Annotated in this window: 102 protein-coding genes, 1 tRNA gene and 3 riboswitches (2 of these 106 cut by a window edge); of the genes, 39 read left to right on the top strand and 64 right to left on the bottom strand. The window is 67.4% G+C overall.

Features of this window, described 5'->3' with window-relative positions:
- From tssG to ACQHGV_RS02770, 9 genes are all read right to left on the bottom strand, one after another.
- Positions 1-829, bottom strand: partial view of a type VI secretion system baseplate subunit TssG gene (tssG, locus tag ACQHGV_RS02810; RefSeq protein ID WP_440979345.1) — the 5' portion only. Its footprint begins 215 nt before the window's first position; only the first 829 of its 1,044 coding nucleotides appear in the window; it begins with the start codon at positions 827-829; the stop codon falls past the left edge of the window.
- Entirely contained in the window at positions 793-2,673 is a 1,881-nt protein-coding gene (gene tssF, locus ACQHGV_RS02805) for a type VI secretion system baseplate subunit TssF (RefSeq protein ID WP_440979344.1), read from the bottom strand. The genes tssG and tssF overlap by 37 nt, the downstream gene beginning before the upstream one ends.
- On the bottom strand, positions 2,666-3,199 hold the full coding sequence (tssE, locus tag ACQHGV_RS02800; RefSeq protein ID WP_183952861.1) for a type VI secretion system baseplate subunit TssE: 534 nt from the start codon (positions 3,197-3,199) through the stop codon (positions 2,666-2,668). The genes tssF and tssE overlap by 8 nt, the downstream gene beginning before the upstream one ends.
- Positions 3,200-3,207: 8 nt before the next feature.
- A complete protein-coding gene (locus ACQHGV_RS02795; protein WP_440979343.1) occupies positions 3,208-4,008 on the bottom strand; it encodes a type VI secretion system accessory protein TagJ in 801 nt (266 codons plus the stop codon).
- Positions 4,009-4,064: 56 nt separating this feature from the next.
- Positions 4,065-4,559, bottom strand: a complete 495-nt coding sequence (locus ACQHGV_RS02790) for an Hcp family type VI secretion system effector (RefSeq protein ID WP_183952859.1) — start codon at positions 4,557-4,559, stop codon at positions 4,065-4,067.
- Positions 4,560-4,603: 44 nt separating this feature from the next.
- On the bottom strand, positions 4,604-6,100 hold the full coding sequence (gene tssC / locus ACQHGV_RS02785; protein ID WP_183952858.1) for a type VI secretion system contractile sheath large subunit: 1,497 nt from the start codon (positions 6,098-6,100) through the stop codon (positions 4,604-4,606).
- Positions 6,101-6,127: 27 nt separating this feature from the next.
- The gene (gene tssB, locus ACQHGV_RS02780) at positions 6,128-6,679 is read right to left on the bottom strand and encodes a type VI secretion system contractile sheath small subunit (protein WP_440979342.1); all 552 of its coding nucleotides are present in this window, start codon (positions 6,677-6,679) and stop codon (positions 6,128-6,130) included.
- 67 nt (positions 6,680-6,746) lie between these two features.
- Positions 6,747-7,745, bottom strand: a complete 999-nt coding sequence (locus tag ACQHGV_RS02775) for an ImpA family type VI secretion system protein (RefSeq protein ID WP_440979341.1) — start codon at positions 7,743-7,745, stop codon at positions 6,747-6,749.
- Positions 7,746-7,759: 14 nt separating this feature from the next.
- Complete coding sequence (locus ACQHGV_RS02770) at positions 7,760-8,494, bottom strand: OmpA family protein (RefSeq protein WP_440979340.1); 735 nt, start codon at positions 8,492-8,494, stop codon at positions 7,760-7,762.
- A gap of 230 nt (positions 8,495-8,724) precedes the next feature.
- Between ACQHGV_RS02770 and ACQHGV_RS02765 the strand changes: the two genes are divergently transcribed.
- Positions 8,725-10,758 carry a type VI secretion system Vgr family protein gene (locus ACQHGV_RS02765; RefSeq protein ID WP_440979339.1) on the top strand — a complete coding sequence of 678 codons (2,034 nt, stop codon included), beginning with the start codon at positions 8,725-8,727 and terminating at the stop codon, positions 10,756-10,758.
- 36 nt (positions 10,759-10,794) lie between these two features.
- On the top strand, positions 10,795-12,207 hold the full coding sequence (gene tagH / locus ACQHGV_RS02760) for a type VI secretion system-associated FHA domain protein TagH (RefSeq protein WP_440979338.1): 1,413 nt from the start codon (positions 10,795-10,797) through the stop codon (positions 12,205-12,207).
- 396 nt (positions 12,208-12,603) lie between these two features.
- On the opposite strand, the gene guaA is transcribed toward tagH, so the two are convergent.
- The 9 genes from guaA to ACQHGV_RS02715 form a co-directional block, all read right to left on the bottom strand.
- Positions 12,604-14,157, bottom strand: coding sequence for a glutamine-hydrolyzing GMP synthase (gene guaA / locus ACQHGV_RS02755; RefSeq protein ID WP_409792421.1), 1,554 nt, complete (start codon positions 14,155-14,157; stop codon positions 12,604-12,606).
- Positions 14,158-14,289: 132 nt separating this feature from the next.
- The gene (locus tag ACQHGV_RS02750) at positions 14,290-16,080 is read right to left on the bottom strand and encodes a DUF6055 domain-containing protein (protein ID WP_440979337.1); all 1,791 of its coding nucleotides are present in this window, start codon (positions 16,078-16,080) and stop codon (positions 14,290-14,292) included.
- A gap of 197 nt (positions 16,081-16,277) precedes the next feature.
- A complete protein-coding gene (rplQ, locus tag ACQHGV_RS02745) occupies positions 16,278-16,700 on the bottom strand; it encodes a 50S ribosomal protein L17 (RefSeq protein WP_183952707.1) in 423 nt (140 codons plus the stop codon).
- 241 nt (positions 16,701-16,941) lie between these two features.
- Entirely contained in the window at positions 16,942-18,006 is a 1,065-nt protein-coding gene (locus ACQHGV_RS02740; protein WP_183952706.1) for a DNA-directed RNA polymerase subunit alpha, read from the bottom strand.
- Positions 18,007-18,094: 88 nt separating this feature from the next.
- Positions 18,095-18,484 carry a 30S ribosomal protein S11 gene (gene rpsK / locus ACQHGV_RS02735; protein WP_042486392.1) on the bottom strand — a complete coding sequence of 130 codons (390 nt, stop codon included), beginning with the start codon at positions 18,482-18,484 and terminating at the stop codon, positions 18,095-18,097.
- A 93-nt stretch (positions 18,485-18,577) separates the two neighbouring features.
- Complete coding sequence (gene rpsM / locus ACQHGV_RS02730; protein ID WP_183952705.1) at positions 18,578-18,946, bottom strand: 30S ribosomal protein S13; 369 nt, start codon at positions 18,944-18,946, stop codon at positions 18,578-18,580.
- Positions 18,947-19,104: 158 nt separating this feature from the next.
- Positions 19,105-19,353: a hypothetical protein gene (locus ACQHGV_RS02725; RefSeq protein ID WP_409792414.1), complete on the bottom strand. Its 249-nt coding sequence runs from the start codon at positions 19,351-19,353 to the stop codon at positions 19,105-19,107.
- Between the two features lie 167 nt (positions 19,354-19,520).
- A complete protein-coding gene (locus tag ACQHGV_RS02720; RefSeq protein ID WP_183952703.1) occupies positions 19,521-20,870 on the bottom strand; it encodes an ATP-binding protein in 1,350 nt (449 codons plus the stop codon).
- Positions 20,867-21,559, bottom strand: a complete 693-nt coding sequence (locus tag ACQHGV_RS02715) for a response regulator transcription factor (protein ID WP_183952702.1) — start codon at positions 21,557-21,559, stop codon at positions 20,867-20,869. The genes ACQHGV_RS02720 and ACQHGV_RS02715 overlap by 4 nt, the downstream gene beginning before the upstream one ends.
- 397 nt (positions 21,560-21,956) lie before the next feature.
- On the opposite strand from ACQHGV_RS02715, the gene ACQHGV_RS02710 reads away from it, so the two are divergent.
- Both ACQHGV_RS02710 and ACQHGV_RS02705 read left to right on the top strand, forming a co-directional pair.
- Positions 21,957-23,420, top strand: coding sequence for a diguanylate cyclase domain-containing protein (locus tag ACQHGV_RS02710; RefSeq protein ID WP_440979336.1), 1,464 nt, complete (start codon positions 21,957-21,959; stop codon positions 23,418-23,420).
- Positions 23,421-23,468: 48 nt separating this feature from the next.
- Entirely contained in the window at positions 23,469-25,640 is a 2,172-nt protein-coding gene (locus tag ACQHGV_RS02705) for a primosomal protein N' (protein WP_440979335.1), read from the top strand.
- A gap of 370 nt (positions 25,641-26,010) precedes the next feature.
- On the opposite strand, the gene ACQHGV_RS02700 is transcribed toward ACQHGV_RS02705, so the two are convergent.
- The 7 genes from ACQHGV_RS02700 to ACQHGV_RS02670 form a co-directional block, all read right to left on the bottom strand.
- Positions 26,011-26,262, bottom strand: coding sequence for an ATP synthase F1 subunit epsilon (locus ACQHGV_RS02700; RefSeq protein WP_007405041.1), 252 nt, complete (start codon positions 26,260-26,262; stop codon positions 26,011-26,013).
- 1 nt (position 26,263) lies between these two features.
- Positions 26,264-26,794, bottom strand: a complete 531-nt coding sequence (locus ACQHGV_RS02695) for a hypothetical protein (RefSeq protein ID WP_440979334.1) — start codon at positions 26,792-26,794, stop codon at positions 26,264-26,266.
- A gap of 23 nt (positions 26,795-26,817) precedes the next feature.
- Positions 26,818-28,290, bottom strand: a complete 1,473-nt coding sequence (gene atpD / locus ACQHGV_RS02690; RefSeq protein WP_440980116.1) for a F0F1 ATP synthase subunit beta — start codon at positions 28,288-28,290, stop codon at positions 26,818-26,820.
- Positions 28,274-28,870, bottom strand: coding sequence for a hypothetical protein (locus ACQHGV_RS02685; RefSeq protein WP_440979333.1), 597 nt, complete (start codon positions 28,868-28,870; stop codon positions 28,274-28,276). Before ACQHGV_RS02685 ends, atpD begins: the two co-directional genes overlap by 17 nt.
- On the bottom strand, positions 28,870-29,745 hold the full coding sequence (locus ACQHGV_RS02680; RefSeq protein WP_440979332.1) for a F0F1 ATP synthase subunit gamma: 876 nt from the start codon (positions 29,743-29,745) through the stop codon (positions 28,870-28,872). Before ACQHGV_RS02680 ends, ACQHGV_RS02685 begins: the two co-directional genes overlap by 1 nt.
- A 125-nt stretch (positions 29,746-29,870) precedes the next feature.
- Complete coding sequence (gene atpA, locus ACQHGV_RS02675) at positions 29,871-31,400, bottom strand: F0F1 ATP synthase subunit alpha (RefSeq protein ID WP_007406897.1); 1,530 nt, start codon at positions 31,398-31,400, stop codon at positions 29,871-29,873.
- A gap of 7 nt (positions 31,401-31,407) precedes the next feature.
- Positions 31,408-31,977, bottom strand: a complete 570-nt coding sequence (locus ACQHGV_RS02670) for a F0F1 ATP synthase subunit delta (protein WP_440979331.1) — start codon at positions 31,975-31,977, stop codon at positions 31,408-31,410.
- A 224-nt stretch (positions 31,978-32,201) separates the two neighbouring features.
- On the opposite strand from ACQHGV_RS02670, the gene ACQHGV_RS02665 reads away from it, so the two are divergent.
- Positions 32,202-33,053: a bifunctional transcriptional activator/DNA repair enzyme AdaA gene (locus ACQHGV_RS02665; RefSeq protein ID WP_440979330.1), complete on the top strand. Its 852-nt coding sequence runs from the start codon at positions 32,202-32,204 to the stop codon at positions 33,051-33,053.
- Between the two features lie 126 nt (positions 33,054-33,179).
- On the opposite strand, the gene ACQHGV_RS02660 is transcribed toward ACQHGV_RS02665, so the two are convergent.
- Both ACQHGV_RS02660 and ACQHGV_RS02655 read right to left on the bottom strand, forming a co-directional pair.
- Complete coding sequence (locus ACQHGV_RS02660) at positions 33,180-34,739, bottom strand: hypothetical protein (protein ID WP_440979329.1); 1,560 nt, start codon at positions 34,737-34,739, stop codon at positions 33,180-33,182.
- A 94-nt stretch (positions 34,740-34,833) separates the two neighbouring features.
- A complete protein-coding gene (locus ACQHGV_RS02655) occupies positions 34,834-36,348 on the bottom strand; it encodes a S1C family serine protease (protein ID WP_440979328.1) in 1,515 nt (504 codons plus the stop codon).
- 108 nt (positions 36,349-36,456) lie between these two features.
- Here ACQHGV_RS02655 and ACQHGV_RS02650 point away from each other — a divergent pair, with 108 nt between their 5' ends.
- Positions 36,457-37,992: a CpaF family protein gene (locus ACQHGV_RS02650; RefSeq protein ID WP_183952692.1), complete on the top strand. Its 1,536-nt coding sequence runs from the start codon at positions 36,457-36,459 to the stop codon at positions 37,990-37,992.
- A gap of 173 nt (positions 37,993-38,165) precedes the next feature.
- Here the strand turns inward: ACQHGV_RS02650 and ACQHGV_RS02645 are convergent, their stop codons facing one another.
- Together ACQHGV_RS02645 and ACQHGV_RS02640 are read right to left on the bottom strand one after the other, a co-directional pair.
- The gene (locus tag ACQHGV_RS02645; RefSeq protein WP_440979327.1) at positions 38,166-38,396 is read right to left on the bottom strand and encodes a hypothetical protein; all 231 of its coding nucleotides are present in this window, start codon (positions 38,394-38,396) and stop codon (positions 38,166-38,168) included.
- Positions 38,393-38,869 carry a vgr related protein gene (locus ACQHGV_RS02640; RefSeq protein WP_440979326.1) on the bottom strand — a complete coding sequence of 159 codons (477 nt, stop codon included), beginning with the start codon at positions 38,867-38,869 and terminating at the stop codon, positions 38,393-38,395. Before ACQHGV_RS02640 ends, ACQHGV_RS02645 begins: the two co-directional genes overlap by 4 nt.
- A 271-nt stretch (positions 38,870-39,140) precedes the next feature.
- Here ACQHGV_RS02640 and ACQHGV_RS02635 point away from each other — a divergent pair, with 271 nt between their 5' ends.
- Positions 39,141-40,391, top strand: coding sequence for an aspartyl protease family protein (locus ACQHGV_RS02635; RefSeq protein WP_440980115.1), 1,251 nt, complete (start codon positions 39,141-39,143; stop codon positions 40,389-40,391).
- Positions 40,392-40,510: 119 nt separating this feature from the next.
- Here ACQHGV_RS02635 and ACQHGV_RS02630 read toward each other — a convergent pair whose 3' ends face one another.
- The 4 genes from ACQHGV_RS02630 to ACQHGV_RS02615 form a co-directional block, all read right to left on the bottom strand.
- The gene (locus ACQHGV_RS02630; RefSeq protein WP_440979325.1) at positions 40,511-40,789 is read right to left on the bottom strand and encodes a 3TM-type holin; all 279 of its coding nucleotides are present in this window, start codon (positions 40,787-40,789) and stop codon (positions 40,511-40,513) included.
- Positions 40,786-41,325, bottom strand: a complete 540-nt coding sequence (locus ACQHGV_RS02625) for a glycosyl hydrolase 108 family protein (RefSeq protein ID WP_183952712.1) — start codon at positions 41,323-41,325, stop codon at positions 40,786-40,788. The genes ACQHGV_RS02630 and ACQHGV_RS02625 overlap by 4 nt, the downstream gene beginning before the upstream one ends.
- Positions 41,326-41,412: 87 nt before the next feature.
- Positions 41,413-42,312 (bottom strand): ROK family protein, encoded by a 900-nt coding sequence (locus ACQHGV_RS02620; protein ID WP_409789231.1) that lies wholly within the window; start codon positions 42,310-42,312, stop codon positions 41,413-41,415.
- A 133-nt stretch (positions 42,313-42,445) separates the two neighbouring features.
- Positions 42,446-42,859 (bottom strand): MerC domain-containing protein, encoded by a 414-nt coding sequence (locus tag ACQHGV_RS02615; protein ID WP_440979324.1) that lies wholly within the window; start codon positions 42,857-42,859, stop codon positions 42,446-42,448.
- Positions 42,860-42,981: 122 nt separating this feature from the next.
- Between ACQHGV_RS02615 and ACQHGV_RS02610 the strand changes: the two genes are divergently transcribed.
- From ACQHGV_RS02610 to cobS, 6 genes are all read left to right on the top strand, one after another.
- Positions 42,982-46,101: a glycoside hydrolase family 2 TIM barrel-domain containing protein gene (locus ACQHGV_RS02610; protein WP_440979323.1), complete on the top strand. Its 3,120-nt coding sequence runs from the start codon at positions 42,982-42,984 to the stop codon at positions 46,099-46,101.
- Positions 46,098-48,362 (top strand): DPP IV N-terminal domain-containing protein, encoded by a 2,265-nt coding sequence (locus tag ACQHGV_RS02605; RefSeq protein ID WP_440979322.1) that lies wholly within the window; start codon positions 46,098-46,100, stop codon positions 48,360-48,362. The genes ACQHGV_RS02610 and ACQHGV_RS02605 overlap by 4 nt, the downstream gene beginning before the upstream one ends.
- Before the next feature lie 175 nt (positions 48,363-48,537).
- Positions 48,538-48,719: riboswitch (cobalamin riboswitch) on the top strand.
- 91 nt (positions 48,720-48,810) lie between these two features.
- Positions 48,811-49,218, top strand: a complete 408-nt coding sequence (locus ACQHGV_RS02600; RefSeq protein ID WP_440979321.1) for a DUF1636 domain-containing protein — start codon at positions 48,811-48,813, stop codon at positions 49,216-49,218.
- Positions 49,215-50,225: a nicotinate-nucleotide--dimethylbenzimidazole phosphoribosyltransferase gene (gene cobT / locus ACQHGV_RS02595; protein WP_440979320.1), complete on the top strand. Its 1,011-nt coding sequence runs from the start codon at positions 49,215-49,217 to the stop codon at positions 50,223-50,225. Before ACQHGV_RS02600 ends, cobT begins: the two co-directional genes overlap by 4 nt.
- Positions 50,222-50,779, top strand: a complete 558-nt coding sequence (locus ACQHGV_RS02590; protein WP_440979319.1) for a histidine phosphatase family protein — start codon at positions 50,222-50,224, stop codon at positions 50,777-50,779. The genes cobT and ACQHGV_RS02590 overlap by 4 nt, the downstream gene beginning before the upstream one ends.
- A complete protein-coding gene (gene cobS, locus ACQHGV_RS02585; RefSeq protein ID WP_440979318.1) occupies positions 50,776-51,492 on the top strand; it encodes an adenosylcobinamide-GDP ribazoletransferase in 717 nt (238 codons plus the stop codon). Before ACQHGV_RS02590 ends, cobS begins: the two co-directional genes overlap by 4 nt.
- Here the strand turns inward: cobS and ACQHGV_RS02580 are convergent.
- The 3 genes from ACQHGV_RS02580 to ACQHGV_RS02570 are packed head-to-tail and all read right to left on the bottom strand — an operon-like array spanning position 51,477 to position 54,839.
- Positions 51,477-52,931 (bottom strand): cobyric acid synthase, encoded by a 1,455-nt coding sequence (locus tag ACQHGV_RS02580; protein ID WP_440979317.1) that lies wholly within the window; start codon positions 52,929-52,931, stop codon positions 51,477-51,479. The two genes, cobS and ACQHGV_RS02580, sit on opposite strands and share 16 nt — an antisense overlap.
- Positions 52,919-53,857, bottom strand: a complete 939-nt coding sequence (gene cbiB / locus ACQHGV_RS02575) for an adenosylcobinamide-phosphate synthase CbiB (RefSeq protein ID WP_440979316.1) — start codon at positions 53,855-53,857, stop codon at positions 52,919-52,921. The genes ACQHGV_RS02580 and cbiB overlap by 13 nt, the downstream gene beginning before the upstream one ends.
- Positions 53,850-54,839 carry an aminotransferase class I/II-fold pyridoxal phosphate-dependent enzyme gene (locus ACQHGV_RS02570; protein ID WP_440979315.1) on the bottom strand — a complete coding sequence of 330 codons (990 nt, stop codon included), beginning with the start codon at positions 54,837-54,839 and terminating at the stop codon, positions 53,850-53,852. Before ACQHGV_RS02570 ends, cbiB begins: the two co-directional genes overlap by 8 nt.
- A 27-nt stretch (positions 54,840-54,866) precedes the next feature.
- Here ACQHGV_RS02570 and cobU point away from each other — a divergent pair, with 27 nt between their 5' ends.
- Both cobU and cobO read left to right on the top strand, forming a co-directional pair.
- A complete protein-coding gene (cobU, locus tag ACQHGV_RS02565; protein ID WP_440979314.1) occupies positions 54,867-55,391 on the top strand; it encodes a bifunctional adenosylcobinamide kinase/adenosylcobinamide-phosphate guanylyltransferase in 525 nt (174 codons plus the stop codon).
- Complete coding sequence (gene cobO, locus ACQHGV_RS02560) at positions 55,391-55,990, top strand: cob(I)yrinic acid a,c-diamide adenosyltransferase (RefSeq protein ID WP_440980114.1); 600 nt, start codon at positions 55,391-55,393, stop codon at positions 55,988-55,990. The genes cobU and cobO overlap by 1 nt, the downstream gene beginning before the upstream one ends.
- Positions 55,991-56,487: 497 nt before the next feature.
- On the opposite strand, the gene cobF is transcribed toward cobO, so the two are convergent.
- From cobF to cbiE, 6 genes are read right to left on the bottom strand one after another with little or no spacing between them, the layout of a single operon-like run.
- Positions 56,488-57,252, bottom strand: coding sequence for a precorrin-6A synthase (deacetylating) (gene cobF / locus ACQHGV_RS02555; RefSeq protein ID WP_440979313.1), 765 nt, complete (start codon positions 57,250-57,252; stop codon positions 56,488-56,490).
- On the bottom strand, positions 57,249-57,971 hold the full coding sequence (cobA, locus tag ACQHGV_RS02550; protein WP_440979312.1) for a uroporphyrinogen-III C-methyltransferase: 723 nt from the start codon (positions 57,969-57,971) through the stop codon (positions 57,249-57,251). The genes cobF and cobA overlap by 4 nt, the downstream gene beginning before the upstream one ends.
- A complete protein-coding gene (locus tag ACQHGV_RS02545) occupies positions 57,968-59,275 on the bottom strand; it encodes a cobyrinate a,c-diamide synthase (RefSeq protein WP_440979311.1) in 1,308 nt (435 codons plus the stop codon). Before ACQHGV_RS02545 ends, cobA begins: the two co-directional genes overlap by 4 nt.
- Positions 59,272-60,036 (bottom strand): precorrin-4 C(11)-methyltransferase, encoded by a 765-nt coding sequence (cobM, locus tag ACQHGV_RS02540; protein ID WP_440979310.1) that lies wholly within the window; start codon positions 60,034-60,036, stop codon positions 59,272-59,274. Before cobM ends, ACQHGV_RS02545 begins: the two co-directional genes overlap by 4 nt.
- On the bottom strand, positions 60,033-60,383 hold the full coding sequence (locus tag ACQHGV_RS02535; protein WP_440979309.1) for a cobalamin biosynthesis protein: 351 nt from the start codon (positions 60,381-60,383) through the stop codon (positions 60,033-60,035). Before ACQHGV_RS02535 ends, cobM begins: the two co-directional genes overlap by 4 nt.
- Positions 60,377-61,576 carry a precorrin-6y C5,15-methyltransferase (decarboxylating) subunit CbiE gene (gene cbiE / locus ACQHGV_RS02530; RefSeq protein WP_440979308.1) on the bottom strand — a complete coding sequence of 400 codons (1,200 nt, stop codon included), beginning with the start codon at positions 61,574-61,576 and terminating at the stop codon, positions 60,377-60,379. The genes ACQHGV_RS02535 and cbiE overlap by 7 nt, the downstream gene beginning before the upstream one ends.
- Here cbiE and ACQHGV_RS02525 point away from each other — a divergent pair.
- Positions 61,575-62,321: a cobalt-precorrin-6A reductase gene (locus ACQHGV_RS02525; protein ID WP_440979307.1), complete on the top strand. Its 747-nt coding sequence runs from the start codon at positions 61,575-61,577 to the stop codon at positions 62,319-62,321. The genes cbiE and ACQHGV_RS02525 overlap by 2 nt on opposite strands.
- On the opposite strand, the gene cobJ is transcribed toward ACQHGV_RS02525, so the two are convergent.
- From cobJ to ACQHGV_RS02490, 7 genes are all read right to left on the bottom strand, one after another.
- Entirely contained in the window at positions 62,297-63,046 is a 750-nt protein-coding gene (gene cobJ / locus ACQHGV_RS02520; RefSeq protein WP_440979306.1) for a precorrin-3B C(17)-methyltransferase, read from the bottom strand. The genes ACQHGV_RS02525 and cobJ overlap by 25 nt on opposite strands.
- Positions 63,043-63,768, bottom strand: coding sequence for a precorrin-2 C(20)-methyltransferase (gene cobI, locus ACQHGV_RS02515; RefSeq protein WP_440979305.1), 726 nt, complete (start codon positions 63,766-63,768; stop codon positions 63,043-63,045). Before cobI ends, cobJ begins: the two co-directional genes overlap by 4 nt.
- Complete coding sequence (locus ACQHGV_RS02510) at positions 63,765-64,394, bottom strand: precorrin-8X methylmutase (protein WP_440979304.1); 630 nt, start codon at positions 64,392-64,394, stop codon at positions 63,765-63,767. The genes cobI and ACQHGV_RS02510 overlap by 4 nt, the downstream gene beginning before the upstream one ends.
- On the bottom strand, positions 64,394-65,515 hold the full coding sequence (locus ACQHGV_RS02505; RefSeq protein WP_440979303.1) for a cobalamin biosynthesis protein CobG: 1,122 nt from the start codon (positions 65,513-65,515) through the stop codon (positions 64,394-64,396). The genes ACQHGV_RS02510 and ACQHGV_RS02505 overlap by 1 nt, the downstream gene beginning before the upstream one ends.
- Entirely contained in the window at positions 65,512-68,817 is a 3,306-nt protein-coding gene (cobN, locus tag ACQHGV_RS02500) for a cobaltochelatase subunit CobN (protein ID WP_440979302.1), read from the bottom strand. Before cobN ends, ACQHGV_RS02505 begins: the two co-directional genes overlap by 4 nt.
- Before the next feature lie 6 nt (positions 68,818-68,823).
- Entirely contained in the window at positions 68,824-69,861 is a 1,038-nt protein-coding gene (cobW, locus tag ACQHGV_RS02495) for a cobalamin biosynthesis protein CobW (protein ID WP_440979301.1), read from the bottom strand.
- 181 nt (positions 69,862-70,042) lie between these two features.
- Positions 70,043-70,256: riboswitch (cobalamin riboswitch) on the bottom strand.
- Positions 70,257-70,411: 155 nt separating this feature from the next.
- Positions 70,412-71,467: a HoxN/HupN/NixA family nickel/cobalt transporter gene (locus tag ACQHGV_RS02490; protein WP_440979300.1), complete on the bottom strand. Its 1,056-nt coding sequence runs from the start codon at positions 71,465-71,467 to the stop codon at positions 70,412-70,414.
- A gap of 158 nt (positions 71,468-71,625) precedes the next feature.
- Positions 71,626-71,828, bottom strand: a riboswitch (cobalamin riboswitch).
- A gap of 109 nt (positions 71,829-71,937) precedes the next feature.
- Here ACQHGV_RS02490 and ACQHGV_RS02485 point away from each other — a divergent pair.
- Positions 71,938-72,516: a septal ring lytic transglycosylase RlpA family protein gene (locus ACQHGV_RS02485; protein ID WP_440979299.1), complete on the top strand. Its 579-nt coding sequence runs from the start codon at positions 71,938-71,940 to the stop codon at positions 72,514-72,516.
- Between the two features lie 541 nt (positions 72,517-73,057).
- Here the strand turns inward: ACQHGV_RS02485 and ACQHGV_RS02480 are convergent.
- Both ACQHGV_RS02480 and ACQHGV_RS02475 read right to left on the bottom strand, forming a co-directional pair.
- A complete protein-coding gene (locus ACQHGV_RS02480) occupies positions 73,058-74,095 on the bottom strand; it encodes an IS110 family transposase (RefSeq protein ID WP_440978909.1) in 1,038 nt (345 codons plus the stop codon).
- A gap of 225 nt (positions 74,096-74,320) precedes the next feature.
- Positions 74,321-74,397, bottom strand: a tRNA-Pro gene (locus tag ACQHGV_RS02475).
- A gap of 193 nt (positions 74,398-74,590) precedes the next feature.
- On the opposite strand from ACQHGV_RS02475, the gene yajC reads away from it, so the two are divergent.
- From yajC to ACQHGV_RS02455, 4 genes are read left to right on the top strand one after another with little or no spacing between them, the layout of a single operon-like run.
- On the top strand, positions 74,591-74,941 hold the full coding sequence (gene yajC / locus ACQHGV_RS02470) for a preprotein translocase subunit YajC (protein WP_183952661.1): 351 nt from the start codon (positions 74,591-74,593) through the stop codon (positions 74,939-74,941).
- Positions 74,942-74,948: 7 nt separating this feature from the next.
- Entirely contained in the window at positions 74,949-76,553 is a 1,605-nt protein-coding gene (secD, locus tag ACQHGV_RS02465) for a protein translocase subunit SecD (protein ID WP_183952660.1), read from the top strand.
- A gap of 16 nt (positions 76,554-76,569) precedes the next feature.
- Positions 76,570-77,550: a protein translocase subunit SecF gene (gene secF, locus ACQHGV_RS02460; protein ID WP_183952659.1), complete on the top strand. Its 981-nt coding sequence runs from the start codon at positions 76,570-76,572 to the stop codon at positions 77,548-77,550.
- Between the two features lie 9 nt (positions 77,551-77,559).
- Positions 77,560-77,946, top strand: coding sequence for an Mth938-like domain-containing protein (locus ACQHGV_RS02455; protein ID WP_183952658.1), 387 nt, complete (start codon positions 77,560-77,562; stop codon positions 77,944-77,946).
- A gap of 4 nt (positions 77,947-77,950) precedes the next feature.
- On the opposite strand, the gene ACQHGV_RS02450 is transcribed toward ACQHGV_RS02455, so the two are convergent.
- Complete coding sequence (locus ACQHGV_RS02450) at positions 77,951-79,138, bottom strand: glycosyltransferase (RefSeq protein WP_440979298.1); 1,188 nt, start codon at positions 79,136-79,138, stop codon at positions 77,951-77,953.
- A gap of 216 nt (positions 79,139-79,354) precedes the next feature.
- Here ACQHGV_RS02450 and ACQHGV_RS02445 point away from each other — a divergent pair, with 216 nt between their 5' ends.
- Positions 79,355-80,794: a S41 family peptidase gene (locus tag ACQHGV_RS02445; protein ID WP_440980113.1), complete on the top strand. Its 1,440-nt coding sequence runs from the start codon at positions 79,355-79,357 to the stop codon at positions 80,792-80,794.
- 169 nt (positions 80,795-80,963) lie between these two features.
- On the opposite strand, the gene ACQHGV_RS02440 is transcribed toward ACQHGV_RS02445, so the two are convergent.
- Positions 80,964-81,788: a phosphoheptose isomerase gene (locus ACQHGV_RS02440; protein ID WP_440979297.1), complete on the bottom strand. Its 825-nt coding sequence runs from the start codon at positions 81,786-81,788 to the stop codon at positions 80,964-80,966.
- Between the two features lie 192 nt (positions 81,789-81,980).
- On the opposite strand from ACQHGV_RS02440, the gene ACQHGV_RS02435 reads away from it, so the two are divergent.
- The 7 genes from ACQHGV_RS02435 to ACQHGV_RS02405 all read left to right on the top strand — a co-directional run bounded on the left by ACQHGV_RS02435 (position 81,981) and on the right by ACQHGV_RS02405 (position 93,094).
- The gene (locus tag ACQHGV_RS02435) at positions 81,981-82,916 is read left to right on the top strand and encodes an outer membrane protein assembly factor BamD (RefSeq protein WP_440979296.1); all 936 of its coding nucleotides are present in this window, start codon (positions 81,981-81,983) and stop codon (positions 82,914-82,916) included.
- 231 nt (positions 82,917-83,147) lie between these two features.
- Positions 83,148-84,812, top strand: coding sequence for a DNA repair protein RecN (gene recN / locus ACQHGV_RS02430; protein WP_440979295.1), 1,665 nt, complete (start codon positions 83,148-83,150; stop codon positions 84,810-84,812).
- Between the two features lie 138 nt (positions 84,813-84,950).
- Positions 84,951-85,124, top strand: coding sequence for a hypothetical protein (locus ACQHGV_RS02425; protein ID WP_440979294.1), 174 nt, complete (start codon positions 84,951-84,953; stop codon positions 85,122-85,124).
- Positions 85,125-85,188: 64 nt separating this feature from the next.
- Positions 85,189-87,321: an NAD-dependent DNA ligase LigA gene (gene ligA / locus ACQHGV_RS02420; protein ID WP_440979293.1), complete on the top strand. Its 2,133-nt coding sequence runs from the start codon at positions 85,189-85,191 to the stop codon at positions 87,319-87,321.
- Between the two features lie 231 nt (positions 87,322-87,552).
- Positions 87,553-91,038: a TonB-dependent receptor gene (locus ACQHGV_RS02415; RefSeq protein ID WP_440979292.1), complete on the top strand. Its 3,486-nt coding sequence runs from the start codon at positions 87,553-87,555 to the stop codon at positions 91,036-91,038.
- Between the two features lie 128 nt (positions 91,039-91,166).
- Positions 91,167-92,300 carry a sensor histidine kinase gene (locus ACQHGV_RS02410; protein ID WP_440980112.1) on the top strand — a complete coding sequence of 378 codons (1,134 nt, stop codon included), beginning with the start codon at positions 91,167-91,169 and terminating at the stop codon, positions 92,298-92,300.
- Positions 92,297-93,094, top strand: coding sequence for a LytR/AlgR family response regulator transcription factor (locus ACQHGV_RS02405; RefSeq protein ID WP_007406732.1), 798 nt, complete (start codon positions 92,297-92,299; stop codon positions 93,092-93,094). The genes ACQHGV_RS02410 and ACQHGV_RS02405 overlap by 4 nt, the downstream gene beginning before the upstream one ends.
- 229 nt (positions 93,095-93,323) lie before the next feature.
- On the opposite strand, the gene queE is transcribed toward ACQHGV_RS02405, so the two are convergent.
- From queE to ACQHGV_RS02390, 3 genes are all read right to left on the bottom strand, one after another.
- Positions 93,324-93,956, bottom strand: coding sequence for a 7-carboxy-7-deazaguanine synthase (gene queE, locus ACQHGV_RS02400; protein ID WP_440979291.1), 633 nt, complete (start codon positions 93,954-93,956; stop codon positions 93,324-93,326).
- A 4-nt stretch (positions 93,957-93,960) separates the two neighbouring features.
- Positions 93,961-94,689, bottom strand: coding sequence for a 7-cyano-7-deazaguanine synthase QueC (gene queC, locus ACQHGV_RS02395; RefSeq protein ID WP_276207986.1), 729 nt, complete (start codon positions 94,687-94,689; stop codon positions 93,961-93,963).
- A 196-nt stretch (positions 94,690-94,885) separates the two neighbouring features.
- On the bottom strand, positions 94,886-95,737 hold the full coding sequence (locus ACQHGV_RS02390; protein ID WP_183952797.1) for an ABC transporter permease: 852 nt from the start codon (positions 95,735-95,737) through the stop codon (positions 94,886-94,888).
- A gap of 71 nt (positions 95,738-95,808) precedes the next feature.
- Between ACQHGV_RS02390 and ACQHGV_RS02385 the strand changes: the two genes are divergently transcribed.
- Entirely contained in the window at positions 95,809-96,453 is a 645-nt protein-coding gene (locus ACQHGV_RS02385) for a GcrA family cell cycle regulator (RefSeq protein ID WP_440979290.1), read from the top strand.
- A gap of 302 nt (positions 96,454-96,755) precedes the next feature.
- Here ACQHGV_RS02385 and ACQHGV_RS02380 read toward each other — a convergent pair whose 3' ends face one another.
- Positions 96,756-97,616: an outer membrane protein gene (locus ACQHGV_RS02380; protein WP_440979289.1), complete on the bottom strand. Its 861-nt coding sequence runs from the start codon at positions 97,614-97,616 to the stop codon at positions 96,756-96,758.
- A 150-nt stretch (positions 97,617-97,766) separates the two neighbouring features.
- Here ACQHGV_RS02380 and parE point away from each other — a divergent pair, with 150 nt between their 5' ends.
- The 5 genes from parE (at position 97,767) to hslO (ending at position 104,293) form a co-directional block, all read left to right on the top strand.
- Positions 97,767-99,746 carry a DNA topoisomerase IV subunit B gene (parE, locus tag ACQHGV_RS02375; RefSeq protein ID WP_409789300.1) on the top strand — a complete coding sequence of 660 codons (1,980 nt, stop codon included), beginning with the start codon at positions 97,767-97,769 and terminating at the stop codon, positions 99,744-99,746.
- 128 nt (positions 99,747-99,874) lie between these two features.
- Complete coding sequence (locus ACQHGV_RS02370) at positions 99,875-100,996, top strand: hypothetical protein (RefSeq protein ID WP_440979288.1); 1,122 nt, start codon at positions 99,875-99,877, stop codon at positions 100,994-100,996.
- 96 nt (positions 100,997-101,092) lie between these two features.
- Positions 101,093-102,283: an aspartate aminotransferase family protein gene (locus ACQHGV_RS02365; protein ID WP_440979287.1), complete on the top strand. Its 1,191-nt coding sequence runs from the start codon at positions 101,093-101,095 to the stop codon at positions 102,281-102,283.
- Between the two features lie 54 nt (positions 102,284-102,337).
- On the top strand, positions 102,338-103,261 hold the full coding sequence (argF, locus tag ACQHGV_RS02360; protein WP_440979286.1) for an ornithine carbamoyltransferase: 924 nt from the start codon (positions 102,338-102,340) through the stop codon (positions 103,259-103,261).
- Positions 103,262-103,378: 117 nt separating this feature from the next.
- The gene (hslO, locus tag ACQHGV_RS02355) at positions 103,379-104,293 is read left to right on the top strand and encodes an Hsp33 family molecular chaperone HslO (RefSeq protein ID WP_440979285.1); all 915 of its coding nucleotides are present in this window, start codon (positions 103,379-103,381) and stop codon (positions 104,291-104,293) included.
- Between the two features lie 165 nt (positions 104,294-104,458).
- On the opposite strand, the gene ACQHGV_RS02350 is transcribed toward hslO, so the two are convergent.
- Genes ACQHGV_RS02350 through ACQHGV_RS02340 form a run of 3 tightly spaced genes read right to left on the bottom strand, consistent with a single transcriptional unit; the run spans position 104,459 to position 106,838 of the window.
- A complete protein-coding gene (locus ACQHGV_RS02350; RefSeq protein WP_440979284.1) occupies positions 104,459-105,238 on the bottom strand; it encodes a LysR family transcriptional regulator in 780 nt (259 codons plus the stop codon).
- Complete coding sequence (gene apaG / locus ACQHGV_RS02345) at positions 105,235-105,633, bottom strand: Co2+/Mg2+ efflux protein ApaG (RefSeq protein ID WP_183952788.1); 399 nt, start codon at positions 105,631-105,633, stop codon at positions 105,235-105,237. The genes ACQHGV_RS02350 and apaG overlap by 4 nt, the downstream gene beginning before the upstream one ends.
- The gene (locus tag ACQHGV_RS02340) at positions 105,630-106,838 is read right to left on the bottom strand and encodes a trans-sulfuration enzyme family protein (RefSeq protein WP_440979283.1); all 1,209 of its coding nucleotides are present in this window, start codon (positions 106,836-106,838) and stop codon (positions 105,630-105,632) included. The genes apaG and ACQHGV_RS02340 overlap by 4 nt, the downstream gene beginning before the upstream one ends.
- Positions 106,839-106,983: 145 nt before the next feature.
- On the opposite strand from ACQHGV_RS02340, the gene ACQHGV_RS02335 reads away from it, so the two are divergent.
- Positions 106,984-107,295, top strand: a complete 312-nt coding sequence (locus ACQHGV_RS02335; protein WP_240455935.1) for a hypothetical protein — start codon at positions 106,984-106,986, stop codon at positions 107,293-107,295.
- Between the two features lie 108 nt (positions 107,296-107,403).
- Entirely contained in the window at positions 107,404-108,660 is a 1,257-nt protein-coding gene (locus tag ACQHGV_RS02330; RefSeq protein ID WP_440979282.1) for a phospholipid carrier-dependent glycosyltransferase, read from the top strand.
- Positions 108,661-108,669: 9 nt separating this feature from the next.
- Here ACQHGV_RS02330 and ACQHGV_RS02325 read toward each other — a convergent pair whose 3' ends face one another.
- From ACQHGV_RS02325 to recO, 3 genes are read right to left on the bottom strand one after another with little or no spacing between them, the layout of a single operon-like run.
- Positions 108,670-109,770 (bottom strand): glycosyltransferase family 2 protein, encoded by a 1,101-nt coding sequence (locus ACQHGV_RS02325; protein ID WP_440979281.1) that lies wholly within the window; start codon positions 109,768-109,770, stop codon positions 108,670-108,672.
- 5 nt (positions 109,771-109,775) lie between these two features.
- Positions 109,776-110,819 carry a 3-isopropylmalate dehydrogenase gene (leuB, locus tag ACQHGV_RS02320; protein ID WP_440979280.1) on the bottom strand — a complete coding sequence of 348 codons (1,044 nt, stop codon included), beginning with the start codon at positions 110,817-110,819 and terminating at the stop codon, positions 109,776-109,778.
- 54 nt (positions 110,820-110,873) lie between these two features.
- Positions 110,874-111,605, bottom strand: coding sequence for a DNA repair protein RecO (gene recO, locus ACQHGV_RS02315; RefSeq protein ID WP_440979279.1), 732 nt, complete (start codon positions 111,603-111,605; stop codon positions 110,874-110,876).
- Between the two features lie 218 nt (positions 111,606-111,823).
- Between recO and ACQHGV_RS02310 the strand changes: the two genes are divergently transcribed.
- Both ACQHGV_RS02310 and sigJ read left to right on the top strand, forming a co-directional pair.
- A complete protein-coding gene (locus tag ACQHGV_RS02310; protein ID WP_440979278.1) occupies positions 111,824-112,465 on the top strand; it encodes a flavodoxin family protein in 642 nt (213 codons plus the stop codon).
- On the top strand, positions 112,465-113,328 hold the full coding sequence (sigJ, locus tag ACQHGV_RS02305) for an RNA polymerase sigma factor SigJ (protein ID WP_440980111.1): 864 nt from the start codon (positions 112,465-112,467) through the stop codon (positions 113,326-113,328). Before ACQHGV_RS02310 ends, sigJ begins: the two co-directional genes overlap by 1 nt.
- A gap of 187 nt (positions 113,329-113,515) precedes the next feature.
- Here sigJ and uvrC read toward each other — a convergent pair whose 3' ends face one another.
- Positions 113,516-114,872, bottom strand: the 3' portion of a protein-coding gene (gene uvrC / locus ACQHGV_RS02300) for an excinuclease ABC subunit UvrC (RefSeq protein ID WP_440979277.1). 563 nt of this gene lie beyond the right edge of the window; only the last 1,357 of its 1,920 coding nucleotides appear in the window; its start codon lies off the right edge, out of view; it ends in the stop codon at positions 113,516-113,518.

The following is a 114,872-nucleotide window of genomic DNA, read 5'->3' as shown; positions in this document are numbered from 1 at the left end:
CTTCGGACAGGATGGCGAAGCGTTTGCCGCCGGGCAGCAGCGCCTCGTAATCGGCGCGCGAGCGGGCGCGGATGACCACGCGGAAGGCGTCGGAGGCGACGCGGGTGCGGCGGCCCAGCACCATGCCTTCGCCAAAACCGCTGAACTGACGGCCGAGCCGGGTCTGGTCCTCCGGCTCGATGTCGCGCCAACGCGGCTGATATTCCAGCACGCGTACGCTCTGGCCGAGCAGATGGGTCAGCGCATCCTCGATCGCGCCGGCGCTGCGCCGCCCGGCGAACAGCGCAGCATAATGAAGCCGGGCATGGGCGGGAAAGGCGCCGTTCGGCTTGGCCCCTTGCGTCGCGCCGGTCAGCCGCGCGGCCTGTTCGGCGAAGCGGTCGTCCTGCGGGCGGTCGGCCTGCGCCGCCGGCTGTGAATCCGCCCAGGCGCGGTAGAAGAATTGCAGCATCCGCCCGGCCAGCACATCCAGCCAGCGACCAAAGGGTTGTTGCCGGGCATAGCGGCGCTCGAACGCGGCGAACTCGGTCAGATGCTGGGGCAGCGGCCCCATCGGCCCGGTCAAGCCCAGCCAATGCCCCTCGACGCGCGCCCGCCCGTCCTTGACCGCGACCCCGGCCAGCGTCGAGTCCGGAAAGGCGAGCGTGGGCACCTGTGCCAGATCGGCGATGCTCTGCGCCGGCCGCCGGGCGCGGCCGAGGCGCGGCAGATGCGGCGCGCGCGCCTCCGCCCCGCGCGCGATGGGGAACAGCCCATGCCGCTTGGTGTCCGCCGCCGCGGCCGCCAGGAAGCTCAGATGGTCGGCCGGCGACCGATCCTCAGCGGCCATCGCTGAAACTCCCCTTCATTGACGCTGGCGACATGGGTTTCGGTAAAGGCGTTGATGCTGGCGAACTCGGCTAGGAAGCGCTCCAGCACCGCCGAGAACAGGAATTTGCGTTCCTTGTCGAAGGCCTTGTCATCGAGCGTGACATGGATGCGATGCCCGCGCGCGATCGCCATCCGGTCCATGCCGGGCACGCGCCGCGCGATGCGGGTCGAGCGGATCGCGGTGACGCCGTCGATCTGGCGGCGCGCATCGGCGTCGTCGGGGCGGCCATAGAGCGCTAAGTGATCGCGCAGCACCTGCGGATCGCTGCCCTCCTCGGGCGCGATCGTCATGTAATTGGGGGTCAGGTGACCGATCACCCGCCAGGCCGCATCGCCCATGCCCAAAGGCGGCTGCGGCCGGGTCGGCGCGCGCAGCACCGTCACCGCGCGCGCGGGCACGCCCGAGACGATGAAATGCTGGTCGCCGCGAAAGGTCAGCAGTTCGGGCAGCTCGCGATTGGTGACCAGCGCGCGCACCGCTAGTTCGTCGACCTCGTCCAGCCTTGCGGGGTCCGAGGGCGCGGTCAGGCTGAGCCAGGTCTCGGTGCCGGTATATTCGCCGCGCCGCCGCAGGCGCTGCTCGCGCGTCGACAGGCGGCGCGGACGCAATTGCGTCGTGTAGAACAGCGCGTCGCTCCAGTCGTAGAGCAGCGCGCCATAGGCATAGAGCGGCGCGACGGTGCGCGGCGCGACGCCATTGGCGCCGTAGGCCTGCACGTCGAGCACCCGGAACACCTCATAGTCGAGCGGCCGGGCGCGATCGGGGACGACATGATGTTCATGCTCGAACCGCGAGCGGCGGACGCGCCCCAGCTGCTTTTCGAACAGGTTGATCGCGGGCGTCGCGAACAGGCGGAAATTGGCGGGTGCGACCGCATCGTGCAGGACCGGCGACGACCGGTCGAACAACAGCACCACGTCGCACGCCTTGGGACTGGTGCGGAAGGCGCGGTCGAGGCCGGGCAGGTCGACGAACAGGAAGCGTTCGGGACAGGCGAAATATTCGCTGAGCAGGCGATAACCGCGAAACGAGCGCAGCTCGGCGGGCAGCAGCGCCTGGTCATCGGCAAAGCCGACCTGTTCGGGCTGGGGCAGCTTCACCCACCCCTCGGCACCCGCCGCCGCATCCGCCGATCGCGCGACGACCGCCATCGTCTCGCCCATGATCTGGCGATAGAGTTCGCCCGGCACCGCCTCCGACCCCGCGAGATAAAGCGGCAGCGATTTGGGCAGGATTTGCGGCAGGCTGGCCCCCGCCGTCGCCTCGAACCGGATGCGCAGGCCCGCCTCGGCGCGGACATTGGCGGCCCCGGCGAAAGGCGCGACCGCGACGCGGCTCGCCAGATACTCGACCTGGGTGATCTTCAGCGGCCAGAGCGTCACGTCATGGCCGGTGCGGAACTCCACGCTCGCCCCGCCCTGCTCGCCCGCCGCCGCGATCAGGGGGGTGCCGCGCGGCACGGCATGCCCCTTGATCAGGACGGGATCGCCCTCCTTGGGCTCGAACCCGGCGATGCACATGGACGGGGTCGGCGCCAGATAATGCGGCTGGACCGCGTGCAGCAGATGCTGGGTGAATTCGGGATATTGATCCGCGATCTTCAGCTGGACGCGCGCGCCCAGGAAGGCGACCCCCTCCAGCAGGCGCTCGACATAGGGGTCGGGATCGGTCGGGGTCTTCAGGCCCAGCCGGCCCGCGACCGATTCATGCTCCTCGCCGAACGCGCGAGCCTCCTCGCGCAAATAGGCGAGTTCGTCATTGTAGAAGCGCAGCAGCCGGGGATCGATGCCGGCACTACTCACGGACGTTCACCGTCGCCGTCTCCGCCTCCACCTCGGTCCGGAACTTGACCGCGATCGCCTCGGCGGCGGCCGCGATGTCGCCCTGGATCATGAAGTGCAGCGCATGGGGTTCGTCCTCATCCTCGATCGGATCGACGGTCAGCCCGTCGCGCGACAGGCGCGGCTCGAACAGCCGGATCGCGCGGCGAATCTCCCGCGCCCGCGCCAGCACCGCGCGCCGGTTGAGCACGCGCCCCGCCAGATCGGTCAGCCCATAGTTGAGCACCGACTCGGCGACATGCGGATAGCGTTCCAGATCGACCAGCGATTCCAGATTGGTGGTGTTGAACAGCCAGGCCAGATCGCGCCGGATCGTCGCGCGCAACGCCGCCTCGTTGAACCGCTCCAGCCGGGGCACCGAATAATAACGGAAATTCTCGCGGCTGATCTCGGGCGCCTCGTCGCTCATGTCGCGCATGCCCGAAATCTCAAGATCGGCGACCAGCTTGTCGAACAGGGTCGGGGTCAGGCGCTGGGTGACGGGCATGGCCGGCCTCAGTCAAAGCGCAGCTGGCGGAGCGACAACAGACCATGCTCGCCGCCGTCCGACGTCATCAACATTCGCTGGCCGATACCGATCTCGCCGCCCCGCCCATCGTCGCGCCAGTCGGTCGCACGGGCCAGCGCATGGTCCGCGTCCAGCGCGGCCGGATCGCCGATGATCGGATAGCGGGCCGGCAGCAGCACGGCGATGCGCGGGCCGGTCTTCAGCGTGAGTTCGACCGGATACCAGACGAGATCGCGCAGGTCGCGCGGCCCCTCGCTGACCATCACGGCGATGTCGGAAAAAGGGAGCAGCCCGTAACGGCCACCGATGATCGCCTCGATCGTCGGGCCGAAACGCGAGTCCGCGTCGGCGATCCATGCGATCGGCGTGTCATTGAACGAACCGGGGGTGTCGGGGGCCGCCACGAACGCCGTGTCGCGCAAGGCATCGGCCTCCTCGACCCTGCCCTGCGTGGACAATTGCAGCGCTTCGGCGATCTGCAAGGACCAGTCCGGTGCCTCGCCATGAATATCGGCACGCACCGTGCCGGCAAAGACGTCGGCGCGGACGCGTTCCGCGGCGATCGCCTGTCCATAGACGACCGACAGCATCTGCGCCTCGGGCGACAGGCTGGCGAGCGTCGTCAATTGTGTGGCCGCCTTGTCCCATTCGCCGGCCAGCGCCAGCAACTGGAACAGGAACAGCCGGGTCTTGGCATCGCCGGGGGCGGTCCGAGCGGCCTCCACCAGTGCGCGGCGCGCACCGGTGAGGTCGCCGGAGCGGAGCAGGGCGTCCGCGTCGGTCATCATCACTCCTGGATCGAGAGGGCCAACGCGAACGCCCCGTACCGGACTTTGCGGCGGGTTTAGCCCGCTTCGTTCTGACGGATGTCGTAGTAAGCGGTGACGACGCCGCCGTCCTTGCCGCCCTGTTCGTTCTGCGCCTGATAGTCGAAGGTCACCTTCGCGCAGTTGAACGTCACCGACTCCATGATCGAATCGCCGCCCGACGCACCGTTATTGTGGATGTCGGAGACGATCACGTCCTCGAGACGGATCTTGTAATAGGTCAGCGGCGCATTGCCGTCGCCGGCCTTCTGCGAATAGATGATCGCTTCCTTGATGTGCTTGCCCGAGGCGCAGGCCTTGAACAGCAGCGGCGACGACTTGTCGACTTCCTTCTGGATGCGGATGTCGGAGATTTCGGCCTTGCCCGAACCGCCACCGGCGCCGCCGGTGTGGAACGAACCATGCTGCACCGCGCCGAAGTCGAACGAGATGATGTCGATCTCGTTCGCGTGGTTCTTCTTGCGCGACTCGCCGTTGATGCCGTCAATTTTCAGGAAAAGGTCGACTGCCATGAGATTTCTCCCTCTCTTTGGTCGTGGTCAGATGGAATTTCCGATCATCCCGACGTCTTGGGCAGGCGCGACACCATGCTGAGCGCCACATCCATGCCTTCCAGCTGGTAGTGCGGGACGAACATGAACTTGCCCTTGTAGTAACCCGGATTTTCCTCGTCCGGGATGACCTCGATCTTCGCCTGCTTCAACGGCAGGCGTGCCTTGGTCTCCTCATTGGAGGTCGTGGGCGAGCCGTCGACATATTGCAGGACCCAGTTGTTCAGGTCGCGCTGCAACTGGTCGGCCTCGCGCGATCCGCCCACCCAGTCGCGCACCATGCACTTCAGGTAATGGGCGAAGCGGCAGCTCGCGAAGATATAGGGCAGACGCGCGGACAGGTTGGCGTTCGCGGTCGCCTCCTTCTTGTCATAGGTCGCGGGCCGGTGAACGGTCTGCGCGCCGATGAAGGTCGCCTGATCGGTGTTCTTGCGATGGACCAGCGCCATCAGCCCGGCCGAGGACAGCTCCGCCTCGCGCCGGTCCGAAATCGCGATCTCGGTCGGGCATTTGTAATCGATCCCGCCCTCATCGGTCGGGAAGGTCGCGGTCGGCAGTTCCTCGACGGTGCCCCCCGACTCGACGCCGCGGATGCGCGTCGTCCAGCCATAGGTGTTGAACGCCTCGGTGATGCGCGTGCCCATCGCATAGGCGGCGTTCAGCCACAGATGCGCGTCATGCTCGCCGCCCGTATCCTCTTCGAAATCGAACTCGTCGACCGGCTCGCTCTTGGCGCCATAAACCGGCCGCCCCAGGAAGCGCGGCAGCGCGAGTGCTAGATAGCGGCTGTCCTCCGACTTGCGGAACGAGCGCCACGCGGCATAGTCGGTCGCGTCGAACAGCTTGCCCAGATCGCGCGGATTGGACAGCTCGGTCCAGCGGTCCATGCCCAGCAGCGCGGGCGCAGCGGCGGCGATGAAGGGCGCATGGCTGGCCGCGCCGATCCGCGACAGTCCGCGCATGACCTCCAGATCGGCGGCCGAATGGTCGAAATAATAGTCGCAGACGAATGCGCCATAAGGCTGCCCGCCCAGCTGGCCGAATTCCGACTCGTAGATTTTCTTGAACAGCGGGCTCTGGTCCCAGGCCGCGTCGCGATACTGGCGGAACATCCGCCGGCATTCTTCCTTGGACATGTTCATCACGCGGATTTTCATGTCCTTGCCGGTCGAGGTGTTCATGACGAGATATTCGAGACCTCGCCAGGCCGACTCGAGCTGCTGGAACTCGGGATGATGGATGATCTTGTTGATCTGTTCAGTCAGCTTGCGGTCGATCGCCGCGCGCATCGCATCGACCGTGGCGAACACGTCGCCCCCGATCACCTGCGCATTTTGCAGCGCCTGTTCGGCCAGCGTCTGCACCGCCGCCTCGATCCGCGTCTTGCGCTCGTCATTGGCGGGGCGGAACTCCTTTTGCAGGAGCGCCTGGAATTCGGAAAGCTCGCCCTCAGCCTCGGCGGGGGCGGCGGCGTCGGTCTGTCTCAGCGCGTCTTGAGCCATGGGTCGCTCCGGAATTGAGGTGGGGGATCAGGCCTGGACCGGCGGCGTGCCGGCATCGTCGTTCGAAGCATGCTGCTCCGCCGCCGCGTCGTCGCGCGCGGCCGACAGCGCCTTCAACAGCGCCGGGTCCTTCAGCACCTTGTCGAGCAGGTCCTGCGCGCCATGCTTGCCATCCATATAGGACAGCAGATCCTCCAACTGGGTCCGCGCCTCGAGCAGCTTGGACAGCGGCTCGATATTCTTGGCGATCTCGCCGGGCGAGAAGTCCTTCATCGACGAGAAGGTCAGGTCGACGCCCAGCTTGCCCTCGCCCGACAGCGTGTTGTCGACCGCGAAGGCGACGCGCGGGGCGATCGCCTCCATCCGCTGGTCCATATTGTCCATGTCGAAATCGACGAACTCGCGAACCTCGGCGGCCTTCTTGTCCTTCAGGCTCTTGCCCGACAGATCGGACAGCACACCCATGACGAACGGCAGCTCGATCTTCTGGCGCGCGCCATAGGTTTCGACTTCATATTCGATATGGACGCGCGGCTTGCGGTTCTCGCGAATGAAGCGCTGACCGCTCTTGATAGCCATGACTGCCTCCCTGTTTCACTTTCGGCTAAAGCGCCGAACGCGCATCGTTACGGGTAAGTTTCAATCGCTACATCAAATCCGAGGACGAGCCGCCGGAGTCCCGTGCCATCAATACGACACTGGCCTCATTGCCACTACCCGGCGCTATGTCCTTCAGAATCTCCATGAAGTCCATGGTAATCCATGACTTTATTCGCTTCAACCCGATCGGGATCGGACTTGATGGTTCAGAGCGTGCATAATATGCGATGATCTGATCGATCGATTTGGCGACATCCTCGCGATTGTTGATGCGCCCGGCAACGAAACCGGCGGAATTTGGCTGCGATGCTTGTAGTGAAACTTCACCTATGTTGGTGATTACTTCATCATCATGAGTCGCACCGGTGAACGGCGCCAGCGCACGGGTGATCGTGCGCAGCACGTCATAGGTCGGCTCGAAATTCGTCCCCGTCTCGCCGATCGCGCTGGCGCGGTCTGACAGCACGGCATCGGCGCGTCGGATCGCCGCCTCGATCCGGGTCAGCCGCGCGACGGCCGCCTCCAGCACATCGACCGGCGTGTCCGCGACCGCGGCGCGGAACGGACCATAGCCCGGCTCGCTCGTACCGCCCTCGGCAAAACGCTCCAGATCGGCGCCCGAAAAGCTGCCCAGCCGCGCATGCTGGATCAGCGGCACGCGGCGCAGCGGCCCCAGAAACTCGCCGATCCGTACCAGCGACTCGCATGCGCCGCGCCGCCCCTGGATGCCATATTCCGCGATCGTCGGATGCGCGTCGGTCCACATCCGCTCGAACAGGTCAGCGAGCAGCGTCGCGCCCGACTCGACCGCCTCGAGGTCACCGCTCTGCGCGCCGGCACGCATCCAGTAGATGGCGAGCCAGACGTCGCGCGTCTCCTGCGCCTGGGCGACGATCAGCGCGATGGTGCGCGGCCAGTCGACCTCTTCGCCGTCATCGGCAAAGGCCTGTTCGATCGCCTGGCGGCCATTGTCATAGGACAGGTCCGGCCCGGCCGGCGCGTCGAGCGACAAGGGCTGCGACAGGGTGTCGATATCGGGTGCCATGCCCGTCGCCCCGCTTAGCGGATCAGTTCCGCCTCGACCCGCCGGTTGGCGGGATCGGTCACCGCATGGCCCGGCAGCGGCGCGGAATAGCCCAGCCCCCGCGCCTGCAACCGGCTGCGGTCCACACCCAGGCTGGCGAGATAATCCGCCACCGCCTGCGCACGCCGCGACGACAGCGACTGGTTGAGCGCGCGACCGCCACGCAGATCGGTATGTCCCTCGATCAGGAAGCGGCGATCGCGCAGTTCGGGCATCTGCAACGAGCGGGCGAAGACCTGCGCCGCCTCGCGCCCTTCTTGTGTCAGCTGGTCGGAATTCAGATGGAAGCCGATCATCAGGTCGGCACGCGGCCGGGCGACGCCGGTGCCGGCCGCCGGCATCGGGGCCGCCGCGCTGTAGCCCGACGCCCTGTTGGCGGCCGCGACCGCCGCCGCGCCGCCGATCCCGCGCCCGCGTCCCGGTGAGGCCGCCGCCGCGCGCCGCTCCGGCCCGCGCGTCGATACCGCCCGGGCGGCGGGGGTGGCGGATGCGTTCGACTCGGCGACCGGCCGGGCGAGGCGGAAGCCCTTGGTGGCGGGCGCGTTGCGAGTCGCCTGCGGCGCCTCGACGCCGTCGCACTTGCCGGCAAAGGTGCAAAGATAGCCCTCGACCGTCGGGCGATCGCCGCCGCCACGCTGTTGCGCGGTCGCGCCACCGGCGATCAGGATCACACCCGGCAGGGCCAGGGTCAGCAGCAGCTTCGTACGCATCGACACCTCTTTGCTTTTGCTCACCTAAGGGGAAAGTCTACTGACCCATAACGCGCAGCACAAGCCATTGTGGCAGCATCAAGGCAAATAGCGCGGTAACCATAATGGTCCGATCTGACCCTATGGGACTTGCTCTATGCTAAACACGTTGAACCATTGTCCTATCGGGATCGCGGCATTACTCTTGGCCACGCCTGCCCTGATCCGGGCGGGTTGGATGGGAGTTTCAGGTGGCGGAATCGACGCAGCGCCTGACACAGATGTCGATCGACGTCGGTGACGAGCAGGTCGTTCTAGAACGGATCGAGGGCAGCGAACGGCTGGGGCGCCCCTTCACCTATCATGCGGACATCATCTCGCCGCTGGAGATCGATCTCCAGCCGCATCTCGGCAAGCCCGCCGCGCTCGCCGTGCTAGAGGATGAGGAGCTGCTGCGCCGGTTCCACGGGCTGGTCACCGCCGGTGAATATGTGAAGGAAACGCAGAGCGGCCATCATTACCGCCTGACCCTGCAGCCCTGGACCTATTATCTGGCGCAGAACCGCCAGATGGCGATCTTTCAGGACAAGACCGCGGTCGAGATCATCAAGCAGGTGATCGAAGGCGCCGGCATCCAGGACGTCGATTACAGCCGCCTGTCCCGCCCGCGCGTGCCGCGCGGTTACTGCGTGCAATATAAGGAAAGCGACTTCGCCTTCGTCTCGCGTCTGATGGAAGAGGAAGGCATCTATTATTTCTTCCAGCATGAGGAAGATCGCCACATCATGGTGCTGTGCGAAGGGACCGCGTCGCACCAGCCGGGGCGGCCGTCGCGGCTGACCTACAACGCCAACAGCGTCTCGGTCTTCACCACCAATTCCAAGTCGCGCTTCAATCGCCAGAATGATTATGTCCAAAGCTGGATGGAGCGGGTCGTCTCCACCGGCGAGGCGCGCGTCGTCACTCGCGATTTCGATTTCGAGGCCCCCGACCAGCCGCTTGCCGCCGAAGCGACGGGCCAGGGCGCGCATCCGCGCGACGACCGCGAGATCTTCATCTATCCGGGCCGCTATACCCGCGAAAAGACCGGGCGCGGCGACCAGGAACAGACGGGGCGCGAGCGTGGCCAGGCGCTGCTCGATGCGCAGCGCGCCGGGCGGCGCACCTTTACCGGCACCTCGCAGGCCGCCGGGCTGACGACGGGCTACCGCGTCGATGTCGATGGCCATCCCGCGGGACGGATGAACGCCGCCTACCTGATCACCTCCACCTTCCACTCGATCACGGCGGAAAGCTACCGCTCGGGCAAGCAGGAGGATGAGGAACCGTTCAACGTCCGGTTCGAGGCGATTCCCGCCGACACCGCGTTCCAGCCGGTGCCCGAAACCCCGCGCCCGCGCGCTATGGGGCTGGAGACCGCGATCGTCACCGGACCGGCGGGCGAGACGATCTACACCGACGAATATGGCCGGGTGAAGGTACGCTTCCACTGGGATCGCGGCGACACGCCAGGCGAACGCTCGACCTGTTGGATTCGCGTGTCGCAGACGGGGGGGCTCGGCAATGTCATCCTGCCGCGTGTCGGGCATGAGGTGCTGGTCGATTTCCTCGATGGCGATCCCGACCGGCCGGTGGTGATGGGGCGCGTCTTCAACCGCGCGCACATGCCGGTCTATGACCTGCCCGCCAACAAGACGCGCGCGGTGTGGCGCACGCTGACCTATGGCGCGAGCGGCGACTACCCTGAGAGCGAGGCGCTCGACAGCGGGCAGAACCGCACCTCGAACGAGATCCGCTTCGAGGACAAGGGCGGCCAGGAAGAGCTGTTCATCCATGCCGAGCGCGACATGAACAGCCGCGTCCGCTTCGACGAGACGCGCCATGTCGGCCACAATCAGGGCCGCCGCGTCGGGCTGGACCGCACGACCAACATCGGCCGCGACGATAGCAAGTCGATCGGCCGCGACCGCTCGACCGGGGTCGGGCGCAACGACACGCTGCTGGTCGGACAGGTACTGGAGATCGAGGCGGGGCAATCCCTGACCATCCGCTGCCAGAATTCGATGATCACGATCGAGCCGAATTCGATCACGATCCAGTCGCCCAACATCGAAATTCAGGGCACCGCGTCCTTCAAGGTCAATTCGCCCGATGCGCGGATCAATGGCGGGGCGACATTGGTTCTGAATGGCGGGCGGACCGACATCAATCCCGATGGCGGCGCGGGTGTCGCCGACCCGAAACCCCTGTCCGCCCCCAAGGTCACGCCCGGCGGCGGCAAATAAGGGTTCTGCATCATTAGCTGGAATGACCACGCCCCGATGACGCTGACCCTGACGCTGTCGGGCGATGCCCGGCCCGAGGGCGGCACCCCGCGCGAGCTGGTGCTCGACCGGCGCGGCGCGGTGGTGGGGCGCGCGCCGGGTTGCGACTGGGCGCTGCCCGACCCGACGCGGCATCTGTCCTCGCGCCATTTCGAGATTCGCTTCGACGGGCAGCAATATCTGCTGACCGATTGTTCGACCAACGGCACGATGCTGGGCACGAGCGGCCAGCGCGTATCGGGATCGCATGTCGTACGCGACGGCGACCGCTTCCTGGCCGGCCCCTATGTGATCGAGGCGCGGCTGTCGTCACAGGGGGCCGCCCCCGCCGCTTCAGGCTGGCATGGCTGGGGCGATACGGCAGGTGCCACGCCGGCGGCCAGTGAGGCGCCCGCCGCCAGCGGCTGGGGACCGGTTCCGTCCACCGGCGGCGGTGGCGGTGGCTGGCAGCCCCAAACCGGCCCGTCGCTCGCCCGGCCCGAGCCGCACCGTGCGGCCAGCAGCGTATGGGGTGACACTCCCGCCGCCCCCGCATCGCCGCCACGCGGCGGCTGGACGCCAGAGGCGGCGGCACCGCCTCCGCCGGTCGTATCCGCCTGGGACAGCGCCGCGCCGCTCGCCGACCCCGCCTCGCCCTGGTCGAGCGCGGCACCCGATCGGCCGCCCACTCCGTCGCCCAACGAGCTATGGGGACGCATCGCCGAGGGCAATGTCGTCGACTGGGCACGCGGCGGTTTCGGCCAGCCGGTCGAGCGACCGCGCGATCCGCTGGGCCTCAATCCCGAGCCGCAGGCCGCGCTTCCCCCCGAACGTCCCAAGCCCCCGGCGCCCCCGCCCGCCCCGACCGGCGCCGGCGATGCGGCGGAGTTTCTGCGTGCCGCCGGCCTCGACCCTGCGCAATTCCCCGACCCCGCCGAGGCGATGCGCCGCGCAGCGCCCCTGCTCGCCAAGCTGGTCTCCGGTCTGGTCGTGATGCTGGAGGCGCGCGCACGGGCCAAGGCGCAGCTTGGCGCGGATGCCACCGCCTTCAATCCCAGCGGCCACAACCCGCTGAAATTCGCGCGCCGGCCCGAAGATGCGCTGATCGCGCTTCTTTCCGCGCCACAACCCGGTTTCCAGGCGGGCGACGAGGCGGTCGAGGATGCGTTCCGCGACCTGCAATCGCACCAGATCGCGACGCTGCGCGCGATGCAGGGCGCGCTGAAGGCCACGATCGAACGCTTCGCCCCCGCCGCGATCGAGGCGCGCGCCGAAAAGGGCGGGATGTTGGAACGCGTCGTCCCCCTCGCCCGCGATGCCGCGCTGTGGCAGGCCTATGTGACGAGCTTCAGCGGCGTCGCCGACGCCTCGGACGAGGCGTTCCTGGAGGTCTTCTCCAAGCATTTCCGGACGCATTACAACCAGGGTTGACCTCCCCGGCACGGGGCGGTGGCAGGCTGCTGGCCTGACGGGGGTGGCTTCCACAGGGGATGTCGTTTCCGGCACGCCCCCTCCACCATGCTGCGCATGGTCCCCCTCCCCGTTCCGGGGAGGAATTGTTGAGTTGCGACAGGGCAGAACGAACTCACCCCTCCCCTTCAGGGGAGGGGACGGGGGTGGGGCGTTGCCGCAGGTCCAGCGCTTGTGGAAAGGCCCCACCCCAACCCCTCCCCTGAAGGGGAAGGGCTCGTTTGGATCAATCTGTCGCGATCTTGCAAAGATAAAAGCCCCGGCCATGGGGTCGGGGCTTTATTCCGTCTGAAAGCAGCGCCTTGCGGCACTGAATGATCCGGCCGTGATCACGCCCCGCGTGACCGCGAGTCCGGATCATTCCCACTCGATCGTGCCGGGCGGCTTGCTGGTATAGTCATAGACCACGCGGTTGATGCCCTTCACCTCGTTGATGATCCGGGTCGTCACGCGCGGCAGGAAGTCGCCGGGGAAGTCGAAGGCCTGCGCCGTCATCCCGTCGACCGAAGTCACCGCGCGCAGCGCCAGCACCGAGTCGTAGGTCCGGCCATCGCCCATCACGCCGACCGAACGGACCGGCAGCAGGACCGCGAACGCCTGCCAGATGGCGTCGTACAGCCCGGCGTTGCGGATTTCCTCCAGATAAATGGCATCCGCCTTGCGCAGGATGTCACAGCGCTCCTTGGTCACCTCGCCGGGAATGCGGATGGCGAGGCCCGGTCCCGGGAAGGGGTGGCGACCGACGAACACGTCGGGCAGGCCCAGCTCACGCCCGAGCGCGCGAACCTCGTCCTTGAACAGCTCACGCAGCGGCTCGACGAGCTTCATGTTCATCCGCTCAGGGAGACCGCCGACATTGTGGTGGCTCTTGATCGTCACCGACGGGCCGCCGGTGAAGCTGACGCTCTCGATCACGTCCGGGTAGAGCGTACCCTGCGCCAGGAATTCGGCGCCGCCGATCTTCTTGGCCTCGGCCTCGAAGACGTCGATGAAGGTCTTGCCGATGAACTTGCGCTTGGCCTCGGGGTCGGTGACGCCGGCCAGGCCGCCCATGAACTGCTCCTGCGCGTCCACATGGACCAGCGGGATGTTGTAATGGCCGCGGAACAGGCTGACGACCTGCTCGGCCTCACCCTGACGCAGGATGCCGCCATCGACGAACACGCAGGTCAGCTGGTCGCCGATCGCCTCGTGGATCAGGAGCGCCGCCACCGACGAGTCGACGCCGCCAGACAGGCCGCAGATGACCCGGCCGCTGCCGACCTGCTCGCGGATCTCGGCGATCTTGGCCTCGCGGAACTCGGCCATCGTCCAGTCGCCGGTCAGCCCGACGACATGGCGTGCGAAATTGGCGATCAGCTTGGCGCCATCGGGGGTGTGCACCACCTCCGGGTGGAACTGCATCGCATAGATGCGGCGTTCGTCATTGGCGATGATCGCATAGGGCGCGCCCGGGCTGGTCGCGACGACGCGGAAGCCCGGCGCCAGCGCGGTCACCTTGTCGCCATGGCTCATCCACACCTGATGCCGCTCGCCCTGCGCCCACAGGCCGTCGAATAGTGCGCAGCCGTCCTCGACGGTGATGAACGCCTCGCCGAACTCGCCGCTATCGCCCTTCTCGACCTTGCCGCCGAGCTGCTCGGTCAGTGCCTGCTGGCCATAGCAGATGCCCAGCATCGGCAGGCCGCTGTCGAGAATGGCCTGCGGGATGCGCGGCGAACCGGCATCGACCACCGAGGCGGGACCGCCCGACAGGATGACGCCAGCGGGCTTGATCCGCGCGAACGCCGCTTCGGCCGATTGGAAGGGAACGACTTCGCTATAGACCCCCGCCTCGCGCACGCGGCGCGCGATGAGCTGGGTGACCTGGCTGCCGAAATCGACGATGAGGATGCTGTCCGGGTGCTCCATGGCGGTCCGATAGCGATGTCTTTTGGGAAAAGCTACCGGGCCGGTGGGGTTTGTATACGCTCCGACCCCGGCATCTCCGTCGCCGTGATAGCGGGAGGGCGCGCCGCCATCGGCACGCCCTCCTTCCAGCGATCAGCAGGGGCGGCCATATTCCTGATTGCCGTTGGTGTTGTAGTTCAGCGTCCAGGTATAGGGCGCGACGTTGGACGCGCAGGCGGCCGGATCGCCGGTCGGCGCGGTGGCACCGCTGATCGCGACCCGATAGGGGAATTTGGTGCCGGTGACCGCGCCGTCCTGCTGCCAGCCCAGCGTTTCATACGCCCCCGGCGTCGCGGTGACAGTCAGGAACAGCTTTGCTCCCTGCGGCACGGGACGCGAGATGGTCGCGCTGCCCGTACCCGACACCGCGCCCAGTTCGGAATAGGTCACCTTGGTCCCATTCTCGATGGCGACGATCGCGAAGCGCCAGCCGGCCTGATTGTCGGTGGTATCGCCGGTCAGCGTGACCTGCACCGTCCCGCCATTGGCGGTCAGCGGAATCAGGTGGGTGCCGAATTGCAGCAGCGGCCGCGCCGGCGAGGACAGATACTGCCCCGCCCCCGATCCTTCCGCCAGCGTCGCATAGAGGTGCGAGGCCAGCGTCTGGGTCGCCGAGGCGGTGGTCGCATCGATCAGCGCGCGCTGGTCGATAAAGTCCATCCCCGCCAGCCGTGCGCCATACCAGCCCATGTCGTCAGCGAAGGAGGCGAAGCCGTTGGCATAGAGGCCCGCCGCCTGCCCCAGCCGGACGAACGCCTGCATATAATCCTCGGTCGTTGCGCCATCGCTGTTGCGCAGATTCTCGGTCCAGCTGCGCCAGACCAGCGGCCGGGTCGAATCCTGGTCGTAGAGGAAGGACATGAAGGGCTGCGCCCCGTAGCGCGCGATCGACCAGAGCGGCCCATTCTCCAGGTTGTTCAGATAGGAGGGCATGAACGCGACGAAGTTGGGCGACAGGACATAGGCGTTCCACTCCGCCCCCACTTCCCAGATCGGCCCGGCATCGGGCTTGTCGCGGAAACCGCCGGTGTGGAACTGGATGACATGGCCGAACTCATGCGTGGTGGTGACGCCGCCGGCCTGGAGGTTGGGCGCGCTGACCCACATCGCCGCCTGCCCGGTCGCGCCGCAATCGCCCATGTCGCCGTCGCTGAAGAAGGGCAGCCCGGTGCCGCAGACATACATGTTGACCTTCTTGCGGTCCGATCCCTCCGCATAGGGCATGGGCGCGTTCAGAAGGTCGCGGTTCCACAGCCAGATGGTCTCCAGCCACTGCCCCGATGCGTTGATGAACTGCTCCCAGTTCGTGTTGGTGTCGCGCGCCCAGCGATAGCTGAAGCCATCCTGCTTGACGCCGTACCACAGGGTGAAGTGCTGGGTTTCGACCTTGCGCACCGTGCCGGCATCCAGCGCTTCCTGGCTGGTCGGCTCGAAATCATAATCGGTGGCATAGCTGGCGGTATCGGCGGCCAGCGGGTGGTTGTCGGCCTCCTGCTCGATCGCGGCGATGTCGGCCGCCGACAGCGACGCTAGGCGGAAGCGGCGACGACAGCCATCGGCCATCTCGAATTCGGCGACGCGGCTGCTCTCGCCCAGATTGATGCCGTACGCCCAGATCAGCCGCGCCTCGAAAGCGGGGCCATAGGCGGTGCCGGGCACCTGAAACGGTTCATTGGGGGGATCGGCGGACGCCGGGGTCCAGGTGCGGACGGGCAGTACGCCCCAGGGGTTGTTGTCCGACGTGGCGCGACATCCGGTGACCGGCTGCTCGGTGCTGACGCTGGCGGCGGTCGCTACCGGGCCGCCGGCCGTTCTGGTGTCGTCTTCCCCACCCCCGCATGCCGCAAGGAAAAGCGCCGGAACCAAGGCATAGAGTCTGCGCATACCGCCCCCTTGTTATCGTTCACATCTGCATTTCGTTTCATCAATGTAACAGGAGCGTATATCAGATACGATTGCTGCGCAAATCTGGGTTAGAAATAACGAATTTATGCTGTGTTGACAGGAGAATGGCACGAAAAAGGGCCGCGCCATCGCTGGCACGGCCCCCTTTCGAAGGTGTCTCGAAAGACGCGCGGGAATTACGCGGCTTCGTCGAAATCTTCCTCGGTCATCACCGGACCCGAATCCTGGCCCTTCGCCGAGACGTCGCGGTCGACGAACTCGATGATCGCCATCGGCGAGGCGTCCGACGCGCGGATGCCGGCCTTGATGATGCGGGTATAGCCACCGTTGCGGTCGGCATAGCGCGCCGCCAGAACGTCGAACAGCTTCACCAGCTGCGCGTCGTCGAGCAGACGGGCATGCGCCAGACGACGGTTCGACAGACCGCCCTTCTTGGCCAGCGTCACCAGCTTTTCGACATAGGGACGCAGTTCCTTCGCCTTGGCGACGGTGGTGGTGATCTGCTCATGCTTGATGAGCGCGGCCGACATGTTGCGGAAAAGCGCAATACGATGAGCCGAGGTACGCTGCAGCTTACGGCCGCCGACGCGATGACGCATGGGATGTTCCTTCGTTCGTTAAGGGGCCGTGTCACGGTACCCCAGACCTGGTGACCGTTAAGGCCGTCACCTTCGCCTATCTGAAATCCTCCCCAAGCTTGCTTGGGGAGGGGGACCAGCGAAGCTGGTGGAGGGGCCGACTGCGGCAAAGCCGCAGTCCGACGTCGAACGGGCCGCCCTGGGGCGGCCCGCCGGCCGGGCTTTCGCCGTCTCGCGGATAGCATCGCTATCCGCGTGCGGCTCAGCCCATGATCTCCTGTTCCAGCTTCTTGGCCATTTCCTCGATATTCTCGGGCGGCCAGCCGGGGATTTCCATGCCCAGGCGCAGACCCATGGACGACAGCACTTCCTTGATCTCGTTCAGCGACTTGCGGCCGAAATTCGGGGTGCGCAGCATCTCGGCTTCGGTCTTGCCGACCAGATCGCCGATATAGATGATGTTGTCGTTCTTGAGGCAGTTCGCCGAACGCACCGACAGTTCCAGCTCGTCGACCTTCTTGAGGAGGTAACGGTTGATCTGCTGCGCGTCGCTCTGCGGCTCGCCACCGGCGACCGGGATCGCCGCCTGGCCCACGGGGGCCGCACGGGTGAGCGCCGAGTCGTCGAAGTGCACGAACAGCGCCAGCTGGTCCTGGAGGATGCGCGCGGCATAGGCCACGGCGTCTTCCGGGGTGACGGTGCCGTCGGTCTCGACCGAGAGCGTCAGCTTGTCATAGTCCAGGTCCTGGCCGACGCGGGTCGGGTCGACCTTGTACGACACCTGGCGCACGGGCGAGTAGAGCGCATCGACCGGGATCAGACCGATCGGCGCATCGGCCGGACGGTTGGACGCGGCGGGGACATAGCCCTTCCCGATGTCGGCGGTCAGCTCCATGTTGAGCGTCGCACCTTCGTCGAGATGGCAGATCACCAGGTCCTTGTTCATGACCTCGATATCGCCCGACACGGCGATGTCGCCGGCCTTGACGGTGGCGGGGCCGGTCGCCGACAGCTGGAGCCGCTTGGGGCCTTCGCCCTGCATGCGGATGGCGAGCTGCTTGACGTTCAGGACGATGTCGGTGACGTCTTCACGCACACCGGCCAGCGACGAGAATTCGTGCAGCACGTTTTCGATCTTGATCGAGGTGACCGCCGCGCCCTGGAGCGACGACAGGAGCACGCGGCGAAGCGCGTTGCCCAGCGTCAGGCCGAAGCCACGCTCCAGCGGTTCGGCAACGAACGTCGCCTTCCGCTTGCCATCGCCACCCTTTTTCTCGAGCGCGTTGGGCTTCTTGAGTTCCTGCCAGTTCTTTGCGTTGACAGACACGTGGTTCCCCTGAGTTATGGGCCGGAACGGGGACGGTTCCAGCCGTGGAGAGAGGCATGGCCGACTCGTCAGCCGGCCATGGGAAGCATCAGACGCGGCGACGCTTGGAAGGCCGCACGCCGTTGTGCGGGATCGAGGTCACGTCACGGATCGAGGAGATCTGGAAACCGACCGCCTGCAGCGCGCGCAGCGCCGACTCGCGGCCCGAACCCGGACCCTTGACTTCGACTTCCAGGGTGCGGACGCCGTGCTCGGCGGCCTTCTTGCCCGCGTCTTCCGCTGCGACCTGCGCCGCATACGGGGTCGACTTGCGCGAACCCTTGAAGCCCATCATGCCGGCCGACGACCACGAAATGGCGTTGCCCTGCGCGTCGGTGATGGTGATCATGGTGTTGTTGAAGCTGGCGTTCACATGCGCGACGCCGGCGGTGATGTTCTTGCGCTCGCGACGGCGAATGCGCTGCGGTTCACGTGCCATTAGATAAGAATCCTGACCTAGTATCCTGATGCGGAGGTCGGCGGGCGGTCAGCCACAAGCCTGCCTCCGGCGGAGTAATTCGCCCGGGGCGAATTACTTCTTCTTGCCGGCGATCGGCTTGGCCTTGCCCTTGCGGGTGCGCGCATTGGTGTGCGTGCGCTGGCCGCGAACGGGCAGGCCCTTGCGGTGACGCAGGCCGCGATAGCAGGCCAGATCCATCAGGCGCTTGATGTTCATCGCGGTCTCGCGACGAAGATCGCCTTCCACCGTGTGATCGGCGTCGATGGTCTCGCGGATCTGCAGGACTTCCTGGTCCGACAGGTCCTGGACGCGGCGATCCTCGGCGATGTTGAGCTTGGCGGAGATCTGCTTCGCCTTGGCCGGACCGATGCCGTGGATATAGGTCAGCGCGATGATCACGCGCTTGTTGGTCGGGAGGTTAACACCCGCGATACGTGCCATGAAATTTGTTCTCCTAGCTCCACGAAGCATGGCATGGCCGCACACGCTTCATCTCAACGCGATGGTTCCGCCACGCGGAAGCGCGACGCACGTAAGTCGCGCGTCGTTCAACCAGTGGTGTTGGAAGGACGGTCCGTTAAGCCCCGCGCAACACCCTGTCAAGCGATCGGTTCCCGAAACATCGACGATTGCACGCGCCTGAGCGTCAGCCAGCGCCGGAACGACACGATCGCCCAGACGATCTCGACCACCCCGAACGGCCAGGCGCCCTGGAGAAAGCCATAGGCCGACCCCGCGATGCACCCCAGCACGAAACCCAACGTCCACCAATGCGCGCCCGCTTCCATCGCATAGCAGACCAAAGTGAAGGACACGGCGGCCAGGCCGAACAGGGAGAGGGAATCCATGGGGACCGGCTCTAAAGCGCTGAGGCGACAGGGCAAGTCCGATCCTCCCCTTGCAGGGGAGGTGGCAGGCCGAAGGCCTGACGGAGGGGTGTCACGCTATCGAGAGGGGGACACCCCTCCGACGCGCTGCGCGCGCCACCTCCCCTGCCAGGGGAGGAACAGCATCGCTACGGAATCACTAGCCGCGCCACGAGCCCGGGCTGGTTGTCCCCCAGCTCGAATCGCCCGCCATGCAGCCGCGCCACCGCCTCGATCAGCGCCATGCCCAGCCCTGCACCCGGCGTCGTGCGTGCGGTGTCGAGTCGACCGAAGCGTTTCAGCGCCTGCGCACGGTCCGCCGCGGCGATGCCAGGCCCGCGATCCTCGACCTGGAAGACGATCCCCTCCAGCCCGCGCATCAGACGCAACGTCACCTGCCCGCCCGACGCGCCGTGCTTGAGCGCATTGTCGATCAGGTTGGACAGCGCCTGGCTCATCAATTCGCGGTGGATGGGCAGCGGCGCGGGTCGGTCCTCCACCTCGATCAGGAAGCGCAAGCCCGCATCCTCGGCGACCGGGGCGTAGAGTTCGCCGATCTCCTCGACCAGATCGGCGGGCGCGACCTGGGTGAAGCGATCGCGGGTGACCGATTCGGAGCGGCTGATCTCGATGACCATGGTCAGCATCCGCATGATCAGGTCGGTCTCGACCAGCAGGCCGCCCAGCGCCGCCTCACGCTGCGCCGGGTCGGCGATCAGTACCGCCTGCTCGGTCTTGGTCCGCAGCCTTGCGAGGGGCGAGCGCAGGTCGTGCGCCAGGCTATCGGTAACGACGCGCAACTCGGCCATCAGCTGTTCGATCTTGCCGAGCATGGCGTTGAGCCGCACCGCCAGGCGGTCGAAGGCATCCCCCTCGCCCGCGCGCACCAGCGACACGCGCCGCGACAGATCGCCCTCGCCCGCCGCGTCCATCACCGCAACGATGCTGTTGAGCCGGCCGGTGACATAATGCGCCAGCACCAGCCCCGTGCCGACGCCCAGCATCAGCGACAGGACGACCGCCAGCGCCAGCGCACGCTCGATCGCGATCTGCTGCGCCTCGATCAGGTCGAGCGGGCGGCCGACCAGCAACCAGTCGCCGCCGATGGGATGAAGCGTATAGCCCGCCTCACGCGATCCCCAGACGCCGCTGCGCCCCAGCACGGCGATCCGGAACGGCGTATCGGCCAGCGGCACGGCCAGATGGTCGGGCGCATAGCCCGCGACGCGGTGGCCGCGCGAATCGAAGATGGCGAGGACCAGCGTCACGTCGCCCGGCTCGCGCGCATGGGTGATCGCATCCGCCAGTGCGGGCAGCGCGCCGGTACGCCACACCGCGCGCAGGGCATCGGCCTGCTCGACGATCTCGCGGTGAAGCGCGGCGACCGCATCGGCGCTGGTCTGTTTCCAGATGAAGCCGACCAGCACCAGGTTGGAGGTCAGCGCCAGGATGATCGACAGCAGCGCGATCCGCGCCGAGATCGTCAGCCGCCGCGTCACCCCTCCACGGCCAGCCGATAGCCGGCGCCGCGCACCGTATGCAGGATCGGGCTGCCGAACCCTTCCTCCAGCTTGCGGCGGAGGCGACCGATATGGACGTCGACGACGTTCGAGCCCGGGTCGAAATGATAGTTCCAGATTTTCTCCAGCATCATCGTGCGGGTGACGACCTGGCCCGCATGGCGGGCGAGGAATTCGAGGAGGTTGAACTCGCGCGCGCCGACCGGGATGATCTTGCCCGCGCGCGTGACGGTGCGCGCCAGCAGGTCGATCTCCAGATCACCGACGCTCAGCTTGGTGCGGGTCGGCTCGGTGGCGGCGCGGTCGGACCGGCGTACCAGCGCCTCGATGCGCGCCGACAGCTCGGCGAAGGAGAAGGGCTTGCACAGATAGTCGTCCGCGCCGGCCTTCAGACCGTCGACCCGGTCGTCGACCGTGGCGAGCGCCGACAGGATCAGCACCGGGGTCGTGATCCCCGCCGCGCGAATGGCGCTGACCATCGCCAGCCCGTCCAGCCGGGGCAGCATGCGGTCGGCGATGATCAGGTCGAAAATGCCTTCGCTCGCCAAGAACAGGCCATCACGGCCATCGCCGCACTGTTCGACGGCGTAGCCCGCCTCGCCCAGCCCCTTGGCAACATAGGCGGCGGTCGACGCGTCATCTTCGACGATCAGGATTTTGCGGCTCATCGCGTTTTCTGCTCCGCTATCGGACCATTTTCAGGGGACCCATTTCAGGTCCATCGGCGTCCGCCCAGATCGGTCGGTCCCCGGCCGGTTATGGCCACGCCATGCCGAACCGGATCGATGCCAGCGAAAGGCCGGTGGAAGGCGCTCCTTCCACCGGCCCCGACGGCACCCCCGGGAGTGTCGGGCGCCGATCTCTCTGAACTCTATGCATGGTGGCTACCGCCCCCCGGCCGTCCGGCCGGTGACCATATCATGACAAATACGTCATCTGTTTCAGCGCCTTACAGGGATCGGATGGCCGAGTTGTCGCTTTTATATCGGCGGGCGGGGGTATAACCTCCTCGCACCGCGTTATTTTTTGGCGTCCGGCCACCGCAAGGGATATGCTGCGCAGATCATGACCGCCGTTTCGTTTCCCACGCCCGACGGGCTCGACGAAGAGCGCCGGCTCGCGACGCTCCAGGCGCATGCGCTGCTCGACAGCGAGCCGGAGGCGGAGTTCGACGCGCTGGTGTCGCTGGCCGCCGAGATGCTCGACTGCCCGCTCGCGGCGCTGACGCTGGCGGATCGGGACCGGTTCTGGGTGAAGTCGGCGGTCGGCCCGCTGCCGCCGCAGATGCCGCGTGAGGTCGCCTTCTGCAACGTGACCATCCGTTCGCCCGATCTGATGATGGTGCCCGACCTGTCGAGCGATCCGCGCTTCGCCATCAATCCCTTCGTCGCGGGCGATCCGGGCACGCGCTTCTATGCCGGCATGCCGATCCGCGTGCCCGATCTGGACGGCAATCTCCAGCCGATCGGCTCGCTCTGCGTCATGGACGACACGCCCCGCTCGCTGAGCGCGGCGGGCGAGCGGACGCTGCGCCACCTCGCCCGCCTCGCCGAAGCGCTGATCGCCGCGCGCGCCATCGCCCGGCGCGCGACCGACATGGCCGAGTTCAGCGAACGCCAGGCCGAGGAGCTGCGCGCCAAGGAGCGCCATGTCCGCCAGGTCGAACGGCTGGCGCTGTCCGGGTCATGGCACATCGCGCTGAAGGACGGTCGCGCGACCTGGTCCGAGGGCGTCTATCGCATCCACGAACTGCCCCCGGGCCGCCATTTCTCGATCGAGGAAGGGCTGTCCTACTATCCCCCCGATGCCCGCAAGGCGTTGCGCGAGACGATCGAGAATACGGTGGCGACCGGCGATCCGTTCGACATCGAACTCGACTTCGTCACCGCCATGGGCCGGCGACGCCGGGTCCGTGTGATCGGCGAGCGCGAGATGGCGAACGGCCGCGTACATGGCCTGGTCGGCATGTTCCAGGACGTGACCGAGCGCCACGCGCTGGAGACCCAGCTTCGCCATCTGGCCGACACCGACGCACTGACCCTGTTGTCCAACCGCGCGGCGTTCGACCGCGCGCTGGAGGCGGCGATCGGCGAGGCGGCGGCGACGGAAACGCTGCTGGGCCTGGTGCTGATCGATCTCGACGGGTTCAAGCTGATCAACGACACGCTCGGCCATCCCGCCGGTGACGAAGTGCTGCGCATGGTCGGCAATCGCCTGCGCGCCGACTGGCTGAAGGACTGTTTCGTCGCGCGGCTCGGCGGGGACGAATTCGGCATCATCATCCGCGATCCTGCGCTGCTCGCCCGTCCCGAAGAGCTGCAGGTCCGGCTCGAGGCGCTGCTGACCCTGTCGATCACCGTCGGCCATATCACCATGGGGTGCAGCGGCACGGTCAGCCTGACCTTGCGGCCCGAGGATTGCCATAATACGCGCGACTTCATGCACCATGCCGATACCCGGCTTTATGGCGCCAAGCGCGAACGTACCGGGGAACGGCGGCGGGGTGGTGATCGGCGACGCAGCGCCTGATCGCCGCGCACCTTTCCTAATCCGCCGCCACGCCCATATAGCGAAGCGATGTCTTCGCGTGCTCGCGTCCTTGTCCTGAACTCCGCGCTCGGCCCCCTCGACTATCGCATCCCGCATGGGATGAATGTCGAGCCGGGGTCGATCGTCGTCGCGCCGCTGGGGCCGCGCCAGTTGCTGGGCGTGGTGTGGGAGCCGGAGCGGATGCCCTCGGACGCCGAGGTCGGCGACAATCGCCTGCGCCCGCTGCTCGGCGTCGCCGATGCGCCGCCCTTGCCCGATGCGCTGCGGCGGCTGATCGAGTGGACGGCGGACTATTATCTCGCTCCGCCCGCCGCCGTGGTGCGCATGGCGCTGTCCTCCACCTCCGCGCTGGAGGGCGCGCGGACCGTCACCGAATATCGCGTCACCGGCCATGTCCCCGACCGCCTGACGCCGCAGCGGGCGCAGGCGCTGGAGCGAATCGGTGACCGGCAGGGCCTGATCCGCGAGCTTGCGACGATGGCCGATGTCTCCGACGCGGTGATCCGGGGTCTCGTGAAGAACGGTGCGATCGAGGGGGTGGAGGTCGATATCGACAGCCCCTTCCCCCTGCCCGACCCGAACCATCACCGGCCCGAGCTGTCCGAAGACCAGCGCGCGGCGGCGGACATATTGGTCGCGGGCGTCACCTCGCATAGTTTCCAGCCGGTGCTGCTCGACGGCGTGACGGGATCGGGCAAGACCGAGGTCTATTTCGAGGCGGTGGCGCAGGCGATCGCCGAAGGGCGGCAGGTGCTGGTCCTGCTCCCCGAAATCGCGCTGACCGAGCCGTTCCTGAAGCGCTTCCACGACCGCTTCGGCTGCGAGCCGGTGGCGTGGCACTCCGGCTTGCGCTCTTCGCAACGCCGTCGCGCCTGGCGCGCGATCGCCAGCGGTCAGGGGCTGGTGACGGTCGGCGCGCGCTCCGCGCTATTCCTGCCCTATCGCAATCTCGGCCTCATCGTCGTCGACGAGGCGCATGAAACCAGCTTCAAGCAGGAAGACGGCGTCCACTATCATGCGCGCGACGTGGCGGTGATGCGCGGCAAGTTCGAGCCCTGCCCGGTCATCCTGGCCTCCGCCACCCCCGCGATCGAGACGCGGCAACAAGTCGCGCTGGGGCGTTATACCGAGGTCAAGCTGCCCGGCCGCTTCGGCCCGGCGCAGATGCCGACGATCGAGGCGATCGACCTGATCCAGAACCCGCCCGAGCGGGGCCGCTGGATCGCGCCCAAGCTGGTCGCGGCGATGAAGGAGGTGCTGGAAAAGCGCGAACAGTCGCTGCTCTATCTCAACCGGCGCGGCTATGCCCCGCTGACCCTGTGCCGGACCTGCGGGCATCGCTTTCAGTGCCCCAATTGCACGGCCTGGATGGTCGAGCACAGGCTGGTCCGGCGGCTGGCCTGCCACCATTGCGGTCACGTCCTGCCCACCCCGCGCGCCTGCCCCGAATGTGACGGCGAGGACACTTTGGTCGCCTGCGGCCCCGGCGTCGAGCGGATCGCGGACGAAGCGACCGCGCTGTTCCCCGAGGCCAAGATCGCCGTCGTCACCTCCGACACCATCTGGTCCCCCGCTAAGGCGGCCGAGTTCGTCGGGCGGATGGAGGCGGGTGACATCGACATCGTCGTCGGCACGCAGCTGATCACCAAGGGCTATCACTTCCCCAACCTGACGCTGGTCGGGGTGATCGACGCAGACCTTGGCCTCGACGGCGGCGACCTGCGTGCGGCGGAGCGCACCTTCCAGCAGATCCGGCAGGTGTCGGGCCGCGCCGGGCGCGGGGCCAAGCCGGGCCATGTCTTCATCCAAACGCACAGCCCCAAGGCGCAGGTGATGCAGGCGCTGGTGACGGGCGATGCCGAGGCTTTCTACACCGCCGAGACCGAAGCGCGCCGCGACGCCGATGCGCCGCCCTTCGGCCGCTATGCCGCGATCATCGTGTCGTCGGAGGATCAAGGCGCAGCGCAGTCGGCTGCAAACATGATCGCGCGTGCGGCCCCCAAGGTCGACGGGATGCACGTCTTCGGTCCCGCGCCGGCGCCGCTGGCGATGCTGCGGGGGCGGCATCGCTTTCGGTTGCTGGTTCATGCCCGGCGCGCGCTGGCGGTGCAGGATGTGATCCGCGAGTGGCTGGGCGGGGTGGAATGGTCGGCAAAGGTGCGCGTCGCGGTGGATGTGGACCCGTACAGCTTTTTGTGAGCCCCCTTCTTCCTCCCCTCCCGCAGGCGAGTTTCAGGTCGGTCATGCCACCGGCATGACCTAAACGATGCGGGGCATCGTTTACCTGAAACTGGGTCGGGGGATGGCATGGGGTCTCACCGAGCCCATCACTCGCGGCTTCCCCTCCCCCATCCCCTCCCGCCTGCGGGAGGGGCGTGCTTGGGGCAGCCGGTTTCCCTTGGCCTTCGACTTCGCTCAGGCTGAACGGAGCGGGGGGTAAGGCGGCTACTCCGAACCGCCGTTCAGCCTGAGCGAAGTCGAAGGCCACACCCCTACGCCAACCCCACAAACGAAAACGGCCGCAGCTTCCGCCACGACCGCTTCAAAACCCGGCAAAGGCTAAACAGCCTTACCCCGCATGCTCCGCCAGCACGGTCAGGCCCTTGGGCCCCACCTCGGCGAAACCACCACGGATCTGGATCGACTCCGGCTCGCCCTTGTCGGTGCGATACACCTGGATCGCGCCGTCGCGAATGGTCGACATGAAGGGCGCATGGCCCTCCAGCACGCCGAAATCGCCCTCGGTGCCGGGGACGACCACCATATGCACCTCCTCCGAGCGGAGGAGCTTTTCGGGGGTCACGAGTTCGAAGTGCAGCATATTATCTCTCAACGTCCATTTGCGCCGTAATGGCGATCTGCGGCCGATCCTTGCGTTCACCGGGCTTGGCGGCACGCGACACCATCATCCACAGATGCGGGTCGATCCTGCTCACATAGCGCGTCATACGCATGTCGCCATCACTCTTCTCTTCACCCGCCGACCAATTCGTCTTGAAATCGGGCTGCGTCAGAACGGCTTCGGTTGCGGGTTGCAAGTCTTCGCTCGAGCCCCCCACGACATGGCAGAGGGGTCGGGTATCGGAAACCGTTATAAACAGGCCACCCGGCCCCGCTGCCGCATACCAATAATGGGGGGCGGTGAACCAACCGCCAGGCGGAGCAACTGCGTCCGGTATCGACGGCCGTGCGACGATCTTACCCGACAGGCCCGCCTTCTCGGGAAACTGATCGATCGAGTCCGCCCAAGTGGCCGGACGCATCAACCATGCTTCACAGGCCTGCAACGCCGTAGCGATGCCCCTTGTCGCAGCATCCGCAGGAACGGCAACAGGCTGCGACGCCTGTGCCATTACCGCGAATGCCGCTACGAGGATCACGCTTCCTGGGCCAGCTTCTCGGCCTTGGCGACGGCTTCGTCGATGCCGCCGACCATGTAGAAGGCCGCTTCCGGCAGATGGTCGTATTCGCCGTCGACCACCGCCTTGAACGAACGGATCGTGTCTTCGATCTGGACGAACTTGCCCGAGATGCCGGTGAAGACTTCCGCGACGTGGAAGGGCTGCGACAGGAAGCGCTGGATCTTGCGGGCGCGCTGGACGGTCAGCTTGTCCTCTTCGGACAGCTCGTCCATGCCCAGGATCGCGATGATGTCCTGCAGCGCCTTGTAACGCTGGAGCAGCGACTGGACCGCACGCGCCGTCTCATAATGCTCCTGGCCGACGATGCGCGGCTCCAGCACGCGGCTGGTCGAGTCGAGCGGGTCGACGGCCGGGTAGATGCCCAGCTCCGAAATGGCGCGGTTGAGCACGGTCGTCGCGTCGAGGTGGGCGAACGAGGTGGCCGGCGCCGGGTCGGTCAAGTCGTCGGCGGGAACGTACACGGCCTGGACCGAGGTGATCGAACCCTTGTTGGTCGAGGTGATGCGCTCCTGCAGCGCGCCCATGTCGGTCGACAGGGTTGGCTGATAGCCCACGGCCGACGGGATACGGCCGAGCAGCGCCGACACTTCCGCACCCGCCTGGGTGAAGCGGAAGATGTTGTCGACGAAGAACAGCACGTCCTGGCCTTCCTGGTCGCGGAAATACTCCGCGATGGCGAGGCCCGACAGCGCGACGCGGGCACGGGCGCCCGGCGGCTCGTTCATCTGGCCATAGACCAGCGCGACCTTCGAGCCCTCGCTGATCGCGTTGCCCTCGGCGTCCTTGGCGATCACGCCCGCATCGAGGAATTCGTGATACAGGTCGTTGCCCTCGCGGGTCCGCTCACCGACGCCCGCGAACACCGAGGTACCGCCATGGCCCTTGGCGATGTTGTTGATCAGTTCCTGAATCAGAACCGTCTTGCCGACGCCCGCGCCGCCGAACAGGCCGATCTTGCCGCCCTTGGCGTAGGGTGCGAGCAGGTCGATGACCTTGATGCCGGTGACCAGGATCGCGCTCTCGGTCGACTGCTCGATGAACTCGGGCGCCTTGGCGTGGATCGGGGCGCGCAGGTCGGTCGCGACCGGACCACGCTCGTCGATCGGCTCGCCAACGACGTTCAGGATGCGGCCGAGCGTCGCGGGGCCGACCGGAACCTGGATCTGGTTGCCGGTGTCGGTCACGGTCTGGCCGCGGGTCAGGCCCTCGGTCGTGTCCATCGCGATCGTGCGGACGGTGTTCTCGCCCAGATGCTGCGCGACTTCGAGCACCAGACGGGTGCCGTTATTGTCCGTCTCCAGCGCCGACAGGATCGCGGGCAGGTGATCGGGGAAGTGAACGTCGACGACCGCGCCGATGACCTGGGCGATCGTGCCGACATTGTTGGTGGCCGTGGTCGGCCGGATGTCCTCAGCGGCGGTTGCCATCATTGCTTCCTTGGTTCTGCTGGCCCGACATGGTTTCGGGGCGGGTAAAGGTCACGACCAGACGGCGGCCACCGTCGATCTTGTCACGGGTAACACGGTAATCGGCGCCGGTCAGATGGCCGGTGGTGGCGCTTTCGGTCTGGATCGCGGCCGAAACCGCATCCTTGCCGTCCAGACCCAGCTGATCCATCGGCTTGGTGACCCAACGGATGAACTGCGTCTTGGCGAACGGGCTGGTGTCGAGATTGACGAGGTCGAGCGAAAAGCGGATCTCGTTCAGCCGCTTCGCATCGCCCTCGACCATCAGATTGCCCATATTGACCGGCGAGACCGACGGATCGGCCATCGGCGTCGCTTGCGCGATCGCACGATACTGGCCCTGGACGGGCGAGTAGCCGCTCATGCGAAAGCCCATCCGGTCGAGCAGGCTGACCGTCTCGGGCGCGTTGCCGAACACGGTCGCCCAGCCGCCCTTCACGAACGGCACAGGCGTTGCCTTGGGCGTCTCCTTCGGCTGGTCGGACGCCCGGCCGCATCCGGCCAGAGCGACCGTCAGGCCCAGAAGGAGCGCGAGACGCATCAGAGCGCCTCGGCGCCCGAGATGATTTCGACCAGCTCGGTGGTGATCGCGGCCTGACGCGTGCGGTTATACTGGATCGACAGGCGGCGGATCATGTCGCCCGCATTGCGCGTGGCGTTGTCCATCGCGTTCATCTGCGAGCCGTAGAAACCGGCCTGGTTCTCCAGCAGCGCGCGGAAGATCTGCACCGCGACGTTGCGCGGCAGCAGCGCGTCGAGAATATCCTCTTCGCTCGGCTCGAACTCGGCAACGGCCTCGACCGAGGTCTCGCCCTTGGTCGGGGCGGGCATCGGCACGGGGATCAGCTGCTGCGAGACGGGGTCCTGCACCAGCGCCGAGACGAACTTCGAGTAGAACAGATGCGCCACGTCGAACTCGCCGCGCTCGAAGCGGGCGATCAGGTCGTCGGCGATGACGCGGGCGTCGTCAAACTTGGGCGCCTTGATGGCGCTCATGTCATGATCGGCGAGGATCGCGTTCGGGAAGAAGCGCTTCAGCACGCGCCCCTTCTTGCCCGCGATATAGAACTTCACCGTCTTGCCCTGTGCCTGCAGCTCTTCGGCCTTGCGGCGCGCGGCGCGGACGATGTTGGTGTTGAACGCACCCGCCAGGCCACGCTCCGAGGTGGCGACGACCAGCAGCTGGACATCGTCCTTGCCGGTGCCCGCCAGCAGCGGCGACGCACCGACGCCACCGACGCGCGCGGCCATACCGGCCATCACCGCTTCGAGACGCTCGGCATAGGGACGGCCGTTCTGCGCCGCATCCTGCGCCCGGCGCAGCTTGGCGGCGGCGACCATCTTCATCGCCTTGGTGATCTTCTGGGTCGACTTGACCGAGTTGATCCGGATCTTGAGGGCCTTGAGGCTCGCCATCTTCGTCCTTCTGCCTCCCTCTCCCCTCGCGGGAGAGGGTCGGGGTGAGGGGTTGCCACGGGCGGGGTCGCTTGCGGCGCCCCCTCACCCAACCCTCTCCCAGCTGGGGAGAGGGCCATGTTTCCTTACGCGAAGATCTTCGCGAACTGGTCGAGCGCGGCCTTGAGCTTGCCCTTGGCCTCGTCGCCCAGATCCTTGGTGTCGCGGATCATCGCCAGCACATCGGCGTGATCGTTGCGCAAGTAAGCGAGCATCGCCGCTTCGTAGCGGACGACCTGCGCCACCGGCACGTTGTCGATATAGCCGTTGGTCCCTGCGAAGATCGACGCCGTCTGCTCCTCGAAGGGCAGCGGGTTGAACTGCGGCTGCTTGAGCAGTTCGGTCAGGCGCGCACCGCGGTTCAGCAGCTTCTGCGTCGAGGCGTCGAGGTCCGAGCCGAACTGCGCGAAGGCGGCCATTTCACGATACTGGGCCAGCTCCAGCTTGATCGAGCCCGACACCTTCTTCATCGCCTTGGTCTGCGCGGCCGAGCCGACGCGGCTGACCGACAGGCCGACGTTGATCGCCGGGCGGATGCCCGCGAAGAACAGGTCGGTTTCGAGGAAGATCTGGCCGTCGGTGATCGAGATCACGTTGGTCGGAATGTAGGCCGACACGTCGCCCGCCTGGGTTTCGATGATCGGCAGCGCGGTCAGCGAACCGGCGCCGTTGGCGTCGTTCATCTTGGCCGCACGCTCCAGCAGACGGCTGTGCAGATAGAAGACGTCGCCCGGATAGGCTTCACGGCCCGGCGGACGGCGCAGCAGCAGCGACATCTGACGATAGGCGACGGCCTGCTTCGACAGATCGTCGAACACGATCAGCGCGTGCATCGCGTTGTCGCGGAAATATTCGCCCATCGCGGTGCCGGTGTAGGGCGCGAGGAACTGCAGCGGCGCGGGCTCCGACGCGGTCGCGGCGACGACGATGGAATATTCCATCGCGCCATTCTCTTCGAGCGTCTTGACCAGCTGCGCGACGGTCGAGCGCTTCTGACCCACGGCGACGTAGATGCAGTAGAGCTTCTTCGACTCGTCGGTGCCCGCGTTGACCGTCTTCTGGTTGATGAAGGCGTCGATCGCGACGGCCGACTTGCCGGTCTGGCGGTCGCCGATGATCAGCTCGCGCTGACCACGGCCGACGGGGACGAGGGCGTCGATCGCCTTCAGGCCGGTCTGGACCGGCTCATGCACGCCCTTGCGCGGGATGATGCCCGGCGCCTTCACCTCGACGCGGCGACGCTCGGTCGCCTCGATCGGGCCCTTGCCGTCGATCGGGTTGCCCAGGCCGTCCACGACGCGGCCCAGCAGGCCACGGCCGACCGGCACGTCGACGATGGTACCGGTGCGCTTGACGGTGTCGCCTTCCTTGATCTCGGCGTCCGAGCCGAAGATCACGACGCCGACATTGTCGGCTTCGAGGTTGAGGGCCATGCCCTGCACGCCATTGGCGAACTCGACCATCTCGCCCGCCTGGACATTGTCGAGGCCGTAGATGCGCGCGATGCCGTCACCGACGCTCAGCACCTGGCCGGTCTCGCTGACCTGGGCCTCGGTGCCGAAATTGGCGATCTGGTCCTTGATGACCTTGGAGATTTCTGCGGCGCGGATATCCATGGGAACGTCAGCCTTTCATCGCGCTGGCGAGCGCATTCAAACGGGTGCGGATCGAGCTATCGATCATCTGGGAACCGATGCGGACGACAAGCCCGCCGAGCAGGTCGGGATCGACCGACAGGTCGACCGACACTTCGCGGCCGACGCGGGTGCGCAGCTGCTGCTTCAGCTCGGCGACCTGCGCCTCGGTCAGCGGGTGGGCGCTCGTCACTTCGGCCGCGACCTCGCCGCGATGGCGGCTGGCCAGCTGGCGGAACGCGCGGATGATCTGCGGCAGCGCCGAGAGGCGCCGATTCTCGGCGAGGACGCCGAGGAAATTCTTGGTCACGCCGTCGAGGCCCAGCGTGTCGGCGACCGCCAGGATCGCCTTGACGGCCTGGCCGCGCGCCACGACCGGGCTCTTGGTCAGCGCGGCCAGATTCTTATCGGCGGCCAGCGCATCGCGAAGGGTCACGAGGCTCGCCTCGATCGTGTCGATCGAACGCTGCTCGGCAGCGGTTTCGAACAGCGCGAGCGCATAACGTCCACCCAGGCTCGCCTGGATGCCGCCTGTGCCGCTTATAGTACCGCCGGACATCTCCACGGATGCGAATTCCTCGAACAACGAACGGGTTGGCCCCATGGGGAACGGGGCGCGAAAAACGCGCCTCCGATGGGTTGGCGGGCGGTTAGCATCGGGAACCTTTGGATGCAAGGTGCGTGGCGCATCTTGTGACAGGTTGGTGACGACATTGTCAGCGGTGTTTGCGCGCAAGCCACGGGATGAATCCGCACTGCGCCCACGCTAGGATGCGTATCGCCATGGAAAATCGTGCCATCCCGCCGCTCGAAACGCTCGATGTCGACGCCGCCTGGACGGCGTTCGAGCGGCGCGACCGCGCGGCCGATGGCCGGTTCGTCGTCGCGGTGAAGACCACCGGCATCTATTGCCGCCCCAGTTGCGCGGCCCGGCGTCCCCGGCGCGAGCATGTCGCCTTCTATGCCGATGGCGCGTCTGCCGGTGCCGCCGGCTTCCGTGCCTGTCGCCGCTGCCTGCCCGACGCGGTAGCGCGCGACCGACGCGCGGTGGCCGAGGCGATCGCGATGATCGAGGTGGCGGAGGAGATGCCCGCCTTGTCCGACCTGGCCGAGCGGGTCGGCTATGCGCCGCATCATTTCCACCGGCTGTTCAGGCGCGCGACCGGGGTGACGCCCGCCGCCTATGCCCGCGCCTGCCGCGCCGCGCGCACGACCGAGGCACTGTCGCACGATATGAGCATCACCCGGGCGCTCTACGAGGCGGGCTATGCCGGGCCGAGCCGATTCTATGCCGACAGCGAACAGCGATTGGGCATGGCCCCCGGCCAGTGGCGGCGGGGTGGCGATGGCGTGCCGATCGACTGGGCGGTGGTGCCGACGCCGCTCGGTCCGCTCCTGCTCGCCGCCACCCCGCGAGGGCTGGCGCGTATCGCCTTCGAGGCGGACGATACCGCGCTGATCGCCGCCTTCCCCGCCGCAGCGATCCGGGCGGCCACGGGCGAGACGCTTCACCGCCTCGCGCACGCCGTGGCGGAGGTGGACCTGGCTGATCCGCAATTGCCGGAGGCCGCTCGCCGGACAGCCTTTGAGGAAGCAGTTTCATGCCGATGGCTGGCTCTCGCGATGAAGGCCTAGAACCGATCGACATTCATTCCTCCCCTGCAAGGGGAGGAATGAAGCGGATGGCCTGGATGTCGATCCGGCCCAATTCGCCGACTAGCGATCGCTCAGAGCCCCCAAAGGGAAGCCCTACGCTCCTCGCTATTCCTCCTGCCCCCGACGATCGGTCATCGTCGCCAGCGCGACCTTCACCTCCTGCGTCTTGCCCGCCTCCAACAGGGCCAGCAGCGTCGCCGCCGGATTGTCGGCGGGCGAGTGCGGGTCGAAGGCGAGCGGGCGCAGCGTGCGCTTGGCGTCGTCGATTTGATCGGCCGTGATCTGCTGCCCGGCGAGCAGGAAACGCAGCCCCCGGTCCTGCGGCACCAGTTCGAAGGCGCGCCCCAGTCCCGCGACCGCCGAATCGCTCGGCTTCTCGCCCGCCATCAGGAAGCTGCGGTAGAAGGTCGCCAGCGGTTCGGCGGCGTTGGTATCGACCCGGTTTGCCCGGATGATCCAGCTGCGCGCCTCGCGCCAGCGCGCGGGGTCGCGGCTATGCTCGGTATAGGCGCGGCGCAGATGCAATAGCCCCTTGTAGAGCAGCGCCTGCTGCGATTTCGCATCGATCGCCAGCGCCCGGTCCGCCGCCGCCTCGGCCGCCACGTCCTGCCCGACATCATAGGCCATTTCGGCGAACCAGCCCTGCACGACCGCATCACCGGGATAGGCCGCCGCGATTCGGGCGGCACGCTCATAGACCTGCTGGCCGGTCGTGCGGTTCACGCCGCGATCCGACTGCATGCGCAACGGCATCATCTGCTGCTCGCCCGGACTCATCGTCCGCACCGCGATCTCGGCCTTGGGCAGCCGCTCGTACCGGACGAGCCGGCCGGGCAGCGTACTGCGCCGCAGATAGCCGTCGAGTTGCCGGTCCAGCGCCTTCAGCGATCCGAACGCCTGGTCGCCCGCCGCGATGCTCGGCACGCCCTGGTTGAGGAGCTTGAGGTACGCGTTCAGCTTGGGCGACTGGGTCGGATCGAACTGGGTGTAATGGGTCAGCAGCCAGCCGCGACCATAGACCTGATCCAGCTCATGCGAATCGAGCTTGCGCCGGGTCGAATCGAACAGCGTCTCGATGGGCAGCTTGCTGCTGTCGATCAGGCCGTAAGCGCGGTGCTGCGCCGCCACGCCGATCATGATGCCCTCGCGATCGAAGCGCGCGGTGCTGACGAACTCGGCATAGCCTTCGGAATACCAGGCCGGATAGGCGATCTGCGAATTGCCCAGCAGGAAATGATGGGCATATTCGTGGAACAGCACGATCTGGGGCTTCAGCGCGTTCAGCCCGTCGCCCTGCCCGCGCATCGGCGTGAACGCCACCGAGCCAGAAACGCGCGGCTCGTAAAAGCCCGCGATATGGTCGCCGCCCTTGCCATAGAGCCGCCGCACCGCCGATTCGTCGGGCAGGACATAGACGGTGACGGGATTGCTTTCCTCGCCCTCCTGCTCGGGGAGCGCGTGAAGCTGGCGCATCGCGCCGTCGAACTGCTCCAGCCGCGTCGCCATGGTGCGCAGCGTGTCCTCGGGCATGTTGCCATAGAGGACGAAATGCCGCCCCCGCGCCTCGCGCCATTCCGCCTTTGCGGGCATCGCCGACAGCGCCGCGCATGCCATGCCCGTCGCGGCGGCCATCCATCGGCCGGCACGCACCCCCCAGTTCGTCATTCCCCCCGGCCCTCCCAAGCCGTCTCAGATCAGGGTTCGATCCAACAGATATGGACCGCGACTGGCAAGTGAATTGCGCGCCAGACAGGGGGCGTCAGCGCGCCGAGCGGCAGCTATAGACCAGTTTCTCGTTGGGCAGCGGCGGCAGCTGCTGGCGGATCGCGGCCTGTTCGGCCTCCAGTTTCTGGAGCACGGCATCGTCGCGGGTGCAGGCGCGTGCGGTGTTCGGTCCGTGCAGCTTGCGGATCGACTCCATCGTCGCGGCGGGCAGCATGTAGCGCGTCTGGGTATAGGTGCGCGTCAGCGGATCGAAGCGCGCGACGGTGACGGTCTGCTCGTCATCGGGCACTAGGATGCGCTGCCACCCGCCCTCGCCTTCCAGATACTGGACGTCGCGGTCGACACAGCCATTGGCACCCCAGTTGAACGCGGTCTCGGCGGTGGAGGACACGGTGATCCGGCTGCGATCGGGCTGGAGGGTGCAGATCAACGGCCCGAGCGCGGCGGTAGGCGACGCGGCGGCGGGCGCCGTGCTCGACTCGCGCGGCAGGGTGACGTCGGCCGAGGGGCGCAGCAGGAAGGTCACGACCGCCGCCACCACCGCGACCCCGCCCGCCGAGAGGGTCCAGATCGCCGGCCGGCGCTGCCCCCGTGATTCGAGCAGCCCCGCCCCACCCATCGCCAGCGCGCCGCCGACCAGCAGCAACGCGGCCAGCGCCATGACATTCTCGCGCGTCCGCTCGGCCTCGCTGCGCGCCGCGTTGAGCGCTTCCTCGCGCCGCAACGCCGCCGCACTCGCCGCCTCGCGCCGGGCGGCGGCGGCGTCCGCCACCGCGCGCGCATCCGCCGCGCTGTCCTCACGCAGCCGCTCCTCGATCGAGGTGCAGGGCGACCCGACCGAGGCATAGGGTTGCTTGGCGGCGCGCAGGAAGGCCATCAGCTCGGTATCCGCGATGGCGAAGCCGAAGGTCGAATCGCCGTCGTCGGCGCGAGTCAGCGCCGAATTGACCCCGATCACCCGCCCGCACGGATCGAGCAGCGGTCCGCCCGAATTGCCGCGCGCGATGCTGGCGGTGTGGAGCAGCACCTCGATCCCGGTCAGCGCGCGCCGGCCCGAGGCGACGCCCTGCGACCGGACGGGCGACAGCGGGCGGATATAGTCCGCCGCCGACTGGGCGGTCGCCAGGTCGACATTGCCGGGATAGCCGAGCGCGATCACCTGATCCCCCTCGGTCACCGGGCCGGTAAAGAGCGCCACCGTCGGCAGCTTGGCCTCGCTCACCTCGATCAGCGCCAGGTCGCGGCGCGAATCATAGGCGATGACCCGCCCCTGATAGGATTTGCTGCCCTCGGAGGGCACCACGCCGACGACGACATTGTCGGGATAGCGCTCGGCCAGTTCGACGACATGCGCGTTGGTGACGATGCGATTGGGCGCGACTGCGAAGCCTGAGCCATGGCCGAACCCCTCGACCCGGTCGTCGACCATCGCGATGGTGACGACGCGCACCACGCCGCGCGCGGTCGCGGCGATGTCGTCGGCCCGCGCCGCGACGGGCAGGAGCCCGACGACGGTCAGGGCGAGCACGAGGACGAAGCGGCTGAACATCGCCGGCCGCCATATCCCGCGACTTTGCCCGGCGGCAACCGCGTTCGGTTAGGCATATCGTAAATCTTGGCTTTTATGCGGGCGTGCTATGCCATGGGGAATTGCGGGATGAGTGCGTTCGGTCGTCGTCCGGGTCTGGGAAGCGCAGCGGGGCGTCCCGCCTTCGGCGTGGCGCGGCCGATGCATGGCCCCGGCCCCGCCCAGACATCCGCTCAACCACCTGCCCCGCGCACCGATGTCGAGGGCCCCGGTGCGGGCGGCCAGTTTCCGCCGCTGAGCAGCCTGGCCGCCCCCGCCCCCACCGAGACGCTCGACGCGATGCAGCGGCTGGCCGAACGCCAGGCCGCCTCGGTCGATCCCGTGCCCGCGCGCGGCGAGGGGTTCGAGGCGTCGATCCACCGGATCAAGGAACAGGTGCTTCCCCGCCTGCTCGAACGCGTCGACCCCGAAGCCGCCGCGACGCTGGGCAAGGATGAGCTGGCCGAGGAATTCCGCCCGATCATCGGCGAGGTGCTGGCCGAGCTGAAGCTGACGCTCAACCGGCGCGAGCAGTTCGCGCTGGAAAAGGTGCTGGTCGACGAGTTGCTGGGCCTGGGGCCGCTCGAGGAGTTGCTCGCCGATGCGGACGTGACCGACATCATGGTCAACGGCCCCGAACAGACCTATGTCGAGCGCAAGGGCCGGCTGGAGCTGGCGCATATCCAGTTCCGCGACGAGGAGCATCTGTTTCAGGTCGCCCAGCGCATCGTCAACTCGGTCGGCCGCCGCGTCGACCAGACCACGCCGCTGGCCGATGCGCGGCTGAAGGACGGCAGCCGCGTCAACGTGATCGTGCCGCCGCTGTCCCTGCGCGGCACCGCGCTGTCGATCCGCAAATTCTCGGCCAAGCCGATCACGCTCGACATGATGGCGAACGGCGGGTCGATGAGCAACGACATGGCGACGCTGCTCAAGATCGCGGGCGCCAGCCGGTTCAACATCGTGATCTCGGGCGGCACCGGTTCGGGCAAAACGACGATGCTGAACGCGCTGTCCAAGATGATCGACCCGGGCGAGCGCGTGCTGACCATCGAGGACGCCGCCGAGCTTCGCCTGCAACAGCCGCACTGGCTGCCGCTGGAAACCCGCCCCGCCAATCTCGAGGGTCAGGGCGAGATCAGCATCCGCGACCTCGTGAAGAACGCGCTGCGCATGCGCCCCGATCGCATCATCCTAGGCGAAATCCGCGGCGCGGAGTGTTTCGACATGCTCGCGGCGATGAACACCGGCCATGACGGATCGATGTGCACGCTCCACTCCAACTCTCCGCGCGAGGCGCTGGCGCGTATGGAGAACATGGTGATGATGTCGGACATCAAGGTGCCCAAGGAGGCGATCAGCCGCCAGATCGCCGACTCGGTCGACATGGTCATCCAGGTCAAGCGCCTGCGCGACGGCAGCCGCCGCGTGACCAACATTACGGAAGTGATCGGGATGGAAGGCCCGGTGATCGTCACCCAGGAGCTGTTCAGCTTCCACTATCTGGACGAAGGCGCGGACGGCAAGATCATCGGCGAGTACCGCTCGGCGGGCCTTCGCCCCTATACGCTGGACAAGGCCAAGCAGTTCGGTTTCGACCAGGCGCTGCTGGAGGCGTGCCTGTAAGCGCGCTGATCGAGTTTCGGGCGTTTCCAGAGCAGGATGACATGAGACGGACCTACCCCTCCCCTTCAAGGGAGGAGCCGGGGGTGGGGCGTATCCACGGACATCACGCTTGCGGATAGGCCCCATCCCAACCCCTCCCCTGAAGGGGAGGGACTTGTCAGAATCCAAGCGCGTCAGAACAGGCGAGGGCGCACCAACTTCTGCCAGAGCAGCGACAGCATCGCATAGACGACGATCGCGATGATGACGGTCGCCGCCGTCTGCACCAGGACCTCGCCGCGACCGGGCGGCGGCGCCAGCGGGTTGTGGCTGCCGCCGAACAGCCCGAAGGACAGGGTGGCGACCAGCCACCAGTAGATGGCGGTCAGCCCGCTTTCTATCAGCGCGACGGCGATTCGTTTCATGCGGTCCTCCCGGTAGCGAAAGGGATGATGTCGACATAATCCCGATACGCCCCGCTGCCCCGTTGCGGCCGATGATGGTGGGTCAGCAGGAAATAGTCGGTGACGATCGAGGCCTGCGCCTCGATACCATAGGACAGGAACGGCCGGCGCGATCGCGACAGGTCGCCATAATGATAATTGCGGTTGAACACCGCGCGCAGCTTCACCCACATGCCCTGCTGATACTGCCAGGCATGGGTCAGTTCATGGATCAGCCAGGCGGTATCGCCCACGCTCGTCGAGAAATCGGGCTTGTAGCTGGCGGGCGGGAAATACACCTCGCCATTGGGCGTGATCGCGGTGTCGGACGGCTGGAAGAAATAGGCGCGACGATTGTGGATCTTCACCCGCTCCTGATCGAGCGCGGTGCCGAATATCTGCGTCACATGGTGCGACTCCCCCGATGTCAGCGACCGCCGGATATGCTGGCCCATCCCTGCCTCCTTGTCGTCGGGATAACGTCGATCATGGGATGCGGGTGCCGCCGTCAATTCCCTCCTGCTATCGGAATGGCCGTACGGAGGGGTGACGGATAGGCCGCTCCTCCGGCGGAAGAGCGCTATAAATCGTGACACACCACCCCAACGAAAGTCGGGGTGGTGCTGAAAGGAAGGCGTATTCCTCATCGCTGCCTTTGCGGAGGTGAACGCACACCCCCGATTTCCCGCGCGCGCAGCCTCTGGCTGGGCTAGGCGTTGGGATGTGATGCGTCGCCTGCTCTATCTGCTCCCCGCCCCCTTGTTGCTGACCGCCGCGATGATGGCCCCGCGCGCCTCCGAACCGGCCCCGGTCACCGATGCAGCCGATACGGGTGAGGACGTGGTCGCCGCCGCCGCGCGCGATCCGGGCGTCGCGACGCTCGCCGCCGATGCCGAGGCGCGCTGGATTCCCTTTCAGCTGACGCCGGGCAACCAGATTCGCTTCGCCATGACGATCGACGGGCAGAGCGCGTCGGCCATTCTCGACACCGGGGTCAGCTTCACGCTGCTGTCGCGCGACTCAGGCATCGCCAAGGCCGCGCGCATCCGGCCGGGCGGCGAGGCGAGCGCGATCGGCGGTGCGGTCGCGATCGGTTGGATGCCGACCCGCACGCTGTCGCTGGGCGGCCTGACCCGCAAGGGCGGCGGTGTCGCGGTCGCCCCCCTGCCCGCAATGGCGACAGGCGATGCCAGGCCGGTCGATCTGCTGGTCGGGCGCGATCTGCTCGCCGCGCATGCGCTCGACATCGATTATCAGGCCAAGCGCTTTCGCCTGCTCCCCTCGGGGCGGATGCCGTTCCGGGGCGCGACCGCGCCGCTGACCATCTCGACCGAGCGGCGCGTCTATGAAAGCGTGGTGGGCCTGGGCCATACGCGGCTGTCGCCGGTGATCGTCGATACCGGCGACGGCTCGGCGCTGACCGTGACCCAGGCTGGATGGCGCGCGGCGAAGCTGGCGTCGCTGCCGACCACCAGCGCGATCGGGTTCGGGCTGGCCGGTCCCTCGGTCAACGACCTGGCGATCGCGCCGACCGTGAAGCTCGGCAGCCTGACCGCGCGCGAGGTCGAGGTGCGGATCGAGCCAGCCAAGGGATTCAGCGAATCGGTCGGCGTCGCCGGGCGGCTGGGGTCGGGCTTCCTGCAACGCTACCGCGTGCTGCTCGATCCCGGCGCCGGGCACATGGTGCTGGCCGCCGGCCCCGATGCCGACCAGCCCGCGCTGCGCTCGACCGCCGGGCTGTTGATGGGCGTCGCTGGCGACCGGCTGCGCGTGCTCCACGTCATGCGCGGCGGGCCGGCGGACAAGGCCGGCTGGCGCGAGGGCGACGCGATCTGCGCCATCGACGGCCAGCCGATCCCGAAGGACTATGTCGACAGCCCCATGGCCCGCTGGACCGTGGGCAAGCCCGGCACCACGGTCCGCCTGCGCATGTGCGACGGCCAGGAACGCAGCCTCACCCTCGCCCGCTTCTATTGAGGCGAGATGACTGAACTGAATCACCCCTCCCCTTCAGGGGTGGGGCGCTTCCACAAGCCCTGCGCCAAGATCAGAGGCCCCACCCCAACCCCTCCCCTGAAGGGGAGGGGCTTGTCCCATCACGCCTTGGGCCGCTTCCCCCATTCGCGCGCGACCGTGTAGCCGAGATAACCGGTGCCGAAGAGCGCGTAGAGCGGCTCGGGGATGGCGGCCAGATATTGCGCTATGCCCCGGATCATCGCCGCCGCCATCGCCGGCCTCACCCCTGCGAGCAGACCCATCGGGATGCTCCAGAGCAGCAGCAGGTACATGACATAGAGGAAGGTCGGCCGCGCCCGCCGGGTCCAGCGGTCGTTCGCATCCGCGTCGCCCGGTGCCATGGCCTCCTCCCCGCTCATGACAGGCGATCCGCCAGCCAGCCATAGAGGAACGCCTCGTTCGCCGGCCGCCGCTCGGCCAGCGTCAGATAGCGTTCGCCCTGCAACGCCTCGACCGCCTTCAGCAGCACGATCTCGCCCGCCGGCCCCCGGTGGCGCAGAAAGGCGTCGAGCGCGGCGAGCGTCGCCGGGCCGATCCGGCCGTCCACCGCCATGTCGGGATAGTCGCCGCCGCCGCGATTGAGCGCGTTGAGCGCGCGTTGCAGAAAGCCCGCCGCCACCGCCGGCCCCATATTCACGCCGGTGTCGAACAACTCCGCCGCCAGCCGGGGCGCGCGCGTCGCCACCCGGTCCCAACCCGGTGCGGACCAATAGAGGCGGCGATAGATCGCCTCCGCCCGCGCCAGCGGCAGACGGCGCATCGCCCCGTCATAGCCGTCGGCGCGCGCCACCGCCTCGGTGATGCCGAACCGGGTCGCCCCGCCCCGGTCGGCGGGGTGATCGGCATAATCCCCCTCGCGCGCGATCACCTGCGCGATCAGCGCATCCACATCCACATCATCCCGCTGTCCCATGTCGCCCTCCCTGTGACGGACGACACGAACCATATCGGTTCGCTGTAGGACAGCGCTTTGTGCGGGGGATCAGTCCAGGACGCTGCGCGCCAGCGCCAGCGTGCCGAGCGGCCCGGCCTGGTCGCCCAGCTGAGCATGGACGATGCGGTTGGCCACCTGCGCCGCGTCGACGAAGGGGAGATAGCCCGACAGCTTCTCGACCGTCGCGGCGCGCACCATGTCGAGCAGGTGCGGCTGCCCCACCCCGACGCCGCCGCCGATCACGATGCGGCCACAGGCCAGCGTCAGGAACAGCCCGGCGAAGCTCTCGGCGAGGGCATCGGCGACGAAGGTCCAGGCGGGATCGTCCGCCGCCAGTTCCTGTGCCGGCTTGCCCGTCCGCGCGGCGATGGCGGGGCCGGCCACCAGCCCTTCCAGGCAATCGCCATGGAAGGGGCAGGCGCCGGCGAAATCATCGCCCGCGACGCGGCGGACGCGGACATGGCCAGCCTCAGGATGCATCCGTCCCGATACCGGCTGGCCGCCGGCGATGATGCCCATGCCGACACCGGTGCCGATCGTCACATAGACATGGTCGGACAGCCCGCGCGCCGCGCCCCACTGCCCCTCGGCCAGCGCGGCGCCGGTCACGTCGGTATGGATCGCCACTCGATCGCCAAAGCCTTCGGACAGCGCGCCCGCGACATCCGCGCCGGCCCAGCCGGGCTTGGGCGTCGCCAGCATATGGCCGTAATCCATACCGGTCTTGTCGAGCGCGATCGGGCCGAAGCTGCCGATGCCCAGCGCTTCCGGCTTATACTGGTCCTGCCATTCGGCCAGACGCTGGCGCAGCGCGGCCAAGGTGACGGCGGGCGTGGTGGTGGGCAGGCGTTCCGACACCAGAATGTCGCGGCCCCGCCCGATCAGCACGATCGATTTCGTCCCGCCCAGTTCCACGCCCGCGACGATCCGATCCTGTGCCTCGACCATTCCACTCTCCCGCCCGACCATATTGGGTCTGCGCGACTGCGCGAAAGCGCCGGTGCCGGTCAAGGGCGTCGCGCAAAAACGCGTGGAAAGACCGTGCGCAAATGGGGCAACATCCGCGTCGTGCGGCTTAGCGTTACAGCGCCGACAGGATCGCCAGATTGCTGGCCCGCAGATTGACGATATGCGCCACCGCCAGCGCGATGCTGCCCGCCACGGTCAGCGCCGTACCCAGCCCCTGCCCATCAAAGACCAGCCCCGCGACCAGCAGCGCCAGCCCCGCGGCGCCGATCGCCGGCGGCACCAAGGCCCGGTGGCGTCGCCAGCCAGCGAACAGGGTCAGGCTGCTCAACGGAACGGCGATGCCCAGCATGGCGACATGAAACGCCTCGCCCCACCCCGCCCATTGCGCGATCATCGGCAGGAAGGCGGCGAGCAGCGGCAGGACAAGGCAATGGACCAGACAAAGCGCCGAGGCCGAGATGGCCAGTCGGTCCCAACCCCGACCGTGATGCCTGTCGGGTGTAGCGATGCCGTCGATCCGTTCCATGCACACCCCCTACACCATCCCCATCATTAATGATACAAAATATCATCTAACTCAGGGCATGACGGCGGGTTGAATTGTATTCCGTATAATATACCTTGCTGCCATCGATAAGGGAGCGGATCATGGCGAAGGCCCGGTTATTCTTGTGCGCGGGCCTCTCCGCCCTGATGGCGCATACCGCGCCGGCGCAGCAGGCGTCGTCCGCGCCGCGCCCCGAATGGGAAGACCCCGCCATCGACCGCATCGGCGCCGAGCCGATGCACAGCAGCTTCGCCGGGTTCGAGACGCGCGCCGCCGCACTGGCCGGCGACACCGCCCGCTCGCGCTACCATCTGTCGCTGGACGGGCAGTGGAAAGTGCACATGTCCCCCAATCCGGAGGCGCGGCCCATCGGCTTCGAGCGCCCCGACCATGACGTCGCCGATTGGCCGAGCGTCGCGGTGCCGGGTATCCTCCAGGCACAGGGGCTGAGTCGTCCGATCTTCGTCGGCAGCGGCTATCCCTTCCCGCGCAACGCGCCGTTCATCGAGCATCGGCTGAACGAGGTCGCCTCCTACCGCCGTGACGTCACGGTGCCGGCGCATTTCTCCGGCCGTCGCTTGCTCCTGAACATCGGCGCGGCGGGGGCGGCCTATTATCTCTGGGTCAACGGCCAGAAGATCGGCTATTCGGAGGACTCCAAGCTCCCCACCGAGTTCGACATCAGCCGCGCCGCCAGGCCCGGCAGGAATGTCATCGCGATCGAACTCTATCGCCATTCGGACGGCAGCTATCTGGAGGATCAGGATTTCTGGCGGGTCAACGGGATCGAGCGGTCGATCACCCTCTATGCCGCGCCGCAGACGCATATCCGCGACCTGGAGATCGACGCCGGGCTGACCCACGACTATCGCGACGGCACGCTGTCGGCCAAGGTCGATCTGGCGGGGGCCGCGGAAGGGACAAGCGTGCGGGCGACGCTACTCGAGGGCAAGCGGACGATCCTGACCCGCACCGCCACGCCGAACGGCACCAGCGCGACGATAACGGCAGAAGTGCCGGCCGTGAAGACGTGGAGTGCGGAGGACCCCAATCTCTACACGCTGCTGGTCGAACTGCTCGACGCGAAGGGCAAGCTGATCGAGGCGACCAGCCGCCGCATCGGCTTCCGCACCGTCGAGGTGGCGGGCGGCGAAGTCCGGGTGAACGGCAAGCGGATCATGATCCGCGGCGTCAACCGCCACGAGCATGATCCGCATACATTCCGCATCGTGTCCGAGGAGACGATGCGCAAGGACATCGAGCTGATGAAGGCCGCCAATATCAACGCGGTCCGCACCTCGCACTATCCCAACGATCCGCGCTGGTATGATCTGGCCGACGAATATGGCCTCTACGTGATGGACGAGGCCAATATCGAGAGCCACGGCTACTTAAGCCTCACCCAGGAGAAGGGCGACCCGACCCTGAACCTGGGTCACAAGCCCGAATGGGCCGCCGCGCATCTCGACCGGGTACAGCGCATGGTCGAGCGCGATCGCAACCATCCCTCGATCATCTTCTGGTCGCTAGGCAATGAAAGCGGCGTCGGCCCCAATTTCGAGGCGGCGGCCAAATGGGTCCGCGCGCACGACAAGACCCGGCTGATCAACTTCCTCGGCTATAGCATGAGCGGCTGGCGGCACCCGACGAATGACTATGTCGACATCTTCGCGCCCATGTATGACGATGTCGAGAAGCTGGCCGATTACGCCCAGCGCCCCGAATTCACCCAGCCGCTGATCCTGTGCGAATATGCCCATGCGATGGGCAACAGCCTGGGCGATTTCCAAGGTTATTGGGACACGTTCCGCAAATATCCGAAGTTGCAGGGCGGCTTCGTCTGGGACTGGGTCGACCAGACGATGATCCTGAAGGACAAGCAGGGCCGCCCCTATTGGGGCCAGGGCCTCGACTATGATCCGGACCCCAAGGATGCCGGGCTGCACGGCGACGACAGCCCGGTGGGCGACGGCGTGATCCAGTCGGACCGCACACCCGATCCCGAATATTATGAGATGGCGCATGTCCAGTCGCCGATCACCTTCACGCAAGCGGGTAGCGGCTGGCAGGTGGTCAACCGCCACGACCATATCGACCTGTCGCGCTTCACGCTGGACTGGGCGGTGCTGGAGAATGGCGTCGAGACGGCGCGCGGCAGCATCGCCACACCCTCGGTCGCCGCCGGCCAGAGCGCGCCCCTCGCCTTCACCCTGCCCGCCGCCAGGGACCCCGGTGCCGAACGTTCGCTGATCCTGCGCGCTCGGACCAGAGCGGGTGCGATCCCGCCGCTGCCCGCGGGCCAGATCATCGGCTGGGAGCAGTTCGCGCTCTCCGCCCCCGTCTTCGCCGCCGCTCCCGCCGGATCGGTCGTGCCCGAGGAAAGCGCCGATGCGGTGACGCTGAAGGCCGGGAACGCCGTGCTGGAGATCGACCGGACGACCGGCCTCGTCCGCCGCTATGCCCGCGACGGTAAGACGCTGCTGACCGGTGGCGCGCCGAACTTCTATCGTGCCCCGACCGACAATGACGTCGGCGCGGGCGTGCCCAAGAGCCATGCGATGTGGCAATATTTCTCCGACCATCGCCGCCTCGACGCGATCCGGCAGGACGGCAATGCCATCGTCGTCGATCACGACATGGGCGTCGGATCGGTGAAGATGCAGACCCGCTGGACCATGGCCCCTGACGGCGCTGCAACCGCGACAGTGCGCTTCACGCCGCTGCGCATGACGCTGCCCGATCCGTTACGCGTCGGCCTCGCCTTCGCGACGCCGGGGCAGCAGTTCACGCAAGTGAGCTGGTTCGGGCGCGGTCCGTGGGAAAGCTATGACGATCGCAAGACGGGTGCGATGATCGCGCGCTGGGACGGCAAGCTGGCGGACCAGTATCACGACTATGCCCGGCCGCAGGAGAGCGGCAACAAGACCGATGTCCGCTGGGTGCAGCTGACCGGCACCGGCCCGGGCCTGCGTGTGACGGGGGCGCAGCCACTGTCGGTCAACGCGCTGCCCTTCCCCTATGGCGACCTCGCGATGAAGCCGCCCGCGCAGGCGCATAGCTCGGACATCCGCCCGCATGGCGACGGCACGCTGCTGATCGATGCGGCGCAGGCCGGCGTGGGTGGCGATACCGGCTGGAGTCTCGATGGCCGGGCGCACATGCCCTATCGCGTCGCGCTCCAGCCGCTGACCTATAGTTTCACCATCGGAGCGGCGCGTTGAAGTCCCTGCTGACCCTGTCCCTGTTGCTCACCGCCGCCCCCGTCGCGGCCCAGACCGTTCCCGACCGGATCGCCGCATCGCTGGCGCTTCGTGACCAATGGCAATGGCTGACCCGCGACATCGCCTCGCCCGCCGAGTGGGATGCGGACGGGCGGCATTTCCATTATCGCAAGACGGTCGCGGGCGGCTTCGCCTTTGTCGATGTCGACGCGGCCACCCGCGCCAAGGCCCCCGCTTTCGACGCCGCCGCGCTCGCCCCCGCGCTGGGCAAGGTGACCGGCCAGCCGGTCGCGCCCCTGCGCCTGCCCTTCGAGCATTTCGCCTACACGCCCGACCGGACGGCTATCCGCTTCTCGATCGGCTATGACGATACCGTCTATCGCTGCACGCTCGTCCAGCCGGTCTGCGCCGTCGTACCCCCCGACAATCCCGGCCGCCCGCGCGGTTTCGGCGTGGTGCGCGACCTGCGCGTGCCCGCCGACAACCATCCCCGCCTGTCGCCCGACGGCCGGCTGGAGGCGCTGGTCCTCGACGACAATCTGGTCGTGCGGGCGGCCGGTGGCGGCAAGGAAGTCTGGCGTTCGCAGGACGGCAGCCCCGCCGACTTCTACGACCCCGAAACCATCGCCTGGAGCCCCGACGGCCAGCATATCGCGCTCCAGCGTGTCCGCCCCGGCTATGCCCGCATGGTCACCCGCGTCCTCGCCGCCCCGCCCGGCAAGGTCCAGCCGGAGGTTGTCCAGCAACTCTATCCCAAGCCCGGCGACGCGGTGGACCAGGAAGCGCCCGTGCTGTTCCGCGTCTCGGACGGGAAGCGCACCGACATCGACCCGTCGCTGTTCGCGGGTGCCTACACCCTGTCCGCGCCCGAATGGCGCGCCGACAGTAAGAGCTTCGCCTTCAACGACCTGAAACGCGGCTTCGGCGAGACGAAGATCATCGCGGTCGATGCCGACACCGGCCGGGCGCATGCCGCCGTCACCGAGACCGCCAAGACCTTCGTCTTCCGCGACCGCATCTGGTCACACGACGTGAAGGGGCTGGGCCGCGAAATCCTCTGGGCCTCGGAGCGCGACGGCTGGCGGCATCTCTATCTGATCGACGGCGCGACCGGCCGGGTCGTGCGCCAGATCACCAAGGGCAACTGGCTGGTCCGCGACATCGCCCATGTCGATGACGAGAAGCGGCAGATCTGGTTCTCGGCCAGTGGCTTCGTGCCGGGTGAGGACCCCTATTATAAACACTGGTTCCGGGTCGATTTCGACGGCCGCAACCTGACCCGGCTGACGCAGGAGAATGCGACGCACGAGGTGCGCTTCTCGCCGGACATGACCACCTATGTCGACGTCTTCTCGCGCACCGACCTGCCCGAAACGATGGAGCTGCACGACGCGCGTGACGGCCGCCTGATCCAGACGCTGGAAAAGGGCGACATCACCGCGCTGACCGCCGCCGGGTTCCGCCCGCCGGAGCGCTTCACCGCCAAGGGCCGCGACGGCAGGACCGACATTTACGGCCTGGTCGTCCGCCCCCGCAATTACGACCCGGCCAAGCGCTATCCTGTCATCGAGAACATCTATGCCGGGCCGCATGACAGTTTCGTGCCCAAGGCCTTCTGGCCGTTCGGCGGTTTTTCCGGCGGCGACAAGGTCATGGGGATGCAGCAGCTTGCCGATCTCGGCTTCGTCGTCGTGATGATCGACGGCATGGGCACCGCCAACCGCTCCAAGGCCTTCCACGATGTCGCGTGGAAGAACCTGGACGATAGCGGCTTTCCCGACCGGATCGCCTGGATGAAAGCGCTGGCGGCCAAGGACCCCGGCGTCGATGTGTCGCGCGTCGGCATCTATGGCGGCTCGGCGGGCGGGCAGAGCACGCTCAACGCGCTGCTGTTCCATCCCGATTTCTACAAGGCCGGGGTCGCCTATGCCGGATGTTTCGACAACCGGATGGACAAGATCGACTGGAACGAACAATGGCTCGGCTATCCGGTCGACCAGAGTTATCTCGACGCCTCGGGCGTGGTCCATGCGGGGAACTTGCAGGGCAAGCTGATGCTGGTCGTCGGCGAGCAGGACTCCAACGTCGATCCCGCCAGCACCACCCAGGTCGTCGACGCGCTGATCAAGGCGGACAAGGACTTCGACCTGCTGGTCATCCCCGGCGGCGAGCACACCGCCGGGCGCAGCACCGGGCCGGTGGCGTACGCGATGCGGCGGCAATATGCCTTTTTCCTGAAGGCGTTGCGCGGGCAAGAATAGCATCTGTCATTCCTCCCCTGGAAGGGGAGGTGGCGCGCATGGCGCGTCGGAGGGGTGTAGCCGCCCCCGTGTCGCGATGCGGCCAGCCGCGACACCCCTCCGTCAGGCCTAACGGCCTGCCACCTCCCCGTGCCGGGGAGGAATAGGGCTGTTGCCTCCCATTCCCCACGCGCCTATCGCTGCCGCCGCGACAGGTTCCCCTCGGGGATCAAAAGGGAACGGGGTGCGATACCCCGGCTGCCCCTGCAACTGTAAGCGGCGAGCCATCCGCCATCACGCCATTGGGGCTTTCCCGAGAAGGCGGCGGAGCGGCACCGACCCGCGAGCCAGGAGACCTGCCCGTCGCCGTCGTCCTTCGACCGGACAGGGTGTGCCGGGCGGAACGGGGCATCCCCTCGCGCGGGCGACAGCGCCTTTGGAGACCTGTCCCGATGACCGAGCCTACCCCATGCTGAAACCCGCCGCGAACGGCCCCGCCGTGGTCGCCTGCAACACCTGCCGCCTGTCCGACGAGGCGCGCGAGAATGACGAGGGCAAGCGCGGCGGCGCGCTGTTGGTCGAGGCGTTGCGCGCCGTCCAGGCCTCCGACCCAGCCTATGCGGGTGTCGCGGTGGAGGAGATGCCCTGCCTCTTCGCCTGCCAGTCCTTCTGCACCGTCCATCTGCGCTGCCCCGGCAAGGTCGGATACGTCATGGGCAAGTTCACCCCCGATGAAGACGCCGCGCGCGCCATATTGGATTATGCGAGAGCCTATGCCGATAGCGACTGGGGCCAGGTGCCGTACAAGCAATGGCCGCAAGGGGTGAAGGGCCATTTCCTGACCCGCACACCGCCCGAAGGCTTCGTGGTCGAATGATCGCCTTTCCGACCGTCGCCAGTTTCGAGACGACGCTGGCCGCGCTGCCCCAGCCCGATGCCAGCGCGCGCGACGCCGCCGCGCGGCGCCAGGGACAGCTGACCAAGCCGCCGGGGTCGCTCGGCCGGCTGGAGGACATCGCCATCTTCATGGCCGGCTGGCAGGGACGCGAGCGGCCCCGGATCGTGCGGGGGCGCGTGGTGATCTTCGCCGGCAATCACGGCGTCGTCGCACGCGGGGTCAGCGCCTTTCCTGCCGAGGTGACCGTCCAGATGGTCGCCAACTTCCACGCCGGCGGGGCCGCGATCAACGCGCTGGCGGCGGCGGCGGGGCTGGACCTGTCGGTCGTGCCGCTCGACCTCGACCGGCCGACCGCCGACTTCACCGCCGCACCCGCGATGAGCGAGGCGGACTGCCTGGCCGCGCTGTCGGCGGGGGCGGCGGCGGTCGGCGATGCCGATCTGCTGGTGCTGGGCGAGATGGGGATCGGCAACACCACCCCCGCCGCCGCGCTCGCCGCCGCCAGTTTCGGGGGTGATCCCGCCGACTGGGTCGGCCCCGGCACCGGGGTCGATGCACAAGGCCTGTCGCGCAAGGCGGCGGTGGTGGCCGAGGGGCTCGCGTTGCACGCCGAGCATCTGACCAGCGCGTTCGAGATCCTGCGCCGGCTGGGCGGGCGCGAGATCGCCGCCATGGCGGGCGCGGTGCTCGCGGCGCGCATGAAGGGCGTGCCCGTCGTGCTCGACGGCTTCATCGGCACCGCTGCGATCGCCCCGCTGGCGCTGGTCAATCCGGGGATCACCGCGCATTGCCTGGCGGGGCATTGCTCGGCCGAGCCGGGGCATATCCGGCTGTTGCAGCGGCTGGAGCTGGACCCGATCCTGTCGCTCAACATGCGGCTGGGCGAGGCGAGCGGCGCGGCGGTGGCGGTACAGGTCATCCGCGCCGCGCTGGCCGCGCATGACGGCATGGCGACCTTCGCCGAAGCGGGCGTGGCGAGCGCGTGACGGCCTTCCGCCTGCATCTGCTTCGCCATGGCGAACCCGAACAGACGGGGCGGATGCTGGGGCGGACCGACAGTCCGGCGACGGCGACGGGCATCGCCGCGTGTGTGTCGCGCGCGCGCGGGCTGAGCGTCGCCCGCCGCATCGCCTCCGACCTGTCGCGCGCGCGCGCCTGTGCCGAGGCGATCGGACCAACCGAGGTCGATGCCCGCTGGTGCGAACTGGATTTCGGCGACTGGGACGGCCTGGTGCCCGCGTCGATCGACCCGGCGGCGCTCGGCCGTTTCTGGGACGACCCCGATGCCGCAGCCCCACCGGGAGGCGAGCGTTGGTCCGATCTGGTGGCGCGGGTCGGTGCCGCGATCGCCGAACTCCCGCCAGAGCCGACGCTGATCGTCACCCATGGCGGCGCGATGCGCGCGGCGCTGCATGTGCTGTGCGGCTTTGATGTCCGTACCGTCTGGGCCTTTGCGCTGCCCTATGCCAGCCTGTTGACGCTGGATGTGTGGGACGGCGCACCGCGCGCGGGGCAGGTCAGCGGGCTGGTGACCGCATGACGCCGCTGATCCTGGCGCTGAGCTTCCTCACCCGCCTGCCCATGCCGCGCGTCGAGGCCGATGAAGCCGATTTCGCCGCCGCGATCCGGCTCTATCCGGTCGCGGGGCTGGTTATCGGGGCGATCGTCGCGGGTGCCTTGCGGCTCGGGGCGATCGTCGACCCCTGGGCGGGGGCGCTGGCGGCGCTGATCGCCTGGGTGTGGGTGACGGGCGCGCTGCATCTCGACGGGCTGGCGGACCTGTCCGATGGATTGGGGGCGGCGCATGGCGACCGCTCGCGACTGCTGGCGGTGATGGCCGATCCGCATATCGGCAGCTTCGGCGTCGTGACATTGGTGATGCAGTTGCTCGCCAAGCTGGTGCTGCTTCACGCGCTGGCGCTCGCCGCCTGGCCGATCGTCGCGCTGATCCCGGCGGCGGCGCGGGTCGGGCCGCTGATCTGGGCGCGCGTCCTGCCGCCGCTGCGCCCCGCTGGGCTGGGCGCGCTGGTGTCGCGCGCGGTGCGGCCGTTCGACATGATCGCGTGGATCATGACCGTGCTGATCCTGGGGCTGGTCTATCCGCCGCTGGCCACCGCGCCGCTGGCGATCATCGCGCTGTCGCTCTGGTTCCGGCGCAAGCTGGGCGGCGTGACCGGCGACGTGCATGGCGCCGGCATCGAGCTGACCGAGACCGCCTTGCTCCTCGCCGCCGTCCTCTACGCCCGGCCCTGAGCGATCCGCAGCAGCGCGTCGCAATCGACATGCGCCTCCAGCACGGCGGCGATGGCGTCGAGCGCGGCGTCGACATCGGCGCTATGATCCGGCCCCTGCCCCGCCACGCCGATCCGCGCCAGCCACGCCGCCCGCTGCCCGGCCTCTCCCAACAGGCCGTGAATATAGCTCCCCGCGACCAGCCCATCGGCGCTGATCGCTCCCTCCGCCCGGCCATCCGCCAGATGCCCGACGGGACGCGCGGTATCGGGGCCGCTCGTACGACCCAGATGGATTTCATACCCCGAAAAGGACGCGCCTAGCGCCGCGCCCGTCACCGGCCGCACCGTCTTCTCGCCCGTCAATACCGTCTCGACATCCAGCAGCCCCAGCCCTGCGACGCTGCCCGCCGGTCCCTCGATCCCGTCCGGGTCGGCGACGACACGGCCCAGCATCTGGTATCCGCCGCACAGGCCCAGCACCGGCCGCCCGCGCCGGTGATGCGCGGCGATGTCGATGTCCCAGCCTTGTTGACGGATAAAGGCCAGGTCGGCGATGGTCGCCTTCGATCCCGCCAGCACGATCATCGCGGCATCGGGAATGGGCTGGCCGGGGCGGACCATGACCAGATCGACCTGCGGCTCCAGCCGTAGCGGATCGAGATCGTCGAAATTGGCGATGCGCGGCGTGATCGGACAGGCGATGACGATCCGCCCCCCGGCACCGGCGTGGCTGCGCTCCAGGATGACCGCATCCTCGCTCGGCAGGCGTGCCGCGTCGGCCAGCCAGGGGATCAGCCCCAGCGAATGCCAACCGGTATGCTCGGCGATCACCGCCATCCCGTCGGCGAACAGCGCCGGATCACCGCGAAACTTGTTGACCAGAAAGCCCCGGATCAGCGCCGCATCTTGGCGGTCGATCACCGCCTTGGTCCCGACCAGCGAGGCGATCACCCCGCCCCGGTCGATGTCCCCCGCCAGCACCACCGGCACGTTCGCCGCGCGCGCGAAGCCCATATTGGCGATGTCGCCGCTGCGCAGGTTCACTTCCGCAGGCGAGCCTGCGCCCTCGACGATCACGAGGTCGCATTCCGCCTCCAGCCGGCGATAGCAGTCGACGACTTCGGGCAGCAGCCCGATCCGCCCCTCGCGCCATTTCGACGCCGGCAGCATCCCGCGCACCTGCCCGCGCACGATCAATTGCGAGGTGCGGTCGCCCTGCGGCTTGAGCAGCACCGGGTTCATGTCGACATGCGGCGTCACCCGCGCCGCCAGCGCCTGCGTCGCCTGCGCCCGCCCGATCTCGCCGCCGTCCGGGGTCGCGGCGGCATTGTTGCTCATATTCTGCGGCTTGAAGGGCCGGACGCGAAGCCCACGATTGGCGAAAGCCCGGCACAGGCCAGCGACCAGCACCGACTTGCCCACGTCCGAGCCGGTGCCCTGGATCATCACGCCAGCCATGCGACGCCCCCCGCGATCACCCACAATAGCAGGCAGGCGCGCGCATAGATTTGCAAGGCGGTCACGATGTCGCGTGGCTGAGCGACCCGCCCCTCGCGACCGATCCATAGCTTGATCTGGGTCACGCCATCATAGGCGACCGGCCCGGCGAGTGCGACGCCGAGTGCTCCCGCCATCGCCGCCTCGGGCCAGCCCGCATTGGGTGAGGCGTGTGCGCGCGCATCGCGCTTCATCACCGCCCAGCCGCCCGCGCCCGCCATGCATACCAGCACGCCTGCGATCCGCGCGGGCACCCAGTTCGCCCCGTCATCGATCCGCGCCGCCGCCCAGCCGAACGCCCGCCAGCGCGGCTCCTTATGCCCGATCATGCTGTCGGCCGTGTTGATCGCCTTGTACATCCACACGCCCGGCAGCCCGAGCAGCAGCAACCAGAACAGCGGCGCGACGATGCCGTCGCAAAAGCTCTCCGCCAGCGTCTCGATCGCGGCGCGCGATACGCCCGCCTGATCCAGCCGTTCGGTGTCGCGCCCCACGACCCGCGCGATCAGCGCCCGGGCGGCGGACAGGTCACCACGCAGCAGCGCATCGGCCACCGGCCGCACATGGACATACAGGCTACGCTGCGCGAGCGCGGGCCAGGCGAGCAAGGCGCTGGCGATCCAGCCCCAGCGGCCGAGCCACAGATGCACGGCGTGGTCGATCCCCCAAGCTATCCCGCCCGTCAGCGCGATCAGCACGACCATGGTCAGGACACCCAGGCCCCGCCGGAGGCCCTCCGGCCGCTCGGGACGATTGCCGAACCGCTCGGCCAGATTCAGGAACCGCGCGAATGCCCCGACCGGGTGGCCAACACGCGCATAAAGCCGGTCGGGCCAGCCGATCGCGGCATCGAGCGCCAATGCGACCAGAGCGACGGGATCAGCCATGCCGCAACGCCCTATCCAGTCGATCAAGCTCCGCCGCTGCGGCGGGAACGCCAAATCGGAGTCGTTCCGGCGCATCGGCGAAGGGACGCACCAATATGCCCGCCGCCGCCAGTCGCTGGAAGATCGCGGCGGCGTCCGGCGTCTCGACCATGCGGAATAGCGGACAGGCCCCGCGCGCGGTCAGGCCATGACGCGCCAGCACTTCATCCATGGCACTGGCCCGCTCGACCAGCGCGATCCGAGTCGCCGCGATCCAGTCTCGATCGGCATAGGCCGCACTGCCCCACGCCATCGCATGCGCCGACACCGGCCAGTCGCCCAGCAGGTCGCGAAGCCGCGCCAACACCGCTGGTTCCGCGATTACGAAGCCCAGCCGTACACCCGCCAACCCGAAGAACTTGCCGAACGACCGCAGCACCACGACTTGATCGCCACCGACAAACCCGCTTCCCGGCATCGCATCGGCAAAGGCTTCGTCGAGGATCAGCCACCCCCCCGCCCGCTCTTGTGCCGCCGCCAGCCGGGCAAGCTGCTCGGGCGAGCGATGGACGCCATCGGGATTGTTGGGATTGGCGATCAACAGGCTTCCCGCATGCCCCGTCCAATCGTCCAGCGCGGACTGATCGACCCGCGTGGAAGCCACCGCCCCGTGCGTGCCATAGCTCGGCCGAACCGCAACGATCGGCTGCGGCAAGCCCAGAAGCGGCAACAGGCGAAGCGCCATCTCGCTGCCCGGCACCGCCGCGATCCGCTCCGCCGCGACGCCGAAATGCGCCGCCGCCAGCGCTTCCAGCTGGGCAAGCGCGCTGCGATCCGGCAAAGGCGCGGCATCGACCTCAAGCCCCTCTGGCGGCTTCCAAGCCACTGGATTGATGCCCGTCGACAGGTCCAGCCAGGGCGCAGGCGCGTTCGGGAACAACGCCTTGGCCGCGTCGATCCGGCCGCCATGATAGGTCAGCGCGGCCATGGGGGCTTGCGTCATCGGCCCGCTCCCGCGATGCGGAGCGGCATGACGACGCCCCGCACCATTCTCGTCCTCGGCGGTGCCCGGTCGGGCAAGAGCCGCCACGCACAGGCGCTGGCCGAAGCGATGACGCCCACCGGCTGCTTCATCGCGACCGCGCAGGCATGGGACGACGAGATGCGCGACCGCATCGCGCGGCACCAAGCCGATCGCGACGAACGCTGGACGACCGTGGAGGCCCCTTTGGCTTTGCCCGAAGCTATCGCCCAGCATAGCCGCGCCGACCGGGTGCTGCTGGTCGACTGCCTGACCTTGTGGCTGACCAACCTGCTGCTCGGCGAGGCCGATCTGACGGCGGCCGGCGATGCGCTGGTCGTAGCGCTGGCGAACGCGCCCGGCCCGGTGGTGCTGGTCAGCAACGAGGTCGGCTTCGGCATCGTGCCCGACAATGCGCTGGCCCGACGCTTCCGCGATGCGCAGGGCACGCTCAACCAGCGACTGGCGCGCGTGTGCGATGCGACCGATCTGGTCGTCGCCGGACTGCCGCTCAGGCTTTCAGGAGAAAAATGATGCGAACCGACGCCGAACATGCCGAGCGCATGGCCAAGAAAAAGGCCGCGCAGGACAGCAAGGTCGCCGCACGCGATGCCGAAAAGGGCCTGATCATCGTCCATACCGGCAAGGGCAAGGGCAAGACGACCGCCGCGCTGGGCATGGTGATCCGCGCCGTCGGCCACGGCATGCGCGTCGGCATGGTCCAGTTCGTGAAGGGCGCGATGACCACCGGCGAAGCGGCAGTGCTGGCGCGCTTTCCCGAGGTCGATTTCCACGCGATGGGCGAAGGCTTCACCTGGAACACGCAGGACCGCACCCGCGACATCGCTACCGCGCGGGGTGCGTGGGACGAGGTCAAGCGGATGATCGCCGATCCGTCCTACGACCTGATCGTCGCGGACGAGCTGAACATCGTGCTGCGGTACGATTACCTGCCGGTCGACGAGGTGCTGGAAGTGCTGGGCACCAAGGGGGCGATGACGCATGTGGTCATTACCGGACGCAACGCGCCCGATGCGCTGATCGACGCGGCGGACTTGGTGACGGACATGACGCAGGTGAAGCACCCCTTCCGCGAACAAGGCGTGAAGGCGCAAAAGGGCATCGAGTTCTAGAGAAGGATGACATGAGGTGGATTCGTCATTGCGAGCGTAGCGAAGCAATCCAGAGCGTCTTGCCTGGACACTGGATTGCTTCGCTACGCTCGCAATGACGGCTTGGGTCAAACTGACGTTATCCCGCTCTAAGCCTACGCAAGGATAGGTGCACCACACGACGTCTGGCCTGTGGCCCTGCCCACCCCAAACCCAGTCGCGGGTGAACGATGCCCCGCATCGTTCAGGCCATGCCGGGGGCAAGGCCGACCCGCAACGCGCCTGCGGGAGGGGAGATGCTCGGGACGAAACGATCCGCATTAAGCCCCTCCTCCCGGTAGGGGGGAGGGGTTTGGGGTGGGGGTTAAGCCACGGGCGACTCAGCTTGGGGCGGGCCCCTCCCCCAGCCCAGTTGCGGGTGAACGATGCCTCGCATCGTTCAGGCCATGCCGGGGGCATGGCCGACCCGCAACTCGCCTGCGGGAGGGGAGCAGCGCGTGGCAGAGGGGAGGGCTCCATCACGCCCCTTCCCCCACCAAATCCCCACCCCGCCGGAGCAGGTACACGTCCATGATCCAGCCATGCGCACGCCGCAGTTCCGCCCGGCGTGCGACGATCCGCTCGGCGACATCCGCCAGCCGCCCGGACTCGATCGCTTGCTGCGCCATGCCCAGATACGCCCCCCACCAGATCGCGACATCCGGCTGGTCCAGCGTCATGAACGCGCACCCCCCATCGAGCATCACCGCGACACTATCCGCCCCCTCGGGCCAACCAGTTTCGCGCAGCCGCCGCCCGGTCGTCACCATCACCGGCGCCCCGACCGCGTTGAAGGGAACGGCATGCGCCGCACATAACACCTGGAGGCTGGTGATCCCCGGCACCACCGTCACCCGCTCCACGGAGGCCAGGCGCCGGGCGATACGGATCGTGCTGTCGTACAGCGACGGATCACCCCAGACGAGCAACGCCACGCGCCCGCCTCCCGGCAGATGCGCCGCGATCTCAGCCGCCCAGCGTTCGGCAATCGCATCGTGCCAATGCTCGACCGTATCGAGATAGGCTCCTTCGGCCGCGCGCACCGGCAGGTCGAACTCCACCACCTGTGTCGCCGTCCCCGCCAACACCTGCGCACAGATGTCACGGCGCAGGTCGATCAGCTCGGCCTTGTCCTCTTTCCGCGGCAGCAGGATCAGGTCGGCGGCGCGCATCGCGGCCTCCGCCGCACGAGTCAGATGATCGGGATTGCCCGTGCCGATGCCGATCAGGTCGAGATGGATCACAGATCCTCCATCAGCGGGCCGTAGAGGATCAGCGCCGCCTTGTCCGACACGCCCTCTGCCAGTTGCGCCGCCAGCGCGCCGATGGTGGCGCGGGTCAGCCGCTGGTCGGGACAGCCGACATGCTCGGCCATCAGCGCAGGGGTTTCCGGCGACAGGCCGTGCGCTATCAACGCTTCCGCCAGCGCAGGGAAGGTGCGCTTGGGCATGAACACCACCGTCGTCGCGCTCGCATCGGCCAGCGCCGCCATGTTGCGGTCGGCGGGCAGCGCGCCGGTGACGTCATGGCCGGTCACGAACTGCACGCGCCGCGCCTCGTTGCGCCGGGTCAGTGGAATGCCCGCCGCCGCCGCCGCCGCGCTCGCCGCGCTGACGCCGGGGACGATCTCATAAGGAATGCCCGCCGCCTTCAGCGCGACGATCTCTTCCTCCAGCCGCCCGAAGATGCCGGGATCGCCCGACTTCAGCCGGACGACGCGTTTGCCGCTCAGCGCATGATCGACCAGCAGCCGATCGATCTCGCCCTGTTTGGGCGAGGCGCGCCCCGCGCGCTTGCCGACCGCGATCAGTTCGGCGTCGGGGCGGCAATGGCTCAGCATCGGCCCGGCGGCGAGGTCGTCGAACAACACGACATCGGCCGCGCCCAGACAGCGCACCGCCTTCAGCGTCAGCAGCTCCGGGTCGCCCGGCCCTGCGCCGACGAGGGATACGAACCCGCTCACCACCAGCGCGCCACCAGATGGAAGAAGGTGCCGGTCACCTGGCCCCGCCGCGATCCGGTTTCCGGTACGGCGTCACCTTGCGCATCGACGACATGGGCAAGCGGCGCATCGGGCTGTTCCAGGACGGTCGAATAGTGAAACTCATGCCCGCCCAGCACCGCACCCTCGGGCATCCCCGCCACCTCGCTGAGCAAGGTCGCACGGCGATAGCCCAGATGCATTTTGCGCTTGGCATAGCTGGTGACGAGGCTGAGCAGCCCGGCCATCCGGTGACTGACGCCCGCCGCATCGATGAGTGCTTCGCCCAGCGCCATATAGCCGCCGCACTCGCCATGGATCGGCTTGGTTGCGGCATGGGCGGCGAGCCCGGCGCGGAACCGCTCCGCCGCCGCCAGCCGTCCGGCATGAAGCTCGGGATAGCCGCCGGGCAGCCAGACCAGATCGGCCGAGGCGTCGGGGGCTTCGTCGGCCAGCGGTGAGAAGGGCAGGATCTCCGCACCGCCTGCGCGCCAGCCCTCCAGCATATGCGGATAGACGAAGGAAAAGGCCGCATCCTGCGCCAGCGCGATCCGCTGGGCGGGCGGTGGCGGGAGCGTGCCGGATATGGGCATGGCGGGCTTGGCATAGGCCGCCACGCGGATCGCCTCCAGATCGACATGCGCGGCCAGAAACGCCGCATAGTCGCCGATCAGCCGGTCGAGTTCGGGATGCTCGACCGCCTGCACCAGCCCCAGATGCCGCTCGGGCAGGACCAGATCGCCGCGCCGGGGCAACGCGCCGAAGACCGGCAGGCCGATCTCCTCGAAGCCGAGCTTCGCCAGCCGCTCGTGACGCGGGCTGGCCACGCGGTTCAGGATCACCCCCGCCACCCGCAATTCGGGGTCGTAGCGCGCGAAGCCCAGTGCGGTCGCCGCCGCCGACTGGGCCTGGCCCGACACGTCGATGACTAGGATCACCGGCCAGCCCATGCGCTTCGCCGTCTCCGCGCTGCTGCCCATGCCCGTCGCGCCGGGCTTGGCGACGCCGTCGAACAGTCCCATCGAGCCTTCCGCCAGCACCAGATCGGCATCCGCCCCGCGCTGCCCCAGCGTATCGAGCAACGGCGAAGGCATCGCCCAGCCATCGAGGTTGAACGACGCCCGCCCGCAGGCGGCGCGATGAAAGGCGGGGTCGATATAATCGGGGCCGCTCTTGAACGGCTGCACGCTGAGCCCCGCATCGCGGAACGCGCGGAGCAGGCCCAGCATCACCGTCGTCTTGCCGGTGCCCGAGGCGGGCGCGGCGATCATCAATCCCGATGTCATGTCAGGCTGTTTCCGGGACGATAGCGGCGGTCATAGCCCTCGGCATATAACCGGCTCTCGGCGAAATCGCTTGGCGCGAGGACGCGGCCGACCAAAATCAGCGCGGTCCGCTCCGGTCCATCGGCGGCGGCTTCCTCGATAGTGGCGAGCGTCGCCCGGACGATCCGCTGCTCGGGCCAGCTCGCGCGCCAGACGATCGCGACGGGGCAGTCGCTCCCGTAATGCGGGGTCAGGTCGGCGACGACCTTGGCCAGATTATGGATCGACAGATGGATGGCCAGCGTCGCCCCGGTCGCGGCAAAGGCAGTCAGAGACTCGCCATCGGGCATCGCGCTGGCACGACCGGGGGTGCGGGTCAGGATCACCGACTGGGCGATACCGGGCAGGGTCAGCTCGCTCTCCAGCACCGCCGCCGCCGCCGCGAAGGACGGCACGCCCGGCGTCACCGAGACGGGGATGCCCAGTTCGCGCAACCGTCGCACCTGCTCGCCCATTGCCGACCACACCGACAGGTCGCCCGAATGGAGCCGGGCGACGTCCTGCCCCTTGGCGTGGGCGTCCGCGATTTCGGCGATGATCGCGTCGAGCGTCATCGGCGCGGTGTTCACGATGCGCGCCCCGGGTGGACAATGGGCGAGCACCGCCTCCGGCACCAGCGACCCGGCATAGAGACAGACCGGGCAGGCCGCGATCAGGTCGCGGCCCCGCAGGGTCAGCAGATCGGGGGCGCCGGGTCCGGCGCCGATGAAATGGACAGTCATGATTCAGGTCCTTGGGCAATGGCGCAGGTCGCCATGCGGTCGGAGGAGATTACACGGGCAACGACGATCCGCGCGTCCGGCCCGGCGGCGGCAAGCGCCACGGCTTCGGCGACGCTGCCCACGCCACGCGTGGCCAGGCTGACGGTCGAGCGGGTCGGGGTGTCGATGCCTTGCAACAGGTCGGTGGCAATGGGGTGGACCGCCATCTCACCGGCGAATGGCGCGATCACTCCCGCGCGATCGGCGGGCACGGCTAGTGCATCGGGATGCATGCCGGTCGCCGCCAGCGCGCTGCGGAAGGACTCGACCGTCGCCTCTGCGCGACATCCGAACCCCGCGATCACCATGCGGCGTTCCATTGCACGATGGGATAGCTCGCCTTCCATCCCCGCTTGGTGCCGAGCGGACGAGCCCGCGCCAGTTCGATGCGCAGCAACTCACCTCCGTATCGCGCATGACATTCGGCCAGCAGCACCTCCGTCTCCAGCGTCACGGCATGGGCGACCAAGCGACAGTGCGGCAGAGTCCGCAACGCCTCGACCAACGGCCGCGACAGGCCGCCGCCGACGAACACCGCATCGGGGTGCGGACGCTCGGCCAGTTCGGCGACCGCATCGCCCTCGACCAGTTCCAGCCGGTTCAGGCCCAGCCGCGCCGCATTGTCGGCGGCGCGGGCGAGGCGGTCGGGATCGCGCTCGAAGCCGATGGCGCGGGTGGTCGGGTCGCTCAGCAGCCATTCGATTGCGACTGACCCCGATCCGGTGCCGATGTCCCACAGCAACTCGCCGCGACATGGGGCGAGCGCGGAGAGCGCCAGCGCGCGGACCGGGCGCTTGGTGATCTGTCCGTCATGCGCGAACCAGTCGTCGTCGAGGCCACTCGCGCAGGGCAGAACGCGCCCCGCTCCGGCAGGCTCGATCGCCACCGCGACCGGATGGGCGATGTCGGTCCAGTCGAGCGCATCCGCCGTGCACCGCCGCACGCGCTCGCGCGGCCCGCCCAGCGCCTCCAGCACCGTCAGCGCGCTGTCGCCGAAGCCCTGCTCGGTAAGCCATGCGGCCAGCCCGGTCACCGAAGCGCCGTCGCGCATCAGCGCCAGGACGCGTTGTCCCGGCGCCAGATAGGGGCGCAGCATCTCGACGGGCCGCGCGTGCAGGCCGACGCTCTGGATCGTCTCGACCGGCCAGCCCAGCCTTGCGGCCGCCAGCGACAGGGTCGACGGTGCCGGATGGGCGACCCACTCGCCCGGCTCCAGATGACGGGTCACGACCGACCCCGCGCCGAACCAGAAGGGATCGCCCGAGGCGAGCATCACCACCCGCTCGCCCCGCCGCTCCAGCAGCAGGGGCACGCCCTCGGCGAAGGGCACCGGCCAGACGATCCGCTCGGCGCGCCCCGCCTTGGGCAGCAGCGACAGGTGACGCGATGCGCCCATCACGCTATCGGCGGCCTCGATCGCGGCGCGGGCGGAGGCGGTCAGGCCGTTCCAGCCATCCTCGCCGATCCCAACGATCGTCAGCCACGCCTGGGAGTCAGCCATGCGCCATATCCTTCTGCTCGGCGGCACAACCGAGGCGAGCGCCCTGGCCACAGCACTGGCCGCGCGTGGCGAGCGCGCGGTGCTCAGCTACGCGGGCCGCACCGAACACCCGCGCGCGCAGGCGATCCCGACGCGGGTCGGCGGATTCGGCGGCGTGGAAGGACTGGCGAACTATCTGACGCGGGAAGGCGTGACCCATCTGGTCGACGCGACCCACCCCTTCGCCGCGCGGATCAGCGCCAATGCCATCGCGGCGGCGGAGCGCGCAGGCGTGAAACTGCTGGCGCTGACCCGGCCCGAATGGGTGGATGGTCCCGGCGATCGCTGGACGCGTGTGGCGGATACCGAGCAGGCGGTGGCCGCGCTTGGGCACGATCCGGCGCGCGTCTTCCTCGCACTGGGGCGTCAGACAATTGGCGATTTTGCTGGCGTGCCGCAGCATTTCTATCTGCTGCGCTTCGTCGATCCTGCCGAGCCCTCCGCTCTGCCGCACCATCGTCTGGTGGTGGATCGTGGTCCCTTCACGCTGGCGAGCGAGTTGGCCCTGCTGCACGAACAACGGATCGACATCGTTGTCGCCAAGAATGCGGGCGGCTCCGGCGCGCGGGCGAAGCTGGATGCGGCGCGCGAATTGGGCCTGCCGGTCGTGATGATCGACCGCCCCTTCATCCCGCCCCGCCCGCAGGTGAGCAGCGTCGCGGCCGTGTTGGACTGGCTGGATCACGGCGTCGTCCGGGGCGTGTAGAGGATCGGCCGCCCAGCGTGCGGGATCATCCGCGTGCGGCTGGAGCCGATGATGACGACGGTACGCATATCGGCCATCTCGCCGCGTGCTTCGGGCAAGGACACGATGCGCAAATGCTCCTCCGGCGTCGAAACGGCCCGGGCGAACAATACAAGCCGCTCGTCGCCGCATGTCTCGCAGAGCAGCGCGAAGGCGGCGTCCAGCGCGTCGGGCCGCGCCTTCGAGCGGGGATTATAGAGCGCGATGGCGAAATCCGCTTCCGCCGCGAGTGCCAATCGACGCTCGATCAGCGCTTGCGGTTTCAGATTATCCGACAGGTTGATCGCGCAGAAATCATGCCCCAGCGGTGCCCCCGCCCGTGCACTGGCTGCCAGCATCGCGGTGATGCCGGGCAGGACGCGGATGTCGAGGTCGTGCCAGCGCGCAGGATCTTCCTCGACCCGCTCAAAGATCGCCGCCGCCATTGCGAACACCCCCGGATCGCCCGAGGACACAACAACCACGCGCTGCCCGGCCTCGGCCATCTCCAATGCGTGGAGTGCGCGGTCGCGCTCGACCCGGTTGTCGCTGGCATGGCGGGTCAGGCCGGGCCGCTCGGGCACGCGCGCGACATAAGGGATGTAGCCGACGACATCGGTTGCCTCGGCCAGTGCCGCCGACACCTCGGGCGTGACCATTGCCTCCGCGCCGGGTCCCAGCCCGACGACGATCAGCCAGCCACTCATGGCCGACGCCCCTGGCCATGGATCAACGCGATCGAGAAATAGGGGGCGGGTGCGTCCTCGACTTCTGCCAGACGGCGCACGCGTTCCCCGGCTTGCGCGGCATGTTCGACCAGCCATGCCTGCTCCGTCCGCCCCGCCGCCGCGATGGCGCGGCGCAGCTTGGGTAGGTGGCGGCCGATCTTCATGACGACCAGCGCGTCGGTCTCGGCGATGCGGCGGGTCAGTTCGGCCTCGGGCAGGGTCGCCATCGCGACGGTCAGCACATCGTCGCCCCAGGTGATCGGCGCGCCGCTGGCGGTCCAAGCGCCCGACATGCCGGTGATGCCGGGCACGACCGCGACGGGGGCGTGGTCCTTCAACCGGCTGTGCAAGTGCATGAACGACCCGTAGAAGAACGGATCGCCTTCGCACAGCACGACGACATCCTCGCCGCCCTGCACTAGCGACAGGATATGCGCGGTGCATGTCGCGTAGAAGGCCGACAGGCATTCATTGTAACGCGGGTCGGTGAACAGGATCTCGGTCGTGACCGGATAGTCCATCGGATATTCGACCACATCGCCGCGCAGCATCCCGTCGACAATGGTCCGCGCATGGCCGCGCCGTCCGCTTTTACGAAAATAAGCGACATGCCGCGCGCCGCGCACGAGGCGGTCGGCGCGGACGCTCATCAGGTCCGCCGCGCCCGGCCCCAGGCCGACGCCGTGAACGGTCCCCGTCATTCGGCGCGGCTCGCCAGCGCGTTGATCGCGGCCACGGTGATCGCGCTACCGCCGGGGCGGCCCTTCACGATAACACAGGGGACGGGTTGGGCATCCCAGAGCGCGTCCTTCGACTCCATCGCGCCGACGAAGCCGACCGGACAACCGATGATCGCTGCCGGGCGCGGGCAGTCGGGGTCTTCCAGCATCGTCAGCAGATGGAAGAGCGCGGTCGGCGCATTGCCGATCGCCACTAAGGCGCCTGCCAGATGCGGCCGCCACAGCTCCAGCGCGGCGGCGGAGCGGGTCGTGCCCATCTCCTTGGCGAGCACGGGCACCGAAGGATCGCGCAACGTGCAGATCACCGGATTGTCGGCGGGCAGGCGCGCGCGCGTCACACCCTCGCTGACCATATGCGCATCGCACAGGATCGCCGCGCCGTTCGCCAGCGCCCGCCGTCCCGCGACCGCGAAGCCGGCCGAGAACTGGATCGACGGCGCCAGCTCGACCAGCCCGGCGGCATGGATCATGCGCACCGCGACCGGCTCTTCCTCCGCGTTGAAGCGGGTCAGCTCCGCCTCGGCGCGGATGATGGCGAAGGACTGGCGATAGATCGCCGCGCCATCGGTTTCATAAACGTACGACATCAACAGGCTCCGAGAAGCGCGACCGCCCGCTCGGGCGTCAATCCGGTGTGAAGGGGCGCGGCCCCGGCGCGGGCATTGCGCGCCAGATCGAACGCCCCCGCCCGCCCGGTCAACACCCAGTCCGCCGCCCGTGCCCGTGCGCAGCCCTTCGCGCAACCCGAGACGTGCAGACGGCCTTCGATCAGCGGCGCGAGTCGGGCGGCAAGATCGCGGGTCGCGACGCTGGCCTGTGGGCAGGCGGGCGCGCCGACACAGGCATCGACATGGAGGATGGGGCTGTCGGCCAGCAGCATTCCGAGGGCTGGTGCCGGGGCGATGCCCTCCGCGATCAGGAGCCGCCAAGGGGTAAGGCGAACGGCGCAGTCATGGGTGCGGACAAAGGCGGCCAGCGACGCGGCATCAATCCGGCCGAAAGGCAGGCCATAGACCGCACCGATCGGATGCGCACCGGGCTGCATCGTTGTACCCGTTGCAGGTACGGCGTTCCCTTTAGCCCAGTCGGGTAGCATGGCCTCGTGCCGCGCCATCCGCCCGGCGGCGGCTCCGTCGCTGTCGGCGAACCAGTGCGCCAGCCGGATCAGCGCATCGACGGCATTCGAGCGGGTCACAGTCACGCCGCTTGCCCGGCCATCGGCGCGCATCAGCAACTCGCCCGTCACGCTCCGTTCGATTCGAAAATCGCCCGGCGCCTGCACCAGCATCGGCGCAGTCCCCGCATCGACCACGAACCCCAGCTTGCCGGGCAAGTCGGGTAGTTCGGCCAGCCGAGCACGCAATTCGCTGGCGATGGCATGGGTGTCGTCGCTTTCACGCCAGTCGGGGTTGAGCAGGATCGCCCCGCGCCCCTCCCGCACCGGATCGGGATCGACCAGCCCCATCGCCTGCAATGCCTCGATCAGCCCCCGCCAACCCGCTTCGGTGACGCCGCGCAATTGAAGGTTGGCGCGCGACGTCAGGTCGATCTGGCCATTGCCATGGGCGTTCGCGGCCTCGCAAAGCCCTTCGACCTGCGTCGCCGTCAACCGAGCCAGCGGCGGACGGACGCGGACCAAGAGACCATCGCCCGCCATCATCGGGCGGAACGCATCGGGGCACCAGCCCCTGACCTCGAACCCGCTCATGCCGCGCCGTCCAGCATCGCCAGCACCGAATTGCGCCGCGTCCGCCACAGCCCGGCCCTATGAAGCGCCGCAAAGCGCGCCTCCATAGCCGCCAGCGCCGCCGGGTTCGCCAGCGCCATGAAGTCGCGCACTTCGTCGCGGGCCAACGTCGCATCCCAGTACAAATCGATCAGCGCGGCGGGCACCACATCGGCCAGATGCGCGAAGCTGCCCAGATGGTCGAGCGTCGCGGCGATCTCGGCCGCGCCCCGGAAACCATGCGCCATCATGCCCGCCACCCAGCGTGGGTTGGCGGCGCGGGCATGGACGGTGCGGGCGATCTCCTCGGCCAGCGTCCGCGCCTTGGGGCTTTCGGAAACGCGCGTGTCGAGATGATAGAGCGACGCCGCCCCCTCGCCGACTGCCGCGCGCGCCGCCGCGAAACCGGCCTGATGCGCGGCATAGTCGGCGGCGAGCAACAAGTCGCTCTCGGGCAGGTCATGGACATGAACGAAGGCCTGCGCCCCCGCCACCCGCGCCGCGATCCCTGCCGCATCGCGCCGGTCGCCATCGTCGAGCGCGGTGGCCGAGGCGGCGAGCCAGCTTTGCCCCGCCTCGATCCGCGCGGCCTCGTCATAGCCCGCCTCCGGGTCCAGCCCGATGCCGTAGCGGCCCGGCGCCGGGCCATAGACGCGCGGAGTCGCCTGTCCCTTGAACGGATTCCAGTCCGCCTCTTCGTCGCGAGCGGCCAACGCGCGCACCGCCTGCCCGAACAGTGCGACCAGATGCGGGAAGGCGTCGCGGAACAGCCCCGACACGCGCAACGTCACATCGACGCGCGGCCGGTCGAAGCGCATCAGCGGCATCACTTCGAACCCCGTCACCCGCTCGGACCGGTGGTCCCAGACCGGCTCGACCCCGATCAAGTGGAGCGCCATGGCGAATTCCTCGCCAGCGGTTCGCATCGTCGCCGATCCCCAGAGATCGACGATCAGGGTACGCAGGTAATCACCCTCCTCCTGCATGTGGCGGCGGAGCAGTTCCTCGGCGAGCTTGACGCCCTGCGCTTGCGCGGCTCGGCTCGGCACGGCGCGCGGATCGATGGCGTAGAGGTTGCGCCCCGTGGGCAGCACATCTGTCCGGCCGCGATAGGGCGAACCCGAAGGCCCCGCCGCGACGCGCTTTCCGTCCAGCCCGGCGAGCAGCCCGGCGCGTTCCGCAACGCCCTGCTCGCCGCGCCCGAAGACGTGCAGCCCTTCGCCGAACTGGCTGTCCTTCACGTCGCAGACGAAAGCGTCGATCCGGGCGAGCGGATCGTCCGCCCCTGCCAACCCCAGCGTTTCGCCCAGCCCGACGCTCTCCGCTTCCTCGGCAATCAACCCGCGCAGCCGGTCGCGCCGCGCGGGGTCGAGGCCATCGGCATTGGCATATTCGTCGAGCAGCGCCTCCAGCCGCCCCAGCCCCGCGCCCGTCTCCGCCTGGACCAGCGCCGGGGGGACATGCCCGATCGTCACCGCGCCCAGACGGCGCTTGGCCTGCGCCGCCTCGCCCGGATCGTTGACGATGAAGGGGTAAAGGACCGGCCAGTCGCGGGTCAGCGCCTCGGGCCAGCAGGCATCGGACAGCGCGACCGCCTTGCCGGGCAACCACTCCAGCGTGCCATGCGCGCCGACATGAACAAGCGCGTCGATCCCTTGCGCACGCAGCCAGAGGTAGAAGGCGACATAGGAATGGCGCGGGCAGCGGGAGAGGTCGTGATAATCGTCGGCGCGCGCCTCGCGCCGCCCGCGTTCGGGCTGGAGTGCGACGATCGTCTTGCCGAGGGTGAGGGCGGGGAAATGGAACTGGTCGCCCTCGATCAGGGGGTCGTCCTCAACCGCGCCCCAGCTTTCGAGCAGGTCGGCGCGAAGGGTTTCGGGCAAGCTGGCCAGCGCCTCGCGATAGGCGACGACCGGCCAGGCGATGCGGTTTCCGATCAGCGCGGCGGGCAGGTCGGCGCGCGGGGCGGTGTCATACCCGGCGGCGCGCAGATCTTCGAGTATGGCCTGCGTCGAGGCAAAGCCGTCCAGCCCGACCGCATGCGCCGCCTGCCAGTCCTTGCCCGGATAGGTGGACAACAGAATCGCCAGCCGCCGCTCGGCCATCGGGGTCGCGGCGAGCTTCGTCCAGCCCGCCACCCGGTCGGCGACCGCCGCGATGCGGGCCGGCTCGGCGCGGTGGAGGCGGAGCGCGACGTCGAAATCGGGGTCGCGCTCGCCGGGCTGCTTGAAGCTGACGACACCCGCGAACAGTCGTCCGTCGATCTCGGGCAGCACGACATGCATGGCGAGGTCGGCAGGCGACAGGCCGCGTGCCGAACCCTCCCAGCCTTCGCGGTCGCTGGTGGCGAGCGCGACCTGAAACACCGGCACGCCCGCGCCGTCGAGCGGGGTGGCGTCGTCCTCGCCGCGTGCGGAAAAGGCGGTGGCGTTGATGATTGCTGCGGGGTTTAGGGCCTTGGCCCAGCGCGCGATCCACGGGCCTGCGCCCTCGGCTTTGAGCGAGGGGACGAACAGGGCGATGGGGTCGAAGCCGCGTTCGGAGAGGGCGGTGTGGAGGGCGGTAATGGGTTCGAGGTCGGCGGCGGCGAGATAGGCGCGGTAGAAGGTGATGACAATGCGGGGGCGGTTTTGGTGCAGCAGGGCGGCGGCGGGGCAAGCGACGCCTTTGGGCGACCAACCGCCAACGGGAGCCATTTGAAAGCCCCTCTCCCGGCAGGGGGAGGGGTTGGGGAGGGGTAAGGCCGCAGGCGACATCGCTTGGGGCGAGGGCCCTCCCCCATCCCCTCCCGCCTGCGGGAGGGGCGTGCTCGCGGCGAGGGTGTCCAATGCTTCTGCCGCTGCCTGCGCCCCGCCCGCATCGCACAACGCCGTCAACCGCCGAACCAACCCGGCAGCCACCGTCGACGCCGCTGCCAGCCGCCGGTCCTCACGCCCGTCCGCCGCCAGCACCGCCAGCGCGATGCCCCGCTTGCGCGCCAGCCGCTCCACCTCGCGCAGGCCGTAATCCCAGTATGCCGCGCCGCCGATCAACCGGATCAGGATCGCCTTCGCATGAACCAGAGTCTGCTCGACATAGGTGTCGACCGACAGCGGATGGACCAGCGCCGCCAGATTGGCGAGCCGCAGCGACCAGGGGAATCCCCCCGCCCGCCAGCCCGCCGCAAAGGCGCTGAGGTCGCTGTCGGAAAAGGACAGCACCACCACGTCACCGGGGCGCTGCCCCAGATCCTGTGGAACGGCCTGTTCCTCCAGCCCATGGCTCTCGCGAAAGACGAGATGCATGTGCGTTTAGCCCTTCAGCACGGCCTCGATCGCCGCACGGTCGATACGGTCATGCTCGGCGATGACGACCAGCTGCGTGCCGCGCGGCTCGCCCGGACCCCAGGGACGGTCGTAATTCGTCCGCACCCGGCGGCCGACCGCCTGCACCAACAGCCGCATCGGCTTACCCGCGACGGCGGCATAGCCCTTCACGCGCAGGATATCCTGCTGCTCGGCCAGCGTGGCGATCCGCGCAGCCAGAACCTCGGGGCTTTCCACCTCGCCCAGCATCACCGATATGCTGTCGAAATCGTCATGCTCGTGATCGTCCGCGCCGTCATGATGCGAGGGGCGCGCGGCGATGTCGTCCTCGGCGGCGGCTTCCAGACCCAGCACGATCTCGGCGGAAACGATGCCGTCGACCGCCTCGACCATCGGCAGCGGGCGCGGCGCTTCGGCGGAGATGATCTCGCGCGCCTTGACGACGCCCTCCGGCCCGGCAAGGTCCGCCTTGGTCAGCAGCACGATGTCGGCGCACGCCAGCTGATCCTCGAACACTTCCGACAGCGGGGTCTCATGGTCGAGGCTGGGGTCGGCGGCGCGCTGCGCCTCGACCGCGTCCAGATCGGGGGCGAAGCGGCCCGCCGCGACCGCCTCCGCATCGGCCAGCGCGACCACGCCGTCGACCGTGATGCGCGAGCGGATGGCGGGCCAGTCGAACGCCTTCAGCAGCGGCTTGGGCAATGCCAGCCCCGAGGTTTCGATCAGGATGTGATCGGGGCGCGGCTCCATCGCGAGGAGCTTCTCGACCGTCGGTATGAAGTCGTCGGCGACGGTGCAGCAGATGCAGCCATTGGCCAGCTCGACGATATTCTCCGCCGGGCAGTCGGGGATGGCGCAGCTTTGCAGGATGTCGCCATCGACGCCCAGGGTGCCGAACTCGTTGACGACCACCGCCAGGCGACGGCCGCCTGCGTTGCGGATCAGGTGGCTGATGAGCGTGGTCTTGCCCGCACCCAGAAAGCCGGTGACGATGGTGACGGGGACCTTGGACAGGTCACGCATGGTAATTCTCCGACGCGCCGGACGAGCGAGCGCGGACACGGGACCTGTCGCCGGAGCGGTGACGAACGGGCGCGCGACATGCGTCCGCCCCGCTGAACCGGCGACTGATGCGGCCCCGGCCGCATGGCTTCGTCGCTCCCCGACGGAGAACCGTGCCCCGACCACCCCCTGGGTCCAGGCAAGAGCGACCATGACGCCGGCAGGTCTCCTGGCTCGCGGGTCGAAGCGAGGGGATGCGCCTTCCCGGATCACTCCAGTGGCCGTGCCTCGCGCCCTAGTGAAAGGGAGGGGGCACCAGCATCGCTCGCTCACCGCTTACAGTTGCAGGGACAGCCGGGGATTTTCACCCCATTCCCGTTAAAGCCCCGAAGGGCGCCGGCGCGATCGTCGAGTTCCTGGGTCGTTGATCCCATCGAAGCGATCAAGGCTGTCATTGCGAGCGGAGCGAAGTAATCCAGGGCGTCCTGGTCCGGCTCTGGATTGCTTCGCTCCGCTCGCAATGACGGATCGGTTCAATGTTCTCGCGGGTCAGGAGCCCGATCAGCGGCATTTATCCCGCCGCGCCGGGCTTGGCAATTCGTGCCTCCATCGCGGCGAACCCGCGCCAGCGATAGAGGAGGAAGCTCGCGCCCCAGCAGACCACGAACAGCCCGACGATGGCGAAGCCCAATATGTTGAAATGCTCGGCCAGCGCGCCCGCATAGCGGAACGGCCCCGAAGTCCAGCCGAACCGCTCGGCCAGCAAGGCGGTCGCCTGGATGCCGCCGATCACCAGCGCGACCAGCGCGGAGACCAAAGTGATCGTCATGTTGTAATAGAGTTTGCGCAGCGGATGAACGAACGCCCACTCATAGGCGCCCAGCATCACCAACCCGTCGGCCGTGTCGATCAACGCCATGCCGACCGCGAACAGGACGGGGAACACCAGGATCGTCGCCAGCGATACGCCATCGGCGGCATGCGAACCCGACAGACCAAGGATCGCCACCTCGGTCGCGGTGTCGAAGCCCAGCCCGAACAGGAATCCCAAAGGCGCCATGTGCCAGCTCCGCCGGATCAATCGGAACAGCGGCCGGAACAGACGCGACAAAGGCCCCTGCCCCGAAAACAACATATCGGCATCGGCCTCCGCCATCGGCTCGCCCCGCGCGACGCGGCGGAAGCGGGTCCAGACATCGCGCAGGATGATGAGGTTCATGATCGCGATGGCAAACAGGAAACTGGCCGAGACGATGGTGGCGATCGTCCCGCCGCTCTGTCCGAACGCCTCGAAGTCGGCCAGGGTGCTCGCCGCCAGCGCGACCGTGGTCGCCGCGATCAGCACGATGGCAGAATGGCCGATCGCGAACCACAAGCCGACCGCGATGGGTCGCTGGCCGTCCTGCATCAGCTTGCGGGTGACATTGTCGATGGCGGCGATGTGATCGGCATCGACCGCGTGACGCAGCCCCAGGCTATAGGCGAGCAAAGCCGTGCCGAGCATCAGGCTGTTGCCCGCAAAGACGCTGAGCGCCCAGCCCCAGACGGCGATATTGACGATGACCAGCGCCCCCATCAGCAGCGTGACGCGACGCTTTAAGGAAGGGCGGGCGAAAACTTCGGACATGGGCGGATAAACCTCCCCCAAGCGCCATGGCGACGAAAGGCCGCCCCGCTCCTGCCAGACGGGCGCACGCCTAGCAGGGTCTTGCGATTCGGGTCGGCCGGACGGCGTCGCTCAAATGATACAATATATCCCGGCCATGACCATCCCCTGGATCGCGGCAAGAGCGACTCGCATCGGCAGGTCTCCTGGCTCGCGGGTCGAAGCGTTCCGTCATGCGGCCTTCCCGGATAACTCCAGTGGCTGTCCCCTCTCGCAGGAACCGGCATCACGCGCTCACCGCTTACAGTTGCAGGGACAGCTATGGCTTTGCACCATATTCCCGTTTCAAGCCCCGAGGGGCACCGATGCGATTGGCCGGCGATGGAGCTGAAAGCCCCGGCCGGTCGGCACGGGGATAGTCTGCGGTGGATGGAGGCGCAAACCGCTTTATCCCGTCCGGCGCGCGGCTTAAGCCCCGCATCATGGTGGATGTGAGACGATGGCCTCTCTGGGGGCGCCGCTGGACACCGGCGGCGGCCTGCCTGGTCGCGGCCTGCGCCGGCGGCCATTACCGACCGGTCAGCGACACGCCGGTGCGGATCGGCAAACCCTATACGGTACGCGGCGTCACCTATGTCCCCGCCGAGGACATGACCTACGACATGCTCGGCTATGCCAGCTGGTATGGCAGCGAATCGGGCAAGCGCACCGCGAACGGCGAACGCTTCCGCCCCGGTTGGGCCACGGCGGCGCATACGACGTTGCCGCTGCCCAGCTATGTCGAGGTGACGGCGCTGGATACCGGGCGGCGGATCATCGTGCGGGTCAACGATCGCGGCCCATTCGCGGGATCGTCGCGGATCATCGACCTGTCCCGCGGCGCGGCGGAACAGCTCGGCCTGCGCGCGGTCGGCAAGGCGGCGGTGCGAGTGCGTCGGGTCGAGCCGGACGAAAAGGATCGCGAACGCCTGCGCCACGGCAAGGCCGCGCGGCCCTTGCCGCCGGTGTCCGATGCGGTGCGGGCGAATTTGCTTTCGCAGATCGCGGCGGCGGGGATGACGGTGCGGTAGGAACGACGCGTTTCGCCCATTTATAGACGCTGCGGCTTGAGGTATCGACCTAGCGTGTTCCCCATTCTGCTTCTCATATTTGTGGCTGGTTTGCTGACGTTTGCCCTTATGCGGGGATACATCGGTGTTTACGGCGCGGCAGTCCATCGCACTGAGAACGCACCGCTTTATTGGGCGCAAGTGACCATCTTGGCGGTTGGGGCGATCGTTATAGGAGTCGCGATCACTCGGGGCGACTTGTAGTCGCGGGACTCCTGGCATGCGGAAAGCTGCCTGTCCGCTTTCCATCTGTGGACGCCCCTTCGGTTGCAAGCGGTATTTGGAAGTTCTGATGCATAGTCGGATGCTGCCATCTGTCCGGCCTGTGATGCAGCGATGAGCTGCTGGCCCGTATGGGAGTTCGCGGACCGGAACCACATCACCAAAAGCGTGCTCGTGGCACGGTGGAAAGCTCTGGTTCTTCCGACCCCGTCTCGCCGACTGTTGCGCCATACCCTCCTTCGACCGACTGCGCCCTCCGACGCCTCTGGCCCGCCTCGGCTTACGCCGCGACTGCGACCGGAGCTCTGTAATCCTCTTGCCTGACCAGCAACGCCCAGACGGTACGGGCCATCTTGTTAGCGAGCGCGACCGTGACCAGCATGCGTGGCTTCCTGGCCAGCATGCCCTCGAGCCATGAGCCGGCCGGCGCACCGCGCTTGCTCGCCTGGAGCACGACCGCGCTCGCCCCGATGATGAGCAGGCGCCGCAGCGTTCGCTCCCCCATTCGCGAGATCGCGCCCAGCTTCTGCTTGCCGCCGGTCGATGCCTGCTTCGGCACCAGGCCCAGCCAGGCGGCGAAGTCGCGGCCCTTAGCGAAGGTCTCGGCTGGAGGCGCTATCGCGGCAATGGCCGTCGCCGTGATCGGTCCGACACCCGGGATAGTCATCAGCCGTCGGGCCACCTTATCCTCGCGAGCCCGGCGCGTAATCTCCTTATCCAAGGCGGCGATCCGCTCATCGAGACCGGCAAGCATGTCGACCATCATCGCGAACATCGGTCGTGCAGCCTCGGGCAGCGTTTCGCCAATCTCCCCACCGTCGTCGAGCAGATCCGCCAGCATCGCTAGGTGCGCCGCTCCCTTGGGTGCAACCCAGCCGTATTCCGCGAGATGACTGCGGAGCGCGTTACCGATTTGGGTGCGCTGTTTCACCGCCAGGTCGCGCGTTCGAAAAACCAGCGCTGCGGCTTGCTGCTCCTCGGTCTTCACCGCCACGAACCGCATGTTCGGCCGCTGCGCCGCCTCGCAGATCGCCTCGGCATCCACCGCATCGTTCTTGTGCCGCTTCACAAACGGCTTCACGTACGCGGGCGGGATCAGCCGAACCTCGTGCCCCATCGCGCGCAACTCGCGGGCCCAGTGGTGCGCCCCGCCACAGGCCTCCAGCGCGACCACGCAGCGAGGATGGGCCATGAAGAAATCGAGCAGCTTGCCGCGGCTCAACCTGCGGCTGAACACCTGCCCGCCGCGCTCGTCAGCGCCATGCGCGTGGAAAACATGCTTAGCGATATCCAGCCCGATCGTGGTAGCCTCTGACACGGACGCCTCCCTCAGTGGTGATCAACACCTCCACTCTGGCACATCGATGCCGTCGGGGGGCGTCCACCCCATCACCCAAAGCAGACATTTACATTGAGCATTTCAGCCAGTCAGGTGCCAAGCCTTGCAACTCTAATCCTGCTCTCCGGCGAGAGATATACGCCAAAAACGAAAAAAGCGGGCTTTCGCCCGCTTCATCGTCATCCACCGATGTCAGTAGAAGATTGGTCGGGGCGACAGGATTCGAACCTGCGACCCCCACACCCCCAGTGTGATGCGCTACCAGGCTGCGCTACGCCCCGACCGAGCGGCGGCCTCTAGGCGGGTTTTATCCGGGATGCAAGCCTTGATGTTGCGATGATGGCGACACCACATCGGCCTCTCCATTGCGCCTGTCCGCCTGCGATGGTAGCGGGCAGGCTATCCGACATGGGGGCTGGTCGATCGTTCGCGCATCGGCGGGTACCCGTGCCCATTCAGCATAGACGGGTCCGAATGTTCATTCCCTTCACCGCCCCAGTCGCCGTGATGGCCGCCGCCTCCGGCGCCGCCGCATCGAGTGGCGCCGCCTCGTTCCTCAGCCTCGCGCCGCTGCTCCTCGTCTTCGTCGTCTTCTATTTCCTGATGATCCGCCCGCAACAGCGCCGCATGAAGACGCTGCAGGCGTCGATCGAGGCGGTCAAAAAGGGCGATCAGGTCACCACGGCGGGCGGCATCGTCGGCAAGGTGACCCGCGTCGAGGACCAGCTGGTCGAGGTCGAGATCGCCCCGAACGTCCGCGTCCGCGTGGTCAAGGCGACGCTGACCGACGTGGTGAACCCCAACGCCAAACCCGCGAACGACTGACCTCACGATGCTGGATTTCCCCCGCTGGAAGGTCGCTTCCATCATCGCCCTGCTGGCCGCCCTGTGCCTGCTGGCGGTCCCGAGCTTTCTGCCCGAAAGCGTCACCAACAGCTGGGGTTCGATTCCGCATCCCCGCGTGAACAAGGGCCTCGACCTGGCGGGCGGCAGCTATCTGCTGCTGGAGGCGGACACCGCCGACCTCGCCAACACGCGGCTGGAAACGATGCGCGATCAGGTCGCGGCCGAGATGCGGCGCGGCAATCCGCGGATCGACATCGGTGACATCTCGGTGCGCAACGGCCAGCTCAGCTTCATGCTGCGCGACCCCTCGCAGGTCGATGCGGCGCGCGAGCGGCTGCTGACCATCACCGGCGGCGGTGCGGGCATGAGCGGCCAGCGCGAATGGGACATCCAGGTCGTCGACACCTCGCGCTTCGTGCTGAAGCCGACCCAGGCGGGCCTGAACCAGGCGGTCGACACCGCGATGAAGACCGCGACCGAAGTCGTCCGGCGGCGTATCGACGCGCTGGGCACCAAGGAACCGACGATCCTCCAGCAGGGCAGCAACCGCATCGTCGTGCAGGTGCCGGGCCTTCAGGACCCGCAGCAGCTCAAGGACCTGATCGGCAAGACCGCCAAGCTGGAATTCAAGCTGGTCGACACCACCGCCAATCCGGCCGAGGTGGTCAAGGGCAATGCGCCTGCGGGCAGCCAGGTCCTGCCCTATCCCGGCAATCCGCTGGGTGCGCCGGTGATCGCGGTGAAGCGCCCCGTCATCATCTCGGGCGACCAGCTGATCGACGCGCAGCAGCAGTTCAATCAACAGACGAACGCGCCGGAGGTGGCGATCACCTTCGACGCGCAGGGCGGCCGCAAGTTCGCGCGGATCACGCAGGAAAATACCGGCAAGCCCTTCGCCATCATCCTCGATGGTCAGGTGCTGTCGGCCCCCAACATCAACGAACCGATCCTGGGCGGTCGCGCCTCGATCAGCGGCAACTTCACCGTCGACAGCGCCAACCAGCTGGCGATCTCGCTGCGCTCGGGCAAGCTGCCGGTCGATCTGAAGGTCGTCGAGGAACGCACCGTCGGCCCCGATCTGGGTGCCGACTCGATCCGCAAGGGCATCCTGGCCTCGGCGATTGCGGCGGTCGCGGTGATCGTGTTCATGACCGTCACCTATGGCCGGTTCGGCATCTATGCGAACATCGCGGTCGTCATCAACGTGCTGGTCATCCTGGCGGTCATGGCGATGCTGAACGCCACGCTGACCTTGCCGGGCATCGCGGGCTTCATCCTGACGATCGGCACCGCCGTCGACGCCAACGTGCTGATCAACGAGCGTATCCGCGAAGAGCGACGACGCGGGCGCAGCGTCGTCCAGTCGGTCGAGCTGGGCTATAAGGAGGCCAGCCGGACGATCTTCGAGGCGAACGTCACGCACGCGATCTCGGGCGTCATCATGCTCGTGCTCGGCTCGGGCCCGGTGAAGGGCTTCGCGGTCGTGCTGCTGATCGGCATCGTGACCAGCGTGTTCACCGCCGTTACCTTCACGCGGATGCTCGTGGCGCTGTGGTTGCGCCGCGAAAAGCCCAAGACCATCAATATTTGAGGCAGGAGAACAGATCATGCGCCTCCTGAAACTCGTCCCCGACAATACGAACATCGATTTCGTCCGCCTGCGCGGCTGGGCGTTCGGGCTGACCCTGTTGCTGACCGTGCTCGCGGTCGGCGTGACGTTCGCCAAGGGCCTCAATCTGGGCGTCGACTTTGTCGGCGGCCTGATGATCGAAGAGAAGTTTCCCACCCCGCCCTCGGCCGACCGCGTCCGCTCAGTCGTCGATGGCCTGGGCGTGGGCGAAGCCAGCATCCAGACGGTCGGCGACGGCCGCACCATCAGCATCCGCCTGCCCCTGCCGGAGTCGAAGGACGAAGGCGCGACCAACGCCGTCGTCCGCAAGGTCGAGACCGCGCTGGGCCAGCAATTCCCCGGCGCCACCTTCAGCCGTTACGACACGGTGTCGGGCAAGGTGTCGAACGAGTTGATCAAGCACGGCGTGCTGGCGGTCGTGCTGGCGATCCTGGGCATCGGCCTGTTCGCCATCTTCCGCTTCGAATGGCAGTTCGGCGTGTCGACCATCGTCGCCATCGTCCACGATCTGCTCGTCACGCTGGGCTTCTTCGCGATCACCCAGTTCGAACTGGACCTGACGATCATCGCGGCGTTCCTGACCATCATCGGCTATTCGATCAATGACAAGATCGTCATCGACGACCGCATCCGCGAGAATATGCGCCGCTATCGCAAGATGGACATGCGCGAGATCATCAACCTGTCGGTCAACGAGACGCTGCCGCGCACGGTCATGACCTCGGTCACGATCCTGCTGGCGCTGGTCGCGCTGCTGCTGCTGGGCGGCCATGTGCTGCGCGGCTTCACCGCCGCGATGATCCTGGGCATCGTGGTCGGCACCTATTCGTCGATCTACGTCTCGTCCTCGCTGCTCATCTCGCTGGGCCTGCGCGCCGAGCCGAACCGCGAGAAGCCGGGCACCACCGACAAGCGGACCATCGCCGACGCCGAGCGCATCACCCCGCGTGAGGGGTAAGCGGCACGCATGAGCGACTCGATCCGCATCACCCGCGATCCCACCGCACCCGGCCCGATCGTCCGTGGCTTCGCCGCGAACGGTTACCGGGTCGGGGAGATCGCCTATCCGGCGCTGCTCCTGTCGCCCGACTGGCATGAGCCGTGGAGCCCGCCGGCGTTCGACGCGCTTGATACCGCCTCGGTCCAGGCGTTGATCGACGAAGCGCCCGAGTTCCTGTTGCTGGGCACCGGTGCCGAGTTGCGCCGCCCGCCGGCGGCGTTCCGCGCGGCCATGGAAGCGGCGGGCCTGGGCGTCGAGGCGATGGACAGCCGCGCCGCCGCCCGCGCCTGGGGTGTGCTGCGCAGCGAGGGGCGCAAGATCGTCGCCGCGCTCTACCCGCTCGACGCCGCCTGACGCGTTATCGGGGGGCGGAGTCGTTCCGCCGCCCGACCAGTTCGGCCAGATGCGAGTGCAGCGCCGCCGCATTGGCCGGCCAGGTGAAATCGCGCACCGCCGCGCGCACCGTCCAGGGATCGGGCGCCTGAGCCAACACCTCGCCGATCGCCGCCGCGAACGCGCCCGCATCGGCGCTGGCGATCCGCCCCGCCGCGCGACTGGTCACGACATCGCGCGCTCCGCCCGCCGGCGTGATGACGATCGGCGTGCCGCAGGCCAGCGCCTCGACCCAGGCATTGGCCAGCCCTTCGGACACCGACGCCAGCGCCATGACATCGGCCGCGCCGAGCAGCGCGGGCAGGTCATGATGCGGCACCCCGCCGACCAGCCGCACGCGATCGGCGATGCCCAGCCGCCGCGCCCGCGCCGCCAGCGCGTCACGCTCGGCCCCCTCGCCCACGATCATCAGCGTCACGCCGGGCAGCCGCGCCACCGCGTCGATGACGACGCCGTGCCCTTTGCGCGGGATCAGCGCGCCCAGCGACAGGACCAGCGGCCCCGCGACACCCAGCACCCGCTTGGCCTCGATGCGGTCGATCGGCTGGAATCGCGCCTGGTCGACGCCGGTATGATGCACCCGGACATGCTGGCGCGCGACGCCCAATGCGGCGACGTCATCGGCCATGGCGTCGCTGACCGCCAGCAGTCCGTTCGCCGCACGCGCCGCCCGGGCAACCTGCGCACGGGTGGCGGGCGCGTGGCCCCAGTGATGGATGTCGGCCCCGCGCGCCTTGATCGACACCGGCACCCCGTAACGCCGTCCCAGCGCGACGGCGGCGGGGCCGTCGGGGAAGAAGAAGGAGGCGTCGATCACATCGAAACGCTGCTCGGCCCATAAGGCGTCGAGCACCGGCGCCAGCGCGCGGACGAGCGCGGCGACATGGAACCGCCCGCCCGTCCCCGGCAGCGTGACGAAGCGCGGCCGCGACACGTCCAGACCATGCCACGTCTCCCGCAGCGGCAGGGCGGCCTGTACGCGGAAGCGCCCCGCCCGCGCCAGCGGCCAGATCGGCAAGCCGATCGGCGCGACGACGCGCACCGCCACCCCCGGCCGTGCCGACAGCGCCGCCGTCTGTCGTTCGACGAAGACCCCGAAATTGGGCCGGGTCGCATCGGGGAACAGGCTGGACAGGGTCAGGACGTGCAGCATGACGCCTTATACCGACCTCTCCGCCACAAGGCGCGGCTCATTTGCACCGCTTTTTCGGGCGGCACCACCACTCTGGACTAAATTGCGCCAACACTTGCGAGACAAAGATTAGTCGATCGCGGTTCAAGTTATCATCCGTTCATCACCGTGCAATATCGCGCCTGACACAGTCACGCCGATGGGCTATCCAGCCTGTATCTTGTGATGGGGGACATGATGGTGCGATTCGGACGGCTGGGTACGGTGCTGGCGCTGGCGGCGACGCTGGCCGGGTGCGGCGGCGGCGATGGCGGCCAGGTCGTGGCCAATAACGGCGGCACCGGTACGGGCACCAGCGGCGGTTCGATCGACGGCTGTTCGCTGCGCGCCCGCCAGAACTGGGTCGCGGCGCAGTTGAACGAATGGTATCTCTTCCCCGAGACGCTGCCCGCCAGCCTGGACCCCAGCCCCTATTCGAGCGTCAGCGACTATATCGACGCGCTGACCGCCGTCGCACGGTCGCAGCGCAAGGATCGCTATTTCACCTACATCACCTCGATCAAGGAAGAGGAAGCGTTCAACGCGACCGGCGCCGATGCCGGCTTCGGCTTCCGCCTGACCAGTGATTCGAGCCAGACCAAGCTGATGATCGCCGAATCGTTCGAGGGCGGCGCGGCGCTGGCCGCCGGGATCGATCGCGGCACCGAGATCCAGGGCATCGGCACCTCGACCAGCAACATCCGCTCGATCCAGGACATCGTTCGCGCCGATCCCAATAACGGCATCTCCAACGCCCTGGGGCCGGATACGGTCGGCACGGCGCGAGCGCTACGCGTCGCCGATACGGCCGGCAATGTCCGCACCGTCACCCTGACCAAGGCACAGTTCAACCTGCAACCCGTCTCGCCCAATTACGGCACGCAGGTCATCACCGAGAATGGCCAGCGCTATGGCTATATCAACCTGCGCACCTTCATCGACGCCGCCGATCCGCAGCTGCGCGCCGCCTTCTCGACCTTCAAGCAGCAGGGCATCAATCAGGTCATCGTCGATTTCCGCTATAATGGCGGTGGCCGCCTGAGCATCGCGGACCTGTTCAACAACCTGCTGGGCGGCGATCGCCAGACCTCGGACGTGATGGGCTATACCGCCTTCCGCGCCAGCAAGGCGTCGAACAACACCACCACCTTCTTCGCGCCCCAGCCCGAATCGATCGTGCCGACCCGCCTCGCCTTTATCGGCACCGGCGGCACCGCCTCGGCCAGCGAGCTCGTGCTCAACCGCACCCTGCCCTATCTCGGCGCGCGGTCGGGCCTGATCGGCGCGAACACCTATGGCAAGCCGGTGGGGCAGATCGGACTGGACAAGAGCGAGTGCGACGATCGCCTGCGCGTCATCGCGCTTGCGGTACAGAACGCCAACCGCCAGGGCGATTATTATAACGGTCTGGCCAGCACCGTGCCGGCGAGCTGCCGCGCGGGCGACGACCTGACGCGGCGCATGGGCGATCCGCAGGAAGCCTCGACCCGCGCCGCGCTCGACTTCCTGCAGGGCAAGAGCTGCACGCCGATCAGCGCCTCGAGCGCCAGCGCCCAATCGGTGGAGGCCGGCCCGCGCAAGCTGGTCCAGCCGCTGGCCCCTTCACCCGCCCAGCGGGAAGTGCCGGGATATTTCTAAAGGGGGATCGACACTGAGTCTTTCCTCCCCTGCAAGGGGAGGGGGACCATGCGGAGCATGGTGGAGGGGTGTCACCGGTGGCGAGAAAGGTCTTTGCCAACCGGCCGGGACACCCCTCCGTCAGGCCTTCGGCCTGCCACCTCCCCTTACAGGGGAGGATGTAAGGGGATCAAAGCCGCTGCGTGCCCGCATAGGCGAACAGCGCGTCGCCGTCCGACGACAGATGCACCGTCTCGGCACCCGTGACCGTCAGGCACTGGCCCGCCTTGAAGTCCACGCCCGCGACCGAACCGCTGCCGGTGATCGGGATCAGCCAGGCCGTCCGCCCCTCGGGCAGGGCCACCGCATGATCGCCCGCCGCCCAGCGCTCGAGGACGAATTTCGGGCCCTCGACCAGAATGTCGCGCCCCTCGCCCGCCGGCCCCGGCGACACGATCGGCTGGTACGGGGTCAGATGCGCGACATCGACGCCGTCCTCCAGATGCAGCTCGCGGTCGCTGCCATAGTCATAGAGGCGATAGGTCGTCTCGCTATTCTGCTGCACCTCGATCACGGTCAGGCCGGCACCGATCGCGTGGATCGTGCCCGACGGCGCGTAATAGAAATCGCCTTCCTTCACCGGCACCCAGTCGAGATCGTCCTCGACCGACCCGTCCAGCGCGTCGGCGCGCAGCTGCTCCTTGGTCATCGGCGCCTTGGGGCCGAGCGCGATGGTCGAATCGGGCTCGGCGGTCAGGATCGTCCAGCATTCGTCCTTGCCACGCGGCAGGCCCCGCGCCTGCGCCTGTTCATCGTCGGGATGGACCTGCACCGACAGCTTCTCGCTGGTGAACAGATATTTGATCAGCAGGTCGGGCGAGGTGTCGCCCGGTTCCTGGAACCACACCTCGCCGATCGGCGCACCGTCGGCGGGGGCATCCTCGAACCCCGGATACAGGGTGTGACGGCCCCAGGGCTTTTCGACGCGATGGGTATGGAGCAGCGTGGCGGGCATGGGCGACAACCTTTTCGTTCGGGCTCTTCGTTCGGGCGACGGTTCAACCGTCCGGGGGTTGGGCCGTTCCGCCCGTTCGCGCGTCCCATGCCGCGTGCCCCGGCGGGGTTCAAGCGGTCTGTCGTGTCCCACCGCGCGACGATGCGCGCGGGGACTGTTCCCCGCCCTCCGGCTGCGCTAAGGACATGCGCGATGCGTAACCCCCGTTCCCGTGCGCTGTCGCTGGCGCTGATCGCCGCTCTGGCCCTTCCGATCGCGGGTTGCGCCCGCGACCGTACCCGCACCGACCTGCCCTATGTCGCGCGCGACGTGGGCACGCTGTACACCGCCGCCAAGACGCGGCTGGACCAGCACCGGTACAAGGAGGCTGCGCTGCTGTTCGACGAGGTCGAGCGTCAGCACCCCTATTCGATCTGGGCGCGCCGTGCGCAGCTGATGAGCGCCTTCAGCTATTATCTGGGTCGCGAATATACCCAGTCGATCCAGTCGGCGCAGCGCTTCCTGGCGGTCCATCCCGGCAATCGCGATGCGCCTTACGCCTATTATCTGATCGCGCTCGGCTATTACGAGCAGATCCAGGACGTCACCCGCGACCAGAAGATCACCCGCCAGGCGCTCGACGCGCTGGGCGAGCTGATGCGCCGTTATCCCAACACCCGCTATGCCGCCGATGCGCGGTTGAAGGTCGATCTGGTCAACGATCACCTGGCCGGCAAGGAGATGGAGATCGGCCGATTCTATGAGGATCGTCACCAGTGGCTGGCGGCCTCGATGCGGTTCCGCACCGTCATCGACAAGTACCAGACGACCAGCCACACGCCCGAGGCGCTGATGCGGCTGACCGAGACCTATCTGGCGCTGGGTGTGCGCGAAGAGGCGCAGCGCTCGGCCGCCGTGCTGGGCGCCAATTATCCGGGCACCGACTGGTACAACCGCGCCTATAAGCTGATGGGCGAGAACCCGGTGCAGCCGATCCCCGCGATCCAGCCGGGCCAGCCCGTGGTGCCGACAGGTACGCCGGGGTCGGTCAATATCGGCCTGCCGGGCAGCGGCGGCACCGTCACCCCCAGTGCCGCGGCGCCGGGCCGTCCGACCCCGACCGGCAACAACAGCGCACCCACGGGCTGAGCTTTCGCCTATCCTCCCCTGCAAGGGGAGGGGGACCAGCGAAGCTGGTGGAGGGGTGTCCTCGGTCGTGAGATCAGGGTTTCCTCTCCAAGCGGGACACCCCTCCGTCAGGCCTTCGGCCTGCCACCTCCCCTTACAGGGGAGGAATGGATGAATGCTCCCGAACAAATCGGGATCATTTTCGCATCGGGGGGATAACATCGCGCGGCGTTTGGCTTTATATCGCCCGCCATGCTGACCGCATTGTCCATTCGCGATGTCGTGCTGATCGAGGCGCTCGACCTGGATTTCGGCCGGGGCCTGGGTGTCCTGACGGGTGAGACCGGCGCGGGCAAATCGATCCTGCTCGACGCGCTGGGCTTGGCGCTGGGCGGACGCGGCGATAGCGGGCTGGTCCGCCACGGCTCGGCCCAGGCGGTCGTCACCGCCAGCTTCGAGGCGCCCGCCCCCGACAGCCGACTGGCCGCCATTCTGGACGAGGCCGGCATCGAGATCGAACCGGGCGAACCGCTGATCGTCCGACGTCAGGTCAAGGCCGATGGCGGCAGCCGTGGCTTCGTGAACAGCCAGCCCGCCTCCGCCGCGCTGCTGCGTGAGATCGCGCCGTTCCTGGTCGAGATCCACGGCCAGCATGACGATCGCGGCCTGCTGAACCCGCGCGGCCACCGGGCGATGCTCGACAGTTTCGGCCGAATCGACAATCAGGCGGTCGCCGCCGCCTGGGCCCGCCTGCGCGAGGCCGAGACAGCGCTGACCACCGCCCGCGACGAGATCGAGGCAGCGGCGCGCGATCGCGAATGGTTGGAACATGCGGTTGCCGAGCTGACCAAGCTCGCCCCCGAACCCGGCGAGGAAGAGGCGCTGGCCGATCGCCGCCGCTCCATGCAGCGTTCCGAGAAGATCGCGGGCGAACTGGGCGCGATCGAGGAGCATCTCCAAGGGTCGGATGGCGCGCTGGCGGGCCTGCGCCAGGCCGCCCGCGTGCTGGAGCGAATCGGCGAGGACCACCCCATATTGGGCGAGGCGCTGGCCGCCATCGACCGCGCGGTGATCGAGGCGTCGCTGGCCGAGGAGCGGCTGATCGAGGCGCAGCGCGAACTCGCCTATGATCCACGCGCGCTGGAGGACGACGAGGCGCGACTGTTCGAGCTGCGCGGCATGGCCCGCAAGCATCGTGTCCAGCCCGATGATCTGGCCGACCTGACCGAGCAGTTGCGCGGGCGACTCGAGCGGCTCGATGCCGGCGAGGAAGGCATCGGTCGGCTGGAGGCGGCGGTCGCCACCGCCCGCGCCGCCTATGACAAGGCCGCCGCCACCGTATCGAAGGCGCGTTCGGCCGCCGCCGAACGACTCGATCAGGCGGTGAAGAGCGAACTCGCGCCCCTGAGGCTCGACGCGGCGCGCTTCCGCACCATGGTCGTGCCGGTCGAACAATCGGGCTGGTCGGTGGCGGGCAAGGATCGGGTCGAGTTCGAGATCTCCACCAATCCCGGCGCCCCCTTCGCCCCGCTGATGAAGATCGCCAGCGGCGGCGAATTGTCGCGCTTCATCCTCGCGCTGAAGGTCGCGCTGGCTGAGGAAGGCGGCGCATCGACGATGATCTTCGACGAGATCGATCGCGGCGTCGGCGGCGCGGTCGCCTCGGCGATCGGCGACCGGCTCCACCGGCTGGCGCAGCGCACGCAGTTGCTGGTCGTCACCCATAGCCCGCAGGTCGCCGCGCGCGGCGCCGCACATCTGCTGATCGCCAAGAGCCATGAAGGCACCGTCACCCGCACCGGCGTCCGCGCGCTGGCGGCGGATGAGCGGCGCGAGGAGATCGCGCGCATGCTGTCGGGCGCGACCATTACCGACGAGGCGCGCGCGCAGGCGGACCGGCTGATCGAGACCGCCTGAGTTGCACGGCCGAATGCTATTTTATAGCTGAGAAAATAATGGTATACGACGATCGTCAGATGGTCCTGACGGTCATGCTGGAAGCGCCGAATGCCTGTGTCTCCGCTCAAATCCGCCGCGATTGATGACACGAGGGACGTGACCATGCTGACGGCGGAGTTGCGATCCTGCCTGTCGCTGGCCGACAAGCTGAACCTGCCGATGGTCGGCATTCATATCGAACAGGCCTGTGCCTGGCTGGTCGCGAACGGCCATGACGGGATGGCGGGTGCCGGTGACCAGGGCGACCCGCGCCCGGCGCCGATCGGCTGAACCGGTGTCGGCCGCGTCCGCTGCGGCTTGATCCCTTGGCGAATGCTGGACTAGCACAGGCGGCGTGACTGCCCTCCCCGCCTTGCCGCAAACCGATCTCGAAGCCGCCGCCGATCTGGAGGCGCTCGCCCGCGAGATCGCGCATCATAACCGGCTCTACCATACCGAGGACGCGCCCGAGATTTCGGACGCGGACTATGACGCGCTGGTCCGCCGCAACAATGCGATCGAGGCTGCCTTTCCGCATCTGGTCCGCAGCGACTCGCCCAACCGACAGGTCGGCGCCGCCCCGGCCGCGCATCTGGCCAAGGTGCCGCACGCCCGGCCGATGACCAGCCTCGACAACGCGTTCAGCGACGAGGAGGTCGAGGACTTTGTCGGCCGCGTCCGCCGCTATCTGAAGCTACCCGACGACGAACCCGTCGTCCTGACCGCCGAGCCCAAGATTGACGGCCTGTCCTGTTCGCTGCGCTATGTCGACGGCCGGCTGGTCCAGGCGCTGACACGCGGCGACGGCGCGATCGGTGAGGACGTGACCGAGAATGTCCGTACCATCGCCGACATTCCGCAGACCATCCCCGCGCCCGGCGTGTTCGAGGTGCGCGGCGAGGTCTATATGAGCAAGGCCGACTTCACCGCGCTCAACGCCCGCCTCGCCCAGGAGGCGGCGGAGACCGGCAAGGAAGCGCGCCAGTTCGCCAATCCGCGCAACGCCGCCGCCGGCTCGCTGCGCCAGAAGAACACCGCGATCACCGCCGGCCGCCCCTTGCGCTTCCTGGCGCATGGCTGGGGCGAGGCCAGCGAGGTTCCGGTCGAGACGCAGTTCGACATGGTGGAGACGTGGCGTCGCTGGGGCTTCCCCATCGCCGACGCCTTCGCCCGCGTGCCCGATGCCGGTGCCGCGCTCGCCATCTATCGTGCGATCGAGGCGCAGCGGGCCGACCTGCCCTTCGACATCGACGGCGTCGTCTACAAGGTCGACCGGCTCGACTGGCAGGCGCGGCTCGGCATCGTCGGGCGCACGCCGCGCTGGGCGATCGCGCACAAATTCCCGGCCGAGCGCGCGCAGACCACGCTCGAGCGGATCGACATCCAGGTCGGCCGCACCGGCGCGCTGACCCCGGTCGCGCGGCTGGAGGCGGTGACCGTCGGCGGCGTCGTCGTGACCAACGCCACGCTGCACAATGCGGACGAGATCGAGCGGCTGGGCGTTCGCCCGGGCGACCGCGTCGTCCTGCAACGCGCCGGCGACGTCATCCCGCAGATCGTCGAGAACCTGACCCGCGACACCGAACGCGCGCCCTTCGTCTTTCCCGACCACTGCCCCGAATGCGGCAGTCTCGCGACACGCGAGGAGGGCGAGGTCGTCATCCGCTGCACTGGCGGCTTGATCTGCCCGGCGCAGCGGGTCGAGCGGCTGATCCATTTCGTGTCGCGCCATGCGTTCGACATCACCGGCCTCGGCCTGGTCCGTATCGAGGATTTCTTCCGCGACGGCCTGATCGCCTCGCCTGCCGACATCTTCCGTCTGCATCAGCATCGCGAGGCGCTGATCCAGCGCGAGCGCATGTCCGAACTGGTGGTCGACAAGCTGCTGGCGGCGATCGACGCGCGGCGCGACATATCGCTCGACCGCTTCCTCTTCGCGCTGGGCATCCGCCATGTCGGTGAGATCACCGCGCGCGACCTGGCGCGCCGATTCGTCTCGATGGCCGGCTTCCGCGCGATGATCGACGCCGCATTGCAGGTTCGTGCCGATACGGTGCCCGCGCTGGGCGAGCCGGAGCGCAAATACGAACTGCGCCGCCAGCGCGCGATCGTCGCCGCGATCGACACGCCCCAGATCGGCCCCGAGGTCGCCGACGCGCTGCTCGACTTCTTCGCCGAGGAGCATAACCGCGCGGTCGTCGACGACCTGCTGTCCGAGGTGACGCCGGCGGACGTCGTCCACCAGACCCGCGAATCGGACGTCACCGGCAAGACTCTGGTCTTCACCGGCACGCTCGAAACCCTGTCGCGCGACGAGGCCAAGGCGCAGGCGGAGGCGCTGGGCGCGCGCGTATCGGGTTCGGTATCGGCCAAGACCGACCTGGTCATCGCTGGGCCGGGCGCGGGGTCCAAGCTGAAAAAGGCGCAGGACCTGGGCATTCCGGTGATCGACGAGGCCGCCTGGAACGCGCTGGTCGCCGCGAGCTGAGGAAGGACAAGGGGCGCGGCGGCCTTCGAGAAAATCACAGCAATTCAAGCGACATGCACGACGGCCGCCCCCGCCGACCGTTGCCAATCTGCAACGCCCCGCCACGGAGTGAACGCCCCCTGTCGCGCGAATGAATTTTGTCACATAATGGCAATGTTCGTACCGCAGGGGGCCGCTCAACCGAACCGAATAACGGTCGGACCGCGCGCCTGCGCGAAAAGGGGACCTTATATGCGAAATACTCTCTTCCTGAGTGCGGCGGTCGTCGCGCTCGCGATTCCGGCGGCGGTGTCCGCGCAGGAGACGACGTCGACCATCCGTGGTTCGGTGACCGCCAACAGTGCCCCCGTCGTCGGCGCGCAGGTGACCATCACCAACACCGCGAACGGCTCGGTCAGCCGCGCTACCACCGATACGCGCGGCACCTTCCAGGCCACCGGCCTGCTACCCGGCGGTCCCTACACCGTTGCCGTCACCGCCGATGGGTATAACTCGGCGCAGGTCACCGACATCAACACGGTCGTCGCCCAGTCGTTCGAGCTGCCGATCGAGCTGACCACGGCCGATGTCGCGGGCGCCGGCGAAGTCGTCGTCACCGCCTCGCGCCTGCCCAACGCACGCTCGGTCAGCCAGGGTCCGGCAACCGTCCTGAACGCGACGCAGATCGCCAACATCGCCACGGTCAACCGCGACATCCGCGACCTGTCGCGCCGCGATCCGTTCGCGCGCCTCGACGACAGCCCCACGGGCGGCCGCGCCATCTCGTTCGCGGGTCAGAACGCCCGTTACAATCGCTTCTCGGTGGACGGCGTGCCGATCACCGACAATTTCGGTCTGAACACCGACGGCCTGCCCAGCCGCCGCTCGCCGATCCCCTTGGACGCGATCGGCCAGTTCCAGGCGAAGGTCGCTCCCTATGACGTCCGCGAAGGCAACTTCCAGGGCGGGGCGATCAACATCATCCTGAAGTCGGGCACCAACAGCTTCCACGGCACCGGTTTCTACTCGCAGACCAATGACAGCCTGGTCGGCAAGCGCACCAAGGAAGGCCCGGGCATCACGACCGGCCGTGCGCAGATCCCCGATTTCAAGATCGAGAATTACGGTGCCGAGCTGGCCGGCCCGATCATCAAGGACAAGCTGTTCTTCATGGTCGCGGGCGAGCGCCTGCGTGGCGGCCGCCCGATCGCCGAGGGGCCGATCGACAATAATTCGGGCACCGCGATTCCCAACCTGACCCAGGCGCAGGTCGATCAGGTCTCACAGATCGCCAAGAGCATCTATAATTACGACACCGGCGGCGTGCAGCGGAACCTGGGCGACAAGGACGATCGCCTGGTCGCGCGCATCGACGCCAATCTGGCGGACACGCAGCGCCTGTCGTTGACCTACACCTATGCCAACGACGCCATCAACCTGCTGAACAACAGCTTCGCGTCGATCACGACGGGCAGCCCCGGCCTGGGCCTGGCGTCCAACGCCTATATCCAGGGCAACCGCCTGCACACCGGCGTGGCCCAGCTGAACAGCGACTGGTCGGATACGTTCTCGACCGAAATTCGCGGTTTCTATAAGAACTACAAGCGCATCCAACAGCCGCTGCTGGGTCGTGGCTTCGCGCAGTTCCGCGTCTGCACCAATCCGACCAACAGCGTCGTCAGCTCGATCAATCCGACCGTCTCGCCGCTGGGCTGTGAGCGTAGCTCGGCGAGCGAAACCGGCACCGATGCCGTGGTATCGTTCGGTCCGGACAGCTCGCGTCAAACGAACGACCTGCGTACCCAGACCTGGGGTGGCCTCGTCCAGGCGCGCCTGACCATGAACAACCACGACGTCCGGCTGTTCACCGAAATCCAGTTCGTCGACGTGTTCAACGCCTTCCTTCAGAACACCTCGGGCAACTATTATTTCGACTCGATCCAGGACTTCCAGAACCGCCGTGCGAGCTCGTTCGGCTATGGCAATGCCGTTCCGTCGCTCAATCCCAATGATGCGGCCGCGAACTTCAAGTATCAGAGCTACACCTTCGGCGTGATGGACACGTGGCGGATCTCCGACACGTTCAACGTCAGCTACGGCATGCGCTATGACCTGTTCGGTCAGCACGACAATCCGGCCGCCAGCGGCCCGTATCTGTCACGCTACATCAACGGTGCCTATGTCAACGGCCAGATCAAGTCGGTCGGCGGCAACATCACCAACATCTCGGGCTTCAACCTCTTCCAGCCGCGCCTCGGCTTCGACTGGAAGCCCGCTCCGCGCGTCAGCATTCGTGGCGGCGCCGGCATTTTCGGCGGCGGCACCCCCGACGTCTATGTGTCGAACAGCTTCTCGAACACCGGTGTCCTGACCAACGCGATCTCGATCAATCGGACCGCGACCGGCGTGTCGGGCGCGACCACCGATGCCGCCATCGGCAACGCGATCCTGAACGGTGTCACGGGCACGTCGATCCCGAACGCGGCCAACCAGCTGCTGACCAACGCTACGGTGTCGACCGCTTCGCCGGTCAACGCGATCGACCGCAACTTCAAGATGCCGTCGCAGTTCCGCGCGACCCTGACCGGCGAATACACCGCCGATCTCGGCCCGCTGGGCAATGGCTGGACCTTCGGTGCGGACCTCTTCTACTCGAAGGTTCGTCAGCAGGTGTTCTTCACCGACATCCGCTCGATCCCGATCTCGGTCGCCAACCCGGCGGCGGCGGCCAACATCGCGTTCACCCCGGATGGCCGCCTGCGCTATCAGAACGTGATCGACGGTGCTGCCAGCACGAACACCAACAGCGACATCCTTCTGACCAATACCGACAAGGGTCGCTCGATGATCGCGGTCGCCCGCTTCGACAAGTCGTGGGATTCGGGCATCAGCCTCTATGGCAGCTACACCTATCAGGATGTGAAGGATCAGGCGCCGGCGACTTCGTCGACCGCCGGTTCGAACTACTCGAACGGTGCGTTCGTCGACCCGAACAATGTCGCCTATGGCATTTCGAACGATCAGGTGAAGCACCAGTTCAAGTACGGCTTCACCTTCGACCACGCCTTCTTCGGCGACGCCAAGACCTCGTTCGCGCTGTTTGGCGAAACCCGCTCGGGTCACCCGTTCAGCTACACGTTCCAGGACTTCGGCTCGAACCGTTCGGCCGTGTTCGGCACGACCGGCCGCTCGACCGCGACCGGCACGGGTGGCAATCGCTACCTGATGTACGTCCCCACCGTGAACGACACGCTGGTCCAATACAGCTCGGCGGATTTCGCGCAGAAGGTCAATGCCTTCATCGATCAGTCAGGCCTGGGCAAGTATCGTGGCAAGGTCGCGCCGCGCAACGCCTTCCGGTCGCCCTGGTTCACCCGCCTCGACCTGCATGTCGCGCAGGAAATCCCGACGGGTGTCGGGCGCTCGAAGCTGCAGGTGTTCGCGGACATCGAGAACTTCACCAACTTCCTGAACCCCAAGTGGGGCCAGCTGCGTGAGTACGTCTTCCCTTACAACGCCGCCGTTGTTCAGGTGCAGTGCCTGACCACGCCGGGCAACGCGACCCCGGCCGCCGGTGGCACGCCGACCGGCACGGTTGCGGGCAATGCGTCGCAGGCTTGCGCCCAGTATCGCTACTCGCCGCTGGGTGGCACCAACGACTTCGTGAAGCCGACCGATCAGGTTTACGTGAACCAGTCGCTCTACACGATCCGCATCGGCGCGCGCTTCAGCTTCTAAGCCGACGCATCCGCTGACGGACATTCGGGGCCGCCCTTCCTTCGGGAAGGGCGGCCCTTCTTTTTTGGCCCCGCCCCCAATCTTTGCCCTTGCCGGTCAGGCCGTGTAGATGTCGCCCGGCCATGGCCATGCATTCGCCCGTCGCGACCTCCGCCGCTTCACCCGCCGCCTCCGATCCCCTGTCGGTGCGGCCGTTTTTCGAGAACAAGGCGCGTGCCTTCTGGACGCTGCAGGCGGCCGGCTGGTCGGGCTATCTGGTGCTGCGCTCGGTGGTCGGCATCTCCAACGGCTTTTCGCTGGAGAAGATCATCCCCGTGATCATCGAGGCGATCCTGGGCTATTGCATCACCCTGCTGCTCTCGACGCTCTACGGCTATTACCGGCGCATCCCGCGCATCATGGGGGTGTTCCTGACGCTGGCGACGCTGGCGGCGGCGACGTTCCTCTATGCGGCACTCAACGCCTTTTCCTTCTCGTTCATCACCACGACCCAACCAGGGGTCACCGTCACGCTGCTGATCGGCAATCTGTTCATCACCTTCGTCGTGCTGGCGGGCTGGTCGGCGCTCTATTTCGCGATCAACTATTATCTGATCGTCGAGAGCCAGATCGACGAGATGCGCGCGCTGGAATTGCAGGCCTCCTCGGCGCAGCTGGCGATGCTGCGTTATCAGCTCAACCCGCATTTCCTGTTCAACACGCTCAATTCCATCTCGACGCTGGTGCTGCTCAAGCAGACCGAGCGGGCCAATGCGATGTTAAGCCGGCTGTCAGCCTTTCTGCGCTACACGCTGGCGAACGAACCCACGGCGCATGTGACCGTGGCGCAAGAGGTTGAAACCTTGAAACTCTATCTCGAAATTGAGAAGATGCGCTTCGAGGATCGCCTGCGCCCGAGTTTCGAGATCGACCCGCGCGCCGAACGCGCCCGACTGCCCTCGCTGCTGCTGCAGCCGCTGGTCGAGAATGCCATCAAATACGCCGTCACGCCGCAGGAGGAAGGCGCGGAAATCCGCGTCGATGTGCGACTGGTCGGGCAACGGGTGCGGATCGCCGTATCGGATACCGGCCCCGGCTTGCACGAGACCCGTCATTCCTCAAGCGTTTCGACCGGCGTCGGACTGTCCAATATCCGCGAACGACTGGCCCAGGCTTATGGCCCGGACCATCGTTTCGAATCCCGCTCCGCGCCGGCTGGTGGGTACTCGGTCGAGATCGAGATCCCGTTCCAGCTCGAGAATGTGAATAGAGAGGCCGCATGACCATCCGTACCATCCTCGTCGACGACGAGCCCCTGGCGATCCAGGGACTGGAGATCAGGCTCCAGGCGCACGACGACGTCGAGATCATCGAGCGCTGCTCGAACGGGCGCGAGGCGATCCGCGCGATCAAGACGCACAAGCCCGACCTCGTCTTCCTCGACATCCAGATGCCGGGTTTCGACGGCTTTTCGGTGATCCAGGGCCTGATGGAGGTCGAGCCGCCGCTGTTCGTCTTCGTCACCGCCTATTCCGACCATGCTCTCCGCGCGTTCGAGGCACAGGCGGTCGATTATTTGATGAAGCCGGTCGAGGAGGCGCGGCTCGCCGACACGCTGGACCGCGTGCGCCAGCGCCTGAACGAGAAGCGCGGCGCGGGCGAGGTCGAGAAGCTGAAGGAAGTGCTCGCCGAACATGCGCCGGAAGCGGTCGCCGACCTGAACGAAGGCGGCGAGGTCGCGTCGAGCCGGTTCGAGAAGCTCATCAACATCAAGGATCGCGGCCAGATCTTCCGCGTCGATGTCGACACGATCGAGATGATCGAGGCGGCGGGCGATTATATGGTCATCAACACCGGCGACAACTCGCTGGTCCTGCGCGAGACGATGAAAGACCTGGAGAAGCGGCTCGATCCGCGCCGGTTCCAGCGGGTGCACCGGTCGACCATCGTGAATCTGGACCTGGTCAAGCAGGTGAAGCCGCACACCAATGGCGAATGCTTCCTGCTGCTCGAATCGGGGGCGCAGGTGAAGGTGTCGCGTAGCTACCGCGACGTGGTGGCGCGGTTCGTTCACTGAGGTCCCCGCCCCGTTCGCACTGAGCGAAGTCGAAGTGCACGTTCCGCGCTGGGTTGGCGTGCGTGGCGTGGCCTTCGACTTCGCTCAGGCTGAACGGAGCTTTGGACTGAACCTCCAACAGCCGTTCACGCTGAGCCCTTCGGCTGGCTGGCAAGCCAGCCGCTCAGGATAAACTTCGGCGCATAGCGCCGAAGTCGAAGCGCATGCCCAGACGCCAACCAAGTGCCCCCTACCGCAACCCCAGCATCTTGTGCGTCTGAAGCGTCAACCGCCAGCGCGGCCGCTCCATGACCATCGCAATACACGCCTCGCGATTCGCCTCCGCCCGAGGGTCGTCGAGCGGCTGGAGCAGGTGGTTCGCAAAGTCCCAGCCCTCGACCTCGACCGGGTCGATCCCCGCCTGAGGCCAGACCAGCTTCAGCTCCTGCCCCGAACGCTGAACGACCTCCGACCCCGCCTTGGGGCTGATGCACACCCAGTCGATGCCCGGATGCGCCGCGATCGTGCCGTTGCTCTCGATCGCGATGAAGAAACCCGCGGCATGCAAGCCATGGACCAGCGCATCATCGACCTGAAGCATCGGCTCGCCCCCGGTCAGCACCACGAAACGCTCGTCCCGCTCAATGCCCCAGAACCCCTCGACCGCCGCGACCAGCGCGGCCGCATCGGCGAAACGCCCGCCGCCCAGGCCATCGACGCCGACGAAATCGGTGTCGCAGAACCGGCAGATCGCGCTCGCCCGGTCCTGCTCGCGGCCCGACCATAGGTTGCAGCCGGCGAAGCGCACGAACACCGCGCGCCGCCCGGCCTGCACGCCCTCGCCCTGGAGCGTCAGGAACATCTCCTTGACGGCGTAGCTCACCGGATCAGCCCTGCGGCTTGACCGCATAGGCGGTGGGGTCGGGGATACCCGCTTCCTCGAAACCCTTGGAGCGCAGGCGGCAGCTGTCGCATTCGCCGCAATGCAGCCCCTCGGGCGTCGGGTCGTAGCAGGACCAGCTCAGCCCCATATCGACGCCCAGTCGCGTGCCTTCGCGCACGATATCGGCCTTGGTCATGTGCTGGAGCGGCGCGTGGATCTTGAACGGCTGCCCCTCGACACCCGCCTTGGTTGCGATCTCCGCCAGGCTCTCGAACCCCGCGATGAACTCCGGCCGGCAGTCAGGATAGCCCGAATAGTCCAGCGCATTGACGCCGATGAACAGGTCACGCGCGCCCGCCGCCTCGGCCCAGCCCAATGCGAGGCTCAGGAAAATCGTGTTGCGCGCGGGCACATAGGTGACCGGAATGCCCGGCTGCACGCCGTCCTTGGGCACATCGATGTCGGCGGTCAGCGCCGAGCCGCCAAAGGCCGACAGGTCGAGCGGCAGGACGATGTGGCGTTCGGCGCCCAGTGCCTCAGCGACTCGCGCGGCGGCGGCAAGTTCGACCTTGTGGCGCTGGTTGTAATCAACCGACAACGCGAGCACGCGATAGCCGGCGGCCTTGGCCGAAGCAGCGGAAATCATCGAGTCCAGCCCGCCCGAAACGAGCACGACCGCCATGGGAGCAGAAGATGTCATGATGGGCGCGACCGCTACGCCGATTGCCGCCATCTTGCAATGGCGAGCGTCTAAAGACCTGTGACGGTGGCAAAAAATCGGGACCGCGACACGCCCGTTCGGGGCCGACGGTCCCGTTCAGGACCTGACACCGGGCATGCTGAAGACCCGGACAAGGGAGAGTCCACTGCTGAAGTGGAAGCCATGCGCTATCACGCGGCCGGTAAAGACCGCGTTAAACCGGTCCGCCTCAGTTCTTGAGCTTCCAGCCTTTGCGCAGCAGCGCATAGCAGAGGACGGCCATCACCACGTCGATGCCGAGAACCACGAACCCGCCCAGCGTCACCGGCGAGTCGGCCAGGCCCAGAAAGCCGTATCGAAAGCCGGAAATGACGTAGAAGAACGGGTTGGCATGGCTGATCGCGCGGAACGCCGGTGCCAGGCCATCGACCGAGTAGAAGGTGCCCGACAGCAGCGACAGCGGCACGACGACGAAATTGGTGACCGCGGCGGCATGGTCGAACTTCTCCGCCCAGATCGAGGTCAACACACCCAGCAGCGCCAGGAAGATCGAGCCGAGCAGCCCGAACCACAGCACCGCGAAAAAGGCGTGGGGGGTGACATGCACGCCCGGCCAGATGACCATCGCCACCCAGACGGTCACGCCGACCAGCACCGCGCGCGTCACCGCACCGCCGACCAGCGCGGCCAGCAGCTCGGCGGTGGACAGCGGCGGCATCAGGTAATCGACGATCGTGCCCTGAATCTTGCCGACCAACAGCGAAAAGCTGGCATTGGCGAAGGCGTTGTTCATCATGCCCATGACGATCAGGCCCGGCGCGATGAAATCGGCGAACGGCACCTGCGCGCCCGCGACCGGCACGGCGTGACGCCCGCCCAGCGCGGTGGTGAAAATGATCAGATACAACAGCGTCGTGACCGCCGGTGCCCAGATCGTCTGGAGCTGCACCTTGAAGAACCGGCGCACCTCCTTGATATAGAGGGTTCGAAGGCCGCCCCAGTTGATGTTCCGGATCACGGGCTCACCGGGGGCGGCGCGTATAGCGGACGGGATTTCGCCGATTGGGGGCTGGCTGCTCATCGCAATAGCGCGTAACCGCTGCCGTGCCCGCCCGCAACCCGGTGCGATGATGAAGTGAGGAAAGGTTTCGAATGTCGTGGACCGATGAGCGGATCGATACGCTCCGGACGATGTGGGAAGCGGGTCAGACCGCCAGCCAGATCGCCGAAGCCCTGGGCGGGGTCAGCCGCAACGCCGTGATCGGCAAGGCGCATCGCCTGGGCCTGCAGGCGCGCCCGTCGCCGGTCCGCGCCAATGAGCCGGCCGCCGTGGAGACGCCGGCGCCCGCGCCCGTCGCGCCGGCACCGGTCGTCGAGCCCGAACCCGAACCCGTTCAGCCCGAACCGGCCGTCGAAGCGGCGCCCGAACCCGCCGCCGAGCCGGCGCGCGAACCGCAGCAGCCGGTGCTCCGCTCGGTTGGCCCGGGCGGCTTCGTGCGCCAATCGCCGGGCGAGCAGCAGCCCCCGCCCTCGCCCGCCCCGCCGCGCCGCCTGGTCCCCGCCAAGCCGAGCGCGGAGATCGCGGGCAAGACCTCGCTGCTCGATCTGAACGACCGCATCTGCAAGTGGCCGATCGGCCATCCGGGCGAGCCGGACTTCCACTTTTGCGGCGATAAGGTGAATCCGGGCTTCCCCTATTGCGTCGCGCATTGCGGCCACGCCTATCAGGCGCAGCTGCCCCGCCGCGACCGCCGTCCGCCGCCGCCCCTCCCCTTTGGCGGCCCGCGCGTCCGCTGATTCGAGGCCGATGAGAAAAGCCCGCCGGTTTCGCGACCGGCGGGCTTTTTCGTGGCTGGCTGATTCCGTTGGCCTTCGACTTCGCTCAGGCTGAACGGGGTTTGGGGAATACCTGCCGAGTTCGGGGGCAGCCCAAACCTCCGTTCAGCCTGAGCGAAGTCGAAGGCCACGCCCCGCGCTCCGCAAACCCATTCACACGGAGCAAAATCGAAGCGCACGCCGCGCCGCGAAACGAAAAAGGGCGGCCTCCGTGGAAACCGCCCCCCTTTACGTCACCGGGGCGTGAACCCCGACAGGTCCGATCAGAACCGGAACGCCGCCGTCGCGCGCAAGCTGTGCCAGCGGAACTTGTCGTCCGACCGACGAATGTCGGTGCCGGTGGTGTTGGGCGTCAGCACGAACGGATTGTTCGCCGCGGCCGACCCTTGCGTCACCCGCACGCGCGTATCGTCGTCGCGATACTGGTGGTACATATATTCCATGCCGATCGAGAAGTTGCGGCCGATCTTCTGCTCGATACCGCCACCGCCGAGGAAGCCGAACTGGTTGCGGTCGCCGCTGATCGCAAAGGCGTTGGCGCCGTTCGAGGTCGCGAACTCGCGATTGATGCGGGCATAGCCGCCGCCGAAGGTGCCGTAGAACAGCGTCTTGTTCGCCGCATAGCCCAGGCGACCACGGACCGAGGCTTCCCAGTCGATGCTGCGCGTGAAGGTGTACCAGGCCGGCGTGGTCGAGAAGCCCGACACGCTGTCGGTAATCTCGGACTTACCGAATTCGCCGACGACACCGTACACGATGTTGCCCGCCTGATGGTCCAGGCCGACGCGGCCATAATAGGCGATGCCGTCCTTGTCGTTGTCGCAACCCGTCGCGCCGTTCTGCGGCGAGATGGTGCTGCGCGCGCGACCGTTGCAGAAACCGGGCGAGAAGGCGTTGGCGCCGGCCGCCGTGGTCACGACGTCGCCGAAGCGGCCATCTAGGTTGCGATCGAACAGCAGGCGCGAGCCGACATCGTTGGGCTGCACGTCATAGCCGAAGCTGCCGCCGACATAGGCACCCGAGAAGGGCGCGACATCGTCATCGGCCGCATAGCTATCCTGCGCCAGCGCCGGCGCGGCGAACAGCGCCGTGGCGGCGACGCCCGCCATCCAAAACTTGAACATAAACACTCCCATACCCTTGGCTTAAGGTGCCGGTGGAACGGGCGGCGGGCGCGGAATATCCCGCCGGTTAATCTGGGCAAAGTTTTGTTGCATTTGCGCCACGCCACCCGGTGCTGGCGCATGGGCTCCACACCCCCTATAGTTCCCGTTATGTCCAATGATCTGTTCGCGGGCGGCGCCCGCCCCCAACCCGCCTATGACGCCTCCTCGATCGAGGTGCTGGAGGGGCTGGAGCCGGTGCGTCGCCGGCCGGGCATGTATATCGGCGGCACCGACGAGCGCGCGCTGCACCATCTGGCGGCCGAAGTGCTCGACAATGCGATGGACGAGGCGGTGGCAGGCCATGCCACCCGGATCGAGGTGAAGCTGGAGCCGGGCAACCGCCTGACCATCGTCGACAATGGTCGCGGCATCCCGGTCGACCCGCACCCCAAATTCCCCGACAAGTCGGCGCTGGAGGTCATTCTCTCGACCCTCCACTCGGGCGGCAAGTTCACCGGCAAGGCCTATGCGACGTCCGGCGGCCTGCACGGCGTCGGCATCTCGGTGGTCAACGCGCTGTCGTCGGACACGGTGGTCGAGGTGGCGCGCGAACGTATCCTCTATCGCCAGCGTTTCGCCAAGGGCGCGACGCTCGGTCCGCTGGAGACGGTGGGCGCGGCCCCCAATCGACGCGGCACCAGCGTCGCCTTCACCCCCGATACCGAGATTTTCGGCCCCGAACTCGCCTTCAAGCCGGCGCGGCTGCACAAGCTGGTCCGCTCCAAGGCCTATTTGTTCGCGGGCGTCGAAATCCGCTGGCATTGTGCGCCCTCGCTGATCACCGATGACACGCCGGCGGACGCGGTATTCCAGTTCCCCGGCGGCCTCGCCGACCATCTGAAGGAGCAGCTGGGCGGCCGCGAATGCGCCACCGCCGATGCCTTTTCCGGCAATCAGGACTTTCCGGGCGAACAGGGCCGAGTCGAATGGGCGGTCGCATGGCCGCTGTGGAGCGACGGCAGCTATAGCTGGTATTGCAACACCATCCCGACCCCCGATGGCGGCACCCATGAACAGGGCCTGCGCCAGGCGCTGGTGCGGGGCCTGCGCGCGTTCGGCGAATTGGTGAACCAGAAAAAGGCCAAGGACATCACCGCCGACGACGTCATGGTCGGCTCCGAACTGATGCTCTCGGTCTTCATCCGCGAACCGCAATTCCAGAGCCAGACCAAGGATCGCCTCACCAGCCCCGAAGCGGCGGGTCTGGTCGAAAAGGCGGTGCGCGACCATTTCGACCATTATCTCTCGGCCAATATGGAGCGCGGCAAGGCGCTGCTCGGCTATGTGCTCGACCGGATGGACGAGCGCCTGCGCCGCAAGGCCGAGCGTGAGGTCAAGCGCAAGACTGCCACGTCCGCGCGCAAGCTGCGCCTGCCCGGCAAGCTGACCGACTGTTCGGCGGACAGCCCCGAGGGCACCGAGCTGTTCATCGTCGAGGGCGACTCGGCGGGCGGCTCGGCGAAACAGGCGCGCGACCGTAAGACGCAGGCGATCCTGCCGATCCGCGGCAAGATCCTGAACGTCGCATCCGCCACCTCGACCAAGATCCTGCAGAATCAGGAGATTGCCGACCTGACGCTGGCGATGGGCTGCGGCACGCGCAAGGATTGCGACCCGACCCAGCTGCGCTACGAAAAGATCGTCATCATGACCGACGCAGACGTGGACGGCGCGCATATCGCCACGCTGCTGATGACCTTCTTCTTCCAGGAAATGCCCGACCTGGTCCGGCGCGGGCACCTCTATCTCGCCCAGCCGCCGCTCTATCGCCTGACCGTCGGCGCCAAGTCGCTCTACGCCCGCGACGACGCCCACCGCGCCGAGTTGGAGCGCACCGCGTTCAAGGGCAAGAAGGTCGACGTCGCGCGCTTCAAGGGCCTGGGCGAGATGAACCCCGGCCAGCTGCGCGAAACGACGATGGACCCGTCGAGCCGCAGCCTGATCCGCATCACCCTGCCCCAGGAATATGAGGAACGCGCGGGCGTGAAGGATCTGGTCGACCGGCTGATGGGCAACAACCCCGCGCACCGGTTTGCGTTCATTCAGGAGAATGCGGCGCGGCTCGATGAAGAGGTGATCGACGCCTGAGCACTGGCGCACCAATTCACATTTTGTAACTTGCACGATCGACGAGATCGATACGAATATTCTTCTCCCATCCGGCGTTGATCATGCGACCGACTCGCGTCGGCGCGCTGGGAGAAGGAATTCGGCCGATGATCCTGCTGACGCTGCTTCTGCAATCGCAATTCACCCTGCCCATCCCGGTCGAGAATGGGCCGACCGTCGTCGTAACGGCGGACAGTTTGACCCAGACCAAGAAGGCGCTGGACGATTGCCTGGCGCATCGATGCCCGCCGAAGGAGGATATCGCCCGGTCGCTGGCCTATGCCGAGATGCAGTTCCTGACCGGCAACTACCAAGGCAGCTACCGCACGCTGCTGTCGTCGCGCGGTCGGAACGGTCGCTATGATTCGATGCTGCCCAAGGAGGTCGCCGATCTCCACCGCGCGACCAGCCGTCTGGCGCGGCTGAACGGCGTTCCGACCAACCCCCGCGTCAATGCGGCCGATGCCGTCTATGCCCTGCGGGCCGGACTGCCTGCGAACGATCCCGCCATCCTTGCCCAACGGCTGGAGGTAGGTGACGAACTGGCGCGGGAGGGGCGAGCCGAGGGCGCGTTCCAACATTATGACTGGGTGGCGCGCGAGGCGGACAAGATTCGGGATTTCGATCTGGTGGGGCAGGCCTATCTGCGCGCGGCGGTTCTGCAGAGCGCGCTGGGTTCGCTTTATCCCGAATATCGGACTCGTGCGCGGGACATGGCCGAGCGAATCCTGAACCGCCCCGAGCCGGAAATGCTGCCCTATCGCAACGCCGCGCGGGCGATCCGGATTCAACTGGCCGACGAGAAGGACCGCGCCGCCGTCGCCGACCGGGTGGTGGCGGAGATGGAACCGGGGCAGACCGGCCGTCAGATGCTGGTATTCTCGCCCTCGATCCGACAAGAGGAACTGCATTTCGGCTCGGCGCCGGGACAGGAAAAAGCCAACTTCGTCGATTTCAGCTATCGGATCACACCGGACGGGCATGTCGTCGACATTACGCCCCAGAATATCAGCGATCGGATTCCCGCTCAGTGGATCGACGTGGTCAGTCAGAAACTGGCGATGCGTCGCTATACGCCCAGAAACGACAGCGATCCGCGAAAGGGGCAGCGACTGGAACGGTTCAGCATCATATCGCCCCAGGCCACATATAAGGGGTCACGGATGCGCAGCAGGGCCGCGACCTGGGAACTCAACACCTTCGATCTGACGACCGACACCACAAGCTGACGTGCCCCGACGCGTTGACGCGAACGCGCAATAGCCCGTATGATCGCAAAGGGCGGCCACCTGTGCCGCCCTTTGCTGTTTGAAGGAGACATCCCCGTGACCATCACCGCCCTGATGCCCGTCTACCCACGGTGCGGGGTGCGTCCGGTCCGAGGCGAGGGCGTCTATCTCTATGGCGAGGACGGCGAGCAGTATCTGGACTTCGCCGCCGGGATCGCGGTGAACGCGCTGGGCCATGGCCATCCGAAGCTGGTCGAGGCGATCGCCAGGCAGGCCGCGACGCTGATGCATGTGTCGAACCTGTATGGCAGCCCGCAGGGTGAGCATTTCGCGCAGCGGCTGGTCGATTCGACCTTCGCCGACACGGTGTTCTTCACCAATTCGGGTGCCGAGGCCGTCGAGTGCGCGATCAAGACTGCGCGCCGCTATCACTTCGCCAATGGCAATCCGCAGCGCCATACGCTCATCACATTCAACAACGCGTTCCATGGCCGGACGCTGGGCGCGATCTCGGCGACCAACCAGCCCAAGATGCGCGACGGGTTCGAGCCGCTGCTGCCCGGCTTCGCCTATGCGCCGTTCGACGATCTGGAAGCCGCGCTCGCGCTGATCGACGACAACACCGCCGGTTTTTTGGTCGAGCCGATCCAGGGCGAAGGCGGCCTGCGCCCCGCCAGCATGGAATTCCTGCAAGGGCTGCGCAAGGCGTGCGACGAGCATGGCCTGCTGCTGGTGCTGGACGAAGTGCAGTGCGGTTATGGCCGTACCGGCAAGTTCTTCGCGCATGAGCTGTACGGCGTGAAGCCCGACATCATGGCGTCGGCCAAGGGCATCGGCGGCGGCTTCCCGCTGGGCGCGTGCCTGGCGACCGAGGAAGCGGCCAAGGGCATGGTCGCCGGAACGCATGGCTCGACCTATGGCGGCAACCCGCTCGCCATGGCTGCGGGCGAGGCGGTGCTCGACGTGATGCAGGAGCCGGGCTTCCTCGATCATGTCGAGGCGATGGGCCAGCGCCTGCGCGCCACCCTTGAGCAGATGATCCCGAACTTCGACCATCTGTTTGAGGAAGTGCGCGGCCACGGCCTGATGCAGGGCCTGAAGATGAAGAGCGACAGCCGTCGTTTCGTCGCGCACTGCCGCGACCATCACGGGCTGCTGCTGGTCGCGGCGGGCGAGAATGTCATCCGCATCCTGCCGCCGCTCACCATCGACGAGAGCCATATCACCGAGTTCGCGACGAAGCTGTCGGACGCCGCGCGCGTCTATGTCCCCGCCGCCGACGACTGATGATCCCTGCCACCCCGGCGGCGGGGAACCGCCGGGGCGACGGAGTATAGACCCATGACGATCCGCCACTTCCTGAACCTCGCCGACGCCGGTCCCGAGGGTGTGACCGCCATTCTGGCCGACGCGCAGGCCCGCAAGGCCGCCCGCGCCGGTTTCACCAAAGGCCGCGTCGATGCAGATGCGCCGCTCGCCGGGCACACGCTGGCCATGGTGTTCGAGAAGAACTCGACCCGCACCCGCGTCAGCTTCGACATGGCGATCCGCCAGCTGGGCGGCACCTCGATCGTGCTCGATGCGGGGACCATGCAGCTGGGTCGTGGCGAGACGATCGCCGACACCGCGCGCATCCTGTCGGGCTATACCGACGCGATCATGATCCGCACCGACGACCATGCCAAGGTCGAGGAAATGGCGCATTATGCCAGCGTGCCGGTCATCAACGGCCTGACCGACCTGTCGCACCCCTGCCAGATCATGGCCGACCTGCTGACCGTGATCGAGGCGGGCAAGACCCTGTCCGGCATGAAGGTCGCCTGGCTGGGCGACGGCAACAACGTCCTGCACTCGATCGTCGAGGCGGGTGGGCTGCTCGGCTTCGACGTCGTGGCCGCCTGCCCCAATGGCTATCACCCGGAGCCGGGCACGCTGGAGCTGGGCCGGGGCCGCGCGACCTGCACCACCGATCCGCGTGCGGCGGTCGAGGGCGCGGACATCGTCGTCACCGACACCTGGATTTCGATGGGCCAGGCCCATGCCGAGGAAAAGCTGGCCGCGATGATGCCGTATCAGGTCAATGCCGAACTGATGGCGCTGGCCAAGCCCGACGCCAAGTTCCTCCACTGCCTGCCCGCGCACCGTGACGAGGAAGTCACGTCGGAGGTGATCGACGGCCCGCAATCGCTGATCTGGCCCGAGGCGGAAAACCGCCTCCACGCGCAGAAATCGGTGCTGCGCTGGTGCTTTGGCCAGATCGGTTGATCGCGGCCGAGCCCATACTATCTATGGAAAGGCCGGCGGGTTCGTCGGCCTTTTCTCTTTTCCCGCCTGACCGGCACCATATCGCCCGGACGTCCTCCGGAGCGTAAAGGCACGAGCATGACCGACATCACCCTGCCCGACCTCGACCGCGCGATCGCGTTCACTATTCCCGAGCAGCACGCACGCGGACGACTGGTGCGGCTCGGCCCGGTGCTGGACGAGATTCTGGCGGCGCACGCCTATCCCCCCGCGATCGAGCGGCTGCTGACCGAGGCGCTGACGCTGACCGCGCTGATGGGCGCGACGCTGAAGGATACCAGCGGCCAGTTGACCATCCAGACGCGCAGCGACAGCGGCGTGATCCGGCTGCTGGTCTGCGATTATCGCGGCGGCGAGCTGCGCGGCTATATCCAGTATGACGAGGATCGGCTGGCCGAACTGCCCGCCGACCCGACGCTGTTCGCGTTGTTCGGTCAGGGCTATCTGGCGATCACCTTCGACCTGGCGGTGACCGGCGAGCGGTATCAGGGCATCGTGCCGCTCGACGGCGACACGCTGTCGGCCGCCGCCGAGAGCTATTTCATCCAGTCGGAGCAGATCCCCAGCCTGCTACGCGTCGGGATCGCCAAGGGGCCGGACGGTCGCACGGTCGCGGGCGGCCTGTTTCTCCAGCATCTGCCCGAGGGCGAGGAAGGCCGCGAGCGGCTGCACGTCAAGCTCGACCATCCCGAGTGGGAGCATGTCCAGGCGCTCGGCCAGACCATGCAGGTCGAGGAACTGGCCGACGCCGCGCTGCCGCTGGAGACATTGGTGTGGCGGCTGTTCAACGAGGAGCGCAATGTCCGCGTATCGGAATCGCCCGCGATCGTGCGCGGCTGCCGCTGCTCGGCGGAGTATATCGCCAGCGTCATCACGAAGTTCTCGGTCGAGGAACGGCGCGAGATGGCCGATGCCGATGGCCTGATCCAGGTCGACTGCGCCTTCTGCGCGAAGAAGTTTCCGGTGCCGTTCGACGCGGAGGCGGCGGCCTGACCGCTTATTCCTCCCCAAGCTATGCTTGGGGAGGGGGACCATGCGCAGCATGGTGGAGGGGCATTCCGTCTGGCAAAGCCCCTATATTTGCGATCGGAACCGCCCCCTCCACCACCAGCCTACGGCTGGCGGTCCCCCTCCCCATCGGAGATGGGGAGGATTGGATCAGCCCCCCAGCGCTTCGACCAGCGCCTTGACCTTTTGCTGGCGCCATTGCGGCAGCGGGGCGACCAGCCAGTACCCCATGCGCGACGGCACCGCTTCACCGGTTGCGATCACCCGCCCCTCGGCCAGATCGCGTTCGGCGAGCAGGTGCGGCACGGTCGCGCGACCCAGACCCGCCGCCACCGCATCGATGGCGAGGCCCGCATCGGTCACGCGGATCAGAGGCGCGCCGTCCTCCGGCGCGCCCGGCCAGGCGATCAGCGGGGCGTCGGCGGGACCAATCGGAATCATTCCGTCCGACTCGATCGCCTCCCCCTCCAGCCCGCCGGGGCCGTCACCCCAGCGAATGGCGAGGTCGAGATTCGCCTCGGTGAAGTCCAGCCCCTCGTCCGACGCGATCAGCGAGAAGCGCAGGTCGGGATCGCTCGCGGCGATGGCGGCGAGGCGCGGCATCAGCCATTTCTCGGTCACGTCGCGCGGCGCGGCGATGGTCAGCGACTTGGACGACTGGCCCGCCTGCATCGCGCGCACCGCATCCTCGAATTGCAGGAAGCCCGCCCGCAAGGGGGCCAGCCCCGCCTCCGCTTCGGGCGTCAGTTCGAGCCCACGCGTGGTGCGACGGAACAGCACGACGCCCAGCGTATCCTCCAGCGCGCGGATCTGCTGCCCGACCGCCGCCGGGGTCACCGCCAGCTCGTCAGCGGCGCGGGTGAAGCTCAGATGGCGCGCGGCCGCGTCGAGCACGCGCAGGCCGTTGAGCGGCAGGTGCGTGCGCTTCACGATTCCACCGCCGGCGCGATCAGCGCGAAGTGGGGAATGGCGGCATCGAAGGTCACGCCGTCCGCGCCGACCATCCTGTAGCTGCCCTGCATCGCCCCGCTGGTCGTCGCCAGCGGACAGCCCGAGACATAGTCATAGGCGGTGCCCGGCTGGATCACCGGCTGCTCGCCGACCACGCCCTCTCCCTCGACCGAATGGCGCGCGCCGCGTCCGTCGGTGATGATCCAGCGGCGGGTGAGCAGCTGCACCGGCTGATCCCCGTCATTCTCGATGCGGACATGATAGGCCCAGAACCAGCGCCCGCGCTGCGGCTCGGACTGTTCGGGCAGATAGCTGACCGACACGCGCACCGTCACCGGCCCGCTGGTCAGCGCGTGGGAGAAGAGCGCCTTCACAGACCCACGGCGCGCAGGGCCTGGTCGAGATCGTCGATCAGGTCGTCCGCATCCTCCAGCCCGACATTCAGGCGCAGCATCCCCTCGCCGATCCCCATCTCGACGCGCTTGTCCTCGGCGACACCGGCATGGGTGGTCGAGGCCGGGTGAGTCATCAGCGAGCGCGAGTCGCCGATATTGTTGGAGATGTCGATCAGCTCCAGCGCGTCGAGCAGGCCGTGCGCCTGTTCGCGACCGCCATCGAGTTCGAGCGCGAAGATGCTGCCCCCCGCCTTCATCTGGCGCATCGCCAGCTCATGCTGCGGATGGCTGGGCAGCGCCGGGCACAGGACGCGCGGCACGCGGCCCTCCAGGAAGGTCGCGACCTTCAACGCCGACTCCGACTGGCGATGGATACGCAGGTCCAGCGTCTCCAGCCCCTTCAACACCACCCAGGCATTGAAGGCCGACAGCGTCGGACCGGTGTTGCGGGTGAAGGGCAGCAGCGTGTTGGTGATGAAGTCCTCGGTCCCGCACACCGCGCCCGCCAGCACGCGCCCCTGCCCGTCCATCATCTTGGTGGCGGAATAGGCGGTGACGTCCGCGCCGAAATCCATCGGCCGCTGGAGCGCGGGCGTCGCGAAGGCATTGTCGACGACCGTCGTGATGCCGCGTTCGCGCGCGATGGCGCAGATCGCCTCCAGGTCGGCGACGTCCATCGTCGGATTGGCGGGGGTTTCGAAGAAGAAGACCTTCGTCTCGGGGCGGACCGCGTCGAGGAACGCCTGCGGATCGCGGGCATCGACGACGGTGGTGGCGATGCCGAACTTAGGGAGCAGCGTGTCGGTCAGCCAGCGGCACGATCCGAACGCCGCGCGCCCTCCGACCAGATGGTCGCCCCCCTGCAACTGACAGAGCAACACCGCGGTCATCGCCGCCATACCCGACGCCATGGTCCGGCACGCCTCGGCCCCTTCGAGGAGCGCGATACGCTGTTCCAGCATCTCGACGGTCGGGTTCTGGAGGCGGGAATAGGTCATCCCCTCCTGCTCGCCCGCGAACCGCGCCGCCGCATCGCCCGCCCGGTCATAGCAATAGCCTGAGGTCAGAAAGAGCGCCTCGGACGTCTCGCCATATTCCGACCGCGCGGTGCCGCCGCGCACGGCCTGCGTTGCGGGACGCCATTGGTTGGTGATCGAACGGTCCTGGCCAGTCTTACGCTTCATGCCAGCCCATTTGCCGGTCCGGGACACGGGGTTCAAGGATATTCCGCCTATCATGGCGGACAGCATCCCTCCCAACTGTCACCGTTACACGATCGGAACGAAAATCGGCCCGATCCGGTTATGCTCGCGACCTGCAACAGGGAGAATGACGATGAAGATTGGGATCGGCCTTTTGCTCGCGGCCAGCGTGGTGTCGCTGTCGGCCTGCAACAGCAAGGGCACCGACAAGCTGGCGGACCGTGTCGAGAACGCCGCCGACAACCGCGCCGACACCATGGAGTCGCAGGCCGACGCGCTGCGCAACGAAGCCAAGATGCTCGACAAGCGCGCCGAGAACACCCGCGACTATGCCGAGGACCGCGCCGACGCGATCAAGGCGGCGGACGTCAACGCCAGCGCGATGAGCCAGGAACAGCGCGACGCGATCGTCGCCAACCAGGCCGCGGCGGTCCGCTAAGCCGACCAGTCGTGATGACGGAGGGCCCCACCCTCCGTCATCCCCCAATGTCGTCGGCGGTAGGAGCCCCCGCCACCAAAGTCATTGCCCGATCGCCGCGCCAGCGCCATGACCATGGCCATGCGCCGTCTGCTCGCCCCCTTCAGCCGCCCGGCCCCGGCGCTGTTCGCGCTGCTCGCCATCGCCCAGGCGATCTTCAGCTGGCGACTCACCACCCCGCACACGCTGGTCTTCGACGAAGTCCATTATGTCCCCGCCGCGCGCACGCTGCTGGCGCTGTCGGGGCCGGTGAATATCGAGCATCCGCTGCTCGGCAAGACGCTGATCGCCGCCGGGATGCTGGTGTTCGGCGACAATCCGCTGGGCTGGCGCGCGCTGTCGACGCTGGCGGGAACGGCGATCGTCGGGGGCGTGTTCGCGATCGTCTGGCTGATGACACGGCGGACGCGCGCGGCGGCGGTCGCGGGTCTGCTGACCATCGTCAATTTCGTCGTGCTGGTGCAGGCGCGCATCGCCATGCTCGACGGGTTCATGGCGGCCTTCGTCGTGCTGGCGGTCGCCGCCATGGGCTGGGCGATGCGCGGCGACGCAGGCCAGAGCCGATGGCGCTGGACGCTGGGGGCCGTGCTGCTGGGGCTGGCGGTCGGCACCAAATGGGCCGCCGTGCCCTATCTGGGCTATGCGGCGATCGGGTTCGTCCTGCTGAAGCGCGGCGATCCGTCGCGCTGGCCGGGGTTGTCCTGGTGGTCGGCCTGGGGACTGCTCGGGCTGGCGGCGGGCCTCGCCTATGCCGCGACCTTCGCGCCGGCCTTTTCCTACGCGTCCGAGCCGATGACGCTGGCGCGGCTGATCCCGTTCCAGCTCGACATGTATGCCCGCCAGACCCAGATTCTACCGCCGCACGCCTATCAGTCGGCCTGGTGGAGCTGGCCCGTCATCGGGCGGCCGATCTGGTATTTCTACGAAGTCGCGGATGGGGCGCAGCGGGGGGTTTTCCTGCTCGGCAATCCGGTGGTGATGTGGGGCGGACTGATCGCGGTGGCGGCCTGTGCGCTGGGCTGGCTGCGGACGCGCGAGGTGCGGCTGGGCGTCGCCGCCGCGCTTTGGATCGGCGGGTTCGCGATCTGGGCGATCATCCCCAAGTCGCTGGGCTTTTACTATTATTACTTCCTGCCGGCGATCTGGCTGTCGATCGCGCTGGCGGTGGTGATCGATCGGTGGCGCGGCTGGCTGCGCGATTGGGACGAGGTCTATCTGGTCGCGGCGATCAGCCTGTTCGTCTATTTCTATCCGATCCTGACGGCCGGGGCGCTGGGCGGGCCGAGGGCTTTCCTGCGCTGGGCCTGGTTTGCGGATTGGCGGTGAGGGATTGCCTCAATACCGCCCCCACACGAACCGCGACGACAGCGCATAATTCCACACCGCGCCGATCAGCACCCCGATCAGCGCCGACACCGCCCATTCGTTGGCCCGCGCATCGTGCAGAAAGGCCGCGACGCCGACATTGGCGATCGCCCCGACCGAACAGACCAGACAGAAGGAGACCCAGCCATCGAGCAGCGGCTTGAAGCCACGCAATCGCCGGTCGCGATAGGTCAGCGCGTTGTTGAGGAAGAAGTTGAAGGTCATCGCCGCCGCCACCGCGACGATCTGGCTGGCCAGGAAGCTGACGCCCAGCAGGACGAAGAACAGGCTCAAGACGGCCATGTGCACGCCGATGCCCAGCACCCCGATCGCCGAGAACATGGCGAAGCGCACCGGCACCACCTTGCCGAAGCGACGGTCGTACAGCGCGATCAGATATTCCATCGCCACGACATGATCGAGCTTCGACTCGCCCTCGGTCCGCACGCGGAACACATAGGGCATCTCGGCGGCGCGTAAGGGGCGCGGCGAGGCACTCATGATGTCGAGCAGGATCTTGAAGCCGATGCCCGACAGATGCGGCACCGTCTCGCGCGCCACCGCCGTGCGGACCATGAAAAATCCGCTCATCGGGTCGGACAGGTTCACGTTCAGCACGCGCTGCGACAATCTGGTGGCGAAGGCCGACTTGGCGACGCGGTCGCGATCCCAGTCGCCCGTCCCGCCGCCATCGACGAAGCGCGATCCCACCACCAGATCGAGATCGCCTTCCGCCTGCAACCGGTCGAGCATCTTCGGGAGCAGCGTCTCGTCATGCTGGAGGTCGCCGTCGATGACCGCGACCATGGGAGCAGCAGTGGCGCACATCCCCTCGATACAGGCCGAGGACAGGCCGCGCCGCCCGATCCGCTGGATCACCCGGACGCGGGGGTCGACCTTGCCGAGTTCACGCGCGGCGTCCGCCGTGCCGTCGGGGCTGTTGTCGTCGACGAAGATCGCCTCCCACCGCCGCCCGGCCAGCGCCTGGTCGAGCTTGGCGATGAGCACGGGCACATTGGCGCGCTCGTTGAAGGTCGGGATGACGACCGCGAGTTCGAGGAGCGCGCCCATGCGGATCAGAGTCGGTCGAGGATCGCGTCGGCCATGGCGCGGGTCGACAGGCTGCCGCCCAGATCGCCGGTCCGCGCGCCCTCGCGGATCGCGCCCGCCACCGCCGCGTCGATGCGGTCGGCGGCCTCGGTGAGGCCCAGCGAGTGGCGCAGCATCATCGCCGAGGACAGGATCGCGGCGCACGGATTGGCCTTGCCCTGGCCCGCAATGTCGGGCGCCGAGCCATGGATCGGCTCGTACAACCCCTTGCCCGTCGCACCCAATGCGGCGGAGGGCAGCATGCCGATCGAGCCGGCGCACATCGACGCCTGATCCGACAGGATGTCGCCGAACAGATTGCCGGTCAGGATGACGTCGAACTGACCTGGATCGCGCACCAGCTGCATCGCGCAATTGTCGACATACATATGGTCGAGCGCGACATCGGGGTAATCCTTCGCCACCTCGATCACCACATCACGCCACAGCTGCGAGGTTTCCAGAACATTGGCCTTGTCCACCGACAACAGGCGGCGACGACGGCGCATCGCGGTCTCGAAGCCGACGCGGGCGATCCGGGCGACCTCTTCCTCGTCATAGCGCATCAGGTCATGGCCTTCGCGCAGGCCCGCCTCGGTGGTGCCACGGCCCTTCGCGCCGAAATAGACGTCGCCGGTCAGCTCACGCACGATCACCATGTCGATCCGGCGCGCGATGTCGGGGCGCAGCGAGCTGGCATCCTCCAGCCCCTCGAACAGCCGCGCAGGGCGCAGGTTCGCGAACAGGCCGAACGCCTTGCGCAGGCCCAGGATCGCCTGTTCCGGCCGGTGCGCGCGTTCCAGATTGTCGAAGCGCGGATCGCCGACCGCGCCGAACAGCAGCGCATCGGCGCGCTCCGCCACCGCCAGCGTCTCGGGCGGCAGCGGATGGCCCGCCGCCTCGTACGCCGCACCGCCGACCTCGGCCTCCTCGAAGGTCAGGCCCAGGTCCAGTGCCTCCAGCACGCGCCGCGCTTCCGCCGTCACTTCCGGGCCGATGCCGTCACCGGCGAGGATCGCGATCAATGCCATGGCTGGCCCCTTCCTGTCTCTGTCCGGAGCGCCCTTTGCCTTAGCGGGCGGGCATCACGCAACCGCCCTTTTGAACCGATCGAACAACCGCGCGCGTGCCGGCATGGGATCGTTGCGCAAACCCGCGAGCAGATCGCGCGTCAGGAAATGCGCGGTGATCCGCGCGCCCGCAAAGATGTCGGGCCAGTCCGCCACCCCGCCCTCGCACAGGAAAGCGGGCAACGGGAACAGCCGCGCCTCATAACCGAACGCGGCCCCCACCGACACCGCCGCGCCGCTCTTGGGGCTGACATAGGCGAGGTCGTCCGCCGCGCCGGTCACGGTGCACCGCTCCAAATCCAGCCCGAACCCCAACTGCCCGAGCAGCAGCAATTCATAGCGCACCAACGCCCCCGCCCAGCCCCGCGCCGAGGGCGCCGACTCGATCGCGGTCAGCACCGCGTCCAGCGCATCGTAGAGGACGGGATAGGGCTGTTCCTCGGGCAGGGCGGCGGCGGTCAGCGCGCACAGCCACTCGATCCCGGCGGCGGCCAGCGGCTCGCCATGCAGCCCCGCCCTGCTATGCCCCGGCTCGATCGTCAGCGCGGCCAGTTGCTCCGCCGTCCGCGCCCGCCACTCGCCGATAATGTCGTTCCCCGGTTGCAGGATCGGCCGCAGCCCCCGCGACCGTCCGCCCCGGACATAGCCCGGCTGCACCCCATCCGCGCGGGTCAGGCCCCGCACGATCGCCCCATGCTCGCCATGCGGCCGGACCGACAGGATGATGGCGGGGGCGACCCGATGCATGGGTATGGATGTAGGGGGGAATGGGGTGGGATGCTACGTGGTGGAGGATTTCTCGTCGCGCGCGCAAACCCCAATGCAGATTATTAGAAGCCAAATCTTTCCCAAAGAGATCGAAATTTGGGACGCACGCGTCCACCTTCCATGATTCTTTTGTTGCCCATGTCACAATACCGTCGGTCAATTTGTCATGCCATTCGAAGACAGTCGAACGAGGTGGCATGATGGGCATCGAAGAAGGGCTTTATAAGGGCGAGGTGACGCAGGGCAGTGCGTGTGTCGCAATCATCTATCATAGCGGATACGGGCATACAGCGCGACAGGCTAAAGCCGTTGCCGAGGGGGTGCGACACATCCCCGGCGGCCGTTCAATCTTGATGACCGTTGAGGAGGCAGAAGGCCGCTGGCCCGATTTGCTGGAAGCGGACGCAATCATCTTCGGCGCGCCGACCTACGTCGGTGGAGCATCGGCAGCGTTCAAAGCCTTTCAGGAGGCCAGCTCGCGCGCGGTGATGGCGTCGGGCTATCTCTGGAAAGACAAGATCGCTGCCGGCTTCACCAACTCGGGCGCGCTCGCCGGCGACAAGCTCTCAACCCTCTTCCAGATGGTCCTTTTCGCGGCCCAGCACTGCATGCACTGGGTCAACCTGGACCTGCCGCCATCGAACAACTCGGCCGCAGGTTCTCCGGACGATCTTAACCGGCTCGGGTTCTGGCTGGGCGCCGCTGCCCAATCGAACACGGACGAAGGGCCGGATACTGCCCCGCCTGAAGCCGATCTTGCGACCGCTCGACATCTTGGCAACCGTGTAACGATGGTAACCAAGCAATTTGTCGCAGGACGCCGCGGAGCCGCCGGATGATGGACCTATCCAGTCAGGATCTACAAGCGCTTCGGCCGCCATTGATACGCTTGGCATACAGGATGCTGGGTTCGATCGTCGATGCCGAAGACGTGGTGCAGGAGGCGTTCGGACGTTGGCTAGCGTCGGATCACAATACGGTGCGTGAACCGGCGGCTTTCCTTCGTGTAATCGTCACCCGGCTTTGCCTCAATGTCTTGGCGTCTGCGCGCTGTAATCGGGAAACGTATATCGGACCGTGGTTGCCAGAACCTGTCTTCGATCCGGATGATGCCGATCCGGTCGACGATATCACCTTGCCGCTGATGATCGCATTGGAGCGCCTATCTCCCCTTCAACGCGCCGCGTTCCTGCTACACGATATATTCGGCATGGACTTCGTCCAGATCGGGGAGGCGATCAATCGTGCCCCGGCGGCATGCCGGCAACTTGCGAGCCGCGCTCGATCGGACCTGCAGAAGGAGCGACCCCGTTTCGCAATCAGCAAAGCGCACGGCGAGGCCGTAGCGGCAGCATTTTACTCTGCGTCTCGCAACGGCGATATGAAGGCGCTGCGCGCCTTGCTCACGCAAGATGTGATCGCGGTCGCCGATGGCGGTGGAAAGGTGTCAGCCTCACCCATACCCCTAGTTGGTATCGACGCAGTGATGGCGCGACATATTGAAATGGCGATCCTCTTCAGCCGTGAACCATCGCGGTTGCTCAGGTATGGCCGCATCAGCGGTTTGCCAGGCTTCCTTACAATCGAAGCGGGAGACGTGCGCCAAACTACTGCGCTCGACATTAGCGGTGATCTCGTTGCGGCGATCTACGTAACTCGCAACCCTGAGAAACTATCGCATGCGGCCGCCGACCTTAAGTAAGCCAGCGCACCTCATTCCCGTTTGGGGACGGCAAACGCGAATGCCCAATATCTTGCGGTTTGGTAAGCCAGGAAGCGGAGAATTTCAAAGAATCTGTTCCCGACTGTTTGTTTCCGAAACTGCGGTGGATCGACGAAAAAACGGGAATGGCAAAGAGGACGGATAGCCAGTTCCTGGCCCTGTGCCCTTACCGGCTATGGTAAAAGTCATACACCTGCTGCGCCACCGCTTGGCTGACCCCCGGCGCCTTACGCAAGTCCTCCAGACTGGCATTGCGCACCGCGCGGCCCGTGCCGAAGTGCATCAGCAACGCCTTCTTCCGCGCCGGGCCGATGCCGGGCACTTCGTCGAGCGGGCTCGCCCCCATCGCCTTGGCGCGCTTGTCGCGGTGCGCGCCGATCACGAAGCGGTGGACCTCGTCGCGTAGCCGCTGGAGGTAGAACAACAATGGCGCGTTGACCGGCAGCATCCGTTCGCTGCCGTCCATCATATGAAAGACCTCGCGCCCCTCGCGGCCGTGATGCGGGCCCTTGGCGACGCCGACCAAGCAGACATCCTCGATGCCCAGATCCTCCAGCACCGCCTTGGCTGCGTTGAGCTGGCCGCGCCCGCCGTCGATCAGGACCAGGTCAGGCCAGGTCGCGTCGTCGCGGTCCGGGTTCTCCTCAAGCTGGCGCGCGAAGCGACGGCGGAAGACTTCGCGCATCATGCCGAAATCGTCGTTGGTCGCCGCCTCGTTCCCCTTGATGTTGAACTTGCGATACTGGCCCTTCTGGAACCCCTCCGGCCCCGCCACGACCATCGCGCCCAGCGCATTGGTGCCTTGGATATGGCTGTTGTCGTATATCTCGATCCGCTGCGGCGGTTCGGACAGGTCGAAGAAATCGGCGACCTCGCGCAGCAGCTTGGCTTGAGTGGTCGACTCGGCCAGCCGCCGCTCGAGCGCCTCGACCGCGTTGCGCTTCGCCTGATCGAGCAGGCGGCGGCGATCGCCCCGCTGCGGCACGGTCAGCTGCACCTTGTACCCGGCACGCTCACCCAGCGCCTCGGTCAGCAACTCGCCTTCGGGAAGGTCGCGGTCGAGCAGGATGGTCTTGGCGGGCGGCACCTCCTCGTAAAATTGGCTGAGGAAGCTGGTCAGCACCTCCTCCTCGGGCACGTCGGTGGTGTGCGCGGGAAAGAAGCTGCGATGGCCCCAATTCTGGCCGCCGCGGATGAAGAAGGCCTGGATGCCCATCACCCCCTCGCGACATGCCAGCGCGAAGATATCGGCGTCGCCCACCCCCTCGGCGTTGATCGCCTGAGTCCCCTGAATGAAGGTCAACGCCTTCAGCCGGTCGCGCAGGATCGCGGCGAGTTCGAAGTCCATCGCCTCGGCCGCGTCTTGCATCTGCTTGCCCAGCTTGGCCTGAACCTGGGTCGACTTGCCGCCAAGGAAGTTCTTGGCGTCGGCGACCAGCTCGGCATAGGCGGCCTCGTCGATCCGGCCGACGCAGGGCGCCGAGCAGCGCTTGATCTGGTAGAGCAGGCACGGCCGGTCGCGC

This window comes from Sphingomonas pseudosanguinis (genome assembly GCF_052056765.1).
GTDB classification, from domain to species: Bacteria; Pseudomonadota; Alphaproteobacteria; order Sphingomonadales; family Sphingomonadaceae; genus Sphingomonas; species Sphingomonas pseudosanguinis.
This window is presented reverse-complemented; position numbering and strand designations above follow the sequence as displayed.

Coding starts and splice junctions, on each gene's coding strand:
- tssE (WP_183952861.1), bottom strand. CDS start 3,199: ATGCCCGTCACCCAGCGCCTGACCCCGACCCTGTTCGACAAGCTGGTC.
- ACQHGV_RS02670 (WP_440979331.1), bottom strand. CDS start 31,977: ATGTCCGGCGGTACTATAAGCGGCACAGGCGGCATCCAGGCGAGCCTG.
- ACQHGV_RS02725 (WP_409792414.1), bottom strand. CDS start 19,353: ATGGATTCCCTCTCCCTGTTCGGCCTGGCCGCCGTGTCCTTCACTTTG.
- cobW (WP_440979301.1), bottom strand. CDS start 69,861: ATGCGTGACCTGTCCAAGGTCCCCGTCACCATCGTCACCGGCTTTCTG.
- ACQHGV_RS02570 (WP_440979315.1), bottom strand. CDS start 54,839: ATGACGCAAGCCCCCATGGCCGCGCTGACCTATCATGGCGGCCGGATC.
- ACQHGV_RS02705 (WP_440979335.1), top strand. CDS start 23,469: ATGTCTTCGCGTGCTCGCGTCCTTGTCCTGAACTCCGCGCTCGGCCCC.
- ACQHGV_RS02450 (WP_440979298.1), bottom strand. CDS start 79,138: ATGCTGCACGTCCTGACCCTGTCCAGCCTGTTCCCCGATGCGACCCGG.
- ACQHGV_RS02775 (WP_440979341.1), bottom strand. CDS start 7,745: ATGGCACCCGATATCGACACCCTGTCGCAGCCCTTGTCGCTCGACGCG.
- ACQHGV_RS02325 (WP_440979281.1), bottom strand. CDS start 109,770: ATGGGCGCGCTCCTCGAACTCGCGGTCGTCATCCCGACCTTCAACGAG.
- ACQHGV_RS02615 (WP_440979324.1), bottom strand. CDS start 42,859: ATGGAACGGATCGACGGCATCGCTACACCCGACAGGCATCACGGTCGG.
- ACQHGV_RS02750 (WP_440979337.1), bottom strand. CDS start 16,080: ATGCGCAGACTCTATGCCTTGGTTCCGGCGCTTTTCCTTGCGGCATGC.
- ACQHGV_RS02335 (WP_240455935.1), top strand. CDS start 106,984: ATGACGATGAAGATTGGGATCGGCCTTTTGCTCGCGGCCAGCGTGGTG.
- guaA (WP_409792421.1), bottom strand. CDS start 14,157: ATGGAGCACCCGGACAGCATCCTCATCGTCGATTTCGGCAGCCAGGTC.
- ACQHGV_RS02770 (WP_440979340.1), bottom strand. CDS start 8,494: ATGCGTACGAAGCTGCTGCTGACCCTGGCCCTGCCGGGTGTGATCCTG.
- ACQHGV_RS02490 (WP_440979300.1), bottom strand. CDS start 71,467: ATGTCCGAAGTTTTCGCCCGCCCTTCCTTAAAGCGTCGCGTCACGCTG.
- ACQHGV_RS02455 (WP_183952658.1), top strand. CDS start 77,560: ATGAGCGACTCGATCCGCATCACCCGCGATCCCACCGCACCCGGCCCG.
- queC (WP_276207986.1), bottom strand. CDS start 94,689: ATGGCGGCAATCGGCGTAGCGGTCGCGCCCATCATGACATCTTCTGCT.
- ACQHGV_RS02795 (WP_440979343.1), bottom strand. CDS start 4,008: ATGATGACCGACGCGGACGCCCTGCTCCGCTCCGGCGACCTCACCGGT.
- ACQHGV_RS02415 (WP_440979292.1), top strand. CDS start 87,553: ATGCGAAATACTCTCTTCCTGAGTGCGGCGGTCGTCGCGCTCGCGATT.
- ACQHGV_RS02635 (WP_440980115.1), top strand. CDS start 39,141: ATGCGTCGCCTGCTCTATCTGCTCCCCGCCCCCTTGTTGCTGACCGCC.
- ACQHGV_RS02680 (WP_440979332.1), bottom strand. CDS start 29,745: ATGGCGAGCCTCAAGGCCCTCAAGATCCGGATCAACTCGGTCAAGTCG.
- ACQHGV_RS02535 (WP_440979309.1), bottom strand. CDS start 60,383: ATGGTGATCGCGGGGTTCGGATGTCGCGCAGAGGCGACGGTCGAGTCC.
- ACQHGV_RS02545 (WP_440979311.1), bottom strand. CDS start 59,275: ATGACATCGGGATTGATGATCGCCGCGCCCGCCTCGGGCACCGGCAAG.
- ACQHGV_RS02610 (WP_440979323.1), top strand. CDS start 42,982: ATGGCGAAGGCCCGGTTATTCTTGTGCGCGGGCCTCTCCGCCCTGATG.
- cobM (WP_440979310.1), bottom strand. CDS start 60,036: ATGACTGTCCATTTCATCGGCGCCGGACCCGGCGCCCCCGATCTGCTG.
- recO (WP_440979279.1), bottom strand. CDS start 111,605: ATGCATCGGGTCGCCCCCGCCATCATCCTGTCGGTCCGGCCGCATGGC.
- ACQHGV_RS02330 (WP_440979282.1), top strand. CDS start 107,404: ATGACCATGGCCATGCGCCGTCTGCTCGCCCCCTTCAGCCGCCCGGCC.
- tagH (WP_440979338.1), top strand. CDS start 10,795: ATGACGCTGACCCTGACGCTGTCGGGCGATGCCCGGCCCGAGGGCGGC.
- ACQHGV_RS02715 (WP_183952702.1), bottom strand. CDS start 21,559: ATGAGCCGCAAAATCCTGATCGTCGAAGATGACGCGTCGACCGCCGCC.
- ACQHGV_RS02700 (WP_007405041.1), bottom strand. CDS start 26,262: ATGCTGCACTTCGAACTCGTGACCCCCGAAAAGCTCCTCCGCTCGGAG.
- leuB (WP_440979280.1), bottom strand. CDS start 110,819: ATGGCATTGATCGCGATCCTCGCCGGTGACGGCATCGGCCCGGAAGTG.
- ACQHGV_RS02655 (WP_440979328.1), bottom strand. CDS start 36,348: ATGTTCAGCCGCTTCGTCCTCGTGCTCGCCCTGACCGTCGTCGGGCTC.
- ACQHGV_RS02405 (WP_007406732.1), top strand. CDS start 92,297: ATGACCATCCGTACCATCCTCGTCGACGACGAGCCCCTGGCGATCCAG.
- atpD (WP_440980116.1), bottom strand. CDS start 28,290: ATGGCAACCGCCGCTGAGGACATCCGGCCGACCACGGCCACCAACAAT.
- cbiE (WP_440979308.1), bottom strand. CDS start 61,576: ATGGCTGACTCCCAGGCGTGGCTGACGATCGTTGGGATCGGCGAGGAT.
- cbiB (WP_440979316.1), bottom strand. CDS start 53,857: ATGGCTGATCCCGTCGCTCTGGTCGCATTGGCGCTCGATGCCGCGATC.
- parE (WP_409789300.1), top strand. CDS start 97,767: ATGTCCAATGATCTGTTCGCGGGCGGCGCCCGCCCCCAACCCGCCTAT.
- ACQHGV_RS02380 (WP_440979289.1), bottom strand. CDS start 97,616: ATGTTCAAGTTTTGGATGGCGGGCGTCGCCGCCACGGCGCTGTTCGCC.
- cobI (WP_440979305.1), bottom strand. CDS start 63,768: ATGACGGGGACCGTTCACGGCGTCGGCCTGGGGCCGGGCGCGGCGGAC.
- ACQHGV_RS02390 (WP_183952797.1), bottom strand. CDS start 95,737: ATGAGCAGCCAGCCCCCAATCGGCGAAATCCCGTCCGCTATACGCGCC.
- rpsK (WP_042486392.1), bottom strand. CDS start 18,484: ATGGCACGTGAACCGCAGCGCATTCGCCGTCGCGAGCGCAAGAACATC.
- ACQHGV_RS02525 (WP_440979307.1), top strand. CDS start 61,575: ATGCGCCATATCCTTCTGCTCGGCGGCACAACCGAGGCGAGCGCCCTG.
- secD (WP_183952660.1), top strand. CDS start 74,949: ATGCTGGATTTCCCCCGCTGGAAGGTCGCTTCCATCATCGCCCTGCTG.
- ACQHGV_RS02600 (WP_440979321.1), top strand. CDS start 48,811: ATGCTGAAACCCGCCGCGAACGGCCCCGCCGTGGTCGCCTGCAACACC.
- ACQHGV_RS02310 (WP_440979278.1), top strand. CDS start 111,824: ATGATGGGCATCGAAGAAGGGCTTTATAAGGGCGAGGTGACGCAGGGC.
- argF (WP_440979286.1), top strand. CDS start 102,338: ATGACGATCCGCCACTTCCTGAACCTCGCCGACGCCGGTCCCGAGGGT.
- tssB (WP_440979342.1), bottom strand. CDS start 6,679: ATGGCTATCAAGAGCGGTCAGCGCTTCATTCGCGAGAACCGCAAGCCG.
- yajC (WP_183952661.1), top strand. CDS start 74,591: ATGTTCATTCCCTTCACCGCCCCAGTCGCCGTGATGGCCGCCGCCTCC.
- rplQ (WP_183952707.1), bottom strand. CDS start 16,700: ATGCGTCATCGCGTCGGCGGCCGTAAGCTGCAGCGTACCTCGGCTCAT.
- cobT (WP_440979320.1), top strand. CDS start 49,215: ATGATCGCCTTTCCGACCGTCGCCAGTTTCGAGACGACGCTGGCCGCG.
- ACQHGV_RS02665 (WP_440979330.1), top strand. CDS start 32,202: ATGGAAAATCGTGCCATCCCGCCGCTCGAAACGCTCGATGTCGACGCC.
- cobU (WP_440979314.1), top strand. CDS start 54,867: ATGACGACGCCCCGCACCATTCTCGTCCTCGGCGGTGCCCGGTCGGGC.
- ACQHGV_RS02410 (WP_440980112.1), top strand. CDS start 91,167: ATGCATTCGCCCGTCGCGACCTCCGCCGCTTCACCCGCCGCCTCCGAT.
- ACQHGV_RS02695 (WP_440979334.1), bottom strand. CDS start 26,794: ATGGCACAGGCGTCGCAGCCTGTTGCCGTTCCTGCGGATGCTGCGACA.
- cobO (WP_440980114.1), top strand. CDS start 55,391: ATGCGAACCGACGCCGAACATGCCGAGCGCATGGCCAAGAAAAAGGCC.
- atpA (WP_007406897.1), bottom strand. CDS start 31,400: ATGGATATCCGCGCCGCAGAAATCTCCAAGGTCATCAAGGACCAGATC.
- ACQHGV_RS02660 (WP_440979329.1), bottom strand. CDS start 34,739: ATGACGAACTGGGGGGTGCGTGCCGGCCGATGGATGGCCGCCGCGACG.
- ACQHGV_RS02505 (WP_440979303.1), bottom strand. CDS start 65,515: ATGAGCGGGTTCGAGGTCAGGGGCTGGTGCCCCGATGCGTTCCGCCCG.
- sigJ (WP_440980111.1), top strand. CDS start 112,465: ATGGACCTATCCAGTCAGGATCTACAAGCGCTTCGGCCGCCATTGATA.
- ACQHGV_RS02440 (WP_440979297.1), bottom strand. CDS start 81,788: ATGCCCGCCACGCTGCTCCATACCCATCGCGTCGAAAAGCCCTGGGGC.
- ACQHGV_RS02645 (WP_440979327.1), bottom strand. CDS start 38,396: ATGAAACGAATCGCCGTCGCGCTGATAGAAAGCGGGCTGACCGCCATC.
- recN (WP_440979295.1), top strand. CDS start 83,148: ATGCTGACCGCATTGTCCATTCGCGATGTCGTGCTGATCGAGGCGCTC.
- rpsM (WP_183952705.1), bottom strand. CDS start 18,946: ATGGCACGTATCGCGGGTGTTAACCTCCCGACCAACAAGCGCGTGATC.
- ACQHGV_RS02620 (WP_409789231.1), bottom strand. CDS start 42,312: ATGGTCGAGGCACAGGATCGGATCGTCGCGGGCGTGGAACTGGGCGGG.
- ACQHGV_RS02340 (WP_440979283.1), bottom strand. CDS start 106,838: ATGAAGCGTAAGACTGGCCAGGACCGTTCGATCACCAACCAATGGCGT.
- ACQHGV_RS02640 (WP_440979326.1), bottom strand. CDS start 38,869: ATGGGCCAGCATATCCGGCGGTCGCTGACATCGGGGGAGTCGCACCAT.
- hslO (WP_440979285.1), top strand. CDS start 103,379: ATGACCGACATCACCCTGCCCGACCTCGACCGCGCGATCGCGTTCACT.
- secF (WP_183952659.1), top strand. CDS start 76,570: ATGCGCCTCCTGAAACTCGTCCCCGACAATACGAACATCGATTTCGTC.
- ACQHGV_RS02385 (WP_440979290.1), top strand. CDS start 95,809: ATGTCGTGGACCGATGAGCGGATCGATACGCTCCGGACGATGTGGGAA.
- cobN (WP_440979302.1), bottom strand. CDS start 68,817: ATGCATCTCGTCTTTCGCGAGAGCCATGGGCTGGAGGAACAGGCCGTT.
- cobJ (WP_440979306.1), bottom strand. CDS start 63,046: ATGAGTGGCTGGCTGATCGTCGTCGGGCTGGGACCCGGCGCGGAGGCA.
- ACQHGV_RS02510 (WP_440979304.1), bottom strand. CDS start 64,394: ATGTCGTACGTTTATGAAACCGATGGCGCGGCGATCTATCGCCAGTCC.
- ACQHGV_RS02790 (WP_183952859.1), bottom strand. CDS start 4,559: ATGGCAGTCGACCTTTTCCTGAAAATTGACGGCATCAACGGCGAGTCG.
- ACQHGV_RS02650 (WP_183952692.1), top strand. CDS start 36,457: ATGAGTGCGTTCGGTCGTCGTCCGGGTCTGGGAAGCGCAGCGGGGCGT.
- ACQHGV_RS02710 (WP_440979336.1), top strand. CDS start 21,957: ATGACCGCCGTTTCGTTTCCCACGCCCGACGGGCTCGACGAAGAGCGC.
- ACQHGV_RS02370 (WP_440979288.1), top strand. CDS start 99,875: ATGATCCTGCTGACGCTGCTTCTGCAATCGCAATTCACCCTGCCCATC.
- tssC (WP_183952858.1), bottom strand. CDS start 6,100: ATGGCTCAAGACGCGCTGAGACAGACCGACGCCGCCGCCCCCGCCGAG.
- ACQHGV_RS02580 (WP_440979317.1), bottom strand. CDS start 52,931: ATGGCTGGCGTGATGATCCAGGGCACCGGCTCGGACGTGGGCAAGTCG.
- ACQHGV_RS02445 (WP_440980113.1), top strand. CDS start 79,355: ATGGTGCGATTCGGACGGCTGGGTACGGTGCTGGCGCTGGCGGCGACG.
- cobS (WP_440979318.1), top strand. CDS start 50,776: ATGACGCCGCTGATCCTGGCGCTGAGCTTCCTCACCCGCCTGCCCATG.
- ACQHGV_RS02435 (WP_440979296.1), top strand. CDS start 81,981: ATGCGTAACCCCCGTTCCCGTGCGCTGTCGCTGGCGCTGATCGCCGCT.
- ACQHGV_RS02685 (WP_440979333.1), bottom strand. CDS start 28,870: ATGCGTCTCGCGCTCCTTCTGGGCCTGACGGTCGCTCTGGCCGGATGC.
- ACQHGV_RS02630 (WP_440979325.1), bottom strand. CDS start 40,789: ATGAGCGGGGAGGAGGCCATGGCACCGGGCGACGCGGATGCGAACGAC.